General features: G+C 49.2%; 122 protein-coding genes, 1 riboswitch and 1 other annotated feature (2 of these 124 cut by a window edge). Of the genes, 53 read left to right on the top strand and 69 right to left on the bottom strand.

What is annotated here, in order from left to right; all coding sequences use genetic code 11:
* The 24 genes from rpsK to rplC all read right to left on the bottom strand — a co-directional run.
* A protein-coding gene (gene rpsK / locus H6F88_RS05370) for a 30S ribosomal protein S11 (RefSeq protein WP_190641711.1) crosses the window boundary here: on the bottom strand, window positions 1-118 show its start. 278 nt of this gene lie to the left of the window's left edge; only the first 118 of its 396 coding nucleotides appear in the window; it begins with the start codon at window positions 116-118; its stop codon lies beyond the left edge, outside the window.
* Between the two features lie 254 nt (window positions 119-372).
* Window positions 373-756: a 30S ribosomal protein S13 gene (gene rpsM / locus H6F88_RS05375; RefSeq protein ID WP_190641867.1), complete on the bottom strand. Its 384-nt coding sequence runs from the start codon at window positions 754-756 to the stop codon at window positions 373-375.
* Between the two features lie 99 nt (window positions 757-855).
* Window positions 856-969 carry a 50S ribosomal protein L36 gene (gene rpmJ / locus H6F88_RS05380; protein ID WP_071782548.1) on the bottom strand — a complete coding sequence of 38 codons (114 nt, stop codon included), beginning with the start codon at window positions 967-969 and terminating at the stop codon, window positions 856-858.
* 124 nt (window positions 970-1,093) lie between these two features.
* On the bottom strand, window positions 1,094-1,318 hold the full coding sequence (infA, locus tag H6F88_RS05385; protein ID WP_036002386.1) for a translation initiation factor IF-1: 225 nt from the start codon (window positions 1,316-1,318) through the stop codon (window positions 1,094-1,096).
* 224 nt (window positions 1,319-1,542) lie between these two features.
* Window positions 1,543-2,097: an adenylate kinase gene (locus tag H6F88_RS05390; protein WP_190641712.1), complete on the bottom strand. Its 555-nt coding sequence runs from the start codon at window positions 2,095-2,097 to the stop codon at window positions 1,543-1,545.
* On the bottom strand, window positions 2,097-3,404 hold the full coding sequence (gene secY / locus H6F88_RS05395) for a preprotein translocase subunit SecY (RefSeq protein WP_190641713.1): 1,308 nt from the start codon (window positions 3,402-3,404) through the stop codon (window positions 2,097-2,099). Before secY ends, H6F88_RS05390 begins: the two co-directional genes overlap by 1 nt.
* Window positions 3,405-3,553: 149 nt before the next feature.
* Window positions 3,554-4,000 (bottom strand): 50S ribosomal protein L15, encoded by a 447-nt coding sequence (gene rplO, locus H6F88_RS05400; RefSeq protein WP_190641714.1) that lies wholly within the window; start codon window positions 3,998-4,000, stop codon window positions 3,554-3,556.
* Window positions 4,001-4,087: 87 nt separating this feature from the next.
* Window positions 4,088-4,609, bottom strand: a complete 522-nt coding sequence (gene rpsE, locus H6F88_RS05405) for a 30S ribosomal protein S5 (RefSeq protein WP_190641715.1) — start codon at window positions 4,607-4,609, stop codon at window positions 4,088-4,090.
* Between the two features lie 87 nt (window positions 4,610-4,696).
* On the bottom strand, window positions 4,697-5,059 hold the full coding sequence (rplR, locus tag H6F88_RS05410) for a 50S ribosomal protein L18 (protein ID WP_190641716.1): 363 nt from the start codon (window positions 5,057-5,059) through the stop codon (window positions 4,697-4,699).
* 2 nt (window positions 5,060-5,061) lie between these two features.
* Window positions 5,062-5,601, bottom strand: a complete 540-nt coding sequence (gene rplF, locus H6F88_RS05415) for a 50S ribosomal protein L6 (protein WP_190641717.1) — start codon at window positions 5,599-5,601, stop codon at window positions 5,062-5,064.
* Between the two features lie 115 nt (window positions 5,602-5,716).
* Window positions 5,717-6,118, bottom strand: a complete 402-nt coding sequence (gene rpsH / locus H6F88_RS05420; RefSeq protein ID WP_190641718.1) for a 30S ribosomal protein S8 — start codon at window positions 6,116-6,118, stop codon at window positions 5,717-5,719.
* A gap of 23 nt (window positions 6,119-6,141) precedes the next feature.
* Complete coding sequence (gene rplE, locus H6F88_RS05425; protein ID WP_190641719.1) at window positions 6,142-6,687, bottom strand: 50S ribosomal protein L5; 546 nt, start codon at window positions 6,685-6,687, stop codon at window positions 6,142-6,144.
* Window positions 6,688-6,743: 56 nt separating this feature from the next.
* Window positions 6,744-7,091 (bottom strand): 50S ribosomal protein L24, encoded by a 348-nt coding sequence (gene rplX, locus H6F88_RS05430; protein WP_242042198.1) that lies wholly within the window; start codon window positions 7,089-7,091, stop codon window positions 6,744-6,746.
* A complete protein-coding gene (rplN, locus tag H6F88_RS05435) occupies window positions 7,091-7,456 on the bottom strand; it encodes a 50S ribosomal protein L14 (protein WP_190641720.1) in 366 nt (121 codons plus the stop codon). The genes rplX and rplN overlap by 1 nt, the downstream gene beginning before the upstream one ends.
* A gap of 15 nt (window positions 7,457-7,471) precedes the next feature.
* The gene (gene rpsQ, locus H6F88_RS05440) at window positions 7,472-7,723 is read right to left on the bottom strand and encodes a 30S ribosomal protein S17 (RefSeq protein ID WP_190641721.1); all 252 of its coding nucleotides are present in this window, start codon (window positions 7,721-7,723) and stop codon (window positions 7,472-7,474) included.
* 6 nt (window positions 7,724-7,729) lie between these two features.
* Entirely contained in the window at window positions 7,730-7,999 is a 270-nt protein-coding gene (gene rpmC / locus H6F88_RS05445) for a 50S ribosomal protein L29 (protein WP_190641722.1), read from the bottom strand.
* Between the two features lie 3 nt (window positions 8,000-8,002).
* Window positions 8,003-8,422 (bottom strand): 50S ribosomal protein L16, encoded by a 420-nt coding sequence (rplP, locus tag H6F88_RS05450; protein WP_190641723.1) that lies wholly within the window; start codon window positions 8,420-8,422, stop codon window positions 8,003-8,005.
* Window positions 8,423-8,430: 8 nt separating this feature from the next.
* Window positions 8,431-9,177, bottom strand: coding sequence for a 30S ribosomal protein S3 (gene rpsC / locus H6F88_RS05455; RefSeq protein ID WP_190641724.1), 747 nt, complete (start codon window positions 9,175-9,177; stop codon window positions 8,431-8,433).
* Window positions 9,178-9,256: 79 nt separating this feature from the next.
* A complete protein-coding gene (gene rplV, locus H6F88_RS05460; RefSeq protein WP_190641725.1) occupies window positions 9,257-9,619 on the bottom strand; it encodes a 50S ribosomal protein L22 in 363 nt (120 codons plus the stop codon).
* Between the two features lie 65 nt (window positions 9,620-9,684).
* The gene (gene rpsS / locus H6F88_RS05465) at window positions 9,685-9,963 is read right to left on the bottom strand and encodes a 30S ribosomal protein S19 (protein ID WP_190641726.1); all 279 of its coding nucleotides are present in this window, start codon (window positions 9,961-9,963) and stop codon (window positions 9,685-9,687) included.
* Between the two features lie 81 nt (window positions 9,964-10,044).
* Window positions 10,045-10,908, bottom strand: a complete 864-nt coding sequence (gene rplB, locus H6F88_RS05470) for a 50S ribosomal protein L2 (RefSeq protein ID WP_190641727.1) — start codon at window positions 10,906-10,908, stop codon at window positions 10,045-10,047.
* 58 nt (window positions 10,909-10,966) lie between these two features.
* Window positions 10,967-11,269: a 50S ribosomal protein L23 gene (locus H6F88_RS05475; RefSeq protein WP_190641728.1), complete on the bottom strand. Its 303-nt coding sequence runs from the start codon at window positions 11,267-11,269 to the stop codon at window positions 10,967-10,969.
* Entirely contained in the window at window positions 11,262-11,894 is a 633-nt protein-coding gene (gene rplD, locus H6F88_RS05480; RefSeq protein ID WP_190641729.1) for a 50S ribosomal protein L4, read from the bottom strand. Before rplD ends, H6F88_RS05475 begins: the two co-directional genes overlap by 8 nt.
* 97 nt (window positions 11,895-11,991) lie before the next feature.
* Window positions 11,992-12,630, bottom strand: a complete 639-nt coding sequence (gene rplC / locus H6F88_RS05485; RefSeq protein WP_190641730.1) for a 50S ribosomal protein L3 — start codon at window positions 12,628-12,630, stop codon at window positions 11,992-11,994.
* Between the two features lie 720 nt (window positions 12,631-13,350).
* On the opposite strand from rplC, the gene H6F88_RS05490 reads away from it, so the two are divergent.
* From H6F88_RS05490 to H6F88_RS05505, 4 genes are all read left to right on the top strand, one after another.
* Window positions 13,351-13,827: an NAD(P)H-quinone oxidoreductase subunit N gene (locus tag H6F88_RS05490; protein WP_190641731.1), complete on the top strand. Its 477-nt coding sequence runs from the start codon at window positions 13,351-13,353 to the stop codon at window positions 13,825-13,827.
* Window positions 13,828-13,913: 86 nt separating this feature from the next.
* Window positions 13,914-14,057 (top strand): hypothetical protein, encoded by a 144-nt coding sequence (locus H6F88_RS05495; RefSeq protein ID WP_190641732.1) that lies wholly within the window; start codon window positions 13,914-13,916, stop codon window positions 14,055-14,057.
* 277 nt (window positions 14,058-14,334) lie between these two features.
* Window positions 14,335-15,648, top strand: coding sequence for an LdpA C-terminal domain-containing domain (locus H6F88_RS05500; protein WP_190641733.1), 1,314 nt, complete (start codon window positions 14,335-14,337; stop codon window positions 15,646-15,648).
* Between the two features lie 177 nt (window positions 15,649-15,825).
* Window positions 15,826-17,676 (top strand): R3H domain-containing nucleic acid-binding protein, encoded by a 1,851-nt coding sequence (locus H6F88_RS05505; protein WP_190641869.1) that lies wholly within the window; start codon window positions 15,826-15,828, stop codon window positions 17,674-17,676.
* A gap of 155 nt (window positions 17,677-17,831) precedes the next feature.
* On the opposite strand, the gene H6F88_RS05510 is transcribed toward H6F88_RS05505, so the two are convergent.
* A complete protein-coding gene (locus H6F88_RS05510) occupies window positions 17,832-18,398 on the bottom strand; it encodes a GNAT family protein (protein ID WP_190641734.1) in 567 nt (188 codons plus the stop codon).
* Between the two features lie 93 nt (window positions 18,399-18,491).
* On the opposite strand from H6F88_RS05510, the gene H6F88_RS05515 reads away from it, so the two are divergent.
* Window positions 18,492-18,833: a hypothetical protein gene (locus tag H6F88_RS05515; protein WP_190641735.1), complete on the top strand. Its 342-nt coding sequence runs from the start codon at window positions 18,492-18,494 to the stop codon at window positions 18,831-18,833.
* A gap of 18 nt (window positions 18,834-18,851) precedes the next feature.
* On the opposite strand, the gene H6F88_RS05520 is transcribed toward H6F88_RS05515, so the two are convergent.
* From H6F88_RS05520 to H6F88_RS05535, 4 genes are all read right to left on the bottom strand, one after another.
* Entirely contained in the window at window positions 18,852-19,547 is a 696-nt protein-coding gene (locus tag H6F88_RS05520; protein WP_190641736.1) for an HAD family phosphatase, read from the bottom strand.
* A 33-nt stretch (window positions 19,548-19,580) separates the two neighbouring features.
* Entirely contained in the window at window positions 19,581-19,934 is a 354-nt protein-coding gene (locus H6F88_RS05525; protein WP_190641737.1) for a phenylpyruvate tautomerase MIF-related protein, read from the bottom strand.
* Between the two features lie 9 nt (window positions 19,935-19,943).
* The gene (locus H6F88_RS05530; protein ID WP_190641738.1) at window positions 19,944-20,426 is read right to left on the bottom strand and encodes a flavin reductase family protein; all 483 of its coding nucleotides are present in this window, start codon (window positions 20,424-20,426) and stop codon (window positions 19,944-19,946) included.
* 102 nt (window positions 20,427-20,528) lie between these two features.
* Window positions 20,529-20,951: a GNAT family N-acetyltransferase gene (locus tag H6F88_RS05535; RefSeq protein WP_190641739.1), complete on the bottom strand. Its 423-nt coding sequence runs from the start codon at window positions 20,949-20,951 to the stop codon at window positions 20,529-20,531.
* A gap of 110 nt (window positions 20,952-21,061) precedes the next feature.
* On the opposite strand from H6F88_RS05535, the gene H6F88_RS05540 reads away from it, so the two are divergent.
* The 3 genes from H6F88_RS05540 to H6F88_RS05550 are packed head-to-tail and all read left to right on the top strand — an operon-like array spanning window position 21,062 to window position 23,440.
* Window positions 21,062-21,385: a hypothetical protein gene (locus H6F88_RS05540; protein ID WP_190641740.1), complete on the top strand. Its 324-nt coding sequence runs from the start codon at window positions 21,062-21,064 to the stop codon at window positions 21,383-21,385.
* Entirely contained in the window at window positions 21,382-21,921 is a 540-nt protein-coding gene (locus H6F88_RS05545) for a GIY-YIG nuclease family protein (RefSeq protein ID WP_190641741.1), read from the top strand. The genes H6F88_RS05540 and H6F88_RS05545 overlap by 4 nt, the downstream gene beginning before the upstream one ends.
* 28 nt (window positions 21,922-21,949) lie before the next feature.
* The gene (locus tag H6F88_RS05550) at window positions 21,950-23,440 is read left to right on the top strand and encodes a serine/threonine-protein kinase (protein ID WP_190641742.1); all 1,491 of its coding nucleotides are present in this window, start codon (window positions 21,950-21,952) and stop codon (window positions 23,438-23,440) included.
* A 191-nt stretch (window positions 23,441-23,631) separates the two neighbouring features.
* On the opposite strand, the gene rplL is transcribed toward H6F88_RS05550, so the two are convergent.
* From rplL to gloB, 9 genes are all read right to left on the bottom strand, one after another.
* Window positions 23,632-24,021 carry a 50S ribosomal protein L7/L12 gene (gene rplL / locus H6F88_RS05555; RefSeq protein ID WP_190641743.1) on the bottom strand — a complete coding sequence of 130 codons (390 nt, stop codon included), beginning with the start codon at window positions 24,019-24,021 and terminating at the stop codon, window positions 23,632-23,634.
* A 97-nt stretch (window positions 24,022-24,118) separates the two neighbouring features.
* The gene (gene rplJ, locus H6F88_RS05560) at window positions 24,119-24,664 is read right to left on the bottom strand and encodes a 50S ribosomal protein L10 (RefSeq protein ID WP_190641744.1); all 546 of its coding nucleotides are present in this window, start codon (window positions 24,662-24,664) and stop codon (window positions 24,119-24,121) included.
* 70 nt (window positions 24,665-24,734) lie between these two features.
* Window positions 24,735-24,901 (bottom strand) — a sequence feature (ribosomal protein L10 leader region).
* Window positions 24,902-24,983: 82 nt separating this feature from the next.
* Window positions 24,984-25,700, bottom strand: a complete 717-nt coding sequence (rplA, locus tag H6F88_RS05565; protein ID WP_190641745.1) for a 50S ribosomal protein L1 — start codon at window positions 25,698-25,700, stop codon at window positions 24,984-24,986.
* 80 nt (window positions 25,701-25,780) lie between these two features.
* Window positions 25,781-26,206 carry a 50S ribosomal protein L11 gene (gene rplK / locus H6F88_RS05570; RefSeq protein ID WP_190641746.1) on the bottom strand — a complete coding sequence of 142 codons (426 nt, stop codon included), beginning with the start codon at window positions 26,204-26,206 and terminating at the stop codon, window positions 25,781-25,783.
* 7 nt (window positions 26,207-26,213) lie between these two features.
* Entirely contained in the window at window positions 26,214-26,849 is a 636-nt protein-coding gene (nusG, locus tag H6F88_RS05575; RefSeq protein ID WP_190641747.1) for a transcription termination/antitermination protein NusG, read from the bottom strand.
* Window positions 26,849-27,070, bottom strand: coding sequence for a preprotein translocase subunit SecE (gene secE, locus H6F88_RS05580; protein WP_190641748.1), 222 nt, complete (start codon window positions 27,068-27,070; stop codon window positions 26,849-26,851). The genes nusG and secE overlap by 1 nt, the downstream gene beginning before the upstream one ends.
* Window positions 27,071-27,206: 136 nt before the next feature.
* Window positions 27,207-28,562, bottom strand: coding sequence for a replicative DNA helicase (gene dnaB / locus H6F88_RS05585; protein WP_190641749.1), 1,356 nt, complete (start codon window positions 28,560-28,562; stop codon window positions 27,207-27,209).
* A gap of 37 nt (window positions 28,563-28,599) precedes the next feature.
* The gene (gene rplI / locus H6F88_RS05590; RefSeq protein WP_190641750.1) at window positions 28,600-29,058 is read right to left on the bottom strand and encodes a 50S ribosomal protein L9; all 459 of its coding nucleotides are present in this window, start codon (window positions 29,056-29,058) and stop codon (window positions 28,600-28,602) included.
* Between the two features lie 359 nt (window positions 29,059-29,417).
* Window positions 29,418-30,191: a hydroxyacylglutathione hydrolase gene (gloB, locus tag H6F88_RS05595; RefSeq protein ID WP_190641751.1), complete on the bottom strand. Its 774-nt coding sequence runs from the start codon at window positions 30,189-30,191 to the stop codon at window positions 29,418-29,420.
* Between the two features lie 303 nt (window positions 30,192-30,494).
* On the opposite strand from gloB, the gene H6F88_RS05600 reads away from it, so the two are divergent.
* The 5 genes from H6F88_RS05600 to sipA all read left to right on the top strand — a co-directional run bounded on the left by H6F88_RS05600 (window position 30,495) and on the right by sipA (window position 36,095).
* Entirely contained in the window at window positions 30,495-30,701 is a 207-nt protein-coding gene (locus H6F88_RS05600; RefSeq protein WP_190641752.1) for a hypothetical protein, read from the top strand.
* A gap of 448 nt (window positions 30,702-31,149) precedes the next feature.
* Window positions 31,150-32,331: a glycosyltransferase gene (locus H6F88_RS05605; protein WP_190641753.1), complete on the top strand. Its 1,182-nt coding sequence runs from the start codon at window positions 31,150-31,152 to the stop codon at window positions 32,329-32,331.
* Between the two features lie 143 nt (window positions 32,332-32,474).
* Entirely contained in the window at window positions 32,475-34,520 is a 2,046-nt protein-coding gene (locus H6F88_RS05610) for an ABC transporter ATP-binding protein (RefSeq protein WP_190641754.1), read from the top strand.
* 39 nt (window positions 34,521-34,559) lie between these two features.
* A riboswitch (adenosylcobalamin (AdoCbl) riboswitch) is annotated at window positions 34,560-34,722 on the top strand.
* Between the two features lie 3 nt (window positions 34,723-34,725).
* Complete coding sequence (locus H6F88_RS05615; RefSeq protein ID WP_190641755.1) at window positions 34,726-35,799, top strand: sirohydrochlorin chelatase; 1,074 nt, start codon at window positions 34,726-34,728, stop codon at window positions 35,797-35,799.
* Window positions 35,800-35,816: 17 nt separating this feature from the next.
* On the top strand, window positions 35,817-36,095 hold the full coding sequence (gene sipA, locus H6F88_RS05620) for a regulatory protein SipA (protein WP_190641756.1): 279 nt from the start codon (window positions 35,817-35,819) through the stop codon (window positions 36,093-36,095).
* A 68-nt stretch (window positions 36,096-36,163) separates the two neighbouring features.
* Here the strand turns inward: sipA and H6F88_RS33875 are convergent, their stop codons facing one another.
* From H6F88_RS33875 to H6F88_RS05635, 4 genes are all read right to left on the bottom strand, one after another.
* Complete coding sequence (locus tag H6F88_RS33875) at window positions 36,164-36,289, bottom strand: hypothetical protein (protein ID WP_277882143.1); 126 nt, start codon at window positions 36,287-36,289, stop codon at window positions 36,164-36,166.
* A 317-nt stretch (window positions 36,290-36,606) separates the two neighbouring features.
* Window positions 36,607-36,942 carry a hypothetical protein gene (locus H6F88_RS32590; RefSeq protein WP_199333460.1) on the bottom strand — a complete coding sequence of 112 codons (336 nt, stop codon included), beginning with the start codon at window positions 36,940-36,942 and terminating at the stop codon, window positions 36,607-36,609.
* A 488-nt stretch (window positions 36,943-37,430) separates the two neighbouring features.
* On the bottom strand, window positions 37,431-38,747 hold the full coding sequence (locus H6F88_RS05630; RefSeq protein WP_190641757.1) for a pitrilysin family protein: 1,317 nt from the start codon (window positions 38,745-38,747) through the stop codon (window positions 37,431-37,433).
* Between the two features lie 120 nt (window positions 38,748-38,867).
* Entirely contained in the window at window positions 38,868-40,133 is a 1,266-nt protein-coding gene (locus tag H6F88_RS05635) for a pitrilysin family protein (protein ID WP_190641758.1), read from the bottom strand.
* A 187-nt stretch (window positions 40,134-40,320) separates the two neighbouring features.
* On the opposite strand from H6F88_RS05635, the gene H6F88_RS05640 reads away from it, so the two are divergent.
* The 6 genes from H6F88_RS05640 (at window position 40,321) to H6F88_RS05665 (ending at window position 47,085) form a co-directional block, all read left to right on the top strand.
* A complete protein-coding gene (locus tag H6F88_RS05640) occupies window positions 40,321-41,658 on the top strand; it encodes a class I SAM-dependent methyltransferase (protein WP_190641759.1) in 1,338 nt (445 codons plus the stop codon).
* A gap of 137 nt (window positions 41,659-41,795) precedes the next feature.
* Window positions 41,796-42,362, top strand: a complete 567-nt coding sequence (locus H6F88_RS05645) for a type IV pilin-like G/H family protein (protein ID WP_190641760.1) — start codon at window positions 41,796-41,798, stop codon at window positions 42,360-42,362.
* 327 nt (window positions 42,363-42,689) lie between these two features.
* The gene (locus H6F88_RS05650; protein WP_190641761.1) at window positions 42,690-43,256 is read left to right on the top strand and encodes a type IV pilin-like G/H family protein; all 567 of its coding nucleotides are present in this window, start codon (window positions 42,690-42,692) and stop codon (window positions 43,254-43,256) included.
* 158 nt (window positions 43,257-43,414) lie between these two features.
* Window positions 43,415-45,646 carry an O-linked N-acetylglucosamine transferase, SPINDLY family protein gene (locus H6F88_RS05655; RefSeq protein WP_190641762.1) on the top strand — a complete coding sequence of 744 codons (2,232 nt, stop codon included), beginning with the start codon at window positions 43,415-43,417 and terminating at the stop codon, window positions 45,644-45,646.
* A gap of 46 nt (window positions 45,647-45,692) precedes the next feature.
* A complete protein-coding gene (locus H6F88_RS05660) occupies window positions 45,693-46,220 on the top strand; it encodes a methyltransferase domain-containing protein (protein ID WP_190641763.1) in 528 nt (175 codons plus the stop codon).
* Between the two features lie 61 nt (window positions 46,221-46,281).
* Window positions 46,282-47,085, top strand: coding sequence for a hypothetical protein (locus H6F88_RS05665; protein ID WP_190641764.1), 804 nt, complete (start codon window positions 46,282-46,284; stop codon window positions 47,083-47,085).
* Here the strand turns inward: H6F88_RS05665 and H6F88_RS05670 are convergent.
* The 3 genes from H6F88_RS05670 to H6F88_RS05680 all read right to left on the bottom strand — a co-directional run bounded on the left by H6F88_RS05670 (window position 47,082) and on the right by H6F88_RS05680 (window position 48,800).
* Window positions 47,082-47,738 carry a helix-turn-helix transcriptional regulator gene (locus tag H6F88_RS05670; RefSeq protein WP_190641765.1) on the bottom strand — a complete coding sequence of 219 codons (657 nt, stop codon included), beginning with the start codon at window positions 47,736-47,738 and terminating at the stop codon, window positions 47,082-47,084. The two genes, H6F88_RS05665 and H6F88_RS05670, sit on opposite strands and share 4 nt — an antisense overlap.
* 199 nt (window positions 47,739-47,937) lie before the next feature.
* On the bottom strand, window positions 47,938-48,426 hold the full coding sequence (locus H6F88_RS05675) for a Dps family protein (protein ID WP_190641766.1): 489 nt from the start codon (window positions 48,424-48,426) through the stop codon (window positions 47,938-47,940).
* Window positions 48,427-48,536: 110 nt separating this feature from the next.
* Window positions 48,537-48,800, bottom strand: coding sequence for a sulfiredoxin (locus tag H6F88_RS05680; protein ID WP_190641767.1), 264 nt, complete (start codon window positions 48,798-48,800; stop codon window positions 48,537-48,539).
* A gap of 479 nt (window positions 48,801-49,279) precedes the next feature.
* Between H6F88_RS05680 and H6F88_RS05685 the strand changes: the two genes are divergently transcribed.
* The 3 genes from H6F88_RS05685 to H6F88_RS05695 all read left to right on the top strand — a co-directional run bounded on the left by H6F88_RS05685 (window position 49,280) and on the right by H6F88_RS05695 (window position 52,956).
* On the top strand, window positions 49,280-49,876 hold the full coding sequence (locus tag H6F88_RS05685; RefSeq protein WP_190641768.1) for a hypothetical protein: 597 nt from the start codon (window positions 49,280-49,282) through the stop codon (window positions 49,874-49,876).
* Window positions 49,877-49,934: 58 nt separating this feature from the next.
* Window positions 49,935-52,094: a magnesium chelatase ATPase subunit D gene (gene bchD / locus H6F88_RS05690; RefSeq protein WP_190641769.1), complete on the top strand. Its 2,160-nt coding sequence runs from the start codon at window positions 49,935-49,937 to the stop codon at window positions 52,092-52,094.
* Window positions 52,095-52,167: 73 nt separating this feature from the next.
* Entirely contained in the window at window positions 52,168-52,956 is a 789-nt protein-coding gene (locus H6F88_RS05695; protein WP_190641770.1) for an SDR family oxidoreductase, read from the top strand.
* A gap of 13 nt (window positions 52,957-52,969) precedes the next feature.
* On the opposite strand, the gene H6F88_RS05700 is transcribed toward H6F88_RS05695, so the two are convergent.
* Window positions 52,970-53,728, bottom strand: a complete 759-nt coding sequence (locus tag H6F88_RS05700; RefSeq protein WP_190641771.1) for a hypothetical protein — start codon at window positions 53,726-53,728, stop codon at window positions 52,970-52,972.
* A 311-nt stretch (window positions 53,729-54,039) separates the two neighbouring features.
* A complete protein-coding gene (locus H6F88_RS05705; protein ID WP_190641772.1) occupies window positions 54,040-54,435 on the bottom strand; it encodes a CsbD family protein in 396 nt (131 codons plus the stop codon).
* Window positions 54,436-54,771: 336 nt separating this feature from the next.
* Here H6F88_RS05705 and acsF point away from each other — a divergent pair, with 336 nt between their 5' ends.
* From acsF to trpD, 3 genes are all read left to right on the top strand, one after another.
* Entirely contained in the window at window positions 54,772-55,848 is a 1,077-nt protein-coding gene (gene acsF / locus H6F88_RS05710; RefSeq protein WP_190641773.1) for a magnesium-protoporphyrin IX monomethyl ester (oxidative) cyclase, read from the top strand.
* Window positions 55,849-56,246: 398 nt separating this feature from the next.
* Window positions 56,247-57,881 (top strand): alpha-amylase family protein, encoded by a 1,635-nt coding sequence (locus H6F88_RS05715; protein WP_190641774.1) that lies wholly within the window; start codon window positions 56,247-56,249, stop codon window positions 57,879-57,881.
* A 148-nt stretch (window positions 57,882-58,029) separates the two neighbouring features.
* Window positions 58,030-59,139, top strand: coding sequence for an anthranilate phosphoribosyltransferase (gene trpD / locus H6F88_RS05720; protein WP_190641775.1), 1,110 nt, complete (start codon window positions 58,030-58,032; stop codon window positions 59,137-59,139).
* Here the strand turns inward: trpD and H6F88_RS05725 are convergent.
* Window positions 59,136-60,053 carry a retropepsin-like aspartic protease gene (locus H6F88_RS05725; protein WP_190641776.1) on the bottom strand — a complete coding sequence of 306 codons (918 nt, stop codon included), beginning with the start codon at window positions 60,051-60,053 and terminating at the stop codon, window positions 59,136-59,138. The two genes, trpD and H6F88_RS05725, sit on opposite strands and share 4 nt — an antisense overlap.
* Window positions 60,054-60,299: 246 nt before the next feature.
* Here H6F88_RS05725 and carA point away from each other — a divergent pair, with 246 nt between their 5' ends.
* The 5 genes from carA (at window position 60,300) to H6F88_RS05750 (ending at window position 64,988) form a co-directional block, all read left to right on the top strand.
* Complete coding sequence (gene carA, locus H6F88_RS05730) at window positions 60,300-61,460, top strand: glutamine-hydrolyzing carbamoyl-phosphate synthase small subunit (protein ID WP_190641777.1); 1,161 nt, start codon at window positions 60,300-60,302, stop codon at window positions 61,458-61,460.
* A 17-nt stretch (window positions 61,461-61,477) separates the two neighbouring features.
* On the top strand, window positions 61,478-62,287 hold the full coding sequence (locus tag H6F88_RS05735) for an inositol monophosphatase family protein (RefSeq protein WP_190641778.1): 810 nt from the start codon (window positions 61,478-61,480) through the stop codon (window positions 62,285-62,287).
* A gap of 174 nt (window positions 62,288-62,461) precedes the next feature.
* On the top strand, window positions 62,462-62,641 hold the full coding sequence (locus tag H6F88_RS05740) for a hypothetical protein (RefSeq protein ID WP_190641779.1): 180 nt from the start codon (window positions 62,462-62,464) through the stop codon (window positions 62,639-62,641).
* Between the two features lie 499 nt (window positions 62,642-63,140).
* The gene (locus tag H6F88_RS05745) at window positions 63,141-63,365 is read left to right on the top strand and encodes a hypothetical protein (protein WP_190641780.1); all 225 of its coding nucleotides are present in this window, start codon (window positions 63,141-63,143) and stop codon (window positions 63,363-63,365) included.
* A gap of 180 nt (window positions 63,366-63,545) precedes the next feature.
* Window positions 63,546-64,988: an FAD-binding domain-containing protein gene (locus H6F88_RS05750; RefSeq protein ID WP_190641781.1), complete on the top strand. Its 1,443-nt coding sequence runs from the start codon at window positions 63,546-63,548 to the stop codon at window positions 64,986-64,988.
* Between the two features lie 62 nt (window positions 64,989-65,050).
* Here the strand turns inward: H6F88_RS05750 and groL are convergent, their stop codons facing one another.
* The 4 genes from groL to H6F88_RS05775 all read right to left on the bottom strand — a co-directional run bounded on the left by groL (window position 65,051) and on the right by H6F88_RS05775 (window position 68,962).
* Window positions 65,051-66,685, bottom strand: coding sequence for a chaperonin GroEL (groL, locus tag H6F88_RS05755; RefSeq protein WP_190641782.1), 1,635 nt, complete (start codon window positions 66,683-66,685; stop codon window positions 65,051-65,053).
* 131 nt (window positions 66,686-66,816) lie between these two features.
* Complete coding sequence (groES, locus tag H6F88_RS05760; protein ID WP_190641783.1) at window positions 66,817-67,128, bottom strand: co-chaperone GroES; 312 nt, start codon at window positions 67,126-67,128, stop codon at window positions 66,817-66,819.
* On the bottom strand, window positions 67,110-67,298 hold the full coding sequence (locus H6F88_RS05765; RefSeq protein ID WP_190641784.1) for a hypothetical protein: 189 nt from the start codon (window positions 67,296-67,298) through the stop codon (window positions 67,110-67,112). Before H6F88_RS05765 ends, groES begins: the two co-directional genes overlap by 19 nt.
* A gap of 767 nt (window positions 67,299-68,065) precedes the next feature.
* Window positions 68,066-68,962: an alpha/beta hydrolase gene (locus tag H6F88_RS05775; RefSeq protein WP_190641785.1), complete on the bottom strand. Its 897-nt coding sequence runs from the start codon at window positions 68,960-68,962 to the stop codon at window positions 68,066-68,068.
* A 73-nt stretch (window positions 68,963-69,035) separates the two neighbouring features.
* On the opposite strand from H6F88_RS05775, the gene H6F88_RS05780 reads away from it, so the two are divergent.
* The gene (locus H6F88_RS05780; RefSeq protein ID WP_190641786.1) at window positions 69,036-69,239 is read left to right on the top strand and encodes an RNA-binding S4 domain-containing protein; all 204 of its coding nucleotides are present in this window, start codon (window positions 69,036-69,038) and stop codon (window positions 69,237-69,239) included.
* Here H6F88_RS05780 and H6F88_RS05785 read toward each other — a convergent pair.
* Entirely contained in the window at window positions 69,220-69,531 is a 312-nt protein-coding gene (locus H6F88_RS05785; protein ID WP_190641787.1) for a hypothetical protein, read from the bottom strand. The genes H6F88_RS05780 and H6F88_RS05785 overlap by 20 nt on opposite strands.
* Window positions 69,532-69,889: 358 nt before the next feature.
* Here H6F88_RS05785 and H6F88_RS05790 point away from each other — a divergent pair, with 358 nt between their 5' ends.
* The 3 genes from H6F88_RS05790 to crtB all read left to right on the top strand — a co-directional run bounded on the left by H6F88_RS05790 (window position 69,890) and on the right by crtB (window position 72,745).
* Window positions 69,890-70,126 carry a hypothetical protein gene (locus H6F88_RS05790; protein WP_190641788.1) on the top strand — a complete coding sequence of 79 codons (237 nt, stop codon included), beginning with the start codon at window positions 69,890-69,892 and terminating at the stop codon, window positions 70,124-70,126.
* A gap of 146 nt (window positions 70,127-70,272) precedes the next feature.
* Window positions 70,273-71,703, top strand: a complete 1,431-nt coding sequence (gene pds / locus H6F88_RS05795; RefSeq protein ID WP_190641789.1) for a 15-cis-phytoene desaturase — start codon at window positions 70,273-70,275, stop codon at window positions 71,701-71,703.
* A gap of 112 nt (window positions 71,704-71,815) precedes the next feature.
* Window positions 71,816-72,745, top strand: a complete 930-nt coding sequence (gene crtB, locus H6F88_RS05800; protein ID WP_190641870.1) for a 15-cis-phytoene synthase CrtB — start codon at window positions 71,816-71,818, stop codon at window positions 72,743-72,745.
* 221 nt (window positions 72,746-72,966) lie between these two features.
* Here the strand turns inward: crtB and H6F88_RS05805 are convergent, their stop codons facing one another.
* From H6F88_RS05805 to H6F88_RS05815, 3 genes are all read right to left on the bottom strand, one after another.
* Complete coding sequence (locus H6F88_RS05805; protein ID WP_190641790.1) at window positions 72,967-73,443, bottom strand: TerB family tellurite resistance protein; 477 nt, start codon at window positions 73,441-73,443, stop codon at window positions 72,967-72,969.
* 113 nt (window positions 73,444-73,556) lie between these two features.
* Window positions 73,557-74,450, bottom strand: a complete 894-nt coding sequence (locus tag H6F88_RS05810; RefSeq protein WP_190641791.1) for a metal ABC transporter permease — start codon at window positions 74,448-74,450, stop codon at window positions 73,557-73,559.
* The gene (locus tag H6F88_RS05815; RefSeq protein WP_190641871.1) at window positions 74,450-75,193 is read right to left on the bottom strand and encodes a metal ABC transporter ATP-binding protein; all 744 of its coding nucleotides are present in this window, start codon (window positions 75,191-75,193) and stop codon (window positions 74,450-74,452) included. The genes H6F88_RS05810 and H6F88_RS05815 overlap by 1 nt, the downstream gene beginning before the upstream one ends.
* 320 nt (window positions 75,194-75,513) lie before the next feature.
* On the opposite strand from H6F88_RS05815, the gene H6F88_RS05820 reads away from it, so the two are divergent.
* From H6F88_RS05820 to H6F88_RS05850, 7 genes are all read left to right on the top strand, one after another.
* Window positions 75,514-76,497: a zinc ABC transporter substrate-binding protein gene (locus H6F88_RS05820; RefSeq protein WP_199333474.1), complete on the top strand. Its 984-nt coding sequence runs from the start codon at window positions 75,514-75,516 to the stop codon at window positions 76,495-76,497.
* Window positions 76,498-76,616: 119 nt separating this feature from the next.
* Window positions 76,617-76,949, top strand: coding sequence for a hypothetical protein (locus H6F88_RS05825; RefSeq protein ID WP_190641793.1), 333 nt, complete (start codon window positions 76,617-76,619; stop codon window positions 76,947-76,949).
* A gap of 41 nt (window positions 76,950-76,990) precedes the next feature.
* Window positions 76,991-77,689 carry a deoxyribose-phosphate aldolase gene (deoC, locus tag H6F88_RS05830; protein ID WP_190641794.1) on the top strand — a complete coding sequence of 233 codons (699 nt, stop codon included), beginning with the start codon at window positions 76,991-76,993 and terminating at the stop codon, window positions 77,687-77,689.
* Between the two features lie 73 nt (window positions 77,690-77,762).
* Window positions 77,763-78,767, top strand: coding sequence for a DNA repair protein RecO (gene recO, locus H6F88_RS05835; RefSeq protein WP_190641795.1), 1,005 nt, complete (start codon window positions 77,763-77,765; stop codon window positions 78,765-78,767).
* 3 nt (window positions 78,768-78,770) lie between these two features.
* Window positions 78,771-80,384 carry an MFS transporter gene (locus H6F88_RS05840; protein ID WP_190641796.1) on the top strand — a complete coding sequence of 538 codons (1,614 nt, stop codon included), beginning with the start codon at window positions 78,771-78,773 and terminating at the stop codon, window positions 80,382-80,384.
* Between the two features lie 61 nt (window positions 80,385-80,445).
* The gene (locus H6F88_RS05845) at window positions 80,446-81,591 is read left to right on the top strand and encodes a glycosyltransferase family 4 protein (protein ID WP_190641797.1); all 1,146 of its coding nucleotides are present in this window, start codon (window positions 80,446-80,448) and stop codon (window positions 81,589-81,591) included.
* A gap of 492 nt (window positions 81,592-82,083) precedes the next feature.
* Entirely contained in the window at window positions 82,084-84,006 is a 1,923-nt protein-coding gene (locus tag H6F88_RS05850) for a serine/threonine-protein kinase (RefSeq protein WP_190641798.1), read from the top strand.
* Here H6F88_RS05850 and H6F88_RS05855 read toward each other — a convergent pair.
* Complete coding sequence (locus H6F88_RS05855; protein ID WP_199333461.1) at window positions 84,003-86,501, bottom strand: putative PEP-binding protein; 2,499 nt, start codon at window positions 86,499-86,501, stop codon at window positions 84,003-84,005. The two genes, H6F88_RS05850 and H6F88_RS05855, sit on opposite strands and share 4 nt — an antisense overlap.
* Before the next feature lie 182 nt (window positions 86,502-86,683).
* Here H6F88_RS05855 and ilvN point away from each other — a divergent pair, with 182 nt between their 5' ends.
* The 4 genes from ilvN (at window position 86,684) to H6F88_RS05875 (ending at window position 92,121) form a co-directional block, all read left to right on the top strand.
* On the top strand, window positions 86,684-87,202 hold the full coding sequence (gene ilvN, locus H6F88_RS05860) for an acetolactate synthase small subunit (protein ID WP_190641799.1): 519 nt from the start codon (window positions 86,684-86,686) through the stop codon (window positions 87,200-87,202).
* A gap of 290 nt (window positions 87,203-87,492) precedes the next feature.
* Window positions 87,493-88,533 (top strand): trypsin-like peptidase domain-containing protein, encoded by a 1,041-nt coding sequence (locus H6F88_RS05865; protein WP_190641800.1) that lies wholly within the window; start codon window positions 87,493-87,495, stop codon window positions 88,531-88,533.
* Window positions 88,534-88,802: 269 nt separating this feature from the next.
* Window positions 88,803-89,804 carry a zinc-binding dehydrogenase gene (locus tag H6F88_RS05870; protein WP_190641801.1) on the top strand — a complete coding sequence of 334 codons (1,002 nt, stop codon included), beginning with the start codon at window positions 88,803-88,805 and terminating at the stop codon, window positions 89,802-89,804.
* A gap of 136 nt (window positions 89,805-89,940) precedes the next feature.
* The gene (locus H6F88_RS05875) at window positions 89,941-92,121 is read left to right on the top strand and encodes a pentapeptide repeat-containing protein (protein WP_190641802.1); all 2,181 of its coding nucleotides are present in this window, start codon (window positions 89,941-89,943) and stop codon (window positions 92,119-92,121) included.
* A gap of 17 nt (window positions 92,122-92,138) precedes the next feature.
* On the opposite strand, the gene H6F88_RS05880 is transcribed toward H6F88_RS05875, so the two are convergent.
* Window positions 92,139-92,750, bottom strand: a complete 612-nt coding sequence (locus H6F88_RS05880) for a hypothetical protein (protein ID WP_190641803.1) — start codon at window positions 92,748-92,750, stop codon at window positions 92,139-92,141.
* 299 nt (window positions 92,751-93,049) lie between these two features.
* Between H6F88_RS05880 and H6F88_RS05885 the strand changes: the two genes are divergently transcribed.
* From H6F88_RS05885 to H6F88_RS05895, 3 genes are all read left to right on the top strand, one after another.
* On the top strand, window positions 93,050-93,235 hold the full coding sequence (locus tag H6F88_RS05885; RefSeq protein WP_190641804.1) for a hypothetical protein: 186 nt from the start codon (window positions 93,050-93,052) through the stop codon (window positions 93,233-93,235).
* 246 nt (window positions 93,236-93,481) lie between these two features.
* Window positions 93,482-93,994, top strand: a complete 513-nt coding sequence (locus H6F88_RS05890) for an inorganic diphosphatase (protein WP_190641805.1) — start codon at window positions 93,482-93,484, stop codon at window positions 93,992-93,994.
* Window positions 93,995-94,434: 440 nt separating this feature from the next.
* The gene (locus tag H6F88_RS05895; protein ID WP_190641806.1) at window positions 94,435-95,346 is read left to right on the top strand and encodes an MBL fold metallo-hydrolase; all 912 of its coding nucleotides are present in this window, start codon (window positions 94,435-94,437) and stop codon (window positions 95,344-95,346) included.
* 13 nt (window positions 95,347-95,359) lie between these two features.
* On the opposite strand, the gene H6F88_RS05900 is transcribed toward H6F88_RS05895, so the two are convergent.
* Entirely contained in the window at window positions 95,360-95,725 is a 366-nt protein-coding gene (locus H6F88_RS05900; RefSeq protein WP_190641807.1) for a hypothetical protein, read from the bottom strand.
* A 173-nt stretch (window positions 95,726-95,898) separates the two neighbouring features.
* A complete protein-coding gene (gene glnT / locus H6F88_RS05905; protein WP_190641808.1) occupies window positions 95,899-97,224 on the bottom strand; it encodes a type III glutamate--ammonia ligase in 1,326 nt (441 codons plus the stop codon).
* A gap of 56 nt (window positions 97,225-97,280) precedes the next feature.
* On the opposite strand from glnT, the gene H6F88_RS05910 reads away from it, so the two are divergent.
* Entirely contained in the window at window positions 97,281-98,579 is a 1,299-nt protein-coding gene (locus H6F88_RS05910) for an FAD-dependent oxidoreductase (protein ID WP_190641809.1), read from the top strand.
* 394 nt (window positions 98,580-98,973) lie between these two features.
* Here H6F88_RS05910 and H6F88_RS05915 read toward each other — a convergent pair whose 3' ends face one another.
* The 3 genes from H6F88_RS05915 to cysH all read right to left on the bottom strand — a co-directional run bounded on the left by H6F88_RS05915 (window position 98,974) and on the right by cysH (window position 102,616).
* Window positions 98,974-100,425: a 1-acyl-sn-glycerol-3-phosphate acyltransferase gene (locus H6F88_RS05915; protein ID WP_190641810.1), complete on the bottom strand. Its 1,452-nt coding sequence runs from the start codon at window positions 100,423-100,425 to the stop codon at window positions 98,974-98,976.
* 48 nt (window positions 100,426-100,473) lie between these two features.
* Window positions 100,474-101,790, bottom strand: a complete 1,317-nt coding sequence (sbcD, locus tag H6F88_RS05920) for an exonuclease subunit SbcD (protein ID WP_190641811.1) — start codon at window positions 101,788-101,790, stop codon at window positions 100,474-100,476.
* Window positions 101,791-101,881: 91 nt separating this feature from the next.
* On the bottom strand, window positions 101,882-102,616 hold the full coding sequence (gene cysH / locus H6F88_RS05925; protein WP_190641812.1) for a phosphoadenosine phosphosulfate reductase: 735 nt from the start codon (window positions 102,614-102,616) through the stop codon (window positions 101,882-101,884).
* A gap of 103 nt (window positions 102,617-102,719) precedes the next feature.
* On the opposite strand from cysH, the gene H6F88_RS05930 reads away from it, so the two are divergent.
* The 3 genes from H6F88_RS05930 (at window position 102,720) to H6F88_RS05940 (ending at window position 106,570) form a co-directional block, all read left to right on the top strand.
* A complete protein-coding gene (locus H6F88_RS05930) occupies window positions 102,720-103,001 on the top strand; it encodes a glutaredoxin family protein (RefSeq protein WP_190641813.1) in 282 nt (93 codons plus the stop codon).
* A gap of 27 nt (window positions 103,002-103,028) precedes the next feature.
* The gene (locus H6F88_RS05935; RefSeq protein WP_190641814.1) at window positions 103,029-104,531 is read left to right on the top strand and encodes a UDP-N-acetylmuramoyl-L-alanyl-D-glutamate--2,6-diaminopimelate ligase; all 1,503 of its coding nucleotides are present in this window, start codon (window positions 103,029-103,031) and stop codon (window positions 104,529-104,531) included.
* A 380-nt stretch (window positions 104,532-104,911) separates the two neighbouring features.
* On the top strand, window positions 104,912-106,570 hold the full coding sequence (locus H6F88_RS05940) for an ATP-binding protein (RefSeq protein ID WP_190641815.1): 1,659 nt from the start codon (window positions 104,912-104,914) through the stop codon (window positions 106,568-106,570).
* 72 nt (window positions 106,571-106,642) lie between these two features.
* Here H6F88_RS05940 and H6F88_RS05945 read toward each other — a convergent pair whose 3' ends face one another.
* From H6F88_RS05945 to H6F88_RS05970, 6 genes are all read right to left on the bottom strand, one after another.
* A complete protein-coding gene (locus H6F88_RS05945; RefSeq protein ID WP_190641816.1) occupies window positions 106,643-107,764 on the bottom strand; it encodes a hypothetical protein in 1,122 nt (373 codons plus the stop codon).
* A gap of 165 nt (window positions 107,765-107,929) precedes the next feature.
* Window positions 107,930-109,042 (bottom strand): LptF/LptG family permease, encoded by a 1,113-nt coding sequence (locus tag H6F88_RS05950; RefSeq protein ID WP_190641873.1) that lies wholly within the window; start codon window positions 109,040-109,042, stop codon window positions 107,930-107,932.
* A 128-nt stretch (window positions 109,043-109,170) separates the two neighbouring features.
* Window positions 109,171-109,899: an LPS export ABC transporter ATP-binding protein gene (gene lptB, locus H6F88_RS05955; protein ID WP_190641817.1), complete on the bottom strand. Its 729-nt coding sequence runs from the start codon at window positions 109,897-109,899 to the stop codon at window positions 109,171-109,173.
* A gap of 104 nt (window positions 109,900-110,003) precedes the next feature.
* Window positions 110,004-110,543: an LptA/OstA family protein gene (locus tag H6F88_RS05960; RefSeq protein ID WP_190641818.1), complete on the bottom strand. Its 540-nt coding sequence runs from the start codon at window positions 110,541-110,543 to the stop codon at window positions 110,004-110,006.
* A gap of 249 nt (window positions 110,544-110,792) precedes the next feature.
* Window positions 110,793-111,233, bottom strand: coding sequence for a DUF309 domain-containing protein (locus H6F88_RS05965; protein WP_242050407.1), 441 nt, complete (start codon window positions 111,231-111,233; stop codon window positions 110,793-110,795).
* A gap of 4 nt (window positions 111,234-111,237) precedes the next feature.
* Window positions 111,238-112,416 carry a DUF58 domain-containing protein gene (locus tag H6F88_RS05970; RefSeq protein ID WP_190641819.1) on the bottom strand — a complete coding sequence of 393 codons (1,179 nt, stop codon included), beginning with the start codon at window positions 112,414-112,416 and terminating at the stop codon, window positions 111,238-111,240.
* A gap of 129 nt (window positions 112,417-112,545) precedes the next feature.
* Here H6F88_RS05970 and H6F88_RS05975 point away from each other — a divergent pair, with 129 nt between their 5' ends.
* Window positions 112,546-112,736, top strand: partial view of a DUF6825 family protein gene (locus H6F88_RS05975; RefSeq protein ID WP_190641820.1) — the 5' portion only. 136 nt of this gene lie beyond the right edge of the window; 191 of the gene's 327 nt are visible here — the first part of the coding sequence; the start codon lies at window positions 112,546-112,548; its stop codon lies off the right edge, out of view.

Below are 112,736 nucleotides of genomic sequence, written 5' to 3' on the forward strand. Positions count from 1 at the left end.
TAATATCTGTAATCGTAATGATGGTGTTGTTGAAAGTTGACTGAATATGTGCAACACCACTCGGCACATTCTTTTTCTGCTTCTTTGCCCCGGACTTACGAGTTGGTTGTCTCGCCATACTTTACTCTCTGGATAAAAACTTAAACTTTGTATCTAGGGAAGCCAAAATCTCATTTTCCTAGCCTTATGGAGCTGATCAGGTAGGACAGAAGAAGCTCAAACCTATACTTAGCTCCATACTCGAACATGCACTTAGACCAAAAATAGATTGAGGCAATCCAGCAAATTTTTGATCATGCAAGAGCCAATGTTCGCAATTTGCTCCTATGCAAGAACCTAGGGATATTGTGGCGCGTGTCTGGAGCCCTAAAACTATTTCTTGCTTGGAGCCTTCTTCTTACCAGCAACTGTTCGACGACCACCCCGGTTTGTGCGGGCATTAGTTCGAGTTCGCTGACCACGAACGGGTAATCCCATACGGTGACGACGTCCTCGATAGGTTCCGATGTCCATTAGACGCTTAATGTTCATCTGGTTCCAGCGCCTAAGATCACCTTCTACCTGGTAATCGGCTTCAACGACCTCCCGAAGCGCACCAACGTCCGCATCACTAAGGTCCTTAACCCGCGTATCTGGGTTCACACCTGTTTTAACTAGGATTGCTTTAGAACTCGACAACCCAATTCCAAATATATAAGTCAGACCAATTTCGATACGCTTGTCACGTGGAAGGTCTACTCCGGCAATACGTGCCACTCTGCCATCTCCCCCTAACGTTAAATTCTGGAATACTGCTCTATCTACCAATAAAAGCGATTTTCTCGCTTAAACCCAAACCGTCTACTAGTAACACAGCTAACCTTGACGCTGCTTATGTTTTGGGTTGGAGCAAATTACCATAACCCTGCCACGTCGACGAATGACGCGGCATTTTTCACAAATCTTACGAACGGATGCGCGAACCTTCATCTCTTAGGCTATTCCAATCTTGTACAAAGTTGTCATTATAGCAATTATTCTTGCTCTGGTCAAACTGCGAACCGACTTCTGAGGAGGCTGTTTGTTATTTCTTCTACTCAGAAGATAGCTACCTCTACTTTTTGCGAAGCCGATAAGTGATTCGACCTTTTGTCAAATCGTAAGGAGTTAATTCAACCTTCACTCGGTCGCCCGGAAGAATCTTGATGTAGTTTCGCCTAATTTTGCCCGAGATATGAGCCAAAACATTAAAGCCGTTATCTAGGTCAACCCGAAACATTGCGTTAGGTAACGAGTCTGTTACCGTACCTTCCATTTCAATTAGATCTTGTTTAGACAATGCGCTTTTCCTCAAACTAAAGTACAAAACGATCTCGGAAACTTAGAAATTCACAATTTGACCTGAGTCTACGAATTTTCTATGGTTTCTGCTCATTAACGCTTATTTCAAGATTAACAAATCTCTATACTAAACAGCTTTAAGGAGAATTAGCGAAAACAGCTTCACTTGACCCAATTGCTTTTCGACGGTTGACACACTCAAGACTTAGAGAATTTAATACCTCAGTCTTGAATAATCTGCTGAAGATCTACATTAACGTGCTCAACGGAGCGATTTCCATCTACAGAAATTAGCTGCTGGCGATCGCTGTAAAAATCAATCAGAGGAGCGGTTTGCTCTCGATAAACCTGAAGTCGGTTGCGGATTACCTCTTCGCTATCATCTTTGCGCCCTCGACTTAAAAGACGAGCTACTAGAACATCATCGGGAACTTCTAGATTGACAACACAGTCGCACGTTTGCTCAATCTCTTGCAGAAGCTCATCTAGAAACACAGCCTGATTCACATTTCTAGGAAAGCCGTCAAGAATCCAACCTTTTTCTATATCGGGTTGACCAAGGCGATCGCGCACCAGATCCAAAATCAGCTGATCTGGCACTAGCTCACCTTGGTCCATATAGGACTGAGCCTTTATGCCAAGATCAGTTTGTTGGGCAACTGCACCACGTAAGATGTCCCCAGTAGAAATGTGAGGAATATTACATAGATGGGCAAGGGTATCTGCCTGAGTCCCTTTTCCTGCACCTGGAGGCCCCAGAAAGATCAATCTTGCCACTACTGCTTCACCATCCCTTCATAGCGCTGAGAAATCACATAAGTCTGAATTTGCTTCGCTGTATCGATTGCTACACCGACTAGGATTAACAGTGAAGTCGCTCCTAATCCCTGAAAAGTCCTAATTTGGGTTGCACCTTCGACCGCAGTTGGAATGATTGCAACTAGCCCCAAGAATACAGCGCCTAAAAAAGTTAAACGATTCAAAACGCGTTCAATGTATTCACTCGTTGCTTTACCGGGGCGAATTCCTGGAATACTAGCTCCCATCTTCTTGAGGTTCTGGGACATGTCCACAGGATTAACAATCAAGGAAGCGTAGAAATAACTGAAGAACAGAATGAGCACCAAGTAAACCACTATATAAACCCATGTACCAGGGCTCAGGTAGCTGACAACCTGTCCTAGAAACTGGTTGGGAATGAACTGCGATAAGGATGCTGGCACAACCATGACTGCAGAAGCAAAAATGATTGGCATCACCCCACCTTGGTTCAAGCGAAGTGGCAAATAACTGCTTCTTTCTAAGTAGAGTCTGCGCCCCACCTGCCGTCGAGCAGAAATGATAGGAATTCGACGAGTTCCCTCTTGGACAAAAACGATGCCAACAATCATAACCAGGAAGACCAGCATCAGAATGATGATGCCGCCAACAAGGCTGCGATCGCCACCCTGAGCAAGTTCAACAGTATTACCTAATGAACGAGGCAGGGTTGAGACAATACTTACAAAAATCAGTAGAGAAGCTCCATTGCCAATTCCTCGCTCTGTAATTAGCTCACCAACCCACATCACAAACATGGAACCTGCTGTGAGCGCCAAAGCAGTTTCTACAACAAAAAGGATGCTTGGGTTTTCGGCAAATTGACGAACGAACAAAGCGATGCCAACACTTTGAATTAATCCCCAGCCCAAGGCAACATAACGAGTAATCTGGGAAATTTTGCGCCTTCCTGCTTCGCCTTCGTTCTTCTGCAAGTCTTCTAGAGCTGGAATCGCTGCCGTTAGAAGCTGTAAAATAATGGATGCGTTGATGTAGGGCAAAATTCCTAAAGCAAATATCCCTACCGCAGAAATTCCGCCGCCTGCCAGGATGTCTAAAAAGCTAAGTAGACCTCCCAAGCCACTGTCACTGAGTGCTGCTTGCAAGGCATCGCGGTTAATTCCAGGTACGGGAATTACAATACCTAGACGAACCAGAAGTAACATCCCAACGGTAACAAGCAGCCGACCTCTCAGTCCTGCTGCTTGCGCCATTTGCATGAACGTTTCTTGAGCCGTTGGGGCTTTATCTTTACTAACGACCATTTAAGGAGTTCCTCTACCGATATATGCGATCGCAGCTTTCCTCAGAACAGCTTCTTTGAGTTGTGCCTAATCCAAGCATGACAGCATCGCTGAAATACTCTGCCCTTTGATCAAAGTAGAACTCTCAAGCATAAGGTACAAGCTATTTATTAATCTAGCAGCTTGCAGGTACCGCCTGCCGCCTCAACCTTGGTGCGAGCCGATGCCGTAAAAGCAGCAGCCGTCACTTCAAGCTGAGTAGTTAGGTCACCATTTCCCAAAACTTTCAAAGGTCCATCATCTGAGGTAACAATTCCTGCTTCCATCAAAGACTCAAGCGTCACTTCAGATTTAGCAGGCAGTGACTCTAGGTCGCCAACATTGATGACGGTGTAATGCAGACGATTGATTACTGTAAAGTGCTTAAGTTTGGGAATACGCCGATACAAAGGCATTTGTCCCCCCTCGAAGCCAGGACGAGTACTGCGACCAGAGCGCGATTTTTGACCCCGCATTCCAAACCCACCGCTAGCACCCTGACCAGCAGAGATACCTCTACCGATGCGTCGCCGCCGTCTTCGAGAACCTTTTTGAGGTGAAGCGTCTTCTAATCTCATAAGCTTGTTCTTCTCCAAAAAAGAATTTAGTTAGTCGTTTGCTTATGCTTTGTCGTGAATAGCAATCGGTGTGCACTAACCATTAATTCAGGCATAGAGAGATTCGATAGGAACCCCTCGCTCTTCTGCAACTTCAGAAAAAGTTCTTAAAGATGCCAGCGCATTGGCAGCAGCTCTGGCATTGTTTAAAGGGTTGTCTGACCCTAGCTGCTTTGCCAAGATATTACGCACTCCAGCTAGCTCCAGTACAGTTCGCACCGCTCCACCAGCAATTACCCCAGTTCCCGGGGCTGCAGGACGCATCATCACTTTGGCACCGCCACCCACTCCATTAACGGGATGGGGAATGGAGTTAGCTTTGGTTAGGGGCACATCAACTAAATGCTTCTTTCCATCTGCTACGCCTTTGCGAACTGCACCAATTACGTCACTAGCTTTACCAACACCAACACCGACTTGCCCTCGTTCATTGCCAACTACAACAATGGCTCGAAAGCTCAGCTTTTTACCACCTTTAACAACTTTAGTGACCCGGCGAATCTGAACAACCCGCTCCTGCCAATCTGTTTCTTTCTCTTTCGCTTTATTGTTTTTGCGACGATTTGCCATGTCTTTAATCCTTAAACTTAGCTTGGTCTGCTTAGAGGGCTTGCCTTTGACACATTTTTAAAGGACAACAGTTCAATAAAAATCTACTTAGAAGTCCAAACCACCCTCTCGAGCAGCATCTGCAAGAGCTTTGACTCGTCCGTGATAGAGTTTGCCGCCTCGATCGAAGACAACCTGGCGGATACCTTGCTCAATCGATCGCTGTGCAATTAGCTTGCCTACTTGCACGGATGCAGCACAGTTGCCGCTAGAATTCAATTCTGACTTCAACGATGGCTCCAAAGTAGAGGCAGAAACTAGAGTGTGATGGCGAGTATCGTCTATGATCTGAGCGTAAATATGCTGGTTTGAACGGAAAACAGCCAAACGAGGACGCTCTGCGGTTCCAATGACTTTGCGCCGGATACGACCATGACGACGCTGTGTTGATTCTCTTCGAGTAAGTTTCATTTTTACTTCTTCCCTGCCTTTCCAGCTTTGCGTCTGACCATCTCGCCTGCATAGCGAATTCCCTTACCCTTATAAGGTTCGGGCGGACGAACCGCTCTGATTTGAGCTGCGATGTTACCAACAATCTCTTTATCGATGCCGCTGATCAAAACGTTGGTATTGTTTTCTACTGCTAGTTGAATGCCTTCCGGAGGAGCGATCTGTACAGGATTGCTATAACCGACGTTTAGCGTCAAGTTACGGCCCTGAACTTGAGCACGATAACCAACCCCCTGAATTTCTAGACGACGCTGAAACCCTTGAGAGACTCCTTCAACCATATTGGCAACCAGAGTTCGGCTAAGTCCGTGACGTTGCCGAGCCACACGGGAATCGTTGCGGCGCTTAACCAGCAGAGTTTCTCCTTCCTGGCTCACCTCTACTTCGGCGGGGAGGATACGAGACAATTCACCTTTTGGACCTTTTACTGCCACCTGCTGACCTGCAATGGTGACAGTCACCTTGGCAGGGAGAGGGATAGGACGTTTTCCGATACGAGACATAACTGAAAATTGCTCCTGAACAACAGTGATTAATTGCTAGTAGTTGATGGTCGTCAGCTCTCACCGCCTATCTGACCGCAAAGAACTAACAGCTAACAACTGCTCTGAGTAATGCCTACCAGATGTAGCAGAGCACTTCTCCTCCTAAACCCTGGCGGCGTGCATCTCGATCAGTCATGATTCCGCTGGATGTAGAAATAATTGCAATACCGATCCCACCCAAGACTCTCGGCAGCTCTTTGCGGTTGGAGTAAACTCGTAAACCTGGCTTGCTGACGCGCTTTAAAGTATTGATAATAGGCCGACGATTTTTGCCTCTGTACTTAAGGGAGAGTACTAAATTGCGCTTAACTCCCTCCCCAGATTCTGAGAAATCAGCAATAAAACCTTCTTCTCGTAGAACCCTAGCAATATCGCGAGTCATCCGAGTTGACGGAACCTCTGTTGTCTGGTGCCGTGCCAAAGTCGCATTTCGGATGCGCGTCAGCATGTCTGCAATCGTATCGTTAACCGCCATAGTTTCCTCTTTATGAAACTGCCTCAATTGTCTCGAAAGGGCATACCGATTTCTTTCAGCAAAGCGCGGCCCTCTTCGTCGGTGTTTGCAGTGGTGATGATTGAAATATCCATCCCGCGAATCTGGTCAATTCTGTCGTACTCCACTTCAGGAAAAATGAGCTGTTCTCGCAGACCCAAAGTGTAGTTGCCACGACCATCAAAGCTTTTAGGACTAATCCCACGAAAATCTCGGATCCGGGGTAGGGACAAATTGATCAACCGTTCCAGGAATGCGTACATCCGGTCTGAACGCAAGGTGACCATAATACCTACAGGCATTCCTTTACGAATTTTGAAGCCTGCGATCGCCTTTTTCGCACGAGTAACAACAGGCTTTTGCCCTGTGATCATCGCAATCTCATTCAAGGATGCTTCTAATGCTTTCGCATTTTGAGCAGCTTCCCCTAACCCTCGGTTAACAGTGACCTTAACAAGCTTAGGAACTTGATGAACGTTTTCGTACTGAAACTGTTCCATCAGCTTTGGAACAATTTTTTCTCGATAAGTAACTTTGAGCTTTTCTGCCATATTTTTTATCCTTGATGCTTCCTGGGCTTTGTCAGGATTGCTGCTTGATGAACTACTTAGTCAAGAATTTCGCCGGTCTTCTTTAACATCCGAACCTTGCGTCCATCAGAGTTGTAGGTGTAACAGATACGACTCGCTACTTTCTGTTTGGTCGAATAAAGCATCACGTTTGAGCTGTGAATCGGACCCTCAGTCGTCGTAATCTGACCTGACTCTCCCTCTTGCTGAGGCTTAACGTGCTTGGTCTTGATGTTGACCCCTTTGACGATGACCTTGCTCAGTTTTGGAAAAGTCTGCAAGACTTCACCAACTGTGCCCTTCTCCTTTCCGGAGATTACCTGAACGGTGTCTCCCTTCTTGACGTGCATTTTGTATCCAACTTTGGGTTGCTTAGCTTTTGGCATCACAGCACCTCCGGAGCTAGAGAAACAATCTTAGTGAAGTTTTTGTCGCGCAGCTCGCGGGCTACAGGCCCAAATACACGAGTTCCTCTAGGGTTGCCCTCGGCATTAATGATGACAGCTGCATTATCGTCAAAGCGAATGCTCATGCCGCTGTCGCGACGTAGCCCTTTGCGAGTACGAACCACAACGGCTCGCACTACGTCCGACTTTTTGATCGCCATGTTTGGGATCGCATCTTTGACAACAGCGATGATGACATCGCCTACGCCAGCATAGCGACGGTTGCCACCTAGAACTCGAATGCACATCAGCTTGCGAGCACCGCTGTTATCTGCCACGTTAAGGTAAGACTCTTGTTGAATCATGGTGAATCTCCGCGGTTAAACTTTGGGGGCGGTGCTAATGATGTCAGTTACAACCCAGCGCTTAGTCCGACTAAGGGGGCGGGTTTCCTGAATACGAACGCGATCGCCCTCTTGACATTTATTTTCTTCGTCATGCGCTTTGTACCGCTTGGTGCGAACCATAATTTTGCGGTACTTGGGATGAGGGGCGCGGTTTTCCACAGCCACCACCACCGTTTTGTCCATTTTGTTGCTGACAACTAAGCCAACTCTCTCTTTGACTGCCATTGAAACCTACTCCTCTTCTGCATCCGATTTTGAATCTGAAGATGCAGCCCCAGAACCGGATGTCTGTTTAATAGAAGCTGCTAACTGACGCCCTCTCTCCAACGTCATCAGTTGAGCGAGACGATGGCGCATATGCTTAAACTGATGAGGCTTCTCTAACTGTCGAGTAGCTTTTTGAAACCGCAACTCAAACAGCTGCTTTTTGGTTTCTACGATTTGATCGCTGAGTTCTTGATCACTCAGATCCCTAATTTCCTCAATCTTGGGCAGAGGCATGGCTTATACTTCCTCCGCTTCGCGCGTAATGAACTTCGTTTTGATAGGCAGTTTAAAGGCAGCAAGGCGCATCGCCTCACGCGCAGTCGCCTCCGGAACGCCAGCGATTTCAAACAGAATCCGACCTGGCTTAACCACTGCAACCCAAAACTCTGGGTTTCCCTTACCTGATCCCATTCGGGTTTCAGCTGGGCGCATGGTTACCGGCTTGTCTGGAAAGACACGAATCCAAATTTTTCCACCCCGGCGGATATATCGCGTCATTGCTCGTCGGCTAGCTTCGATCTGACGAGCAGTGATCCAGGAGGGTTCGAGTGCTTGAAGGGCAAAATCACCAAAGTTCAAGTCATTGCCCCGGTTGGACAACCCTCGCATCCGGCCCCGATGCTGCTTCCGAAATTTAGTTCTTCTAGGACTTAACATGACTCGCCTTACCCCTCATTTGAACGATCTTCAAACTGTTGACGGCGACGCTGCTGCTGCTGCTGGCGGCGACGGGGCTGAACATTTCCGGGAGTAGCAGGTTCTTCTTCTCCTGGAATAATTTCTCCTTTGAATACCCAAACCTTGATGCCCAATACACCATAAATGGTTTGAGCTGTTCGGTAGGAGTAGTCAATGTCTGCCCGGAGTGTATGTAGCGGCACCTTACCCTCGCGGGTGTATTCTGTCCGCGCAATTTCTGCGCCGTTCAAGCGACCACTGACCTGAACTTTTATCCCTTGAACTCCGGCCCGCTGTGCCCGTTGAATGGCTTGTCTAACCACTCGGCGGAAAGAGACTCGGCGCTCTAGCTGCTGAGCAATATATTCAGCAATAAGTCCTGCGTCTGCGTCGACACGGGCTACTTCTACAACATTGATGCGAATTTGGCGATCGCTACTTCCCAATTCTTTCTGAAGTCCGGCACGCAAGTTTTCAATGCCTGCACCACCTCGACCCACTACAACGCCTGGTCTAGCTGTTCTAACCTCTAAATCGATTTGGTCAGCTTTCCGCTCAACACGTACTTCGGAAATCCCAGCGTTGCTGAGATTTTTATCTGTAGCGATGTAGTTACGGATTTTGTAGTCTTCCTGTAACAGGTCTGGATATCGCCCAGAGTCGGCAAACCATCGAGAACGATGTTCTTGAGTGATGCCGAGGCGGAAGCCAACTGGATGTATCTTTTGTCCCACGACTCGTCCTCTGAAATGTAAGCAGTAAAAGGGTTAGTTAGATAAGAGCAATATTTACAGAACAGATATAAATACCTGGCTATTCCTCTTCTGCTCCGGGAGCAACCGCAATAGTGATGTGGCAAGTCGGCTTCCGAATCTGATAGGCCCGCCCTTGTGCCCGAGGGCGAAAGCGCTTGAGCACAGGGCCTTGATCTGCGTAGGCTTGGCTAACAATCAGGTCAGCAGGGGTGTGTCCCACATTATGTTCTGCGTTCGCCACAGCCGAGCGAAGAACCTTGAGAACAGGCTCACAGGCTCTATAGGGCATAAACTCCAGGATAATCAGAGCTTCCCGGTAGGAACGTCCACGAATTTGGTCTAAGACCCGACGCACCTTGTGAGGTGACATCCGAATATATCGAGCAACAGCTTTAACTTCTTCAGCAGCGGTGATAGCCATGATTTTCTCCTACAGTCCTTAACTCCAGCGGTGGCTGACTGCCATTTGCTGGCAGCTAACGACTTTTAGCGACGGGCCTTCTTGTCACTTTTGGCGTGACCTCGGAAGGTGCGAGTTGGGGCAAATTCTCCCAATTTGTGTCCTACCATTTGCTCCGTTACGTAGACCGGAACATGTTGACGCCCATTGTGAACGGCGATCGTGTGCCCAATCATCTGGGGCAAAACAGTTGATGCGCGTGACCAGGTTTTGATCACTTGCTTGTCGCCCTTTGCGTTGAGGGCTTCAATTTTTGAGAGCAGATGGTCTGCTACGAACGGGCCTTTTTTCAGAGAGCGAGACATAGCTGGGTCAACCTAATGAAGTAACTATCGCTTAACAGAATTTGAGCGCTCAGGTTTAGGGTTGGCAGATTACCAGCCAGCTTATGCATCCCGACCGCCACGACCCCTCTTAGAAGAACGACGGCGACGACGCACAATCAAAGCATCACTAATTTTCTTCTTCTTGCGAGTCTTATAACCCAAAGCTGGCTTACCCCAAGGAGTAACCGGTCCACTACGACCAATCGGAGCACGACCTTCACCACCACCATGAGGGTGATCCACAGGGTTCATCACGCTACCGCGGACCTCTGGACGGCGACCTTTCCAGCGCTTACGACCCGCCTTACCAAGGCTGACGTTGCGAGAATCGGTATTACCCACCTGTCCAATGGTTGCGTAACATTCGCGTCGAACCAGGCGAACTTCAGTAGAAGGCAGTCTGAGGGTTACAAAATTACCTTCTTTAGCGACAACTTGAGCTGAAGTACCCGCTGCTCGGACAATCTGCCCACCTTTACCAGGAACTAGTTCCACATTATGAACAGCAGTTCCTAGAGGAATGTTGCCCAGAGGAAGCGCATTACCCACTTCAAAAGGGGCATCTGGTCCAGAAATGATAGTGGCGCCAACAGCCAATCCAAGGGGATGGATAATATATCGCTTCTCACCATCCTGGTAATAGACCAAAGCAATTCGAGCGTTGCGATTGGGATCGTATTCAATCGCTGCTACTTTCGCTGGGATATTGTGCTTGTTGCGGTAGAAATCAATGATTCGGTAAAGGCGCTTGTGCCCACCGCCTCGATGACGGGTCGTGATTACACCACGATTGTTCCGACCTTTGGGACGGTGTACCGAACGGGTTAGAGATTTTTCTGGCTCAGTTTTGGTAATTTCGGAAAATTCCGAAACTGTGCGTTCGCGGGTGCCAGGTGTATATGGTCGATAGTAACGAATACCCATAACTCAAATTTGGTTGCACTGCTAGACGGCATTCAGTTGGCGGAGGTTAGTATAGGCACTAAACTTCGGGGAACAACGTGATCGAATCTCCGGGGGCGAGGGTCACGACTGCCCGCTTGTAGCTGGAACGGAATCCTACAAATCGACCCATGCGCCGCTTCTTGCGAGGCGGATTTTGAGTATTGATTTGTACGACTTCGACCTCGAAAAGTTGTTCGATCGCAGACTTGATTTCTGTCTTAGTTGCGCGGGGATCAACCTCGAATGTGTACTGGTTGTTCTCCAATAGCAAGGTTGCTTTCTCAGTCACAATCGGGCGACGCACCAGGTCCGCTAGCGCACGGGAGTCAAACTTAGTCACCGTAAACCTCCTGAATTTTTGCAAGAGCAGACGCAGTTGCCAAAATTTTGTCTGCGTCTAGCAGGTCATAGACATTAAGACTGCTAGCAGAAATCAGCTTAAGGTTGACAATATTTCGAGCTGAAAGGTAAACCGTCTCATCTCTCTCTGAGAGAATCAGCAGAATTTTAGCGGTAGGATCAATTCCCCAACGGGCGATCGCCTGCGTCAACTCTTTCGTCTTAGGACGAGGCAACTGATCAGCAAAGTCTTGAACGATAACCAGGTCTCCAACACGGCTCTGGAAAGCTGTCCGCAAAGCTAGTCTGCGCTCTTTGCGGTTCATTTTGGTGCTGTAGTCTCTGGGCTTGGGTCCAAAGATTACGCCACCCCCCCGCCATAGCGGAGAGCGGTTAGAACCTGCACGAGCACGTCCTGTACCTTTTTGTCGCCAAGGCTTGCGACCTCCACCGCTCACTTCTGCGCGAGTCTTTGTTGAGGCAGTGCCTTGTCGAGCATTGGCCAATTGCCGTACAACAGCTCGATGCACAATGTGAGAAGCACTTGCTTCACTCGCAACTTTCAACTCTAAGGAGGCTTGTCCAACCTCTTCGCCTTGCCAATCTCGAACTATACAATCAACCATATTTTTCCCTCCGACTGATGAGCCTTGGAATTAATCAGCTTTGAGCGACAGGTTTTCAAATTGAGAAACGCCAGAACTCACAGCTAAAAACTCGGATTTATGAATTTCCTACTTGCTTGGCAGGAACAATATTTAACAAGGCTCCGGGCTTGCCTGGAACAGCGCCTTTGATGAGCAATAGATTGCGCTCGGCATCGACGCGCACCACAGTAAGCTTACGAACTGTGACTCGGCTACCACCTAAACGACCCGCCATCCTCTTACCCGGATAGACGCGCCCAGGCGTAGTACCTGCGCCGGTTGAACCTGGTAGGCGATGGTTCTTAGAACCGTGCGCCATGGGTCCACGCTTGAAGTTGTGCCGCTTCTGATAACCAGCGAAACCACGACCAATGCTAGTGCCAATCACGTCCACGATTTGCCCTGACGCAAATGTATCAGCAGTAATTTGCTGTCCCAGTTGGAACTCGGCGACGTTGTCCAACCGATACTCATGGAGGTGACGCAGAGGAGGGGCTTCAGACTTGGTTAAATGACCCAATTCTGGTCTGTTAAGCGCTTTAGCTGCTACTTCTCCATAACCAACCTGAATGGCTGCATAGCCATCTGTCTGAGCAGTTTTAATCTGGGTGATGGTGCATGGGCCAGCCTGCACAACAGTCACAGGGATCGCTTTCCCTACTTCATCAAATACTTGGGTCATGCCAAGCTTAGTGCCGAGGATACCAACAGACACAGTAACGAGTCTCCCTTGTTTTGAACACTGCAAAAATCTTGGAACTGCGATCGCCTCGCTAGCCCATCAAACTTCAACAGATTTTTCGCAAAAACCACCCTAGAGCTCTGCTGTTGCAATTCCAGCAATCACTCCAAGTTCTACGAAAGTAGTGGCTTAGGCAGTCTAGAGATCGCAGAGAGCAATTGCTTTCAGCGAACTGCTCAACACTGCACTTTCTCACTTCGCCAGGACTTAAACAGACATCTGTTCAGTATCCTACGGGTTTCGCCTGCAACTCTTGATCTGAACCGCGCTGTCTCTACTATTACGAGCAGGCTTTTCGGAAGCAGGAGAATCTGAAAAGTTTCTCCCAATCAAGAGGCTTAGCAGTCAAGGGACGATTAGTAGTGAACTCTAGCTCATTACCTTTGTCCCGTGAAATCCATAAACCCTGATTTCGGCGACAATTAAATATCATAGACAATTAAAACGAACTTGTCTAGCAAATTCTTACTCTAATTTTTAATTGCCTGTGAATTCCTGAATGACCCTATTGTGGCGTAATTTATGGCTGTGATGCCACTAGGAATTAGGAATTGCTATCGGTGGATAAGGTGAATTGAATCAATCCTGCGCCAAGGGGGCGATCGCTGCTTACATATCCACATTTATAATGAGATCGCTAACGGAGATACTTAGACCCTCTTGAAACTTCTGGGCAGTGAGGACGCAAAGCTTATGGCGTTGATTACAACAGGCAAGCAGTTTATCCGTGATTTAGAAAAAGCGGGTGCTTTGGGGCTGTACATTCCCCTGGAGGGAGGGTATGAAGGGCGATATCAGCGTCGTCTCAGAGCAGCAGGATATGGATTGCTAACCATCAATGCGCGTGGGCTAGGCGATCTCTCTGCATATTTGTTAGATGTTCATGGAGTTCGTCCACCCCATTTAGGCAAGAAAGATACAGGACGCGGAGCAGCGGTTGGTGCGAGATACTATGTTCCTCCGGTTGCAGGGTATCAGTTGGAACAGCTACCACCAGGTTCTAAAGGTTTGGCATTGTGGTTTTTGGACGGAGGGATTCTTTCGCAGCAAGAGTTAGAATTTTTGGCTGCGCTGCCCAGCTATGAGCCCCGGATCAAGGTAGCGATTGAATTGGGAGGCGATCGCAGCTTTACCTGGAAGCCATTAAAGGAAACTCTGGTTGCAGCTTAGGGTAAATAGGACGTTGTATTAAGCTGACTCCAGAAAATCTCAGAATGCCAACTAGGATCGAGATATCTCAATTCAGGCATCTACTCATGAGTAACAAAAAGTACGTTCCTCCTCGTTCGGGCTTTCCCAATCGTCTTGATGCGGGGGGCACTAGGCAAAAGGCAGAAGGCGCTCAAAATCTCCCTGATCCAACCAATCCTGATAATCCCAATCCACCTACAGTAGGTTAAAGGCTTTTTATTGAGAGGGCTCATACCTTACGGTTCGAGATTATAGGTTCAGGAGAAGGGTGAGAAATAGTCAGGAAACATATTCAATCCTGCGGAGATGCAGCACTGCTGCGTCTCCGCACTTGGTTTAAACCGAGCAGATCGCCCTTTATGGAAAAGTATTTCAGCAATTTGTAATACGTGCAGCTTGTAATACGTCTCAGTATTCAATCTTTGTAGTAGACTGACCGCAGATTGATCCCTCGTCATTTTTCGAGTAACCCATTAGCATGTAAGGGTGACTGATTTGTACCGTCCCTTACGATCTTTAAGGGAGGGCAACTGGTTCAAACTCATTTGTGGAGCCAGCTTTCAACACCTCCCTGCTGTACGCAATCTCACCCTGGCCTATACGCTTGCTGGTGCTGATTGTGTTGATGTTGCCGCGGATCCGGCTGTCATCACTGCTGCACGAGAGGCAATGTGGGCAGCGAGTCGTTTAGCCACTGCTGGTTCTGAGGCGTTTAAGTTTAACGGCTTGCCCTGGCTGATGGTGAGTTTGAATGATGGCGAAGATCCGCATTTTCGCAAGGCTGAGTTTGATGCTGCAAAATGTCCAGCGGACTGCACTCGACCCTGTGAATCGATCTGTCCTGCTGAGGCGATCGCCTTCAACCATAGCCACAATAATTTTTCAGGCGTAATTGACGATCTTTGCTACGGCTGCGGTCGCTGCTTAACCGTGTGTCCGATTCAGCAGATTTCGACTCGCTCCTATGTGTTCACACCAGCCGCGATCGCGCCTCTAGTGCTAGCCGGAGTGGATGCAGTTGAGATCCATACGCAGGTAGGGCGTTTGGCAGACTTTAAGCGGCTTTGGCAGGCGATCGCTCCTTCGCTTGACCAGCTCAAACTAATTGCAATTAGCTGTCCCGACGGAGAGGGGCTGATTGACTACCTCTGGGCACTGTATGAGCTGATCTCACCCTTGCCCTGCCCACTGGTTTGGCAAACAGACGGTAGACCGATGAGCGGTGATATTGGTGATGGTGCCACTCGTGCCACCATCAGGCTAGGACAAAAGGTTCTAGCAGCCAAGTTACCGGGATATGTGCAATTAGCGGGAGGAACAAATAGTTATACGGTCTCTAAGCTAGTAAAACAAGGCTTATTAGGGGAACGTGCAGCGTTGGCAAACCAGCGCAATGTAGTGATCAATCAGGACATTAATTACTCAGACACCTGTGTAGAGAACGCTTCCGTCTTGACAGCAGGTGTCTCACAGCCCGTTGATACTACAGCGCAACCGCCCTACAGGGTTGCTGGAATTGCCTATGGTAGCTATGCCCGCACCCTTTTAGCTCCTGTTTTGGATCAGCTAGCGCAACACAGCACGGAAGATTCATCAGTTACTATAAATTTTTCTAGGAATTTTCCCAATGGATTTCATAGAGCTGACACTATGACTTCATGGATTCCTAGAGCAAATTCCACTCATCTAGAGGTTCATCCGGATTTGCTACACAAAGCCGTTGGACTTGCTGATTCTCTTGTTTCTCAAATCAAATCACCTATGAGGCTAAGGCAAACCATTCCTAAGCAAACCGGATAAGCTGACCTGATGCAGTGCCCTATTACGGCTCGGCATTTCGTCAAATTTCTTTCCTTGAACTTCCTGCTGGTCATTTAACACCTTTAAAGCCATTTACTCATGACGCTCAACGGTAACAACTCCTCTGAACAGCCGATTGATTCTGAGATTGCCGCAGATCAGAGTGTTCCTACAGCGATGCAGATTACAGACGACCTTGACCGACTGCTAGAAATTTTACCTGGCGAGATTCGCCTGCATTTAGAGCAGCATCCCCAGCGAGAAAAGCTGATCGAAGTTGTCTTAGATTTAGGTCGCCGTCCAGAAGCTCGATTTTTGGGTCAGGCAGAATATCTTTCTGATGTTCCAGTCTCAGCTGTAGACCTAAGCTATTGTGTGGACCGTGTCGGGATGTTTAGCGGCGACAACCGAGCCGGAATTGAACGGACGCTTCACCGGATCAGTGCGATGCGAAATCGGGCAGGTGAAGTCATTGGACTAACCTGCCGGGTGGGACGAGCGGTCTATGGCACAATCGGGATGATTCGTGACCTGGTAGAAACGGGGCGATCGATTCTCATGTTGGGTCGTCCTGGCGTTGGAAAAACGACGGCTCTGCGCGAAATTGCGCGAGTTCTGGCTGATGAACTGAACAAGCGAGTCGTAATCATCGACACCTCAAACGAAATTGCTGGAGACGGTGATATTCCCCACCCAGCAATTGGTCGAGCGAGACGAATGCAGGTAGCTCGACCGGAGCTTCAGCATCAGGTGATGATTGAGGCAGTCGAAAACCACATGCCAGAAGTCATTGTAATTGACGAGATTGGCACTGAATTAGAAGCTTTGGCAGCTCGTACTATTGCTGAGCGAGGCGTTCAGTTAGTTGGCACGGCTCACGGTAATCAGATTGAGAACCTGATCAAGAACCCAACCCTGTCCGACTTAGTAGGAGGAATTCAGTCGGTAACGCTGGGTGATGATGAGGCAAGGCGTAGAGGCAGCCAGAAGAGCGTTTTGGAACGTAAAGCTCCTCCAACTTTCGATATTGCTGTTGAGATGCTGGAGCGACAAAAGTGGGTTGTTCATGAAGAAGTTTCTGAGACGGTAGATAGTCTGCTGCGAGGACGGCAACCCAATCCGCAAGTCAGGACGGTGAGCGAAACGGGCAAAGTCGTGATTACGCACGAACTATCTAGCGATTCGGTAGGCTCAATGTCGAGGCGATCGCGCAGCGCCATGGGCGAACCCCGCAGCGGTAGCTTTGGTCAGGCGCGTGGGCTTTCTCTAACTGAGTCACGCGGCGGTAGCAGAGAATCTTCTCAGCGAACGGGATGGCGAAGCTCTGGGCAAATGACACCTTTGCCATCCTATAGTCGCAATGAATTAAAGAGTCGTTCATCAGCGGAGCCTTTGCAGCAGGCATACCTGGAGCAGCAGGACTTTGACCAACTGCTGAATGAATCTCTGGATCGCTCATTTAGAGACCCAAGAGATGCTAACGCCTTTGAGGATTTGCCTCCTGCAGGTCCAAACGGCGAAGATTTGCCCCTGCACATCTACCCCTATGCAGTGAGCCGTCAACTCCTTGATCAGGCGATTCAAACGCTAAACTTGCCGGTTGTGTTGACGAAGGATTTAGATAGTGCAGATGCAGTATTGGCAATGCGATCGCACGTCAAAAATCACTCCAAGCTGCGTCATGCGGCAAAAGCTCACCAGATAGCGGTTCATACGGTCAAGTCCAATAGTATGCCGCAGATTGTTCGGGCACTCCAGCGAATGCTAAATCTGGATGATCCGGGTAGTAACGAACCGGTGAACCTCAATCTGTTTTATCGCAGTGGTGATGAAGATGAAATTGAGGCACTGGAAGAAGCTCGGCTTGCTGTGGAGCAGATTGTCATTCCCAGAGGGCAACCCGTAGAACTGTTGCCTCGCTCTGCCAAAGTCCGCAAGATGCAGCATGAGCTAGTCGAACACTATCGTCTCAAATCTTCCAGCTTTGGTGAAGAGCCAAACCGTCGTCTGCGGATTTATCCGGCATAGGTTCAGTTGACTGGTCAGGTAAAACTTGGGGTGAGGCAGGCTAAGTTTGTCTCACCCCAAGTTTTTATCTACTTTCATTAGACCTTCTGCATGAATCACTTTTTGAAGCGTGAATGGTAGCGCGGCTTCGCCGCGCTACCATTCACGTAGGAAGTCTATTCTTGCTGTCTCGACGACCAACTCTTCTTTAAGATTGAAAACAGCTTCAGGTCATGGAAGCTTCCTTTCCAGTAACCATGTTCTCGCAGTATTCCTTCTTCCTCAAAACCTAGCTTCTCCAATAGCCTGATTGAGGCTATGTTTTCTAGCATTACCCTTGCTTCAATGCGGTTAAGCCCCATCTCTTGAAAGCCAAAATTGATCATGGCTCTCAAAGCTTCTGTCATAATGCCTTTTTGCCAGTGGATTTTGGCAAGTTCGTAGCCAATCTCTGCACGAAAGGAGTTTTTGACCCAAGAACTGTAGCCACATGACCCCATAATCACGTCATTTGTCCTACAGGCGATGCCCCAACGAATTCTCTGTCCGCTCTTAAAGAGTTCTGCTCGACGATTAATCAAAAACTGTGCCTGATCAAGCCTCGTCGCAGTATCTAGATCGTGATACTTTGTCACGCTGGCATCTGAAAAGATTTTAAAGACGGCTTCTGCGTCGGACAGTTGAATTTGCCGCAAAATTAAGTTTTCGGTTTCTAACTGCGGGAATTTGTCAAACAGTTCCATTGCCTTTCCCCTCAACTCTTCGCAAGTTTTCAGGACAAGTCACATAATAGGCTTAGAAAACTGCTTTACTGTGACGTCGGAGGTTGAGTTCCGTTGCACTCTACCCAGCATCCTCTCCAACCGGGACAAACTTTTCAAAGTTTTGGCTCCCATTTTACTTATCGGGTCGTCGGTCCCTGCTGTCGTTTGTTTGATCGGGAGGAACTTCCGTGGCCCTGCTGTCGCCTCCAGTGGCAGGGGAAGGAACCTAGTTGGCGACGCATCGGTAAACGCTTTGTAGTTGACCTTGCAACCCAAAATTCGCCGTCCTACTCGGTCGAGATTTTAGGGCAGGAATATTTTGGAGAGCCGATTGTGCTAACTCTATACGCGGTGAAGCTACCACAGCCCGTGAAGGAGTGGTGGCATTCAAAAAAGGCGAAGGATGAGGCTTAGGAGCGTAGGGTGTAGAGATTAGTTGGAGGAGGGGCGGGGCGGTTCCTTCGGAATTGCGCTTTGCCCTGATCGCAGCAAATCTTGCAACCGTGAATCTACAAAATCTGGAATTACGAGCATTGCGCCCAACTCATAAAGCTTCTGGGGAGATTGAGTTGAGGCAAGCCCAATAGTTGGAATTCCGGCGCTGACAGCAGAACACATCCCTGAAGGAGAATCCTCAAATGCCAGCGTAGTTTCTGGCGACGTTTCCAGAAAATTCATTGCTACCTGGTAAGGCATGGGGTCAGGTTTCCCTTTGGGCAAGTCGTCCCCCAGCACAACTACCGCAAAGGAATCTCGAATTCCCAAAACTTGCAACATGAACTCAGCGTTTTCTTTAGGAGCGTTCGTCACCACTCCTTGTTTAAGCCCTTGAACCTTTGCCCAAGCGACCAGTTCAAACAACCCAGGCAAAGGAGTCAGTAAGGTTTCAGCACGTTTGCGAAATTCGGCTTCCTTGCGATCGCCCAATTCTTGCCCCTCTTCAGGGGAAAGCTGAGGGAGTAAATCCTGGATGATTTGAACATTGAGCTTGCCGCTAAAGCGGGTTCTGTAGAACTCACTATCGATTTCGATCCCATACTCCCTTAGAACTTCCTGCCAAGTCTGAAAGTGGATGGGGTCGGAGTCAACCATGGTCCCATCCAGGTCAAACAAAAGTGCCTTGAGCATGGTTTCCCCTGCAGTAGTTGTAGAAGGATTCGGTTAGCCAAATGTGGACTCGTTCCAGCCCCACATGTAGCCTTTGGCATCTGCGAATTCGATGTAGGTGCGATCGCTTGCAATTCCCAATGCCTGATTAATCTGCTGGCAAAAATCTCGGCTCATCGCTTGAGTTAACGTTGGGCTCATCGACCCAACACTTTTCACCTCGATGTAGCAGACGGGATCGGTCGTGCCTGCAAAAGTCATCGACACATTGGGTTCAAATGCGGTCATCACATAAGATTCTGGTTTACCCAAATGTTTTGACAGGCTCTTTGACAGGTTTTTCAGCAACGTCTCAACTTCAGACTTCTCGGGAGCCGAAATAGAGGTTTGAACTTTAATCAATGGCATAAAACTTGATCACCCACCGTAATTCCAACCTGTGCTTTCTAAAAGCAGCGGATCGCCTTCGCGATGAACGCCAGCAGCAATGACTTCACCCACAAAAACAGTGTGATCGCCATGCTCAACTGCGCTGACTACCCGACACTCTACATAGCCGAGCGAGTCAGAAATAATTGGACAGCCTGTTGCTTCACCAAGGTAAAACTCAATGTCTTCAAACTTATTGCCAACCCGACGCTGAGGTTTAAAGAATTTTTGAGCAACCTCTTTTTGCCCTGCGTCCAGAACGCTGAGTGCAAAGACCTGGCTGGATTTGATCATGGCGTGAGATTTAGAATCTTGCTTCACGCAGTTCACAACCAGCGGCGGCTGAAAAGAAGCCTGCATCACCCAGCTAGCCGTGTAGCCGTTCACCTCTTCGCCCTCTTTCACGCCGCACACATAAAGTCCATGAGGAATCTTACGCAATATTGTTTTTTTAGCCTGTTCGTCTAACAAGGGTTCTACGTCTCATACGCGCTACGCCATTCAGTTTAATATCAAACCCCGGCGTAGTATCTTCTTTCTCTTCAAAGCTCAAACCTAGTGATAGCTCGATCGCTAGTCGTTTAACTTGAGGCTGAAATGGAAAGAGGTGATCGCCATTCCCTGGCGAAAGTAAAAGCGATGTGCTCTGACGCGGTGTGTGCCGCTGTCAAGCTGGAGGGAGATGCAGTTTTGAGATCTAGCATAGTCAGTCAGCCAATTCAGCAAGGACTTGCCGTGCCCTTTAGAGCGTTCTGAATCATCTGAGACTAAATCATCGACATACAAAAACCGCCCATTAGCTAGCATTTCTAGGATTCTGAATCCAGCGATCGCCTTCACCCCATTCTCTTCCAAGTACACCAGATGGTAGCCATTCTCCTGCTGACGCTTGACTTGCTCCACAAAGGCAGTCTCGGTCAGATGGGGTCGAAGCTGAACAACGACTGGAAAACACTTTGCAATATCAGCGTCAGCGGTAGCGAATTCAATCGACACAACAGCAATCTCCCCACGTACAATTCTTAACTCGCAGAGTCATCTTTGCATAATGACAGACGCTTCAGAATCTCATAGGCTGAATTCATATCAATGATGCTGGCTAGATTATGGCTCGACTCAAAATTGTGAATCAGTTTGACAGCAGCTTTACGCTTGATCCAGAGGCGAAGGCAGCTTTGTTTGAACTGTTGACTCAGGAGAATTTTTTGGCACAGGTAGGTCAGGCTGTGACGTGCGATCGCCTCGAATTTACCCAACTGCTATTTCAACCTATCCCTTACACCGAAGCTGCGCCCAAAGGGATGCCCGTTGAATACGAAAAATATCACGAGTCTCCAGACTACGCCATCATCAACGTGCCGCCCAACTTCATGTTTAAGGCAAAAATTTTTCAGCCCAGTCGCCTCTGTGCAATTTATCGAAAAAGATGACTTCCACTCCCAACATTCCATCACTGGACAGCCTGGATTACATTCCTTATATCGACCAGAACGGGCAACTGACCGACCAGTTTGAAGGCAAGGTCGGCGTATATGCCATCTTTGACCAAGAGAAAACTCTGCAATTTATCGGCTATTCCCGTGATGTCTACCTCAGCCTTAAACAGCATTTAGTCCGGCAACCGCAACATTGCTATTGGCTAAAAGTCCAAACGATAGAGCGTCCTAGCCGTACTGTCTTGGAAGAAATCCGAGACGCCTGGATTGCTGAAAACGGTACGTTGCCTTCAGGAAACAGTGCAGATGAGGCTTTATGGAATCAGCCGATTGATGCTAAGCCTGCAATGACAGCCGCTGAGCAAGCAAGCTATGCGGCAGGTGATGGATTAACTCAAATCAAGCTGCTCAAGCAAGCAGCACGACGGGTAGAAGAGCAACTTTTAGCCGCGCTTGAAGCTCGTGGGGTGCAAATGCAAATCCGGTTTAATCCCAAACTTAAGGAAAGTGGATTACTCGATTTGAAGTGATCGTTGGGTAATTTATACTTCTAGATCCATGACACCAGCGCTCCTGAATAACCGCTATCAAGTCATCCAGACACTAGGGGCTGGTGGCTTCGGCACAACTTTTCTGGCTGAAGACATTCAGATGCCCTCTCGGCGAAAGTGTGTGATCAAACAGCTCAAGCCGATCGCCAATAATCCAGAAATTTACCAGCTTGTGCAGGAGCGGTTTCAGCGAGAAGCAGCAATTTTGGAGGAGTTGGGTGATGGAAATAGCCAAATTCCTCGCCTCTATGCCTATTTTTCAGAAGAAGGTCTTTTCTATCTGATTCAAGAATGGGTTGAAGGCGTAACCCTGAGAGACAAAGTTCAGGCAGAAGGTGTCGTGACGGAAGCGATCGCCCAACAAATTCTGCGCGATATTCTGCCTGTCCTAACTTACGTCCACGATCAGCGCATTGTCCACCGAGACATCAAACCCGACAACATTATTCTTCGCAAACGAGACGGAAAGCCCGTTCTTATTGACTTTGGAGCAGTTCGAGAAACCATGGGAACGGTTGTCAATTCTCAGGGCAACTCGGCTAGCTCGATTGTGATCGGTACACCGGGTTTTATGCCTTCTGAGCAGGCAGCAGGGCGACCGATGTATTCTAGCGACCTGTACAGTCTAGGGTTGACGATGATCTACATGCTGACTGCACGGTTTCCGCAGGAGCTAGATCTCGACCCTCGCACAGGAGACATTACCTGGCGGAAATATGCGGCTCAGGTGAGTTCTACATTTGCTGACCTGCTGGACAAGGCGATTCAGTATCATCCACGCGATCGCTTTGCGATGGCTGATGAAATGCTAACTGCGTTGAAGAGCAGTGTGAGTACTCACTCAGGCTCACCTGTGCCACCAACCCTACCGCCCCAAACTTTCCATCAGAACCATCAAGATTTACCTTTGTCTATTGATTCCCCCAGCCCTGTTCCGGCTACCATAATTAGTGCTCAAACGCCTCAAACCATCCATCAGCCTGAGCAGTCAAACGGGAACCCCCTTGCTGCTCGGCTAACTGATTGGTCTGCAAAAGAAGTTCCCCATGAAATTCTGGGTTGGAACTGGGGTGCGTTTATGATGCCTGGGCTTTGGTGCCTTAGTAATCAGGTTTGGATCGGGTTGATAGCCTGGACAGGCACTTTTACTGGTGGCATCGGTTGGCTGGTAGCAGCAGGCTTGTTGGGCACAAAAGGCAATGAGTGGGCTTGGAAAAGTCGCAGATGGACCAGTGTAGAAGCATTCAAGGCGCACCAAAAAACCTGGGCGATCGCAGGCTCCATAGTCTGGGGCAGCATTTTTTCTTTACTGGGAGTGCTGGTCGTCGCTGCAATCATCAATCCCGAAGCATTTGAAACACCAGAAGAGCAAAACGTTCCCAGACCGCTTGGTTCAGGACAACTTTTCTCACCTGTGAGTGCTGAACTTGATACCAGTCGACCTACTGACGGAAATCTTATCGAGATTTTTGGTGGGAGCGATCGCCGATCCAACTAAGAGATCAACAGTCAAATTCGTCGCCTAATAGCGGTAGGAGCATAGCATTCGAGCAAAAATCTTTGGACTATTCCAGGGTCTACCTGCCGAATGCCACGCCCTTACAGATACTCGCTAAAGAAATTAAAGGCGTTATTCTCTCATCAAGAATAACGCCCTTAATTAGTGGACAGCAGATTGTTCTATCAAGCTTACTTGATAGAAACTTTGCCGCCTGCTTCTTCGATCTGCTTCTTAGCGTCTTCCGCTGCTTCTTTAGCGATTGCTTCCTTCACAGGCTTGGGTGCAGCCTCGACTAAATCCTTGGCTTCTTTCAAGCCTAGACCTGTCAAAGTCCGTACCACCTTAAGAATTGCAATCTTCTTATCCGCAGGGACTTCTTCCAAAATTACATCGAATTCGGTCTTTTCTTCGACCTCTTCAGCCGGAGCTGCAGCAGCCGGAGCTGCCATTGCAAAACCACCCATAGGGGCAGCAGCCGTGACACCAAAGGCTTCTTCAATTTGCTTCACTAGATCAGCCGCTTCTAGTAAGGTTAGCGACTTAAGCTTCTCAAGAATCTCATCAGTCGTAGCAGACATAGAATTACTCCAATGTTTAGTTTCTATCTTGGTCTAAAGGTTTAGCTTGAGCTCTTACAGCCTGAATTTTGAAGAATATTCAGAACCTAAAGGATGACTAAGCCGCTTCTTGGTCTTGGTCTTTGTCCTTGTCTGCAACCGCTTGCAAAACGCGAGCCAAAGACGCAGGAACTTCGTTGATACCTGTAGCAAGCTTGGTTGCAACCGCGTTGATCGCACCAGCCACTTGACCCATCAGTTGTTCCTTCGATGGCAGATCTCCGATCGCCTTCACATCGGCTTCGCTGAGGGCACGTCCCTCCATCACTCCACCACGGATGGTGGTCTTCTTAGAGGCTTTTTGGAAATCCTGGTAAGCTTTAATCGCTCCACCAATATCATCCTTAACCAGCAGGAACGCAGAGGATTCTTTACAGAACTCCGTAATCGGCTCCCAGCTCGCATCGCCATCTACAGCGAATCGCATCAACGTATTTTTGGTGACCGTACAGGATGTCCCTGTAGGACGCAGTCGGTTCCGCAAATCCGTGATTTCAGCAACAGACAACCCTTTGTAGTCAATGACGAGCGCCAGTTGAGACTGGCTCAACTCATCCTTGAGTTCGGCTACAATTGCCTGCTTATTCTCCAGTGTTCTACCCATACATCTCTCACCTCCTGAATCGGGTACAAACGACCAAACCTGCTGCCCTTTCCAATTTCCTAGAGAAAGCCTTACAAACCAAAAACCCCGGACATTTAGCCGGGGCTCTCGCAGCTTTTCGATTTCTGCAACCCCCTCTCTACAAAAAGGTTTCAGAAACCGAAAAACTGGGAAAAACCTCGGCAGGACAATTAAGCTTGTAGCACCTGCTGTCTCTGGCTTTAACTATTCAATTGAAGAATTGGGCAATAAACCTTTGCTTTTCTAAAATAATCAATTCTAGAAGATACAGCCTAGCTTCCAGAATAGCGTGAATTGCCTAAGCCACATCCCCTAATTTTAGATCGCGCAAAGCGTTCACATCAATCTGAATGGATGGTCCCATTGTGGCAGACACATACACAGATCTCCAGTAGCGACCTTTAGCACCAGATGGACGGTTGCGGTCGATCGTCTCTTGCAGCGCTTTTAGGTTGGTTAGCAGGTCTTCTGGTGTAAAGGTGGCTTTGCCAAACATGACATGGACAATTCCAGTGCGGTCGGCGCGGAACTCTAGTTTTCCGGCTTTGAATTCGGCGATCGCTTGCGTCACATCAAACGTTACCGTACCACCCTTTGGAGAAGGCATTAAACCGCGAGGACCTAACAATCTACCCAACTTGGCGACTTGAGGCATCATGTCTGGCGTTGCCACCAGTACGTCAAAATCCATCATGCCCTTCTGGATCTCATCAATCAGTTCCTCAGAGCCAGACAAATCAGCACCAGAATTTGTCGCCTCTGTCACCTTTTCACCTCTAGCAATCACCGCCACCCGAATCGTTTGTCCGGTTCCTTTAGGCAGCGCTACAGTAGTCCGCAATTGCTGGTCGGTGTACTTTGGGTCAATCCCCAAGCGAATGTGGGCCTCAGCCGACTCAGGAAACTTAGCAGTCGCCGTCTCCTTGAGCAATGTCAAAGCTTCTAGAGGCTCATAAGGACGATCCTCAACCTTCTTCTGCAGTTCCTGTAATCGACGCGATAACTTCTTTGTCATTCTTTCCATCCCTGGGGTGCTAACGAGTTTAACTCTCCCCCACTAAGGTTTACATTCGACAAGTTCACCTTGGTGAACTTTTATTCCTTAATCGTCACGCCCATATTTCGAGCAGTGCCTTCGACAATCTTCATTGCCGCCTCAATGTCATTTGCATTCAGGTCAGGCATCTTGGCTTGAGCAATTTCTTGCAATTGTGCTCGGGTTAGAGAACCTACTTTCTTCTTGTTGGGCTCACCTGAACCTCGCTCGATTCCCGCTGCCTTACGAATCAGTACAGACGCAGGAGGAGTCTTTAGAATGAACGTAAAACTGCGATCTTCGAAGACAGAGATCTCTACGGGAACAACCAAACCCACCTGATCAGCAGTTCGGGCGTTGTATTCCTTGCAAAACATCATGATATTGACCCCGTGCTGACCCAGCGCGGGACCAATCGGAGGAGCAGGGTTTGCCTTTCCTGCCGTAATCGCTAACTTAATGACCGCAACAACCTTTTTTGCCATTGACCTGCTAACTCTGTTTTTGAACCTGATTGAATTCCAACTCTACGGGCGTATCTCGACCAAAGATTGAGAGCAAGGCTTTGAGCTTACTACGCTCTGGGCTAACTTCAATCACTTCCCCTTCAAAATCTTTGAAAGGGCCAGACAGCACCAAGATTTTGTCTCCCGCTGCCATGTCAATTTTGACAATTGGTTTTTGCTCTTGAGCCTGCTTAAAGATTCGCTCTACTTCTGAAGCCCCCAAAGGCATCGGTTTGACATGCCCTCTTCCTCTTCCATAGCGGCGCTTCTGTTCAGCCCCAACAAAGTTAATCACATTGGGTGTGTTCTTAACGACCTGCCAGGTATCATCATCCATCACCATACGGATCAAGACATAGCCTGGAAACACTTTTTCCGCCGTTTCCTTTGGCTTGCCGCCTTTCTGCGGTTTCAGAATCGGCGTTTGAGGAATTTCGATCTGGACGATGCGGTTTGCCACATCCAGGGTTTCGATCCGTTGTTCCAGGTTCATCTTTACTCGCTTTTCACAGCCAGAAGCAACCTGAACGGCATACCAACGAGCCGATCGCTCAAGCTCAATGGCACCTTCCTCTTCTTCGGGTGAAAACACGTTGTCTGATTCGTCTGATGCAAAAGTCATTAAAATACCTTTCCAGCAGCCCAACTGAAGAAATTGTCAACAAAGTAAATGAGGCTGGCAGAGAGCGTCACCATAAGGATGACTGCCAAAGATTCGCTGATTAGCTGCTGGCGACTAGGCCAAACAACTTTATCTAGCTCCTCCTTAGTCCCTTGTAAAAAACTATTGACACTAAAGCCAGCAGATGTCTCCTGCGCTTCTGTCTCGTCTTTCTTTGCCACAGTCCTGATTCCCTCTTGGTGCGAGTCGGAATAGCTAAGTCAAAACTGCGAAGCAACCCAAACTGGATGCCGCAGTTCGCTACAAACCACCCAAACAATTAGTCTACTCGAAAACTACAACTTTTGCAGGCTTTGTCTAAGAACGGTTCGGCGCTGCCAAATTCCGAAATCGCGTGAATTGAGGTTCAAATAACAGTTTGACAGTGCCAACCGGCCCATTTCGATGTTTGGTAATAATAATTTCAGCAACTCCCCGATCAGGCGTATCAGGATTGTAGTACTCGTCGCGGTAAAGCATGATGATCAGGTCAGCATCCTGCTCGATCGAGCCACTTTCCCGCAGGTCCGACATCATTGGGCGCTTATTGGTACGGGATTCAACCCCACGACTAAGCTGAGACAGCGCGATGACTGGAACACTTAGCTCACGGGCCAACCCTTTCAAGGCGCGTGTGACCCTAGACAACTCCTGCACCCGGTTCTCGCTGCCGCTGCCTTCCATAAGCTGCAAGTAGTCAATCAGAATCAAGCCCAATGCTCCACCTTGCTCCGCCTGAAGCCGTCGAGCCTTTGAGCGCATTTCCGTGACCGAAATGTTAGGCGTATCGTCAATGAACACGGGAAGCTGGGACAAGGCGCTGATGGCGTGTCCCAAAGGTTCCCATTCGTTTTGACTAATTCGACCTGCCCGCAGTCTGCCGCTTTCGATTTCTACCTCACTCGAAAGCAGACGATAGACTAGCTGCTCTTTTGACATCTCCAAACTGAAGACGGCTACAGGCATTTTGTGAAAAGCAGCAATATTCCGCGCAATATTGAGAACAAAAGAGGTTTTTCCCATTGAGGGACGACCAGCCGCAATGATTAAATCAGAACGCTGGAACCCCTGAGTCATAGCATCTAGATCGTAAAAGCCGCATGGAATTCCCGGTAGCACCATGCCAAGGGAGCGGCTTTCAATATCTGAGAAGGTTGAGGTCAGGATGTCGGCAGTTGCAACGAGGCTTTGTTGCGGACGCGCCTGGGTAATACCAAAGATCTTTTGCTCTGACTGGTCTAGAACTTTCTCTAGTGGCGTATCAGTTTCGTAGCCTAATTGAGCAACTTCGCCACCGACCTGAATCAATTTGCGTCTCAGGTACTTATCAGTAACCAGTTGAGCATATTGGTCGATATTAACTGCACTAATCGTCCGGTCTACAAGCTGTGCCAGCCTGCTTTGTCCACCAATTTTATCTAGTACGCCGTGATCGTACAGCCAACTCGTAACACTCATCAGATCAGTAGGTCTGCCCTGCCCATGAAGAGCTAGAGCAGACCGATAAATTTCCTGATGGGCGCTGATGTAGAAGGCTTCGGGGCGGAGAAGCTCTGCGACTCGGCCGATCGCCTCTGGATCTAGCAGCACCCCTCCCAGGATTGCCTCCTCTGCATCAATATTTTGAGGCGGTAGGCGATCGCTATAAGCCTGAAAATTAAGCTCTTGAACCATAACGATAACGAACCTGGGAAGGGGAGCAAGTTACAAGTTACTGAGGCGAAACCTGAATTTCAACAACTGCTGTAACTTCAGGATGCAGCTTGATATCTACTTTATAAGAACCAGTTTTGTGAATGTCTGGAACAGTAATTCCACGCCGATCGATTTCTTGACCCGTCGTTTCCTGGATGACTTCCGCTACTTCCCGATCAGTCACGGTGCCAAAAATAGCATCCTTTTCACCGACCTGCTTGAGAATCGTGAAGCGCCCGACCTTTTCCAACGCTGTCTTTTGAGTTTCGGCTTCACTCTTCAATTCTAAAAGCCTTTGCCGCTCTGCCTCGCGTCGCCGCTCTACCTGCTTAAGGATGCCCGGAGTTGTGCGAACTGCAGATCCAGTGGGGATCAAGTAATTCCGAGCATATCCAGGTGCCACCTCTACGAGGTCGCCAGCCCTACCGAGTTTACTGACATCCTGATTTAGGACTAGTTGAATGCGTTTCGCCATGATCTTTTTTATTTTTAACTTGTGCGTGCCAGGCTGAGAGTTTCAGTTGATTAGCGACCAAAAGCAAGAATGCCACTATTACAGACTGTCTAAGAAATTGCTCTGTGCAAATCACTTAGACGCATTCGACAGCAGCCTATCACCTATCGCCCAGAATTTCCTTCAAGCTCATTCCTGAAGAAGTACATTCTGAAAGGAAGCAGCCTTGCGAATTATATCGATTCTAGCCAGACACATTATCCTAACGAAACGAGTGGAGCGATCGCAAGCTACTAGCTCCACTAAAATTCCGCGAAAATTTGCGACAAATCCCTCAAGCCACGCTTCAGCAAGGATAATTAGCCCTCAAGGTTGAGTCTTTAGAACTGATCTTTCATGCCTCTCAATCGAGCAAAGATTTTTACAGCATCTTGACTCTTCACGGCGGACCGTAAAGCAGGCTGATCCCAGCGCAGGAAGGGATTGGTTAGCTTTTCTACCCCTAACGTAGAGGGAACTGTTGCCTCTGAACGACTACGCATCTTTTCAACCTGCTCAATTCGCTGTCGCAGATCTAGATTTTGTCCATCTACAGTCAAAGCAAACTGTAGATTCTTCAGAGTGTACTCGTGAGCACACCAAATACGAGTGTTGTCAGGGAGCGATCGCAACTTCTCAAGGGAATTCAGCATTTGACTCGGTGTTCCCTCAAACAGCCTGCCACAGCCGCCGGCAAACAGCGTGTCTCCACAAAATAGCTCCCCAGGGGCTTCTGGTGTCTCTGGTGGGAAATAGTAGGCGATATGCGCTCTCGTGTGTCCAGGAACGAAGAAAATCTCAGCCTGTTGCTCTGCAAAGGAAATGCGATCGCCCTCCTGCAAAAACACCTGCTGTCCAGGAATTCTGCCTCGATCATGCGCTCCTCCATAAACGACAGCATCAGGGAATTGGTTGAGAAGCTGCACATTTCCACCAACGTGATCCTTGTGATGGTGGGTGTTTAGAATAGCCACCAACTCTGACTTCAAATTGTTTAAACAATCCAGTACTGGCTGAGCTTCTGCTGGATCTACCACAGCAGCTATCCGACTATTAGGGTCATGTAGCAAAAACGTGTAGTTGTCCTGCAACATAGCCAGTTGATGAATGTGCATATCTACTCTCCTAGAATCAAAAGCTTTTAAGCCCTACCTCTGAGCTTAGAGATTTTGTGCAAAATCAAGACTCTGAACGGCAGAAAACGCAAAACTCAACTGAACGCTTCTAGTAGCTACTACTTTTACTAGTTGATTGAAAAAGTGGCTGCGAAGCTGGCTTGGCTTTCATCAACTCTTCATTAATTTCTCATCGGAGCTTTGCCCAACTGCTAACTGTTTGAAAAGAGAATGATTCTAGACCCACTTAAAAGTCTAGTCAGGGAAAAACTGACTCATCTACTAAATTAGGGCACAAACTCCATGATGTGGACCGTTCAGATCAGATCAAACTTAACCATTAGGCAACTTGTTGACAGCATTACTACATCGGGCAAGATGAGTCGCCAAGATCATCTTCGTCTTACCTCCGCCATCTTGTCAGACAATGAAATCACAGAAGAGGAACGCCGTCAGATTAACCGGACGTTTGATTACATTCAGACGGGGCGTCTGAAATTGGTTGACTAACAATACTTACAGGATTATGATCCGGTGGGTGCCTAAAATAGGCTTCTGAGTTGAATAAATTCTGAGAAGGAGTGTGATAGCTTCAATCGAGTTTGTCGCCACTCAATCTACAGTCCATCACTTCTATAAGGTCAGTTTTTTTTAGATTTTTTTAGAGTCCAAGATTAGCCCTCTAAAAACGGCAAGTGAATGGTCGAACCTCAGAAGCAAGCTTGAATTTTACTTTACTCGCAATCTGCTAGTAGTCAACAGTTCTAAGAGAGGAAGGGTTCTTGCGCTAGCGACAATAGACTTACGCAAGCATCAGCTTTACGTATTGAACTTGGACTTGGAGAAACTAGCTATTTTACGACCGATTCTTCAGCTTCAAGGAATTTATACAGGCTGTTCTTTACTTAAATAGCTATCTCATTCAATCCGAATCTAAGAGTAGTGAATTCTCAACGTAATGAAGCAGTCGAAAGTTTCACTGGTTGTTAGTGACTTATCTCAAAGTGGAGCCGGTAGATGGGGTGGAGCTGTTCGCACTTTTCTACTGGCTCAAGCCCTCCAAAAACTTGGATATGAGGTCGAGATTGTAGGCTTCGTTTTTGGAGATGTCTCCGACACTGTTGTTTCCACTGAGTTTTCAATTACTACGGTCTGTGGCAAAAACTATCCTGGATTTGTCACTTCAATGGAACAAGTTTTATCAAAAATCAGTGGAGATATTGTTTACGCTATCAAACCAAAGCCAACTAGTTTTGGTACAGCCTTGCTAAAAAAGTTACGCTCTCGCTGCCCAGTTATTCTTGATATCGATGACTGGGAGTTGAGCTGGTACGGGGGTGAACAGTGGAGATATCGACCACAACCAAAACAATTTTTTAGGGACATCCTCAAATCTGATGGGGCACTCAGACAACCCGATCATCCCCTCTACTTGAAGTGGATAGAAAACTTTGTCAACTATGCAGATGCTGTGACAATCCACACTCAGTTCCTTCAAAAGCGCTTTGGCGGTACATACGTTCCTAACGGGAAAGATACTTCACTATTTGACCCTCAACAGCACAACCCCGAAAACAGCCGAATTCGCTTAAATCTTGCAGACTATCGTGTCTTGATGTTTCCTGGGGCACCTCGTCCATACAAAGGACTTGAAGATGTCTTAATGGCACTTGATTACTTGAATGAGCCAGACTTAAGGCTAGTTATTGTAGGCGGTAGTCCCTATGATGACTACGATGATAAGCTGATCCAAAAATGGGGACGTTGGATTATTAAGTTACCTAAGATTCCTCACCAAGCAATGCCTGAAGTAATTGCTGCAGCTCATGTTGTGGTTGTTCCACAACGTGACACACCTGCGGCTCAGGCTCAATTTCCACTGAAGTTAACGGATGGAATGGCAATGGCAAAACCCGTACTAGCTACTCGAGTTGGGGACATTGCTGAAATTCTAGGAGGCACGGGCTATCTAGTTGAACCTGACTCTCCCAAGCAGATTGCTGAGCAGATTCAGTACATTTTCCAAAATATGGAGGAGGCAAACAATCGAGGACACCAAGCAAGAGCAAGATGCGTAGAACATTACAGTATTGATTCAATGTCCACCATACTCTCAGATGTCATTAAATCTATAGCTTAATAAAGGTATTGGCCCATATTTTACTCTGGCAAATTAATACTTAGTTAGCATGAAAAGTTTAGAAGCTGATGAATTAGAAAGTGTTAATTTTAGGAATTGTAGTAATCAGGTTACGAAGTGTTTGTTCGACAGGAAGTGTGTAAATGTCCTCCCATAAATTACTCCTGAAATTTGCAAAGCGGCACCCTGGCTGGATCATCATAAGTATAGCGTTAGGTTTCTCCGGCGCGCTTTTTAATGGAATTAGTACCATTTTAATCGTGCCGATTCTGCTGAATTTCTTGGGCTTAAACCTCCCTGAAGAGGAATTAACTGGAGGAGGCTCTCCTGGGCTTGTTGAGGGGCTTCTAGCGCCATTTAATAACCTTCCAGAAGAATCTCGTATATACGCTATGACCGGGGCTATTCTGCTAACTCTTCTCTTAAAAAACTTAGCAAGCTATTTGAGTACGTTATCAAACGGTCACCTATCAAGACTATTAACGAATAGCTTAAGAAGAGAAGGATTACGAATACTTTTAGAGGTCAACTTAGATTTTTATGCTCAGATGAGAATTGGGGATTTGATTAATCGTATAGGACAAGAGATTAATCGAACGGCTCAATCCATTAAGATTTCAATTAATATTTTAACTATCGTATTAACAATTCTAGTTTTTATCGGATTGCTAATACGGATATCCTGGCAACTTACTTTAGCCTCGACTGGTCTATTGCTTCTAGTCGGTCTGGCAAATCAATTTTCTATTGTTCGCGCTAAGTTTTTTGGAAAAGCACTGGCACAGAATTCAAGAGATTACTCCAACGCACTGCTAGATGTCTTAACTGGCATCAGGTTAATTAAAGCCACTTCCAATGAAGAGCAAGAATATCAAAGAGTAGAGCATCTAATTCTTGAAAGAGAGAGAGCTGAGTTTAAATCTCAAGCAAACAATGCTGCTGTTCCACCCATCAATGAAATGAGCGGAATTGTAGCTGTACTCTCCATCGTCTTATTAAGTCGTGTTTTTTTTGCGGAGCAAGTTGGCTCCTTCTCGGTTTACACGATGTCAACTTATCTTTTTGTTTTATTTCGGTTAATGCCGATTATTGGACAATTAAATGGTGCTCGCAATTCTTACGCAAACGCAATTGCCAGTGTTGATCTAGTTGATGATTTTCTAAGGCGTGACAATAAAAACTTTATTATTAATGGAGTCATCCCTTATTCGCATTTAGTGAAGGGAATAAGTTTTGAGAATGTTTCGTTCAAATATCCTGAACATGAAAATTTAGTTCTTAATGGTATTAACCTTTGGATTCCTAAGGGAACAACTCTCGCCTTAGTTGGTGCGTCAGGTGCCGGTAAATCAACTGTCGCAGATTTACTGCCGAGGTTTTACGATACAGTTGAAGGCTCTATTAAAATAGATGGTACAGATATCAGAGATTATGATGTCCGCACACTAAGAAGGGCGATGGGCATTGTCAGCCAAGATACTTTTCTCTTTAATGATTCTGTTCGTAACAATATCGCTTACGCGCGATCAAACGTGACAGAAGATGAAATTATTGAGGCTGCCAAGCGGGCAAATGCTTATGAATTTATTTTGCGCCTACCTCAAGGCTTAGATACTCAGCTTGGCGATCGCGGTGTACTGCTCTCAGGTGGGCAACGCCAGCGACTTGCGATCGCTAGGGCTCTACTTCAAAACCCAGAGATCTTGATTTTAGATGAAGCAACAAGCGCGTTGGATTCAGTTTCAGAGCGTTTAGTTCAAGAAGCAATCGATGATTTAAGTCGCGATCGCACAACCCTAGTCATCGCTCACCGCCTCTCTACAGTTCGTAAGGCAGATCAAATTGCGGTGATGGAGAAGGGGCAAGTCGTGGAATTGGGCAATCACGAAGAATTGATGCAGACAAGCGGTTATTATGCAAGGCTCTGTGCCATGCAGTTTGCTGAGAAATCCCAAATGTCAGGGCTCTCTGATCGAAAAGCGATCGCCAAAACATCCTACGAAATTCGGACCCGCCTGAACACAATGATTGGTTCTCTAAGGCTACTGGTTGACGGCATGTTAGATACCCCGGAAGAAGAAACCGAATTGACCGAAGAAGCGTATTACTCAGCTCTCAACCTTCTGAAGAGCTTAGAATCCTTCGAGACAGGGATTCAAAGCCCAGAAGAGCTTGAAGTCGCCCGATAAATATAAACAAATGTCGGCACTTGGGATAAGATGACGAGGCACACGTGAAACAGCAACCTGATTGGGAAAGTCCGGTGCGAGTCCGGCGCTGTGCCGCAACTGTAAACTAAAGGATGAAAAGCACTTTTATTCTTTAGAAGCCAGAACGCCAATCCGCTGCTTATTCACTCTATTTCCTGCGCTGCACAGGAAAGGGAGTTTAACGATGACTATTTCGACAGACAACACTCTGTCTCCAACAAGCGCTGCGAATTCTAAAATAGGCACACCCTTCGATGCCGATGTGAACCTCGATCAGTCAATCGTGCTGCCTCCGTTACCCCTCAACCGCCCACTATTACTAGTTGGACATGGCAGTCGCGATGCAGATGGAAGGAAAAGCCTATTGGATTTTGCCACTGCTTATCAAGCGCTTGATGTTTCTCGACCAGTCTTTCCTTGTTTCCTGGAACTCACTGAACCCTCGATTCAACAAAGCTTAGACCAATGCGTGGAGCAGGGCTACACCGATCTTTCGGTGCTGCCTGTGCTGCTGTTTGCAGCTCGACACAACAAATTTGACGTTACCAACGAACTGGATCGCGCTCGACAGCGACATCCTCAACTTAACTTCCATTACGGTCGCCATTTTGGGATTACCCCTGGAATTTTAGAGCTATGGCGATCGCGTCTAGAGCAGCTTGATCAACCCGACCAAAACCCCCAAGAAGTCTCTCGCGCTGATACAGTGTTGCTGTTTGTAGGACGTGGCTCCAGCGATCCTGATGCAAATGGCGATGTTGCGAAACTAGCGCGAATAGTGTGGGAGGGGAGCGGATATCAAACGGTTGAGACCTGTTTTATTGGAATTACTCACCCCCGCTTAGAAGAAGGTTTTCGCCGTGCGCTACTGTATCAATCTAAGCGAATTATTGTGCTGCCTTACTTTCTGTTTACTGGTTTATTAGTCAAAAAGATCTTTGACACCACCATACAGCAACAAGAGCAGCATCCTGAAGTTTCGATGGTTTGTCTACCAGAAATGGGGTTGCATCCTCAGTTATTTTCGGTATTGAGAGAACGAGAAATCGAAACTCAGTTAGGGCAAGTACAGATGAACTGCGAGATGTGCAAGTTTCGGCTAGCCGCGACCGCCCAAATGGGAGAACATGAGCTACCTCATCAGCATGGGCATGATCACCATCACCATCACGGTCATGAGCATGGACATGGTCACCCAGATGTAGATCCTTACGCCGACCCAGAGCAGTATCATCAAAGGATTTGGCAAGCCCCTTAGAATTGCGTCTGAATATTATGTCTGAATCCCAAGAATTTACAGTGGGCGATCGCGTTCGAGTGGTTGCCCTTCCGCCTTACGTTAAAACTGCTGAACCCATGCCGATGCTGCGTCCTCCCAACGTCATTAGCCTAGGCGAAGAAGGAATTGTTATTAATCGGCGTCCTGGAGGGTTTTGGAGCGTTCGCTTTTCCCAAGGAATGTTTTTAATGGATACCCAGTATCTTGAATTAGCGTCTGCTTCGTCTAATTCCTCCACTCCAGACGAACACATTCTTGAGAGTCCTTCAGATTAAAGCCAGTATTTAAGAATCAGGTCATAATGTCCACCCTGCTCCGGTGGATACCAACCTGACTCAATTTTCTAGATGATATCAGGTAGGGCTTTGATAAATTTGGGCTTACGGTCGATAGGATGAAGTGTCCACGCTTTAGGAGAGCCGAGTACAGCACGAACGTATTCTGTCTCTTCTAAACGGCGTGACACCATGACCTCCCAAGAACCTAGTGCTCCCTTTGTTAAAGATATAATTTACAAACGTTTGAATATCTGTTGGCAAGCTATTCATAAATTTGCACTTGTAAGTCTTCCATAGAACTTTTAGCGGAAGAAGCTGGTCAAAGCGATTGCGGCTAATTAAGTAGGCTCGACTACTAAAGAATTTGACTTGATAAAAGCCATTAGGATCTGAGCTGAAGGGCACTCTTTAGTAAAGGGAGCCATCTTTTGCAGGCGGACCAGTCAAAGGTCTAACTCTACAACTTGCGGATTTTTTGCAGCAGTTTAATACCTTCTTCAATCCAGTTTTAATAAGGTTCTTGATGAAACAGCATATCATTGTCTATACGAAGCAAATAATCACTTTCAACTACTTCAATAGCAAAAAGAGAACCTAAGATTGGATAGCCTTTGTAGTTATGAGTCTGCCTAGTTTGCCGACCAAAATGCTTTTGATAAACTTTTCTATGAAGGTTTTCTGAATAATCAATGTCAACAACTTTATCAACAACATCTGAATCTAACAGTTGATTACAATAGTTGCATAATTGCTCCATTGTGCCAAGTTCTGAACGATTTACTTTGTCACCCGATAAGGGCGCAGTATCAACCGCTAGCAACCGTTGGTAAACGGGAAATTGCATACTCTTAATTGATGTGGAATAGTATGCATCATAAACGGAACATCAGTCCGAGCGACCATGATTGATAGTGAACAGTTGGAAGATATCATTACACTTTTCTCAACTTTCAAAGTATTAGGTTTAGATTTTGCAAACCAATAAGCTGTAGAAGTCCCTAAGGTAATGTTCCGAACTTTAGGTTTTTCAATTGCTGTAGCTTTTGACTGTCATACGGATGGCTTTAGTTAGCACTCACACCAGTTCAGAATGTGAGTTGTAAAGGGAGATTCAAACTAAGTTGCGAATTTAAAGGAATCCCTTAAAGTTAGCTGTTTGGTATTTTGCATCAGATACCCGAAAAAGCCTGGATATCCAACTTATCCCCATGTTTGGGTTGTTAAAAAACACGCCTACAAGTATAAAACCCGCTTTCGCGGGTTTCTAAACCTTGATAAATTGCAGAGTTCATTAGGCAGACCTGGCTATTAAGCGCGATGTCAAATCTAGGCTCAAGAAGCAGCGGGAGTTGCAACTTGATCAATGGCGATCGCCGGACCCACCAGCGAGACATAAGGTTCAGCAAAATGTTGACGGGCTACCGCTTGCAACGTTTCAGCCGCAACGTTAGCTGCTTCAATCTGAAACTGCTGATCAAACTCAATGCCCAAGCCCAGGATCTCGTACCAGCCAAATATTTGAGCAATTTGGGCATTGGTCTGTTTACCTAAGGCATATTGACCGAGCAGTTTGTTCTTAGCTGACTGCAACTCTTCTGGAGTCAGCTGGGTAGTGCAAAGTCGCTCAACTTCCTGGCGCAAACCATCTAAGGCGATCGCCGCATTGTCAGGAGCTGTACCCATATATACAACAAACTGAGATGCATCCAGTCGAGTAGGGTAGAAGGCAGATACCTCGTAGGCTAGACCTCGCTTTTCACGCAATTCCACAAATAGTCGGCTGGACAACCCATTACCTAAGTAAGTGTTCAGCAACTTTAAAGCGACATATTCAGGACTATGCACTGCAGCAGCAAGATAGCCCAGCATGACAATCGCTTGCTGCGTATCTTGAGTAGAGATAACTTGTTTAGGATGGGAAGTAATGGCAGGTAACATTAGAGCCGGAAGCAGAATTTTTCCTTCGGGCGTTGTAGGTACCTGCCAATCGCCAAATATTTGATCTACTAGAGCGATCGCATCTTCGGGTGCAATTCGCCCAGCAATGCTGACTACAAAATTATCAGGACGGAAATAGGTTTGGTGATACCGCTGCAAATCTTCTCGGCTGAGCTGGGCAACAGTTTCTTCAGTTCCCAGGCTAGGCAGCGCATAAGGATGCTGCTGATACATCGCCTGCCGCAGTTGCTTTTGGGCGATTGAGAAAGGCTGCTCTTGCATCGAACGAATGCCCTGTAGGGTGAGGCGGCGCTCAAGTTCGACTTCAGCTTCAGGCAGGCTGGGCAATCGCAGCAGTTGAGCCGCCAGTTCTAGCATTTCAGCAAAGTCAGCTGAGACAGTTTTGAGGCTAAGCAGGCAATAATCTGCAGTAGCATCTGCCCCCAACCCTGCACCAACTGACTCAACCCGTTCAGCGATTTCTAGTGAGGAAAGGTTGCCTGTCCCTTTCGTTAAAACTGATGTTAGCAGATGGGATAGTCCTGCTTGCTCCAGTGGTTCATATCGACCGCCAGCTCGGACAAAAATGCGGGCAGAGACAATATCGGCAGCCGAGTTTTCTACTGCTAGCACAACCAGCCCATTGTCCAGGACAGCACGGTGAACCTGGCGATTTTCTAGCAGTTGGGCAGCACTCAAATTTACAGACATGAATATCCTCAAATAAGGTTAAATAAATCCAACGTTGGTGCAAGTGACAGAGAAATGGGCAAATAAACCTGACTGCCGTACGAGCAACAACTTACTCTACGTCGGGATTTACTGAGATAGCTACAGCGGCTTGAGTATCGTTGCGGCGTAGTGATAAGGCGAAAGGTATTGACTAGCAAGCTGCTGCAACTCTTCAGCCTGAAGGGTTTGAATCTGATTGGGGTAGTTCACTGCAATTTCCGCCTGGGCAATGGTGTTGTAGTAACCATACAGCCCTGCTAACTGAATTGCTGTCTCAGTCGAGAAGGCATAATCGTTACACAGTAGCCGTTTGTACCGAATCAATTCAGCCTCAGAAATGGGAGTGGTGGTTAGCTCAGAGAGGCGATCGCCAATCAGCGCTTCTACTCGATCGACATCTTCCGGCGTTAACCAGGCGCTAATCGTAAATAAGCTGGAATCCCGCTGGAGCGAAAATTCACTACCGATCGCTTGCACCAACTGCCGCTCTTCACGCAATTCTCTAACTAACCGAGAAGACCTGCTGCCAGCCAGCAACACTGAGAGCAAATCTAGCCCATATGCATCTCGCAACTGATCCACGCCGGGACCAATCCATGCCATCATCAGCCTCGCTTGCTCTAGCCGGGGCAGATACAGCTCTTGTCGGCGAATTTCAGTAATCGGCGGCTCTGCGTCGGCGATCGCCATAGGACACTCTGGACGAGACGGAAACTGGCTAAATGCCTGATGCACCAAATCTAATGTTTGCGACTGAGTGACATTACCCACTACCACCACCGTCATATTTTCAGGCTGATAGTGAGCACGATGAAAACAGCGCATCTCCTGGGGCGATCGCTGCATCAAACCCGCCTCATCTCCCAGCACTGGACGACCGTAAGGATGAGACTGATAAACACTCTCGATCAGAGCTTGAAACGCTAGCCAGTCAGGATCATCGTTTGCCTGACGAATTTCTTCTAAAACAACGTCACGCTCCCGCACAAACTCGTCTTCAGGAATTGCCGCATTCAGCAGCAGGTCTGCCAAGCAGGGCAGCGTTTCCTCCAGGTGAGGCGCGGTTGTGTTAATGAAATAGTGAGCGTAATCGTGACTGGTAGCTGCATTTGTCATCCCGCCACGATCTTCAATCACTTGATCAAACTGTCCTGGCAGCAGGCGATCGGTGCCCTTAAACACCATGTGTTCGAGGAAATGCGCCATCCCAGTCCAGGGTTCTGGCTCAGCGATCGCCCCCGCCCTCACCCACACATCAACCGCAACCACCGATGTTGTCGGAATATTTTGATGAATCACCGTCAAGCCATTGTCCAACCTGGAGAGATGCGCTGGAAAATGTGGCGGAACGCTGTTAGTTGCCAATAGTGCAGACCAGTCCTCTCAACTCAAATCCTGACTAAAGTTTTAGTATTTGACCTATCCTAGCGTTTTCTCTCATCCCTTTTAGAGTAAAAGGTGTTAAGCATTGCTCCTGGACGTGGGCATGTTAAGCACAGACTCTTTGAGAAATCCCTTGCCCTTACAATCCATTAATTAGGAAATCTTCGTTATGGCCAATTCAGGATCAGAATCCCTCGAAAAAATTCGTCAACAGTTTGAGAGTTCTCCCTATCCCAGAATCCCGCTTGAAAAATCTCCTAAAGATGATCACAACCTTAACCAGCTTTACATACACAACTTAGTAACACCTTACTACTTACGCAACCAAGAAGTTGTTGAACCAGCAGGCAAAGTCATTCTAGATGCAGGCTGTGGTAGTGGCTACAAAAGCCTTATCCTGGCAGAAGCTAACCCAGGCGCAAAGATTGTTGGAATCGATTTATCTGAGCAATCGGTCAAACTTTCCCGCGAACGTTTGAAATACCATGGCTTTGAGGACAATTCAGAGTTTCATACACTCCTTATCGAAGACCTGCCAGAACTGGGACTAAAGTTTGACTATATTAACTGCGATGAAGTTCTTTATCTTTTACCTGATCCTGTAGCAGGACTACAGAGCTTCAAATCTGTTCTCAAACCTGGAGGATTGATTAGAACCAACTTGCATAACTATATACAGCGGCAGATCTACCTCCGAGCACAAGAGACTTTCAGGGTGATGGGGCTCACAGAAGACAACCCTACTGAGCTGGAGGTTGGATTAGTCATAGAAACCATGAAAGCACTCAAGGATGGAGTCGAGCTTAAGTCTACTACCTGGCAAGCTGTCTATGAAACTGAAGGCAAGGAAGAAACCATTCTGATGAACTTCCTGCTTCAAGGCGATAAAGCTTATGGCATTCCTGATATGTTCAGAGCATTAGAGCTAGCTGAGCTAGAGTTTGTCAGCATGGTGAATTGGCGACACTGGGAATTAACTGATCTGTTTAAAGCCCCTGATGATCTCCCGATGTTTCTAGCTTTGGGTTTGCCAGGAGCTTCTATTCAAGAGCGCTTGCATCTGTTCAATCTGCTACATCCCATTCACCGTCTACTCGATTTTTGGTGTGGACATCCTGGGCAAGCCACATCCTTGAAATCCTTGAGTGAGTGGAATCAAGAGGACTGGCATAGTGCCCAAGTGCGGCTTCATCCTCAACTGATGCATTCCCAAGTTAAAGAAAGCTTGAATGATTGCTTAGCTAACCACAGACCTTTTGAGATAAGCAAATATATTCCAATTGCAGCAAGCAACCCGGTCATTGTAGAAAGCGATATGGCTGCCTCTTTGCTACCACTTTGGAGTGGAGCGCAACCCATGATGGATCTGGTTAATCGCTGGCTCAAGACACATCCCTACGACCCAGTTAGTTTGGAGCCAGTCAGTATAGAAACTGCATTCAGGCAGGTCAAAGATTTTCTAACCAAGTTAGAAGTGTTCCTCTACGTTCTAATAGAGCAAATCTAATCCTACCAAGGAGAAGGATTTGCCTTTTGAGAAGACAAAAAATTTCTACTAGGGTGATATGAAACAGTCAGCAGGTGGGCAAGTTATACACAGGAGTTAGAAATCCAGTATCCCGCGACTTTAAGGAGAAACGTTTCATGAAGACTGAACTACAAGCTAAGTTTCTGCAACACCTCGTCCAGAAGAAGAAAGAGAACGAAGGCTTTACTCTGATTGAACTGCTTGTTGTTATTATCATCATCGGCATTCTGGCTGCGATCGCCCTGCCTTCCTTCCTCAACCAGGCAAACAAAGCTCGTGAATCTGAAGCTAAGACCTACGTTGGTTCCATGAACCGGGGTCAGCAAGCTTACTACCTGGAAAACGGTACCTTTGCAGACAATGCTAACTTCGGCGCTCTAGGTCTAGGGATCAATACTCAAACCCGCAACTACAAATACGTCATCGCAGGTGGCGGTGGTACAAACAGCACCAACGTGACCAACCAAGGACAACCCATCGTTAACACAGTTAAAGCGTTTGTCGGCGGCGTTTCTCTGGGTACGATTACAAAAACCAGTGAAGCAACAACCCTGGCTGTACTTTGTCAAGCTAAACTGGCTCCTGCTGTAAAAGGACCTGATGGCGCACAAGTAATAAATGACGCACAAGGCGAACCTACCACCGTTTGCCAAGGTATTGGTAACTACGACTCTATCAAGTAGGAAGCAAAACCTAATATTTATCCTGTGTAGCACAGCTACTAGGAGAGTACTTTGGGGGTGAGTGGTCAAGCTGCTCACCCCCCTTTAGTTGAAATGCCACTTGCACACTGTGTCGGATAACCTGAATCAATATAAGCCTTTTGACGAACAAGCAACTATGACCGTTAATACCTCTTCTACCAATCAAAATTGGCAACAACTAGCTAGCAAGTACTGGATTGAGACAAAAAATTTGTACCAAGGATGATATGAAACAGTCAGCAGGTGGGCAAGTTATACGCAGGAGTTAGAAATCCAGTATCCCGCAACTCTAAGGAAAACCATTTCATGAAGACCGAACTACAAGCCAAGTTTCTGCAACACCTCGTCCAGAAGAAGAAAGAGAACGAAGGCTTTACTCTGATTGAACTGCTTGTTGTTATCATCATCATCGGCATTCTGGCTGCGATCGCCCTTCCTTCCTTCCTCAACCAAGCAAACAAAGCTCGTGAATCTGAAGCTAAGACCTATGTTGGTTCCATGAACCGGGGTCAGCAGGCTTACTATCTGGAAAACGGTACCTTTGCAGACAATGATAACTTCGGCGCTCTAGGTCTAGGAATCAATACTCAAACCCGCAACTACAAATACGTCATCGCAGGTGGCGGCGGTACAAACAGCACCAACGTGACTAACCAGGGACAACCTATCGTTAACACAGTTAAAGCGTTTGTCGGCGGCGTTTCTCTGGGTACGATTACAAAAACCAGTGAAGCAACAACCCTGGCTGTACTTTGTCAAGCTAAACTGGCTCCTGCTGTAAAAGGACCTGCTGGCACAGAAGTAGTCGCTGACGCACAAGGCGAACCCACCACTGTTTGCCAAGGTATTGGTAACTACGACTCTATCAAGTAGGAAGCAAAACCTAATATTTATCCTGGGTAGCACAGCTACCGGGAGAGTACTTTGGGGGGTGAGCGGTCAAGCTGCTCACCCCTCTTTAGTTGAAATGCCACTTGCACACTGTGTCGGATAACCTGAATCAATATAAGCCTTTTGACGAACAAGCAACTATGACCGTTAATACCTCTTCTACCAATCAAAATTGGCAACAACTAGCTAGCAAGTACTGGATTCAGGGTGATTTCAGCAAAGCAGCAAAACTATACGAGCAGGCAATTCAACAAGAACCGGAAGTTAAGGCGCACTACTGGAACTTAGGCTTGTTATTAGTTCTTCAGGGAGAAGAAGCTGAAGCACAAACCACCTGGTTGGTTGGGATGGCTGAGGGTGAGCCAGAGCAAATGGAGGAATGGACTCTAGAGTTACTTGAAGTTTTGCAAGCAGAAGCAGAACGTCAAGAGAGTCTGAACACTAACTCAGTTGCTTGGGCTATTCGCCAACATATGAGAGAAATTGCCCCTCAAGATCCCAACAACTTATTCAAAATAATTCAACTTGCTATTAAACTTGAAACCCTTTCTGAACAAGAATTGCTTGAGTTAGAAATTACTCAGCTATTGAAATCTGACTCAGAGATTCAAGTTGACACAGATATATTATTAAAAACAATAGAGGCTCTTCTAAATTATCCACTTTTTGAACCTTCCTTATTGGATTTTATAGAAGCTTGTTCACACCATACTCAAAAGCAGAAAGAATTTATTGATACTTTGATGTTGGCATCGGTTAGGATTGCCTACACAGAAAATCAGCCCTTCTTTGCTATTAGATTAGGCGAAATCTGTTTGAGCCTAGACAGCAAAAATGCTGAGGTTTTGAGGGCGATTTCGCCTTTTTATCAAAACTCCAATCAATACGATAAGGGAATAGAAGTAGCACGTCAGGCTTACTCTTTAGCTGAAGATCTACCGAGCCAAATTTACTCTAACTTTCTCGTCCTGCGAGGTTTAATGACTGCAGGTGGCTATTGGGACGAGTCACTCTCAGCTTTCCAGAAGCAAGAGGAATTACTGCTATCGCTAATTCAAGAAAACCCCCATTCTCTTGACATAGTTGCTACTCTACGTCTGATAACACCGCTGTTTTTTCAGCCCTATTTCAGAGATAACCCAAGAGCAAATCGCCTAATTCAAAATCAAGTTGTTCGGATTTGCCAAGACAATATTCAGCGACATTATTTGGAGGCTGTTGAAAAATATCAGCAGCGATCAAAGGATAATGCAGCAGAAAATTCTGGTTCAAAGGTTTTGAGAATTGGTTATATCTCTCATTGCCTTAGTAGACATTCCGTAGGTTGGTTAGCACGCTGGCTGTTCAAGCACCACAACCACAGCGAATTTCGAGTTTATACGTATCTGATTGGAACTTCTGAAGTTAGCTTTGATCCGCTGCAAGACTGGTTTATCCAGCATTCAGATTTTGTGCGCAAATCAGCCGTAGATAGTGCTGAACTTGCAGAGCAGATTTACCAGGATCAGATTGATATTTTGGTTGATTTAGATAGCATCACTCTAGATACTACGTGTGCGGTCATGGCGCGGAAACCCGCTCCTATTCAAGCCACTTGGTTAGGTTGGGATGCTTCGGGTTTACCCGCGATTGACTACTTTATTGCTGATCCTTATGTGCTTCCAGAGTCCGCAGAGGAGTATTACAGTGAGAAGATTTGGCGATTGCCTCGAACCTATATTGCCGTAGATGGGTTTGAGGCAAATGTTCCTTCCTTGCGACGGGATGAGCTAGAGATTCCTGGAGATGCGGTTGTTTTCTTTAGTGGTCAGAAGGGGCACAAACGGCATCGAGATACTGCTAAATTGCAGATGAGAATTATTAAAGAAGTGCCTAACAGCTATTTCTTAATTAAAGGGTTTGCTGACCAGGATGCGATCAAAAATTTCTTTTTCCAAATTGCTGAGGAGGAAGGAGTTGAGCGCGATCGCCTGCGTTTTCTACCTGACGCAGTTTCAGAACAAACTCATCGAGCTAACTTGACCATTGCTGATGTTGTATTAGATACCTTTCCCTACAACGGAGCTACGACAACTTTAGAAACGCTATGGATGGGAATTCCCTTGATTACTCGTGTGGGCGAGCAATTCGCCGCTCGAAACAGCTACACCATGCTGATGAATGTAGGGGTGACAGAAGGAATTGCTTGGACAGACGAAGAGTATATAGAGTGGGGCGTTCGTTTTGGGCAGGACGAAGCTTTGCGGCAGCAGGTGTCTTGGAAGTTGTTGCGATCGCGTCATACCGCACCCTTGTGGAATGCCAAGCAATTTGCCCGTGACATGGAAGACGCATATAGGCAAATGTGGGTTAATTACACTGAAAGCAAGTAAGGTTTTCTTCTAAAATTCTTTTTCTCTATTGTTTGAGGACTGAAACATGGCGTTTATTAAATTGCACATTGGTGGAAAAGAGCCTCATCCAGACTGGAAAATTCTAGACATTGAAGCACGTCCAGAAGTTGATTTTATTGGAAATGCCGCTTCTCTTGAACAGTTTGAGAATGATTCAGTTGAAGCAATTTATGCTAGCCACGTACTAGAGCACTTCTACTACGGACTCAACAATGAATTAATCAGCACCCTAGTTGAGTGGCATCGGGTTTTGCAACCTGGAGGAAAACTTTACATCAGTGTTCCTGACTTAAAAACTCTCTGCTGGCTCTATCTCAACCCAAACTTAGTGCCCGTCGAGAGGCATCATATTATGCGAATGATGTTTGGCGGACAAACCAACGAATACGATGTACATAAAGTAGGCCTTGACGCTGATATTTTAGGTCTGTATCTGGCAGAAGCAGGTTTTCAAGGATACGAAACAGTATCCGAGTTTGGTTGGTTCAACGATTGCAGCAGCCTGCGATTATTAGACACATTAATTAGCCTCAATGCTGTTGCAACCAAGTAAGAATTAATTGGATTTATGCTTTAAAGCAACACATCTAATCAACTGACAAATTATTAACTTGATGGATTTCTCTACTCGTCGCAACAACCTGCTGGAATCCTTGGGAGTTCTGGTTACTATTGCACTCTTAATTCTGGGAATTAGTTCATTTCAGAGTTTTGAACTTAGAAGATTAACCAGACAGACGGCAGAGGCTTCAGCAGAGGAGCTTGAAAGACAGTCAGAAGCTGAGCAGGTCTATCTCAATTTGCTTAAAGAATCTCCAGCCTTTGGTTTTAATAACTTGGTTGCAGATTGGGTTTTTCTAGACTTCATTCAATACTTCGGAGATAGTCCAGCTCGTGATCAAATTGGTTATGAGCTCAGCCCTGAATATTTTGAAGTGATTCTGAAGCGCGATCCGTACTTCCGAGATGCTTATCTCTTCTTATCAGGAAGCTCTACGCTCTACGCGGGTAGGCCCGATCGCACCGTTGAAATTATGAATCAGCACATCGGGGAGCTATCGCCCAGAGTACCAGAGAAGGCATATTTTGTTTGGCGATACAAGGGTACAGATGAACTGCTGTTTTTGGGAGACAGCCAGGCGGCTCAACAGTCTTTTAAAACGGCGGCAGAATGGGCAAGTATCTATTCTGATCCTGAAAGCCGGGCTGCAGCACAGGTCTCGCAGCAAATGGCTGAATATCTGGCTGAAAATCCTGAAAGTAAGTCAGCTCAGATTGCAGCCTGGGTTATGGTTCTAGGCAATGCATTTGACGAAGAGACTCAGCGTTATGCCATTAGCCAAATTGAAGCATTAGGTGGCAATGTTTCTGTGGATGAGCAGGGAAGGCTACAGATTCAGCAGCCAGAAGGGGATTAGGGATTGGAGACAGGGCTGACTTTGGCGCGGTGGAGGAGCTTTTTGCCTTGGATATAGCCTGTGTAGCGGATTTTGACGCGATCGCCCACCTCCGCCCGACCTTCCATCAACTGATGCAACTGAGGATCATAGGCAACTTCGCTTCCAACAGGGGCGATCGCTTCCACTCCCCAACTTTTGAGTAGCTGTTCGATCGGACGCAGCAAAGGCAATAGACGAGCAGCTGGAATTTGAGGATTATTTTCGGCAGCGTAAGCGGCTGTGGGCAGTTGCAGCAAGAGGGATTCTAGCGTTTGCAGACTGGAGCGCTGAAATTCTTGCTGGAGGGTTTGCTGCTGTTCGGCAAGCTGTGCCTCCAGGCGGCGATATTCCTGCTGGAGATGATATAAGCTCTGAGTTGAGTTAGGTTCGGGCGACGAAAGCGGCAAGTCAGAAAATTTTGCCAGTAATTCGTTGAGCGAAATTTGAAGGGCTTGGCTCAGTTTAAAGAGTGGCTCTGCTTGCATTTGAGCGGCGCGCCCCTGGCGCAGTTGCTTGACCTGCCATTCAGAAACGCCTGCAGTGCGGCTAAGGGACTTAAAGCTAGAAATATTGAGCAGTTGCATGAGCGATCGCAGCAAGTCGCTGTAATTTGAACTGGAAGTCTGATTCATAGCCTTGTTCTCAAGAACATGATCATTAAAACTCAAATAGAACGGGGATCGTAACGGTGTTACGATCCCCGTTCTATTGTCATTCTCTAGTTCCCTCATCAGAGATGGGAATTTTCTCTAAAGGGAAGCTAGAGCTTCTAATCTGACATTTCCAAGCTGAAGCTGGGTAACGAGCCAATAGACAAAAGACCAATGACTTTTACTGCAACAAGCTTCTGAGCATCCAGGCGGTTTTCTCGTGCAGACGCATCCGCTCGGTTAGTAGGTCAGCAGTAGATTCATCGCCTGCCCGTTCTGCTGCGGGAAAGGTGCTACGAGCGGTTTTAACAACGGCTTCATTGCCTTCTACCAACAGCGCGATCATATCGGTTGCCTGAGGAACACCCGTCGTTTCAGGAATGGAGGTGAGTTGAGCAAATTCGCTGTATGTCGCAGGAGCAGGAAATCCGAGGGAGCGGATGCGCTCAGCAATATCGTCTACGGCGACTGCTAGCTCGGTGTACTGCGTCTCAAACATGATATGCAAGGTCTGAAACATAGGACCTGTAACATTCCAGTGGAAGTTGTGGGTTTTCAGGTACAGCGTGTAGGTGTCTGCCAGTAAGCGAGACAGCCCGTCGGCGATCGCATGTCTGTCTGTTTCGTTAATGCCGATATCAACGGGAACGGTACGTTCTTGAGCTTGCATAGGTTTCTCCTGATTCAGCAAAAAATGGGGTTAATGACTGTTTTACCTGCAAAATGCAATTCGCACAGCCTCTAGAAGAGTGATTCTGGGATTAGATAATTCAAACTGACTTAAGCCAGATGCATCCGCAAAACAGATTTAGGAGCACGGCGGACATTACACAAAATCGTTTCGTGCCCTAAACGGCTGCAAGCCTCATAGCGATGGCAACCAGAGAAGCCGTAGTATTGACCTTCGACCTCCAACACATCAATCGGCTCTTGCAGACCAATTGCTTGAATGGACTCCATCAGAGCGGCAACTTTAGCCTGGTCGTTTTGCCGAAATAGAGGTCGGCGGATTTGGTTGACGGGAATTTCTTGAACTTTTGCCATCTTGCTTTAACTTTTGCTCTCTTCTTTCTAAATCATACTCATTATGAGTACGAGTTGCAAGTTAAAGATGAAAGGCAAGGGGAAACCTTCTTGCCCTAGCTCCCAGCCCCTCAGCAGATGAAAGCGGTTTGAAGTCCTTGTTACCCAAAGGGTTACCGTTTGATCCGGTAGTGATTCTAGGTTTTGAGCAAGGAGCGATCGCTCCTTGCTCAAAGTCTTCCGGGAGATCACGCCCTGCGGCTCTCTTCCTCGCACATTCTAAAAATCCTCAGCAACTTCAGACAATCAGTGCCCTACCTGACTGGTCACTGCTATCAGGAGCTTAGGAACTGTAGACGGTTCCGCTTCATGTTGCGTTCTCGGTATTGGTCCCGAATGTGTTTCATTGAGGTGGGTTAGTCTGGTTAGGGCTGCCCATTTTGGCGCATACGCTAGTCAGCTTTGTGTCAATCGGTACGCCTTTGATCAGAAGAGGCTTTATGAAGCATTTGAGGCAACTTGCGGTAGCTGCTAGTGGAATGGCGATCGCTATTCTATTGACCTTTGCGGCAATTGTTCCGGCAGTTCAGGCAGAGAGGGGAAGGGGCGATCGAATTTCCCAAACAATCCCCCTGCCCGAACTCGATCGCCATCTTCAGCCTGACATTGTCACTGAAGTTATTCCAGACGAAGAATTACCGCCGCCATTAGACGACGGAGTACTGTTTCGCATGATTGAGCGTCGTCCTCCTCTACAACGGCATCTTCCGGAACAGCAAGTAGAAGTGCATCTGATGGAAGACGGACGTATGTTTGTGTTTCAACCCAATCGCGGCAGGCAACCGATGGGACAGGTTGAACCTGCCGTGCTTGAGCAGTTCAAACGACTACTGAGAAATCCAGAATTTCTCAACTACAACGCCACAAGCTGGTCTAACCTAAACCAGGAGGAAACGGGCTACACGGTTATGCTTAGCAGTGCGTCAGTCACTATTGAGCTTAAAGGGCAGTTTTCCCTCTCAGAAGCGCTGTTGCCAGATTCAGTCGTTGCCGTGATGAATACGTTTGGCTATATGCTGGCTTATCTTGCCGCTTGAACTAAGGCACAAGCTTTCTTGGTAAGCTGAAAAGCTGGACCCTCTCTAATTTCGCATCATGCCTGCGCTCAGTACTTCTGCCTCACCTAGCCTGACTGCCTTTCCACTGACTGCCGTTGTGGGTCAAGAAGCAATCAAACTGGCACTGTTGCTTTCTGCCATCGACCCAGGTTTAGGTGGAGTCGTGATTGCAGGTCGTCGAGGCACTGCTAAATCGGTAATGGCACGGGCACTCCATGCCCTGCTGCCGCCAATTGAGGTCGTCAAAGGTTCCTGCTGCAACTGCGATCCTACCCGTCCTGATGAATGGGACGACGAGACGGTGAAGCGGGAGCTAGAGATCGGCGATTGGGGATTGGGGGCTGAAGAATCGGAAAGTGACAATCAGCAATCGGAAATGCAGGAGTTGCCTCCGACTGAGGTAGTTCCAGCTCCGTTCGTGCAGATTCCGCTAGGTGTGACGGAAGATCGGCTGCTAGGTTCAGTGGATGTAGCGCAGTCGATTAAGCAAGGGGAAACGGTGTTTCAGCCTGGACTGCTAGCAGAATCGCACCGGGGCATTCTATACATAGACGAGATCAACCTGCTGGATGATCAAATTGCCAATCTGCTCTTGTCGGCGCTGACAGAAGGGCGCAACCAGATTGAGCGAGAAGGAATTAGCTTCCAGCATCCCTGTAAGCCGCTACTGATAGCGACCTACAACCCAGAAGAAGGGGAACTGCGAGAGCATTTGCTTGACCGAATTGCGATCGCCCTCTCTGCCGATGCCGTTCTGGGTCTAGACGATCGCGTCGCAGCAGTTGAGCAAGCCACCCGCTATTCAGAGTCACCCCAGGAATTTTTGCGTCAGTACGCCGAAGACATTGACGGGCTGAAAACCCAGATTATTTTGGCGCGAGAATGGCTCAAAGATGTACAAATTCAGCCTGAACAAATTGCTTACTTAGTGAATGAAGCCCTGCGTGGTGGTGTTCAGGGACATCGGGCAGAACTGTTTGCCCTGCGAGTCGCTAAAGCCCACGCTGCCCTCGACGGACGCACCGAGGTCAACGCTGAAGATTTGCGAAAGGCAGTTGAGCTGGTGATTGTGCCTCGCTCCACCGTCGTGCAAACACCCCCTGAAGAACCACCGCCACCTCCCCCACCGCCACCGCCTCAGAACCAGGACGACCCCCAAGACGAATCTGAACAGGAGCAAGACGAACAAGATGAGCGGGATGAACCCGAACAAGAACAGGAACCACCCAGTGTCCCAGAAGAATTTGTCTTTGACCCGGAAGGCGTAATTCTCGACCCATCCGTCCTCTACTTTGCTCAAATGGCAAACCGCCAGGGCAAATCAGGCTCCCGCAGCATTGTTTTCTCAGAAGACCGAGGACGCTACGTTAAGCCAATCCTGCCCAGAGGACAAGCCCGCCGCATTGCCGTCGATGCCACCCTCAGAGCCGCGGCCCCTTACCAAAAAGCCCGCCGCCAGCGCAGCGAACAGGCATCCAGCCAACGCGCATCCCTCACTCGTCAACCCCTAAACTCTGATCCCCAACCCCCAGCCCCTACCAAACGAGTCTTTGTCGAACAATCTGACATTCGTGCTAAACGTCTAGCCCGCAAAGCTGGCGCGCTAGTTATTTTTGTGGTGGATGCCTCTGGCTCAATGGCGCTAAATCGGATGCAGTTTGCCAAGGGAGCCGTTTTACGGCTGCTCACTGAGGCTTATCAAAATCGAGATCAGGTGGCGCTGATTCCGTTTCGAGGCGAGCAGGCAGAAGTGCTGCTACCGCCAACTCGCTCCATTGCAGCGGCGCGCAGGCGACTAGAGCGAATGCCCTGTGGTGGTGGTTCGCCCTTGGCGCATGGGTTAACCCAGGCAGTTCGGGTGGGGCTAAATGCCCAGCAGTCGGGCGATATCGGTCAAGTGGTCGTCGTAGCGATCACAGACGGACGGGGGAACGTACCGCTGGCGCGATCGCTAGGGGACACCATTCCTGAAGGTGAAAAGCCCGACATCAAAGCTGAATTGCTGGAAATCGCCGCTAAAGTTCGTGCCACCGGAATTCAGCTTCTAGTGATCGACACAGAAAACAAGTTTGTCTCAACTGGATTTGCCAAGGAATTGGCGAAACAGGCAGGCGGAAAGTATTATCACTTGCCCAAAGCAACCGATCAGGCGATCGCCGCAATGACAAGGGGAGCGATCGCAGATATGAAGGGATGAAGGATAGGAATCACCCAACCCGAGAAAATTAGCAGACAGAGTAAGGTTAAAGATAAGAATTTGAGGCGCAAGCGTGGACGAGTTGCAAAAACCGCTAAGCGATCGCTGGTTACTCAGCGGCAAAAAAGCCCTAATTACGGGTGGCACAAAAGGAATTGGGTTAGCCGTTGCTGAAGAATTTTTATCGCTTGGAGCAAAGGTGACGATTGTTGCCCGTAGCGCCAAGGCAATCGAGCAGCAGTTGACAACTTGGCAGCAGCGCGGTTGGCTCGCTTATGGGCTGGCGGCAGATGTGGCGATCGCAGACCACAGGCAAACTATTTTTGCTCAGATTGCAGAGTCAATGGGCGGACTCGATATCTTGATCAATAATGTGGGCACCAACATTCGCAAGAAAGTCCTGGAATACAGTTCCGAGGAATATGAACGAATTCTCGAAACAAACCTAACTTCAACTTTTGAAGTCTGCCGTCTAGCTCACCCGCTGCTCAAAGTGGGAGAAAACAGCAGCATCGTTAACATTAGCTCAGTAGCAGGGCTAACCGCCGTCAGAACTGGTGCTCCCTACGGGATGTCGAAAGCGGCTTTGGTGCAGTTGACGCGTAATCTAGCGGTGGAGTGGGCAAGCGATCGCATTCGAGTCAACACCGTCGCCCCGTGGTTTATTCGCACCCCGCTCACGGAACCTGTTCTGAACAACGAGGAATTTTTCGCCTCTGTTCTCTCTCGTACCCCTATGGGGCGAGTTGGAGAACCTGCCGAGGTTGCTGGACTGGTCGCCTTTCTTTGTATGTCTCCTGCCTCCTTCATTACGGGGCAGTGCATTGCTGTAGATGGAGGCTTTTTAGCCTTTGGGTTTTAACCAGAAGTTGACTTCACATCATCGGTACATAAGCTCCGCCAGAGTAAGCCCAAGCAATTCCTTCTGGATCTAGGCTCTGAGTCCAGGCGCTAAAGTCATCCCGAGTTTTGCGACGGCGAACTGTGCTGGCACTCACTCCCAAGCGCTGAGCTAGCTGATAGCTGGAGAGATAGCCTTCTGGAGCAACCTCTTCGATCAGTGCCAAATAGAGCTGCCAAAGCAAGACAACGCCGACAAAAATGACCAGAACGACTGCTTCAGGTCGTCTAAGCAGATTTTGAGTTTCCTGAATCGCGGTGGCTGTAGATACGGGGGCAATTTCACCGCTGGTAGATTCCTGAATGACAGGAGGAGCGGGGGCAGTCGCCTCTACCGTATCTGGGGAGGGAGAAGTTGAAAAAGGCTGAGTCGATTGAGTCACCGTGCTGGCTTCTGAGTAGGTGGAACTGGAATTTTTCTCTAACTGGATTTCTTGATTCCATGCTACAGAGTTATCGCCCATCTGGCGGCCAAAAACCTTAATTGTCTTGATAGGTTCAACCTTTAGTTTTTCAATGCCATCCCGGACAAAATCCACCATTGCTTGCTGATCGGGCACCCAGTCTGCCTCCAGCAACACATACAGACAGTCCTCTTTTCTTGCCACCTGTGTCTTGATATTGCGCTGCTTAGTAGAATGATTCATGATTGCAGCAATCACTTTGGGATGACCCTGTTTAGCCAGTGCCAAGATGTCTTGAGGCGACACTTGCGAAGACTCTTGTAAAGACATGAGCGCAGCCTTGAACTTGGAAACGAATATCTGAAATATGACACAGGGAGCCTACTGTGCTTCAGTTTATATTCTCCACTAGTCCATACCCAACTAGGTTAGACCTTTTGCATGAATGGTAGCGCAGTGAGCTGAACTGTCATCTACGTCTCAACCAGCAATTCAGGCAGAAGATCTATTCTCAAAGACGAAGGAAGCGAAAGCGTGGCTTTTCCACTACTTCCGCTTCCTCAGAGGGGTTCAGATTGATCTTCAATCTTGATTAGATGGAGCAATCTGAAAGGGAAAATTTTGGTCAAGGAAGGAAAGGTTTAGTCAAAGAAATCCTTGACTCGATCCACTAAATTTCCTGTTTCATTTCGTGCACCACGAACTGCATCTTTGACCTGATCGCCCAAGTCTTCTGCCTGATTTTGAGCTCTACCCGAAAGCTGTTTGGCGCGACCCTCAACCCGGTTATCAGGGCTATCCGTTACTTGTCCAAAGCCCCGCTGAACTCTTCCTTCGAGTTCTCTACCCGTTGCTTTGACTCGGTGCTCGATGCCGGTACTGGTAGCAGCGTCATTGTCGGCAAGGATTTGGAATGGGCTCGTTGCTATCAAAGGAGATGCGATCGCTTGAGGAATCACCCAAACAGTGGCGAGCGCTAAGACTAAGGCCAGCATAAGACTGGCAAAAACTTTACGGCTGCGCTGGAGTAAATTCATAGTTGCCTCAACTTAAGTTAACGATGAAAGTCGATAGCGAGAGCGAACAGCAAGCTGAAATTGTACAGGCATCCCTACTTAACAACTTTGCTGCTCCTTCGCAGCTATAGACATCTGCTGAAAGGCTTATGGATTCTATACCTTGAGGGCGATCGCCAGCTTGAGGCGCAACTCAGTATGTCTTTACCTGGCGTAGCAACTCTTAACATCGACAGCCTTGTTGCTCTCAAAGAGCTTGGTAGACTAAGGACACAAGAAAATTGCTGCACCTGGCTTTGCGGCTGTACTAAAACCGTGCGTTAACTCGTGCAGAATCATAGGTGAATAGAAATACCAATGGTTGATTCTCTAAAAAAACCTAGTGTTGAAGAAATCCGACCTGGAGTGAAAGCTCCAGCAAAAGAAACCATCCTGACTCCTCGCTTTTACACGACAGACTTTGACGAGATGGCAAAAATGGACATCTCTGTCAACGAAGCGGAACTTCAGGCGATTTTAGAAGAGTTTCGCGTTGACTACAATCGTCACCATTTCGTGCGAGATGCCGAATTCGAGCAATCTTGGGAGCACTTAGATGGCGAAACTCGACAGCTATTCATCGAGTTTTTAGAGCGCTCCTGCACTGCCGAGTTTTCTGGCTTCTTGCTTTATAAAGAACTGGCTCGCAAGCTCAAAGACAAAAATCCGGTATTGGCAGAAGGCTTCCTGCTAATGTCGCGCGATGAGGCTCGTCACGCTGGTTTCCTCAACAAGGCGCTGTCAGACTTTAACCTGTCGCTCGATTTAGGCTTCCTGACTAAGAGCCGTAGCTACACCTTCTTCAAGCCAAAATTTATCTTCTACGCCACCTACCTGTCTGAGAAGATTGGCTACTGGCGCTACATCACGATTTATCGCCATTTGGAAGCTCACCCCGAAGATCGGATCTATCCGATCTTCCGATTCTTTGAAAACTGGTGCCAGGACGAAAACCGTCACGGCGACTTCTTTGACGCGCTGATGAAGTCACAACCTCAGTTTCTCAACGATTGGAGAGCAAGACTGTGGTGTCGCTTCTTCTTGCTGTCGGTATTTGCGACCATGTACCTGAATGACATTCAGCGCTCTGGATTCTATCGGTCACTCGGTTTAGACGCTCGTGAGTATGACATCCATGTAATTCAGAAGACCAACGAAACCTCAGCGCGAGTTTTCCCAGTGGTTCTGAATGTTAATCATCCAGATTTCTTTGGGCTACTGGACATTTGTGCGGAGAATAATGTGAAGTTGAGCGCGATCGCCACTTCCAACACTCCCAAATTCCTCCAATTTTTTCAAAAGCTGCCTCTCTACGCCTCAACTGCGGTGCAGTTGGTTCGGCTTTACTTCATGAAGCCCATCAACGCAGCCAAGCTAGAAGGATCTGTCCGCTAACAGCTTTTACCCCTCACACAAGGCGGCTCTGTCAAAATCAGAGCCGCTTTTTTGTAGTCTTTTTGACTCATCAATGCCCTTCGACAACAACAAACAGGGAACCATCAACAGAAATTTATCTTCCTCAAGCGGGATAAAGATCTATCAAGATTCAATCTTTTCTGTCGGAAGTGGGAAGAAATAAGGCTTTAAAGACGAGAGTATAAGCTGGGTTTGTAAGACTGCCAGGGTTGGTCAGGGTGATTATTGATGCCCTCGCTTCGCGTCTAGATTAAGCGTGAAATCAATTGCAAATAGTTGCGCTTTAGGGTGAGCGATCGCCAGTTTTGCGATCGCACAAAGCTTCGCATAGCTGCAAATATCGCTGATTTAACCATTGCCGAGTCATAGGTGTCCTTATGTTAGACCTCTGGTACAAGAGCGCTATTATTTACTGCCTTGATGTCGAAACTTATATGGACGGAAATGGCGATGGCATTGGTGACTTTGAAGGGCTAACTGAGCGACTAAATTACCTTGCAGGTTTAGGAATTACCTGCATCTGGCTGATGCCATTCTATCCAACCCCAAATCGCGATAACGGGTATGACATAAAAGACTTTTATAATGTCGATCCGCGATTAGGAACTTTGGGTGATTTTGTTGAATTTGCCCGCCAAGCAAACGAACGCGGAATGCGGGTCATCATTGATCTGGTAGTCAACCACACCTCAATTGAGCATCCTTGGTTTCAGGAAGCCTGCAAAAACAAGAATTCAAAATATCGTGACTTCTATATCTGGGCGGACGAAAAACCTGAAGATGCTGACAAGGGCGTGATTTTTCCAGGCGTGCAAGACAGCACCTGGACTTACAGTAAAGAAGCCGGAGCCTATTATTTTCACCAGTTTTATGAGCATCAAGCAGACTTAAACGTCGAGAACCCCAAAGTATGGCAGGAAATTCAGAAGATTATGGGGTTCTGGCTGCAATTAGGGGTATCCGGCTTTCGCCTAGATGCAGCCCCTTTCCTGGTTGAGTTGAAGCGTGTTCACGGTAGTTCTAAAGACGAATACGCCTATCTAGAAGAGATGCGGCAATTCCTCTCTTGGCGGCGAGGTGATGCGATCATCCTGGCAGAGGCAAATGTGCCGATGGAGGATGTGCCGCACTACTTTGGCGACGGCGACAAGATGCAAATGCTATTTCACTTCATGGCAAATCAGTATTTGATTTTGGCGCTTGCCCGAGAAGAAGCTGCACCCCTGATTGAGGGTTTGAAAGCGCCGCCTGAAATTCCTCAAGTAGGTCAGTGGGCATACTTCGTCCGCAACCACGATGAATTGTCACTAGACAAACTTTCGGACGAGCAGCAAGAAGAAATTTTGACTAAGTTCAAGCTTGATAAGGAGGAAGTTTGGATTTACGACCGGGGAGTTCGTCGCCGCTTTCCGCCTATGGTGGAGGGCGATCCACGGCGGTTGCGACTGGCTTACAGCTTGATTTTTACGATGCCAGGAACGCCTGTGCTGTTTTATGGGGAAGAAATCGGCTTGGGTGATGACCTGTCACAACAGGAACGAAATTCGATTCGTCCTCCGATGCAGTGGTCAGGTGAAGCCAATGCGGGCTTCTCAACAGCACCACCAGAACAACTGTTTCGTCCTGTGATTTCGGACGATCAGTTTGGTTACCAGCATTTGAACGTGATTGCTCAGCGGCGGGATGCGGATTCACTCCTCAACTGGATGGAGCGGGCAATTCGAATGCGGAAGGAATGCCCAGAATTTGGTTGGGGCGACTGGCAAATTATTGGAACGGATCATCCTTCTGTTTTTGCCCATCGCTGTGATTGGCAGGATGGAGCGGTGGTGGCAGTTCACAATCTAGCTGGAGAAGCCTGCAGCGTGACGCTGAATTTAAAGGAGAACGAAGATCGGCTGATTGACTTGCTAGGCGATCGCCCTTACCAACAATCTGAGGGCAATTCCCATGAAGTCGAGCTAGATGGCTATGGCTATCGCTGGTTTCGAGTTGGAAGATATCACCTTTGACAGGGCTATTTGACAGAGCTAAAAGATGAAGGATGAGGAATAAAGGAAGGACAGCCAATTAGCAACAGGAGGCGGTACTATAGATAACGCTTCTGTCTGATGGAGTAAATTCCCATCTTTAGCCAGTACGACTTACTTTAGGCTGCTTATGAGTACCCCCCTTCAGTCCTCGGCATCAAATGTTGCTACAGCAGATATTGCTCAAGATTGGTCTGCTTTGCTGCAACAAATTTTGGATGGTCAGTCGCTTTCTACAGTTCAGGCAGCAGCATTGATGCAGGGTTGGCTGATGGAGGCGATCGCCCCAGTCTTATCGGGAGCAATTCTAGCGGCAATTCAGGCAAAGGGCGTTTCTGCATCAGAGTTGAGCGGCATGGCGCAGGTGTTGCAGGCGCAGTCCCTAGGCGGTGGCACGGCTCCCTCCTTCTCTGCACCCTTGATTGATACTTGCGGCACCGGAGGCGATGGGGCTTCTACCTTTAACATTTCCACAGCAGTTGCCTTTGTTGCTGCAGCTGCCGGTATTCCTGTTGCTAAGCACGGCAATCGGTCTGCTTCTAGTAAAGTCGGCTCAGCCGATGTACTGGAAGCACTGGGGATCAACTTGAATATTGATCCTGAGACAGCGCGAGCGGCTTTGCAAGAGGTGGGGATCACGTTTTTGTTTGCCCCAGGTTGGCATCCAGCCATGAAATATGTCGCACCCCTGCGAAAGACTTTGAAGGTGCGAACAATCTTTAATCTGTTGGGTCCATTAGTCAATCCACTGGGGCCTAGCAGACAGGTCATTGGCGTGTTTAGTCCGGCTTTGGTCGAGGTAATGGCGGAAGCATTACAGCAGCTTGGCAAGGAACAGGCGATCGTGCTGCATGGACGAGAAAAACTAGATGAAGCAGGATTAGCAGATGTGAGTCATTTAGCGGTTCTAGAAGATGGCAAAATTCGCTCTATCACACTTGATCCACAGCAGTTAGGACTGATCCCCGCGCCGACTAGCGCCCTTAGAGGAGGAGAAGTTGAAGAAAATGCTGAAATTCTGCGCTCTGTACTTCAGGGCAAAGGAACTCCAGCCCAGCAAGACGTAGTAGCGCTGAATGCAGCTCTAGCGCTAAAAGTTGGAGGGGCAATTCCAGGTGACTCCGGAATTTCTTCCGCACCTGTCGAGATTTATGCACAAGGAGTTGTGCAGGCTAGAGAAATTCTGCAAAGCGGTGCCGCCTGGGCAAAATTAGAGCAGCTTGTTGAATTTTTGCGTTAGCGCTCTCGAAACTCCACCACATCTTGGCGGACTACGACATCGTAGTGGCTAAAAAAGTCCTGTCCAAGCAGCCCTACCCCCAAGTTGGGTCCTGCGACTGCAACCAGCACGTCCTGGGCGATCGCCCCACCCACTTCAATAGAGTTAACGTAGCCTAGGGGAAACGTCACATTTCTGTCGCTGGCCGTATCAACACTCGCTTCTCCCACCGGGACTACATTCAGCGCTGTCGCCATCTGAGATGTAATCACCGTGCCACTAGCTCCGGTGTCTAAAATCATTTCAAACTGCCGACTGCCATTGAACGTCACGTTGATGACAGGCGTACCCCCCGCTCGTCGCACAATTGGAACTTGATAAACGCCAGCACCGCCTGAAGAAGCTGGCGCTGGTGCCGCTGCGAAAGGACGGGGAGCAACAGGTTGACTGGCAGGCTGTTGACTGACAGGCTGGTTGCGAGGGGCAAGCACCACTACGCCATCAGGATTCGCAAGGGCAGTAGAACGACTGGCTTGCTGTTGAGCGTAGTCCAAATTGCGGCGATATTCGGACAGTTTAGTCTGCGCCAGCGAACGGTTGGGGCTGGCAGCAGGTACCGATGCTAATAGGTCAATTGCTTGCTGCCAACGACTTGCGACCAGTCGCCAATCATCTTGCGATCGCGCCGATTGGCTGATGGTGAATGCACTAGAAGCCCGACTAATCGCCTGTTGGTAAGGGTCAGGCGGCTGCGGAGTGGATACGGCAGGGCTAGCGATTGGAGCGACTGGAGCAGGTGACGCAATAGGACTGGTTGCAGGTTGCACTGATACGGAGGTAGAGCGATCGCCAGAGATAGAGCTACACGCCACGCTGACAATGCCACAACCTGACAGCAAAAGCAGAGTTGCAGTGGGTCGAAGAAACTGACGCATATCGGTTTGGAGTAGAATTTGGCACGAAGGCAGTCACAATAAAGCTAAAAATGCCCCAACAGAAGAGCCTTATTTCTAATTTCACCTGCTTAAGTTTGCATTTCTGATTTTGCATTCTTAATTGACTAAGCAACTTCTGCCACTAACGTATAGTCTAGATGAGGTCTCGTTGCTCCATACGCGGCAACTTGGACATTCGGTTATTTGGTTTATTTGGTCGATGTATCAAGATTATTGAGAGGGTCTATGTCACTTTCTGCCAATCAACCAGCCCTGCTAGTTTTGGCTGATGGAACAGTTTACCGGGGATATTCATTTGGTGCTTCAGGCACGACAATCGGTGAAGTTGTATTTAACACGGGGATGACGGGCTACCAGGAAGTCCTCACCGACCCTAGCTATTGTGGTCAAATCGTAACATTTACCTATCCAGAATTGGGAAATACCGGAGTCAATCCTGAAGACGATGAATCTCAGGGCCCTCAGGTCAAAGGGGCGATCGCTCGCAATATTTGTCATCAGCCTAGCAACTGGCGCTCCACCCAATCGCTCAGCGACTACCTGAACCAGCATAAAATTCCTGGCATTTACGGCATCGACACCCGCGCCCTAACCCGTAAAATTCGCTCCTCTGGGGCAATGAACGGAGCCATTTCTACCGAAATTTTGGAACCGACTGAACTGCTATTGCGCGTTCAAGAAGCTCCCAGCATGGCGGGACTAAACTTGGTGAGCCAAGTCACCACCCAGACCGTTTATGAATGGTCTGACCCCACCAGCCCCATTTGGGAATTTCGACCCACCCAGGAGACTGAGACGTCCCCACAGCTTACGGTTGTGGCGATCGATTTTGGTATCAAACGCAACATCTTGCGTCGTCTAGCCAGCTACGGCTGTCGTGTTGTCATCGTTCCTGCAGACACACCACCCGAAGACATTCTCAAATACAACCCAGACGGCATTTTCCTCTCGAACGGACCTGGCGACCCGGCGGCTGTTGCTGAAGGCATTGCAACAACGAAGGCTCTGTTAGCCAGTCAAAAGCCTGTCTTTGGCATCTGTATGGGACATCAGATTTTGGGCTTATCCTTGGGTGCAGAAACCTTCAAGCTAAAGTTTGGGCATCGTGGCTTAAACCAGCCCGCAGGTTTGCGCCAGCGCATTGAAATCACCAGCCAAAATCACGGCTTTGCGATCGACCCTGATTCTATTCCTGAGGCAGATATTGAAATCACCCATCTAAATTTGAATGATCGTACCGTTGCTGGATTGCGTCATAAAACCCTGCCGCTATTCTCGGTACAGTATCACCCAGAAGCCAGCCCTGGTCCGCACGACGCAGACTATCTGTTTGAGCAGTTTGTTCAGTCAATGCGAGGGCAAAAAGCGGAGGTAGGGAAAGGATAAAAGATGAGGGATGAAGGATGGATTTTTGGGCAGACGTTCTTGGTTTTGCAGAAGACCTGACGGACAGAGTGGGTCAACAGCTTCTGAGCAGCTTTGGGCAGTCTCAGGCGACAGAAAAAGCAGATGGCAGCTTGGTGACTCGGGCTGACCAGTGGGCAGATGCCGAACTGAGGGAAGCGATCGCCACCCGCTTTCCCGAGCATGGCGTTCTCAGTGAAGAAGTCGAACACATCTTCCCGAATAACGACTGGTGTTGGATCATCGACCCCATCGACGGCACCACCAACTACGCACGTGGCATTCCACTGTGGGGCATTTCCCTGGGACTGCTTTACCAGGGGACTCCCGTATTTGGCTATGTCCACCTGCCCCCACTTGCATCCTCTTTCCACGGCTTCTGGTACGGCTCGTCTGGATTAACTGGCCCAACCGGCGCATTCCTAAACCACAAACCGATTCAGGCGAGTTCCGAAGATCCTTCTCCCACCTACCTGTTTAACCTTTGTGCCCGCAGCACCGACGTATTCAAACAACCCCTGCCCTGCAAAGCCCGGATGTTAGGAGTTGCCACCTACAACCTGCTCACCATCTCAGCCGGAGCCGCACTAGGCGGAGTCGAAGCCACCCCAAAGATTTGGGACATTTCCGCAGTCTGGGCGATCGCCCAAGCTGCAGGGGCAACCTGGGTAGCCTTGGACGACCAACAAATCTTTCCGCTCAAACCAGGCGAAGACTATAGCGATCGCTCCTACCCCACTCTGGTCGTCAGTCGCGCCGACCTGGTTCCCATCTTCAAACCCCTCGTGCAGTTTTTAGGGCATCCATAACCCTCCAACCTTGAACCCCAAACAAATTTTGCGCCTGGAAACGGAATTTCCAGGCGCAAAATTTATTAGGACTTATTTGACTGCCGTCGCTACTCTGGCTGCTAGTGTACTGGGAATCAAGCAGCAGGAGAACTACAGTCTTCCGTAGATGAACCCAGCGAAGATAATTCCAATTTGCCCAAATTTCTTCAAGCCTTGGAAGCAGCGCTAGACAGCTTAGGAAACGAGGCAGAAATGCGATCGCTGCTGGGTGAAAAGTTTTGTTACCTTTTCACAACAAAGCAATTTGAATTAGCGCGGTTCCATGATCCCATTACGGAGTGGGAAAAGCAGGAATATTTGGACGTTTACTAGTTCTACCTCAAAACGCATTCCTCACCTGATTGAGGGAGGCGTCCTCTAAAATCATCCTTTAGGTTGACTGAATAAGTTTTTGACTGGGCTACGGTAGCGTTGACACAAGACCGCTTGACTCAAGCTTAATAATTTTGGTCAAAGTTCTCTAGATCTTTAAGGATTTTCTGGAATTGTGATCTCTCTCATTGAGATCACTGTTGAAAAAAGATATTACTCAGGAAACAAGAAGCTGAGCGGCTAGACTCGACGCTAGGTTTAGGTAGATTTGCAGTTGAATACGTACTTTGAAGAGATTGCTCTTCCCCTTCACTTCTAGACCTATGAACTTTAGTACGCGGTAGTTTCACGAGAAATAAAGGCTTAAGGAAAATTTTAGAAACAGTGTAGTTCCACGGATTCCTTTTAGTTGATGTGATTCAGTGGATCTGCTGTTGATTTTTGTTTTCTTGTAGCCGGTTAAACTTACAGTGCAATAGGCTGTTCTGTTATGGGGTGTATGAAAACTTTGCTCAAATTAGTAGGGGCGATCGCTTTAGTCGCTGGAGCGCAGGCTGTAATTCTGCCCAACGCTGTAGCAGACACCTCTCTTCGGGCTACCACCGTGTTGGCTAGTCAAACTTTTGCAACAGATCTGCTGCCCGAACCAGTTTTCAGCTCAGAAACTTACCAGCCACCCGACAATGGTGGTCCAACCACTAGCCAGGGTTCTGGTACTCGGTAAAAAGCATAGGTGTGAGTTCATTAGGACAGAAGCATTAGGACAGAAGAAGGGAGGGTTTAGCCCTCCCTTCTGTTTAATTGAAGCAACTAGCGCTGAGGTGCTGCGCCAATAAGGTGGCAACAAGATCCGTGTTTTCAATTGCTATATTCTGGCAAAGAGAGTTAATTATTTGCGTGCTTAATGTCTGACCTAATTTTGTTCTGGCACCGTCGAGATCTGCGGATTTCTGACAATGTCGGTTTAGCTGCGGCGCGTCAGCAAAGTCAAAAAGTGGTAGGTGTGTTTTGCCTAGATCCACTGATTTTGGAGCGAGACGATGTTGCCCCAGCCAGAGTAACTTACATGATGGGTAGCCTACGGGAGCTGGGCGATCGCTACACCCAAGCAGGCAGCCAACTGATTGTTTTGCGCGATCAGCCTGTGCGGGCAATTCCTGCCTTAGCGAAAGCGCTGAGTGCCAAAGCAGTTTTTTGCAATCGGGGCGTGGAGCCCTATGGACGAGAACGCGATCGCACCGTCAGTGAGGCACTCAAGCAAGTCAGCATTCCGCTCCAAACCTTTTGGGATCAGCTTTTGCATTCTCCCAAGGAGATTGTCACGGGCGCGGGGCAACCTTATACGGTCTACACCCCCTTTTGGCGCAACTGGAGAGCCAAAGCAAAAATGGACCCTGTGGAAACGCTGCAAGCAGCCGAAGGACTTTCACCCAGCGAACAAAAAGCTGCTCAGCAAGCTGGCAGCATTAACTTACCCACTGCTAAAGATCTGGGATTTGAGTGGGAGAATGAGCTTTTGCTCGCCCCTGGAGAGCAGGCAGCCCAAGAGCGGCTAGAAGACTTTTGCGAACGAGAACAGGCGATCGATGACTACAAAGAACAGCGCAACTTTCCTGCTGTCTCCGGTACATCTCACCTCAGTGCTGCATTGAAATTTGGCACGATTGGTGTGCGTACCGTTTGGGCTGCAGCCGATGCCGCCTTAAAGCGCAGTCGCAGTGACGAAACCGCCAGTAACATTCAAACCTGGCAGCAAGAATTGGCGTGGCGAGAATTCTATCAGCACGCCATGTATGCCTTTCCGTCATTGGCAGAAGGAGCCTTTCGGGAACCGTTCAAAACCTTTCCTTGGGGTGATAACGAGGCACACTTTCAAGCTTGGTGTGAAGGCATGACAGGCTATCCGATTGTCGATGCAGCGATGCGCCAGATGAATCAGTTGGGCTGGATGCATAATCGTTGCCGCATGATTGTCGCCAGTTTTCTGACCAAAGATTTGCTGGTTGATTTGCGTCGTGGCGAGAAATACTTCATGCAAAGGCTTTACGATGCCGACCTGTCTGCCAACAACGGCGGCTGGCAGTGGAGTGCCTCCAGCGGCATGGACCCCAAACCACTGCGGATTTTTAACCCCGCCAGTCAAGCTAAGAAGTTTGACCCAGAAGCCGAGTACATTCGCGAATGGCTACCGGAATTAAGAAGCGTTGACACTGAGTTTTTGGTGACGGGTGAAATTCCAGCCGAGGAGCGCGATCGCTGCAACTACCCGCACCCAATTGTGGATCACAAGAAACAGCAGAGCCTGTTCAAGCAAATCTATCAACAGCAAAAGCAGCAATCATCCTAAAAGATCCAAAAAAAGGAGGAAGGGCTTAGCCCTTCCTCCTTTTTAAGCTAACTTAGTGAAACTTAGTAGTCGAAGTCTCCACCCATGCCGCCGCCACCTGCGGGAGCAGCATCCTTGGGCTCGGGCTTGTCAACTACAATGCACTCGGTGGTTAGAACCATGCCTGCGATCGAAGCCGCGTTTTGCAGCGCAGAACGGGTCACTTTCGCGGGGTCAACGATGCCAGCTTCAAACAGGTCAACGAACTCATTGGTAGCAGCGTTGTAGCCAACGTTGAAGTCTTTCTCTTTAACGCGCTCAGCAATCACCGCACCGTTCTGACCTGCATTTTCAGCGATCCGCTTCAGCGGAGCAGCCAGCGCACGCGCCACAATGTTTGCGCCGATTAGCTCTTCATCTTTGAGGCTGCTGTTGGCCCAGGTTTCGAGTTCAGGAGAGAGGTGAGCCAGCGTGGTGCCACCGCCAGGAACGATGCCTTCCTCAACCGCAGCTTTGGTCGCGTTGATTGCGTCTTCCAGGCGCAGCTTGCGATCCTTCATTTCGGTTTCGGTTGCAGCACCGACTTTGACGACTGCTACACCACCAGACAGCTTAGCCAAACGCTCTTGCAGCTTTTCTTTGTCATAGGAAGACTCGGTTTCTTCCATTTGACGACGGATTTGCTCAACGCGAGCTTTGACTGGTGCTTCGTTGCCTTCCGCCACAATGGTAGTAGTGTCTTTGGTGATGGTGATGCGACGGGCTTTACCCAGCATCTCTAGCTTGGTGTTATCAAGCTTCAGACCCGCATCTTCGGTGATCAGTTGACCGCCGGTGAGAACGGCGATGTCTTCTAGCATCGCTTTACGGCGATCGCCAAATCCAGGAGCTTTCACCGCAGCCACATTCAGCACACCACGCAGACGGTTTACAACCAGGGTAGCCAGCGCTTCCTTTTCAATGTCCTCAGCCAGAATCAGCAGAGGACGACCCGAACGAGCAACCTGCTCTAGCACAGGCACCAAGTCTTGTACCAGGGTAATTTTCTTGTCAGTGATCAGGATGAAAGGCTCATCCAGAACTGCTTCCATCCGCTCGGTGTCAGTTGCGAAGTAGGGAGAGATGTAGCCCTTATCAAAGCGCATCCCTTCTGTGACCTCCAGTTCGGTGGTCATGGACTTGCCTTCTTCCAGGGAAATTACGCCCTCTTTTCCGACTTTGTCCATTGCGTCAGCGATCATCTGACCCACTTCATCGTCGTTACCAGCAGAGATAGAACCAACTTGAGCGATCGCCTTGGAATCTTCAACCGGACGAGCATGTTCTGCAATCTTCTCAACCAAGAAAGCAGTCGCTTTATCGATACCGCGCTTCAAAGAAATTGCGTTAGCGCCAGCCGCCACGTTCCGCAGACCTTCTTTAACGATTGCATGAGCCAACACGGTTGCAGTAGTGGTACCGTCTCCAGCTGCGTCATTGGTCTTGGAAGCTGCCTGACGAATCAGGGAAACGCCCGTGTTCTCAACGTGGTCTTCTAGCTCGATTTCCTTGGCGATGGTGACACCATCATTGACGATTTGAGGAGCGCCAAACTTCTTCTCTAGGACAACGTTGCGTCCCTTTGGACCGAGGGTAACAGCAACTGCTTCAGCCAGAATATCGATTCCTTTTTCTAGGGCACGACGAGCGTTTTCGTTGTAAATGATGCGCTTAGCCATAGTTTCTTCAGCTTTGAACTCTTAGTTGTGGAGGTGGATTTGGAAAGTTTTGAGTTTTGAGTTTTGAGCTACTCTCAGTCGAAATAAATCTGAAATGGTTCAAAACTCATAGCTCATCATTCAAGAACTCATTAATCAACAATCGCCAAGATGTCTTTCTCAGCTAGCAGTACGAATTCTTCGGTGCCTAGCTTGATGTCAGTTCCGGCATACTTGGAATAGAGAACTTTGTCTCCAACTTTGACTTCTAGTTCCTGACGAGAACCGTCGTCGTTCCGCTTGCCGGGGCCAACTGCAACGATTTCTCCAACCTGGGGCTTTTCCTTCGCGGTATCAGGCAGAAGGATACCGCCAGCGGTTTTCTCCTCAGACGCACTTACTTTGACGAAAACGCGCTCACCTAGTGGTTTAACGGTAGAAACGCTCAGGGATACTGCTGCCATACAAAGCTCTCCAGACAATAAATAACTTCATGAAGGGGATTAAGGTTCAGCGGCCAGCGCTCCGACTCAACTGTCCAGGACAGCTCAACAGCCCTATAAACAAGGCTTTGAACAGATTTTGCCTGAAGACTGAGTGATGGCTGACAGCCAACTGCAACCAGAGTTAGCACTCTCAACTCCTGAGTGCTAATGTACCGAACGACAGAGGCGATCGCAACTCAATTTAACGATTTCTTCGGTACGGGTTCCCGAACTGAGCATAGATCGCGTGTTTTAGAAGGGGCGAAGTAAAGATTTGCCTACGTAGCTTTAAAGACATCTTTAACTTCATAATTTTCGCTACTTCTGCTGGAAACCCTTCGGTAGCTCATCTTGAGTTACTTGTAAACATTGAAAGCTAAATTTTCTACCTGGATAAATGTGTTTTTTCAATCAACATCAACAAATTTACTGGACTTAGCTCAAGCTGCCTTTGACACCCTAAGTGTGGAAATACGGAACAGCGATTGCAAACAGACAATCATTTTTCAGTAAATACCCTTATACCGAAATTTACGTAGGCGATCGCATAGCCAGTATTTCTACTGAAAATATCCACTTCTTATCCTTCAATCTATGAAAGTCACTTCCATGAACAACAGCATTTGGTTGCAGCCAAGGTTCTTTTTGTGGGATTGACAGTACAGACGACTCTAGAACAAATGCTTGGGAGTTACACTTTCTCAACGTTGCTCAAGCTAACGAGGTTGAACCAGCCGCCTCCGTACCGGAGCCCGCTTCGCTGCTAGGTTCGCTGGCAATAAGTGTTTTGGGTGCAGGCTCTACGTTAAGACGCAAGGAGGAAGTGTAGAGAGCTACTGCTCCTTTAAGGGCGTAGCATTCAGCAGATGTCCCCGAAACGACCCAGAGTCATGACTGAATGTTGCGCCTCTAAACTCTACAAAAAAGCTAAGATTTCCCTGACTGTAGCCTTTGGCTGCTCCAGGTGGGGAACGTGACCGCTGTTTTGAATCCAAACTAGATTGCTGTGGGCGATCGCCCTTCTAAACCTCTCCCCATCCCCCGTACCCAGCACATCATCTGACTCTCCCCAAAGAATTAGCGTCGGGTGATGAATTTGAGCAATTTTAGGTGTGAGATCGCTGTAACCGCCGCTTTGAGTGAAACTAGCGATCGCCTCATTCCAACCTGGCATTTGCTGATGTAGCAGCGAACAGCGAATCGTGTCGATCAGCACTGGATCTGCATTAGGCAAGGCTGAAACTGCATTTAGAGCAGCAAGCTTGCGATAGCGTAGCCATTCCACAGCGAACCAATCTAGCGGCGCAACCAGCAACCGACCTAGCGGGAAACTGCCCGAAAATCCAATGCTGTCGATTAGCACGAGTTTGCTAACACATTGGGGATGGGTGAGCGTAAAATCAATTGCCACTGCACCTCCCATTGATGCACCGATTAAAATGATGGGCTGGGCGATCGCAGTTTGCCAAAAGCTATACAAGTGACGTTTGATTGAAGACGGATTGATTGGCACACCTTTGACTCGTTCGGTGAAGCCAAATCCTAGTAGGTCGATCGCCCAAACTTGATGGTGTTCGGCTAAAAGGGGCAAAATTCGGCGAAATTCCAGCAGAGAACTGTCAAATCCATGCAGCAAAACGATTGGCGTTCCGGTTCCTCGACAAACACAAGCCGTTGCAATCTGCCAGGACAGTGTTGTTTTTGGCGGATGTTGGATCACACCAATGGTCCGACGTTCAATTTGCTGCGCTAGAGCAACAGATGCAGGATCAGTCAGTAAACCAACTTCAGTCGGTAAAAAATTGGCAACCATGAAGTTTTACCGTTTTGAATTTTGGGTTGCGAAGCTTTTGTAAGTGTAATTTGATGAAATTCTTAGTAGCGATATGACGACAGAATCAACTGTAATCAAACTGGATCAATTTTTGAAACTCGTTGGTGTTGCACAAACAGGAGGCGAAGCAAAGCTGTTGATTCAAGGCGGTGAAGTGCGCGTTAATGGAGCGGTTGAAACGCGGCGAGGACGCAAATTGGTAGAAGGCGATCGCATCTCCACCTTAGGGGAAACCTTTACAGTTCAACTGGACTAACAAAATTTTTAGGTTCTGCCTTCTCTTCTTCTAATTCAGAAGTTTCTGTTTCGGAAGCTTCTACCTGAAATTCTGCTGCATTCCGCTGTACTTTTGCCAAAAGCTCCAGGTACGCAAAAGGGACGACGACTGGCCAGGATGCACTTGCTAAAGTCAATACCGCGATGGAAATGTACGTCCAGTTTAAAGACAAGTCCGTGTCTCGCTTAAAGAAAACCCACCAGACCTTAAAGAAACGGATTGCCATTAACAAATAGAAAGCTGTAAATAGGGCAACTAAAACAAGTTTCACAGCAGTTGAATCCTAAGTTCAAAAGAAGTTTCAGTGGAATATCTCCATTCCAACGCTTCTTGGACGGTTGAGCTTGACCTAAATACACCTCTGGTTTAAGTAATACCCGAACATTCCCCAAAACTTAACAAAATAACCAACGTTGCCATAGACCTGGCTCTATTGTTCACAGTTTCTTTAGGTTGAGTTGGGTTTTGCTCTGTGCTTCGAGCTACCTTAATCTTTTGAGGCGTGTAATCTCCCAAAACTACAGCCTAGAATGCTCCAGCATCCGGCTACCTCAGGAGCAGACAAAAAATCGCAGCAGACAACAACTCCATTATTCTTAAAAATGGTATTGCAGTGAAATTACAAGGTTATGGCAAAGCACACTCAGGCGCACCTGTCTCGCACCGTAGAAAAGAATCAGTCTGAGGGTAGCAAAGAGATGACCCGAAAGCAGATGGAATATTACATGGGTGCAAAGCTGATTGAAATTGGCGTAGATCCCAAATCAGCCGTCTACCGCTGGTCAACAGAGACGAAGGGCAGCCGAGAAGTCATCACTTATAGCGCCTACTGGGCTGATTCCAAGGAAAAATTAGAAGGCAATTAGAAATAATCTGCCGCAGGCTAGGTGCTACCCGTACAAATTTACGCGATCTGAGGGAGTTGAATTGCTCTAAAGATCGAAAATGTAACGGTTTGCAACATATAATGAGAGCTATTGTACATAAGCACACCCAAGGGTAAGAGCATTACATGCGAGTTGCGATCGCCGGAGCAGGCTTAGCAGGACTTTCTTGTGCAAAATATCTCACCGATGCCGGACACACGCCTATCGTGCTGGAGAGCCGGGACGTATTAGGCGGTAAAGTCGCTGCCTGGAAAGATGAAGATGGTGACTGGTATGAAACCGGGCTGCACATCTTCTTTGGGGCGTACCCTAACATGCTTCAGTTGTTCAAGGAACTGAACATTGAAGATCGGTTGCAGTGGAAAGAGCACACCATGATCTTCAACCAACCTGAAGTTCCGGGTACCTACTCCCGCTTTGACTTTCCCAGCATTCCCGCTCCAGCAAACGGCATCATCGCGATTTTGCGAAACAATGACATGCTGACCTGGGGGGAAAAAATTCGCTTTGGGTTGGGACTAATTCCTGCCATCCTCAACGGGCAGAAATATGTTGAGGAGATGGATCAGTATTCCTTCTCTGAGTGGCTGAAGAAGCAGAATGTGCCACCTCGGGTTGAGAAAGAAGTCTTCATTGCCATGTCGAAGGCGCTGAATTTTATCGACCCTGATGAAATTTCTGCGACGGTAGTTTTAACTGCCCTCAACCGATTTTTGCAGGAAACGCATGGCTCAAAGATGGCGTTTCTCGATGGCGCACCTCCAGAGCGGCTCTGTCAGCCAATGGTTGACCACGTCACTGAGCGAGGCGGCGAAGTGCGGCTAAACGCGCCTCTCAAAGAAATTTTGCTGAATGACGACAGCACCGTGCGCGGCTTTGTGATTCGCGGGTTGAATGGTGCCGCCGATGAGATTCTCACGGCTGACCTATACGTGTCTGCAATGCCTGTCGATCCATTGAAGGTGATGTTGCCTGCTGCCTGGAAGCAGATGGACTATTTCAAGCAGCTAGACGGGTTGGAAGGGGTACCGGTAATTAATCTGCACCTATGGTTTGACCGGAAGCTGACAGATGTAGATCATTTGTTGTTTTCGCGATCGCCCCTCCTGAGCGTCTATGCCGATATGAGTAACACTTGCCGCGAATACGCCAACCCTGAGCGCTCAATGCTCGAGCTCGTCCTGGCTCCTGCCAAAGATTGGATTACTCGCTCAGACGAAGACATTATCGCCGCCACGATGGTAGAGCTAGAAAAGCTATTTCCCCATCACTTTGGTAGTGATAGCCCCGCTCAGCTGCTGAAATACAAGGTTGTTAAGACTCCCCGCTCGGTCTACAAGGCGACTCCAGGACGGCAACAGCATCGTCCTAGCCAGACCACCCCGATTGCCAATTTTTATCTGACGGGCGATTATACGATGCAACGTTACCTGGCAAGCATGGAAGGGGCTGTACTTTCTGGTAAGCTTACAGCGCAGGCAATTAGCAGTCAGCGAACCGCGGTCAGCAGTCAGCCTGTTCCCAAGGCTGAAGATTTGCAGGTGTCAGCCTCCTAAATTGCCAGTCTTGGCAGTTCCCCGGATAGCGAGTATTAGCTCGTGTAAAGCTTCCGTAGGATAATTTCTGATGACTGAAAGCCTCGAAATCAATCTCCCAGCTTGCGATGTAATGCTGCAATTGCCTGAAACCCCACGCATGACCAAACTGGCACCTTTGGAGGACGCATACGAACTCTGCCGTCAAATTACAGCCCAGTATTCCAAAACTTTCTATTTGGGTACGCTGCTGATGCCAGAGGCAAAGCGTCGAGCAATCTGGGCAATTTATGTCTGGTGTCGCCGCACTGATGAGCTAGTGGATGGGCCAAACTCAGCCCTGACCACAGATGCAACGCTGGATGGCTGGGAGCAGAACCTGGAGTCAATTTTTGCTGGGAATCCACTGGAAGATGCTGACGTGGCGCTGGTGGATACGCTGTCTCGCTTCCCTATTGGCATTCAGCCATTTCGGGATATGATCGCCGGTCAGCGGATGGATTTGTATCGCAGCCGCTATGAGACGTTTGAGGAGTTAAACCTCTACTGCTACCGTGTGGCAGGCACCGTAGGCTTGATGTCTACCGCGGTCATGGGAATTGATGAGTCACAAGCTAGTGCCCCCTGGTATCGCCCCCTAACGGGAGATAGCCCAACGGAGGAGGCGATCGCCCTCGGCATTGCCAACCAGTTGACAAACATTCTGCGCGATGTCGGTGAAGATGCTAGGCGTGGACGCATCTATATTCCTCTAGAAGATTTGGCGCTGTTTAACTACACTGAGCAAGATTTGTTCGATGGCGTAGTAGACGATCGCTGGCGGGAATTGATGCGCTTTCAAATTCAGCGGGCCCGCAAAGTCTACGCTCAAGCCGAACAGGGAATTAGCCTGCTTAGCCCTGATGCTCGTTTCCCAGTCTGGGCAGCCTTGATGCTGTACCGCCAGATTTTAGATGTGATCGAGCAAAATCAATATGACGTGTTTCGCAAGCGAGCCTATGTGCCAGGTTTGCGAAAGTTCCTGTGTTTGCCGATCGCCCGCTTGAGAGCAGAAGTGCTCTAGGTTACGGTGGCGATCGTCCCATAAATGTGGGAAAACTAAGGTATTCCTGCTCCAATAGAGGTACTTACCGCCGCGACCTGGTCGAGAAGACGTAGCTCAAAGCATAGAACAGGAATACCCAAATTCGGGGATGAAGGATTCGGGCAATGAGAGTCGAGATCGATGCAAGTCTTCACTCTAAAGCCCCACTCCTTCCCCTCAAACCCTCCAATAGAGGTGTTTTATCCCTGCATAAATTCTTCTAGCTTGCGAGTTAAAGAATCCACAACGCCCTCGTTGCTAGTTTGAGTTGAAGCTTCCGCCTCAATCTGCTGAACGGCTTCAGCAGGCAAGCCTAGCAGTTGAACTAGTTTGTTGTAAGCAGCGGCTTCCTCTTCATTAATCTTTTCTTCGTTTGGTGTGCGAGCGCTAGAGCGAATCACTTCATAGCCCAGCCGCAGCACAAGCTCCCGTTCTTCCACGCTTTGCAGCTTCGGAGTCAGTTCCTCTAAGGGAATATTTTGGATCATGTATTCCTGAAGTTCTTGGCGGAGGTGCTGCTGTTGAGGTGCATCGGCAGCAAACATACCGCTAAAGCGATCGAGCATCAAGTCAATTTCTTCAGAAGCCAGGTGCCCATCTGACCAGGCCATTGAAGTGACAACCCGCAACAAATTCATTTGGCGGGGGGTGATGGAGGGAGGTGGGGGTGCTTGCATACTATCATTGCCTCCTAAAACAATTTGAAGTAAAGGTACTTAGATAATACGCCTCTCCTACCCGACTCTCCTGGAATGTTGGAATTACTTAAATGTCGTTAGATTAATTCAGATCAATGCCGTCGAATTAGCCCTTTTAGCTCCCGCCAAACCATCGATTCGTTCGATTTTGTTTGAGGCTGAGTAAAAACACCGTGAGTGGGGCTAAACAGCAGCGCCAGGACAAATATTCCAGAGACAACCAGAACGATCGCCGGTCCCGAGGGCAGGTTAAAGAAATAGCTGAGGTACATGCCGCTGATGCTGGAAACAATACCTATGCCTGCACCGAGAATCATCACCTGATGCAGACGGTTGACCAGCAGGTAGGCAGTTGCACCAGGAGTAATCAGCAGCGATAGCACCAGGATAACGCCAACCGATTTCATGCTGGCAACAATGGTCAGGGCGATCAGCAGCATCAACCCAAAGTTAAGCAAATTGGTGGGCAAGCCTGCTGCCTGTGCGCCCAGTGGGTCAAAGGTGTAAAACAGCAGTTCTTTGTAGAGCAAGACGACGACAACTAGCACCAGGGCAGAAATCAATGCAGTCTGCCAAACTTCGGGACGGCTGACTGCGAGAATGTTGCCAAACAAGAAGTGGTTGAGGTCGATTTTGTTATCGCGTTGAATTAGGGTAATTAGGGTAATTCCCAGGGCAAAGCAGGCAGAGAAGACAATTCCCATTGCTGCGTCTTCTTTGATCGGCGATCGCGATCGAATCCAGGCGATCGCCATCGTACTCAGCACCCCAGCTATGAATGCCCCAATAAAAATATTTGCGCCAATCATGTAGGCGACTGCCAGTCCTGGCAGGACCGAGTGGCTAATTGCATCGCCCAACAGCGCCAACCGCTGCACCATCAGGTAGCTACCCACCACCGCGCAGATTAGCCCAACCAGAACAGCAACGATCAGCGATCGCTGCATAAACTCATAGCTCAATGGCTCTAGCAACGCTTCCCACATTACGCCGCTTCACCTGCTGCAAACATAACTCTGCCGCCATAAGCGCGATAGAGATTTTCCTTGGTTAATACCTGCCTACGAGGGCCATAAGCGACAAGGGATTGGTTGAGCAAAATCAAGTCATCAAAGTGAGCGATCGTTTCGCCCAAGTCATGGTTGACCACGAGGACAAGTTTGCCAGCAGCAACAAGTTCATGAAAAATCTCGAAAATGACTTCCTGAGTTTTTTGGTCGATGCCAGCCAGCGGTTCGTCAAAGCAAAAAATTTCCGGCTCCTGCGCCAGTGCCCGTGCTAAAAACACTCGCTGTTGCTGTCCGCCAGAGAGCTGACCAATCGGGCGATCGCGATATTTTTCCATGCCGACTCGCTCTAGGGCAGCAGCAGCAACCCGCCGGCTGGTGGTAGAAAAGCGGCGAAACCAGTCTGTTTTTTGGACCCGACCCATCATCACCACATCCCACACCGTTGCCGGATAGCTCCAGTCAATCTGCGATCGCTGGGGCACATAGGCAACCTTATCAAGCTGCTGCATCAGCGGCTTATTGTGGTAAAGCACCGAGCCACTGGTATTAGGAATCAGTCCCAGCATTGCTTTAAGCAGCGTACTCTTACCCGCACCGTTTGGTCCGAAAATTCCAACTAGCCGCCCCGGACGGATCACCAAACTAATATCACGCAAAGCCTCAACCGCTCGATAACTGACACTCAAACGGTTAACCGCGATAGGCGCATTGGAAGACATACAGGTTTGCTCAACTTGACCTGACGAGTTTGGCTGCTGCACCAAGTGGTTTTGGAAGGGTAGGGCAATTGGGTTCACGGTCTCTTTCCTATCAACGTGCTTGGGTTTGCTGTCAACACTTCTAAGGTAAAATTCCTGTTGCCTGTGCGCCCCCTGTCACAAGGCTTAAGCGATGTTGCTAGAGGTTGACGCAAAGGCAGAGATTTAATCAATAGAAGTGAGTCTTTGTGAAGACGGCTAAGCCAGATTCCACAATTTTTTGTAAAAATGAAAGGATTATGAAATTAGTATAGTGCAAGAAAAATGAAAGGATTATGAAAATGCGTAAAGCCCGCACGAGAGCGCTCGCTCACCCTCTACTTCGACCATCTTCACTACGGGTGTGGGCGATCGCAGCTCTCTTCCTGGGGCTAACGACAAGCGGCTGTAATCTGACCAATTCAAATTCAGACAGTTCTAGTGCGGCTGATGCACCTGAAGTCGTGGCGACCAGCACCATTTTGGCTGACCTGACTGAGCAAATTGGCGAATCAGAAATTCAACTCACGAGCATTTTGGAACCAGGAGCCGATCCTCACGTTTATGAGCCCGTTCCGGCAGACACAGTAGCGCTGGAACGGGCAGACTTAATTCTCTATAACGGCTACAACCTGGAGCCAGGGCTAATTCGGCTGACGAATTCGGCTGGGGTAGAAGCTAAAAAAGTTGCCGTGGGTGAAGTAGCACCATCTCTTGAGGTCGAAGGTCAATCTACCCCTGACCCTCACGTTTGGGGAGATGTGCAGAACGTAATCTTGATGGTGAATGCGATTCGGGATGCGCTGATTGAGGTGTCAGAAAGCGATCGCCCCACCTTTGAGCAAAATGCCGCTGAATTGGTTGCCGAGCTAGAGCGTCTAGACGCCTGGATTGCTCAGCAAATTGCTACCATTCCTCCTGATAATCGCAGGCTCGTTACGACCCACGATGCCTTTCAGTATTACGCTCGTGCCTATTCTCTAAATGTGATTGGGACACTAATTGGCATCAGCACTGAAGAGCAGCCTAGCGCCCAGACCGTACAGCGCTTAGTGGAATCAGTGAGAGCGACTGGAGTGCCAACCATTTTTGCTGAAACAACCATCAACCCAGCCCTGATTCAAACCGTTGCAGAAGAAGCGGAAGTAGACCTGTCCCCACAGCAGCTTTATTCTGACTCGATCGGCGCACCGGGTGGAGACGGGGACTCTTACGTCAAGATGATGGTGTCGAATACAAGGGCGATCGTTGAGGCGTTAGGTGGAACCTACACTCCATTTGAGTAATACGTTGTTTGAGGATGTTTGCGCCAGAATGGGGATGGTAAGTATGTTGCCGAGTTCGTACGTTGTCGATGTTGAAATTGTTTTCAAGGTCGCTGAAGAGTCTGCTAAAACCAGCAGGGATGGTAGCGATCGCCCTTACCCTACTGCTGACCTTCCTTAGCGCCCCCCTCTTCGCTCAAACCTCTTCTCAGATTGGCTCTCGCGTCTCTAGATTAGAGTCAGAAAATACAACCTTGCGGTCCAGGGTGAGTCGGCTTGAGAATACCATCTCCAGATTGAGTCAAAGTGGAGGTGGTAGTCAGATTCAGCTTGATCCGGCTCCTGAGGTCACTCCTTCCACCTTGCAATCTGGCGACCCGATGTTCGATCGCCTCGCGACGCTGGTGATCGAAACCAAACAGCAAGTCCTTGCTTTAGAAGAACGAGTAGCGGCTTTAGAAGCCCAGAACTAATTCGCCCAGCAATTATAAAGGAGAACCACTCAGAGAAATTTATGGCAGAAAACTATGCTGACTATGCCAAACGGATTAACCTAGCCGAATTTATTGATCATGCGCTGCTCAACCCGGCAGCTACCCCAACGCAGGTCATTCAGTGTTGCGAAGAGGCAGATTTGTTTGGCTTTGCAACGGTTTGTGTCTATCCGGCACATGTGCGTCAAGCAGTCGAATTGCTGCATAACAAGCGTACTCAAGTCTGTACGGTGATCGGTTTTCCCTCTGGGGCGACGACCTCGGCCGTGAAGTTCTTTGAGGCTCAAGAAGCGGTTGAGAATGGAGCAACTGAGCTAGATGTTGTAATCAATCTGGGCTGGCTAAAATCAGGCAGGACTAACGAAGTACATCAAGAACTAGCTGAAATTTGCGAGGCAACAGGTCAAACCGTCAAAGCGATTCTAGAAATGGCATTGCTGACCGAAAGTGAAAAGAAACTAGCCGCAGAAATCTGTCTAGATGCAGGCGTGCAGTTCCTAAAGACCAGTACAGGCTGGTACGGTGGAGCCACGGTTGAAGATGTCAGATTACTCAAAGCTGTCTCCAACGATCGCATTGGTATCAAGGCATCAGGCGGGATTCGCACCCTTGAGCAAGCGATCGCCCTCATCCTGGCAGGTGCAACCCGTATAGGAACTTCCCGTGGTCCGGATCTACTCCGCCAACACGATACCCTGGAAGAAGAAGCAAAACTTTAAGTACGTAGATGTGGTGGAGATGCGATGCACTGCATCCCTACCAACCCCAAACCCTTAGCCCACAATCCTCAACATGGGTGGAACCTACAAAGCCACTGGTATCAACCTTAAAAGTATGCCGCTAGGCGAGAGCGATCGCCTGCTGACTGTCTTGACGCAAGAGTTTGGCTTGATCCGAGTGGTAGCACCCAGCGCACGGAAGCACAAGTCCTCTTTAGGGGGACGTAGTGGACTGTTTGTAGTTAACCAATTACTGATTGCAGAGGGGCGGAGCCTCGATAAGATTATTCAAGCGGAAAGCATACAGTCTTATGCTGGTTTGAGTCAAGACTTGAAGAAGTTAACAGCGAGCCAATACTTGGCAGAACTGGCACTTTTTCAAGCGTTGAGTGACCAGCCACAAGAAGAACTGTTTTGTTTGTTGGTTGAGCATCTAAACCGTCTAGAAAAGCTACCGGGTGCGGTGACGCTAGCTAGTCTGGCTCATGCCACCTTTCATCTGCTGGCTCTAGCGGGAGTTGCACCCCAAGTGCAGCTTTGTTGCGTAACTCAGCAACTTTTAGCGCCTGATTTTGCTGACCCTGACTGGCGCGTTGGCTTTAGCGCTGTAGCAGGCGGAATTGTGAGCCTGGCAGAGCTAGAGCAGTTAGCCCCCAGGCTGTCTACCGCAAAATTCAGGACAGGTGGCTCAACCATTCGCCCTAGTCAGGCTGATCGAGCTCAGCCTGGGATGGGACAGGTAGTTGGCCGCCCACAATCTGTCCGTGAATCTGCACCCAGCTACCCGCCTGCTCGCCCTTCTAAGAATAAGAAGAGTGCTGAACTCCATCTTCAAATTAATGCGACGGAGCTTGCCTTGCTCCAGCAGCTATCTCAACCCGATTTCATCCAACCCGATGGGACTCTTGCCCAGCCCCAAGAACACCCAATCGAGCAACCCTTACCTGAACAAATCTGGCTTTCGATCGAGCGGATCTTAAGGCATTATGCTCAATATCACCTGGATCAGCCGATCCGATCCGCCACTTTGATTGATACTTGCTTCTACCCCCTGCCGCAGCCCATTCCATCTCCTTAAATCATGATGCGATTGTTTGACTCAGACCTGGACGTGCAGATGCCCATGCTCAGCCAGCTTGACCCCAACCTTGAGGGAGGTCGGTATGGCACTGATACGCAGGTCGATAAAAAGCCGACTGATTGGAAGCCGAACGACACCACCAGTAACGGTCATAAAAACGGAAATGGCAGCACCCACGGCAACGGCAAGACGAATAGTCACAGTGGCGGTGACAACGGCAGCAACGGCAATACAGTTGCTCTAGATCCGAAGAAGCCAGATGGTTCGGACTCCTCAAACTCTAGAAAACAGTCTGAGCGTGAGATAGAGGAGCCAGTTCATGGTTTTTTGCCCGTTCTCAAGAACCGTAACTTCTTAGCGCTCTGGAGCGGTCAGGTTTTCTCGCAACTGGCAGACAAAGTTTATCTAGTGCTGATGATTGCGCTGATTGAGAGTCGGTTTCAGTCGGAGGGGCAAACCATTAGCGGCTGGGTGTCCTCGATCATGATTGCGTTTACCATTCCAGCCGTCCTGTTTGGGTCAGTGGCGGGTGTATATGTCGATCGGTGGTCAAAAAAGACTGTCCTCGTCGCAACCAACCTGCTGCGAGGGGGACTCGTTTTGGTTTTGCCGCCGCTGCTATGGATTTCGCAGGGTTGGTCGCCGTTTGCTGGGCTGCCAATCGGATTTTACATGCTGCTGGGAATCACGTTTTTGGTGTCTACTCTAACCCAGTTTTTTGCTCCCGCAGAGCAAGCTGTTATCCCGCTGGTTGTAGAGCGTAAGCATTTGCTATCGGCTAACTCGCTCTACACAACGACGATGATGGCTTCGGTAATTGTTGGCTTTGCAGTGGGAGAGCCGCTGTTACACTTTGCCGATCGCCTGGTCGTATGGATCAGTGGCAACCTGGACGTGGGCAAGTCGGTCGTGGTTGGAGTCAGTTATGCGATCGCCGGTCTCCTCCTCCTATTGCTGAAAACGGGCGAGAAAGGCGATCACCTTGAGCAACAAGAGCCACCTCACGTTTGGCAAGATATCAAAGACGGATTGCGATACTTAAAGCAGCAGAGACGGGTACGGGCAGCACTGATTCAACTGGTGGTTTTATTCTCAATTTTTGCAGCATTAGCAGTCCTGGCAGTGCGACTGGCAGAGATTATGCCTGCAATCAAGTCTTCTCAGTTTGGCTTTTTGCTGGCGGCAGGCGGCATCGGCATGGGCATCGGGGCAACGGTGCTGGGCTATTTTGGGCAGCGGTTTTCTCGTGCTCAGCTTGCGCTGTATGGCTCAATCGGCATGAGTGCATCACTCGCAGCTATTCCGCTATTTTCCTGGGAACTCGTACCGACCTTGCTGATGCTGGTGTCGCTGGGAGGCTTTGCAGCAATCGTGGGCATTCCGATGCAAACCGCAATTCAGGAAGAAACCCCCGAAGAGATGCGAGGCAAGGTGTTTGGCTTACAAAATAACGCCGTGAATATTGCTCTCAGTCTGCCGCTGGCCCTGGCTGGAGTCGCTGAAACGCTGTTTGGGCTTCAAGTTGTGTTTATTGGGCTGGCAGTAGTGGCGATCGCCGGTGGCAGTCTGACCTGGTACATTTCCCGTGAAGGATCACCCAAAGCACCCCAATAAGTGATTAAATCCTGATATTAGAGAAAATTTTCTTGATTAAAAATTAAAGCGATTCACTTGAATGCATATTGCATGGCTTGGGAAAAAATCACCGTTCTGTGGCAACGTCACCTACGGTCGAGAAGTCACAAACGCGCTGCTAGATCGAGGACATCAGGTTAGTTTCTTGCACTTTGCCCAAGAAGAAATTAACGATAGTCAGTCTGAACGGCAGGAAGTTTCTATCCCATTTCTTTACAAGTCGCAGATTTATACCATTCCATCCTTCAAATCGAGCAAGGTGCTGATCCAGTCACTGCGTCGGCTCAAGCCCGATCTGGTTCATGCCTCGCTGACCCTGTCGCCGCTAGATTTTGTCTTACCCGAAATCTGTGAAGAGTTGAACCTGCCGCTGGTCGCGACCTTTCACCCACCCTTTGACCGCAAGCGACGCAATCTGACATCAGGCACTCAGCACTTGATGTATCAGCTTTATGCCCCCTTCCTGGCAAACTATCATCGCGTCATTGTCTTTTCTCATATCCAGCGTGATCTGTTGGTGAGACTAGGCGTACCAGAAGCTCAAGTTGCTGTCATTCCTAACGGAGTCGATGCCGGAAAATATTCTCCTGGCTTGTCTCGCATCAAAACAGAACTGGACGCTCAACGGCTATTTGTCTATCAGGGCAGAATTGCCGCTGAGAAAAACGTTGAATCTCTGCTCCGTGCCTGGAAACATTCTGAGATGGGAGCGAACAGCAAACTGGCGATCGTCGGCAACGGTCCGCTTGCTCCCTCACTGCAAGCCTTTTATGGACAGGAGCATGGAGTGATCTGGCTAGGTTTTGTCGCCGACGAACAGCGGCGGATCGAAATCTTACGTGGGTCAGATATGTTTATCCTGCCCTCATTGGTGGAGGGACTTTCCCTGTCGTTACTAGAAGCAATGGCTTGTGGGGTAGCCTGCATGGCAACCGATGCTGGGGCTGATGGAGAAGTGCTAGAAGACGGTGCAGGCATCATCCTCAATACGCATCGCGTCTCGGCACAACTGCAAACTCTGTTTCCCATTTTTCGTGACCACGTTGAGCTAACGACACTATTGGGACGTAAAGCTCGTCAGCGGGTGTTAGACCGTTATACACTTAGCCAAAACATTACTTTGCTCGAAGAACTCTACAGCCAGGTCTTCCAGCAACAGCGAATTTATATGAATCGCTCAGTTTAAGTTATCAAACCATAAAAATTTACACGTCTTGAGCAACGGTAATTCTCTCGCGGAGATCTATCTTGGAGAATATCCCTTGCTTTTTGATCTCTTGTTTTGGTTAAGAAAGGTTCCGGGAGTTCTACAGGCTGCCAAAGGGGTTTGAAAAGTACAGTTTGTCGTCCATCAGAGATAGGAGCATAGGATTCGGGCAAGAACTCTTGTGCTATTTCGAGTTTTTTTGCTAAATGCTACGCCCTTATAGGGCATTTACTACTTTTCAAACATCTTTTAGGCTTAGAGGTTTCACAATTAGATCATTCCTTTTGATCTAAATAGGGTGCATCGTCCAGAGATCTGTAAAGCAATTTAGGGAAAACATACCTCTCATGAAGAGAGGAACGTTTTTTCGCTTCAATTTCCTCTGAATTGCTCAGTTCGTTCCAGGAAGCAAAACTTGCTTCTTGGGAAAAGTCAAAGTCATTCGTCAACTGCCCAAGTGCCCCATCTACCATGATTTGTTGTCTCAATCCCCGTTGTCGAAAGCCCCAGAATTCTGATGAGGCAGAGGTATGCCAGAACTGTGGCACACCCCTACAAGCCCTGCTGAGAGGTCGTTATCGGGCAGTGCAGCTCATTGGCCAGGGTGGATTTGGCAGAACTTATCTAGCTGTAGATGAAGACAGGTTGAACACCCGCTGTGTGATTAAACAGTTTTCACCTCAGGTGCAGGGAACCAAATCTCTAGATAAAGCAATTCGGCTATTTAACCAGGAAGCGGTGCGGCTACACGAACTGGGAGAGCATCCTCAAATCCCTACGTTGCTGGCTTATTTTGAGCAGAACAAATATCTTTATCTGGTGCAGCAGTTTATTGAGGGGCAAAATTTATCGCAGCAGCTTCGTAGGCAAGGGGCTTTTACAGAAGCACAGATTCGAGATGTATTAAATGATTTGCTGCCCGTACTGAAGTTTGTGCATGAGCATCAGGTAATTCATCGCGACATCACGCCAGTTAATATTTTGCGTCGTCAGGTGGATAGTCGCCTGGTACTGATTGATTTTGGCGTTGCCAAACAATTGACCGCAGCGGTAGCGGTGGAGCCAGGAACTCGGATTGGTACAGAAGGCTATTCTCCGCTGGAGCAATTTCGAGGGGGTCGAGCTTATCCTGCAAGCGATCTCTACAGTTTGGGGGCGACGTGCGTTAATTTGCTGACTCAAACCAAGCCCGACAGTTTGTATGATCCGCTGAATGGACGCTGGATTTGGCGGGACTACTTGCTGAAGAAGGGAGTGACCGTCAGCAATAATCTGTCGCGAATTTTGGACAAGATGCTGAAAGATCTGGTGAACGAGCGCTACCAATCTGCTGAAGAGATACTGAGAGACCTGAATAGTGTCCCGTTCACCTCCATTCCACCTCTCAGTAACCCTGCAGCATTGCTTACAAATGAGGCAAGCATTAACCCAGTTTCACACCCTCCTTCTAGTTCGCCGTTGACCTCTAGTCCTTTGCCTTCAAGACCCCGCTCAGGGGGACAACCGGGAGGAAGCTGTTTGCGAGTGTTGACGGGGCATTCCTCGTGGGTAACGAGTGTGGCGTTAGGCCCAATGGCTCAAACAGTGGCAAGCGGCAGTTTGGACGATACGGTGAAGGTGTGGAATCTGCACACCGGCGAATTGCTGTTTACCCTGACAGGACATACCAAGGAAGTGAATGCGATCGCCATTAGTCCGCATGGCAAAACGCTAGTCAGCGGCAGTGATGACTACAGCATCAAGATGTGGAATTTGCAAACCGGGGCCTTGATGCGGACGCTGACGGGGCATTCTAGGGATGTAAACGCGGTGGCGGTCACACCTGATGGTCAGCTTTTAGTTAGTGGGGGCGAAGATCGGACGATTAAGCTCTGGCAAATGGGCACCGGGACACTGCTGCGAACGCTGTTTGGGGTGGCGGGAATGATCAAGGCGATCGCCGTTAGCTCAGATGGTCATTTGCTGGTAAGTGGTGGACTTGACCACAAAATCAAACTCTGGAGTCTGCACACGGGCGAGCAAATGGCCGCGTGGACGGGGCACGTCAACTCAATTAGTGCGATCGCCATCAGCAAGGATGGGCATCTCCTGGCCAGCGGCGGCAAAGATAAGCTGATCAAACTCTGGAATCTGCCCAGCGGGGAACTGATTCGCACGTTTGCTGACCATTCGAGAGATGTGAATGCTGTTGCCTTCAGTCCTAACGGAAAGCTGATGGTCAGCGGCAGCAGCGACACCACGATTAAGCTCTGGGATCTGGACAAGGGTAAGGTGATCGAGACCTGGACTGACCATTCTGATACCGTGAATGCGATCGCCATCAGTAAGGATGGCAAAACCCTGGTCAGCGGTGGTTCTGACAATACGGTTAGAATTTGGAAACTGCCGGTTTAGGCAAGGCGATGACGCGCCGCTTCTAGTAACAAGCTTCTTTCGGCACGGGCGATCGCCTCATGGGTCTTCTCTACTGCATCGGGGCTAACAGAAATTGAGCTAATGCCCCAGCGCACCAGCGCCTCAACCAATTCTGGATATTGAGACGGAGCCTGACCGCAAATTGAGCAAGGGATGCCCACCTGTCGCGCCGTCTGAATGAGTTGTTGCATAGCCCGCAGCACCGCTGGATGGCGCTGGTCAAAAGCTGGGGACATCTGAGGGTGGTCTCGGTCTACTCCTAGTAGCAGTTGAGTCAAATCATTGCTGCCTATGGAAATGCCCTGTACACCAGCCTGCACATAATCTGGCAGCAGGAATAAAACCGAGGGCACTTCAGCCATAATCCACACCTGAAAGTTTGGATTTTGTTTTAACTCCGCGTCGAGGATGCGCTTATAGCAAAAGCGAAATTCTTCTACCGTGCGGACAAAGGGCAAAATTAAATGCACATTAGCAAATCGAGATTGCTGCACCTGTCTTAATGCGGCCAACTCTAAGTCGAATAGCGTCGGATCGACTTCATAACTGAAAGTGCCATGTAGCCCCAAGGTAGGGTTTGGCTCGGGGGTGGTTGGATGACCCATTAATGACTGAAATTCGTGCGATCGCAAATCCAGGGAACGGTAAAACACGGGTCGCGGCAAAAATGCTTGGGCAAATTGGAGGATTTGCTCTGCCAGACGATTCACCAATTCTCGTGGCCGTTCTTGCGCCCACACAATCGGGTGTTGCTGATCTAACACATCTAAAATTAACTGCTCTGACCGCAGTAGCCCAACCCCATCCACTGGCAAATCGTGGGTCTGTGACAGCAGCGCCACCCGGCTGAGGTTGACCATAAGTTGAGTGCCATTGGGTGGGTCGGACGATTTTGAGGCAGTGTAAAAATCAGGTTTTGAGGAAGTATGGGCTAAGGGTTGGGGGCTAACTGGCGGTTGAGAGGAAGGTTGAAGGATGGTTTGAGCCAGCAGGTGAGACGGGGGAAGCGGAGCGGCGTGAGGTGGAATGGCTTCCTTTTCGACTCGGTAAATTTCACCGCGATCGCCATCCAAAAAGACCATCTCCCCGGTTTGAATCAGCTTTGTCACATCCGCTGCACCAACCACCGCAGGAATGCCTAATTCACGTGCCACGATTGCGCCATGACTGGTCATGCCGCCCTGTTCAGTCACGATTCCGGCTGCTTGCTGTAGCTCAAAGATCCAGTCTGGGGTAATTTGAGACGCAATCCAGACCGCGCCAGTAGGCGCTCTAACAGCAGCCTGAATTGAGTCAGGCACAATCCAAGCTTCGCCAAAAATTTGCCCTGAGGCGGCACCTACTCCCCTCACAACTAAAGGAGATAAACCTGAAATTTGCCAGGTCGTAGGGACAGATGGCGATAGCACAAGGGGTGAAGAAGCTGTAGACGGTCGAAAACGAATACCTGGGATGGGTAAGGGTTGCGGGCTGGCTTGAGTCAGGTAAAGGGTCAGCGATGTGTCAGGTTGCGGGACGACCCCTTGCGGGTATCTCTTCGAGATTGCCCATTCTAGCCGCAGCGATGGACCCAGATCAGCAGAGAGCCTTCGGGTTAAATGGGTCAGTTGTTCAAGCTCTAATTCGGTCAGGATAGCCCGCGATGGCTCGACTGGATCCGCTCGAAGGCAGTCCTGAGAAGGTGGTAGTTCTGCTTGTGATGAGGCGAAAGGCACTGCAATGTGATAGGCAAAGGTTCTACTCCCCGGTTGCTGCGTCTGGATTGCGCCCGTTTGCCGATGAACTTGGTAACGGTCTGGAGTGACTTCCCCACGAGTTAAGGCAGCGCCTAAGCCCCAGGTTGCCCGAATTTCAAGATGACCATCGTGAGTGTGCAAATCTCCGGCAGCGATCGCTGACTCCATTGGCTGCACTAAAACAGCCAGGTTGATTTGCTGAAGCTGAATCCCCAAACGCTGCCAGTACAGTAAGCTTTTTGCCCGAAATAGCTCTGCCCAAACGCGCTTGAGGTTTTGGGCGATCGCCTCTGGTTGATTCCAGCAAACTTGACTAGCGAATAGTCCAGTGGTGCGATAGCTAATGCTGGAGTCTAACCTCGACTCCAGGGCAAAGGACGGACGCAGAATTACTGCTGCAGACTGCCAACTGCTCGTAGCCGCAAACAACTGCGCTAACCAATCTGCTGCTAAAGGGGTTGACTGAATAGCCTGACGAATTTGTTGGGCGATCGCCTGCAGCTGACGAGGGTTGTCTACATCCAGATGCAGTGCCGAGTTGGGCAAATCGGCAAACAGCGGTTCTAGCCAGTTGATTGTTCCTAAAAATTCTCGAAATACGGAGTCTGCAACGACGACTCCAGGCATGACAGAATAGCCTTTCTGCCCCAATAGCCCTAGATAGAAAGCTTTGTCCCCTACTTGATTGCGATTTGCAGGTTGAATCTGGTCAAGCCAGTAAAGATTAGCCACAGTCATTTAGGCGACAAGTATCACTTTGATCTTACTGGTACTACGCACTGCCCAGAGACAACAGCGCTATTCCAACTTCATCTCAACTTATAGCGTTATTTCAACTTCAGCGGGGACAGTTTGCGATCGCCCCAAACCAAGTTAAAATCAAGAGCTATTGCCTAAATTGCCTAAGACATTTACCCACCATGAAACACACCCTCTCAGTCTTGGTCGAGGATGAAGCAGGCGTTTTAACCCGGATTGCAGGTTTGTTTGCTCGTCGCGGATTTAATATTGAAAGCTTGGCGGTGGGGCCAGCTGAGCAAGATGGCATTTCTCGGATCACGATGGTGGTGCCAGGGGATGACCACATTATTGAGCAGTTGACGAAGCAGCTTTACAAGCTAATTAATGTGCTGAAGGTGCAGGACATCTCAGAAGTGCCCTGCGTCGAGCGAGAGCTGATGTTGATTAAAGTGAACGCGACTAGCTCTAGCCGCTCTGAAATCGTAGAACTGGCGCAAATTTTTCGGGCGCGAGTGGTGGATGTGGCGGAGGATTCTTTGACGATTGAGGTAGTGGGCGATCCAGGGAAGATGGTGGCGATCATTCAGGTACTCAATCGATTTGGGATTCGGGAGATGGCGCGAACAGGAAAAATTGCACTCACGCGGGAGTCGGGGGTGAATACGGAATACTTGAAGTCTCTAGAGGCGAAGGTTTAGAGAGTCTTTTGGCTCAAGCAAAGACTTTTTGGGGGCAAAGCCCCCAAATCCCCACTGAGGGACGAGCGCGTCCCCCAGACCCCCTCCGCAAGGGTCTAGGGTGGGTAGCAAAGCGCGCTTCGCATCAGTGGGTTGCACGGGAATGGGAGCGCTGTGGTGCCTGGTCTCACGTTTTTGGTAGGGTTTTCCCTCCCTGCTAGGGCAACACGGGTAGGAGAGCGATTGCTAAATTTGGAGACACAATTTTATTAAGTGTCATCCCGCTTTAGATCGGGACAGGAGTTTGCGGTATGACAGCTTTACGACTTGTTTCGGATGGTACGCCACGTCAGGGTAGCCAGGAGCTTCAGCCTGTTTCCACTGTTTTGAATGACGATCGCCTGCTGGATGCTTACTCTGAGACAGTGACTCAGGTGGTTGAAAAGGTAAGTCCAGCAGTAGTCAACATTGATGTGCGGCAGCAGCGAAGCGATCGCCCCTATCGCAGTCGAGAAATGCAGGGAAACGGTTCTGGCTTTGTGTTTACTCCAGACGGCTACATTCTGACCAATAGCCATGTGGTTCACAACGCCAGCCATATTGAGGTAACGCTCTCAGATGGTCGTCGCTACAGTGCAGAAATGGTGGGCGAAGATCCAGACACTGACCTCGCTGTAATTCGGATTCAGGCACCCAATCTGGTAGCAGCAAAGCTGGGCGATTCTGAATTTTTGCGGGCAGGGCAAGTCGCGATCGCCATTGGTAACCCCTATGGCTTTCAGTGCACCGTCACCGCAGGCGTAGTCAGTGCCGTTGGGCGATCGTTCCGCTCTAACTCCGGCAGACTAATCGACAGCGTCATCCAGACTGATGCCGCCCTCAACCCCGGCAACTCCGGTGGTCCACTGGTTTCTTCACGAGGTGAAGTGATTGGCGTAAACACCGCCGTGATCATGTCAGCCCAAGGCATCTGCTTTGCCATCCCCATCAACACCGCAAAATTCGTCGTTGGGCCACTGATCCGAGATGGCAGAGTGCGGCGCAGCTACATCGGCGTTGGAGGTCAAACCGTACCCCTTCCCCGTCGCCTCCAAAACTTCTACAACCTCACCGTCGAAAGCGGCATCCTAGTTATTTCCATCGAAGCAGACAGCCCCGCCCACCGTGCCGGACTACTAGAGCGAGACGTAATCGTAGGCTTTGGCGAACAGGCGATCGCCAGCATCGACGACCTACACAAAGTCCTCACCGAAGAACAAGTCAGCGTGCGATCGCCCCTCACCATCATTCGCAGCTCCGAAAAGCGAACGCTTTGGATTGAGCCAGAGGAATCGAGAGGAGCTAGGAGCTAGGGCTACCTTAAGAGCTGATTTTTTGTGTGCAATGCACACAAAAAATCAGCTCTTAACTAGATTTTGCCTCCCACAGGTGCGAAGCCCGACCTAGCGTAGTAGTCAACCCTTTTGGAGGGGGTCTGGGGGACGCAACCGTCCCTCAGTGGGGGTCGTGGGGGGCAAGTCCCCCACACAGGGTTTCTGCCAGAGTCCATAAACTTTCGCACACTCCACAAGCGATCTATTCTAAAAATCGCACCAACGCTGAACCCTTGAGGAGCCAACCCGTGAAAGCCGTCATCATGACCTCCGCCGGAGATCCAGACGTTCTACAGCTAAAAGAAATCCCCGACCCACAAATTCAGCACAACACCGAAATCCTAGTTCGCCTCAAAGCAGCAGGCATCAACCCGATTGACACCAAACTCCGCAAACGTGGCACCTTCTTCCCCGACCAAATGCCTGCCGTCCTAGGCTGCGATGGGACTGGAATCGTAGAAGCGATCGCCCCCGGTGTTCAATCCTTCCAGGTAGGCGACGAAGTCTACTTCTGCAACGCAGGCTTAGGCAGTCACCCCGGCAACTACGCCGAACTCGCAGTCGTCGATCAGCGCTTCGTTGCTCACAAACCCAAATCCCTCAGCTTTGCCGAAGCCGCCGCCGCACCCCTCGTCCTGATCACTGCCTGGGAAGCACTCTACGATCGTGGTCGCCTAGAAGCAGGACGCAAAGTCCTCATTCATGCTGGGGCAGGCGGCGTAGGGCACGTTGCCATTCAACTGGCAAAACTAACCGGAGTAGAAGTTGCCACCACCATCAGTTCCCAAGAAAAAGCTGACTTTGTTCGTCAAATGGGGGCAGACTTTCCCATCTTCTACAATCAGCGTGACTTTGTGCAGGCAGCTCTCGACTGGACAAACGGAGAAGGCGTTGACCTCAGCTTTGATACCGTTGGTGGAGCTGTATTCTCCCAATCCTTTGCAGCCACACGCATCTATGGTGACGTAGTGACGATTTTAGGAGCAGACCCAGAGACAGATTGGAAAACAGCGCGCGATCGCAACCTCCGTATCAGCTTCGAGCTAATGCTCACCCCGATGCTCAAAGGCTTAGTCAAAGCCCAGCAAGACCAAGCGAAAATTTTGCAGCAGTGCGCCCGACTATTTGACCAGCAGCAATTGCGAATCCACCTAAACCGCACCTTTCCTTTAGCAGAAGCTGCCGCCGCTCATCGACTCTTAGAGGACGGATCGAGCATCGGCAAAATTGCGCTAGTAATGGATGCTTAAAGTTGAAGCGGGTAGAGCGATCGCCACAGTTGCAGTAACGAGTAATAAGCTAGACAGTGAACTGAAATAGCGCAGATCCAGACTCATCATGAATTTCCTGGCTAGCTATAGATTTTGATCCCTTCTACAAGCGCCAATGTATCCGTTTCGGGCTAGCCTAGGCATCTTATTTCTGATTTTTTTAATCCTCGTTTTACAGCCCCAAGCTGCCTGGGGAGCGATCGCCCAGCCAGAGCAAGTTCCTCTAACGGTGGAGCTATTGCAAGAAAGATTGCGATCGCCCCTCCAAAGCGAAGGCGTACGAACCTTGGACCTGCGCCGAGTCGTAATTGATTTGCGTCCTGAAAATGCGGACTTTCGCGATCAGTTCTACCGATTGATTCAGGCACAACTCCAGCGCTCCCGCAATGTCACAACCGGGGAAATGATTGCTCCACTAGGCTTAGACCTGAGCTATTCCACCATCAAGGGCGAGTTGAATATTAGTGAACTGGGACTGCGATCGTCGCTCTATGGTCAGGAGCTATCGCCGCTTTTAAGCGGGACAGAGCAAGCGCAGTTGAGGCGCGATCGCCGTCGGCTGTCGCAATTGAGCCAACTATCGCGATCGCTGCTGATTCAAGGACAGCCCACCTCCCTACAAATCACCGTATTTCGGGGAGCGCTCAAACTCGTTCAGACCCGCTTTGAAGACTTCGTTAACTTCACCAACGCCTTCTTCCTCGGTCGCGTCGAAGCTCCAGGAGCAGAGTTTGTTCAGGACACAGACTGGTCAGAGACGCGGTTTAGCCAGCCAGCCAACTTCACCGGAGCTATCTTTCGGCGTGAAGCTCGATTTCGTAACACCATTTTCTTTGAACGGGTCGGATTCAACCTGGGGCGATTTCAGGCAGTTAATTTTCAGGGTAGTGAATTCCGCTCAACCGCTAACTTCAGTCAGTCAGCCTTTCAACAAACCGCAAATTTCAGCCGTACTCAGTGGCAGGGCAACGCCGACTTTGCTCAAACCAATTGGCAAAACTCCGTCTTCTTCAACAGAAGCAAATTCTCCCGTTCTCTCTTCTTGAGTGAAGCCACCTTTGAGAAACTAATTAGCTTTCGAGAAGCTCAGTTTAGCCAGCCCGTCAATTTGCGGGGGGCAAACATTTTAGATCAGGCAGATTTTGGCGATGCCAGCTTTGCCAAAGCCGCTTACCTGAATGTTACAGGGCTTCAGTTTAACTCCGAGGAAGCAAGAATTTTGGGCGATCCGGGGCAGGTGGGGCGAGTGCTTTCTGTACCAACGCTGCAAGGCAACGAAACGCTGCTTCGCAATCTAGTGCGAAACTTTCGCTTGCTAGAGCAAATTCCCGATGCAAATCAGGTGGAATATACGCGAGAAAAGCTGCGGCTGCGGCAGTTGCGGCAGCAGTTGTGGGGCACCAACCTGAACACAGCAACGTTAGAACGGCTTCAACAAGTTGGTTTCTCACTCGCCCAGGCAGAGGCGATCGCCCAATTTCGGACCGAGCAAGCCTTTCGCAATCTTCCCGACCTGCTGAGGCTAAACGAAATTGATCTAGCGACCTACGTTAAAGTGCGCGATCGCGTCGTCGTCAGCGAACCTCGTTCGGCTGTTGGCTGGACGTTAGATGCAATGCACTGGCTAGGGCTTAGCCTGCTGCTGCTATTAAGTGCCTATGGCACCAATTTTTGGCTCAGTTTTGGAGTCGGCATGATTGCACTAGCCTACTTTGGCGGCTTGTTTTGGTTGATCGATCGCCTGCGTCGCTTTCACCCCAAACCAATCGTGCCAACGCTATCAGAAAGTACCTGGGTTGTCAGCAGTTTTAGCCTATTGTCGCTACTTGGACTCTCAGCCATTTTTCGCACCTCCGAGCAGCCCTGGCTGACACTCACCTGTCTAGCGATTGTGATTATTCCGGTACCGGCAACGCTGCTGTTTTTGATCTATCAGCGAGGTCGCTATCACGACCTGATGGACGTTAGCTACTTTGTCGAAGATGGCAGCCTGCGGCAGTTTCGCCTGCTGATTGGCAGACTGCCGAATATGCCCCGGTTTGTCTTTTTTCGCGATCGCTACATGCCCATCCTTTGGGATCGCCGCTGGAACTGGCTCAACTACTTCGACTTCAGCCTGAATAATTTGCTCAAATTCGGCTTCAACGACATTCGCCTGCGCGACGAACATCTACCCGGGCTGATCACCACCCTCTCCTGGTATCAGTGGCTTTTGGGCATTCTCTACATCGCACTGCTGCTCTGGACGCTCTCGCGCACCATTCCAGGGCTAAACCTGCTGATTTACTTTAAGTAAGGATTAGGTTTAGCGAATTAGCTTTGAGCAGAAGTCGGCTGCTTCATCGCTTCCAGCAGCGTGGACAGAGCCTTATCTTCCGAGGGATTCACCTGACGGTCGAGCAAGGCAATGCTTACTGCTTTGGGAAGGGCGATCGCCGCCACATCCGAATCCAACCCCTCCATCAAATGGTCAAGCGATTGCGGCACCTTCAGCGCCGACCGAATGCCCAACAGCGTCGATTCCTCAAATCCCAATGTTTGAAGCTGAGGATAGAGCTTTTCCCAGTTAGGCTGTTCTACACTGCCCACCTGAATTAAATAAGCCATTAGTCGCTGCAATTTACTTTGCTGTTGCGGAGTCATCTGCACTTGCGTCGAAGGCAAAACCTCTTCTTCAGTCTTACTTTGATTCAGGTTTTGCAAAATCTGCTGCCAATCGTGAGTATCGCAGGCTTCCGGCTTGCCCACTGTCAGCGAAACAGAAATTTGATTGGAAACCGCATCAATTTGGGTGACTTGTGCCCGCACTCCCAAAAAGCCAAGCCACTGGGCAATCGTGTTGACTAGTGTTGAACGAGTCGCCTGACTGTTTGCCAGCAGCCGGATTTGAGTACGAACCATCGGACGAACAATTTGTGAAAGCATAGCAGCAGTGTTAAAAACTATGCGAAATGAATACTACACACCCTAGAATAGCCAACTTGACAAAGTTGCTAATTCTACTACCGGGTGATTCCAGAATTACACGGGAACTATTCAATCTGAGTTAACTCATTCTTAACTCGACCTTTAGATGTAGGGATTTGCAATCTAGATCACAGCAAATTCGGTTCCTTTGTGAAATTGTTAAGATCACCCGTAGAACTATCCCGATTCTCATTAAAGTTGGGATAACTTTACAGACTAAAGCAATACTCAATTCAAGCTGGTTTTTCAAATCCTATATGGAATCTGGTAGTCGAACCGACAACCCTCCTGGGCGAACTTCTCACAGGTTAGCCAACATCATCGGTACGTTTATAGCTCTCATGACTTTGACCATTCCCGTCTTTGCGATCGCCTACTTCTCTTCAGACAGCGTTGAAATTTGGCAACCGTCAACCTACCCGCTTCTGCGATCCCAAGATTGATGTAATCGGTATGTAATCGATCATCGTCATATTCCTCCAAACTCCCTCAAATCAGGGATTTTTAGGAGGAACGGGTTGCCATGAGTTAACCGTCATCCCCTAGAATGCTATTCGAGGGGCAGTTCACACCGTTTCTACATAGAAGCTGAACATTTGACGTGCCCTGCGCGCGTGGGACACGTCAAATGTTCAGTTTTGAAGAGAAGAGGCTGGCTGCCCAAAATGCTATTTGATTGGAGAACTGTTGTGGATTTATCGCGCATTCCCCCCCAGCCCAAACCTGGAATTATCAACGTCCTGATCGAAATTCCGGCAGGCAGCAAGAACAAGTACGAATTTGACAAGGACCTCCAGTCTTTTGCACTCGATCGGGTGCTTTATGCCTCAGTGCAATATCCCTATGACTATGGATTTGTGCCCAACACCCTGGCAGACGATGGCGACCCCCTGGACGGTATGGTGATTATGGATCAGCCCACCTTCCCAGGATGCGTCATTGCTGCACGACCCATCGGGATGTTGGAAATGGTGGATGGAGGCGATCGCGACGAAAAAATTCTCTGCGTGCCCGACAAAGACCCCCGCTATGCCCAGGTCAAGTCTTTGAGTGACATCGCTCCTCACCGTCTGGACGAAATTGCTGAATTCTTTAGAACCTATAAAAATCTAGAGAAGAAAGTAACTGAAATCTTAGGCTGGAAAGACGTTGATCATGTTGCTCCGCTGGTTGAAGCCTGCATCAAAGCAGGACAAAAATAAAACTTAAAGAAGTAGTGCCCTCTGCAAATGTCTTACAGGTTTAGCCTGTTTCGCTCAGGGCACTGCTGTATTAAGATGCAGGTTCAGTTGCATCACCCTGGTCACTGCCCAACAAAGTTCTGTAGATTGAATAGAATGCTCTTTATTCAGTGTTCAAACTTCCGTTGGGGCTGTTGAAAGTTTGCATTTCCGATTTATTTTCCTGATGCGAGTATTTTGTAGGGGTATATACGAGGAAAAAAGTAGAACGGTCGAAATATAGTGTAGAGAGAGCCTGGTAGTCAATCCTCGCTCTAGCTATTTGGTTCCTGGTGTCACCTCAATTTCTCAGCTATCGGTCAATTTATCGGGCAGTTAAAATTCTGGCTCACAAGTAGAATCTGCAGATAAGACTCTACAAACTACAATGATCCGCTAAGCAAGGGTTAATGCAATTGAAGATGTCAGGTTTTGACTCCCCAATAAAGAGTGTGCAACCCACCAGCAGCAATGCACCCCAAACCAGCGTTTCCCAGGCTTTTACGGTGCAGTTCTGGGGAGTTCGGGGCAGCATTCCTACACCTGGCATCGAAAATGTCCGCTACGGGGGAAACACGGTTTGCGTCGAGATGCAGGTCGGAGGCAAACGGCTAATTTTTGACGGCGGCACCGGACTGCGCGTTCTAGGTAGAACGATGGTAAAGCAGATGCCCGTCTCCGCTCACTTATTCTTTACGCACACCCACTGGGATCGGATTCAAGGCTTTCCGTTTTTTATTCCTGCCTTTATTGCGGGCAACTCTTTTGACATCTATGGCTCCATTGGACCCAATGGAGCTTCGATTAAGCAGCGCCTCAGCGATCAAATGCTGCGTCCTAATTTTCCGGTGCCACTTCAGGTCATGCGATCTGAGATGCGGTTTCACGACATCTCTCCCGGCTCCATGCTCTCGCTAGACGACGTCATCGTTGAAACGATCGCCCTCAACCGCCCGAACAGCGCCTTGGGCTATCGCATTAGCTGGAATGGTCATTCTGTCGTCTACGCAACGGACACCGAGCATTCGTCAGAGAAGCTAGACCAGAGTTTGCTCTATTTGGCGCATCAGGCAGATTTGCTGATCTATGATGCTGCCTACGCAGATCACACTTATTACACGCCCAGCACAGACGCAGCCGAGCACAAGCCCGCAACCTGGCAAGCTGGTATTGAGGTGGCAGTTGCCGCCAACGTTAAGCAGATGGTCATGTTTCACCACGACCCTGCCCATGACGACAACTTTTTGGACCAAGTTGAGGCAGAAGTTCAGTCTAGTTTCCCCAATGTGCAGTTAGCTCGGGAAGGCGTGGTGCTGCAAATCTGCCAGGAATAAGCCCGAGACGACTCTAAGTCTTGATCGGGGTACTTAGCATAATCGTGAAGAACTCAATAATTACCATCAGCAACGGGAAAGCAATGCCTGCTAGCCCTAAGCCGCCAATCAATTGACCCAGCCAAATGCGAAGAGTCTTTTCATTTCCGGGATCTCGTTCGTTAGCAATAGCCATATAGCGAGAGCTAGCTCCCACCATAAAAGCTCCTATGATTCCCAACGGTAAACTCATCAGGAACCAGGACTGCAAGCGATCGCCCGGTTGAATCAGCCTGAACGTAGGAAAAATAACGAAACTAACGACTTCCAGGGCAAGCCAAACGCCAATGCAGACAAAGAAGTCTTTCTTGGCGAGATCATCGAGTGAAAAATTGTTCATGATTTAACGGAGGTAGACACCTTGAAACCTTGGAACTACTAATCCGGTAGTAACATCACTTTGCCCTAGAGTACAGCGTTTAACCAGGGTTTATGGTGCTGGTCAGTCAAGCTAGGGCGAATAGGTGAGGGGCAATGCCCCTCACCTATTCGCCTAATAGTAGCAGCACATCATTAGCAATTCACGTATTGTTCCATTTCCCAGGGAGTGACCGCCATGCTGTAGGCGTTCCATTCCTGATATTTGAAGTCAAGGAAAGTTTTAGCCGCCTGTTCTCCCAAAGTAGCCATGATCAGCGGGTCTTGCTCTAGACAGTGCAGCGCTTCTATCAGGCTGGTGGGTAGGGTTTGTAGGTCAGAAAACTCTGAACCCCGGACAAACATATTTTCGTCAAGCCGTTCCTTGGGTTGTAGGTGATTCGCAATGCCGTCTAACCCGGCCGCCAACAAGCCTGCCTGCGCCAGATACAAATTGGCAGCACCATCAACCAGACGACACTCAAACCGTCCGCCTTCGGGAATGCGAATCATGTGGGTGCGGTTGTTGCCACCGTAGGAAATGTAGCGAGGTGCCCAACAGCTTCCCGAAACGCTGGTACTGGCGGCTAACCGCTTGTAAGAGGTAACCGTAGGGGTACACAGAGCAGAAACGCCCCGCGCGTGAGCCAGGATGCCTGCGAGAAATTCGTAGCCGATCGCCGCCAAACCTAGCTCATCCTTAGCATCGGCAAAGGCATTCTCCCCGTCATTCCATAGGCTCATGTGCAGATGTGCGCCGTTTCCGGTGAGGTGGCTAAACGGTTTGGGCATGAAAGTGGCAGTCAATCCTCGTTGCTCTGCCAGAGTTTTCACCATGTATTTGAAGAAAACGTGGCGATCGGCAGTCGTTAGCGCATCGCTGTATGTCCAGTTCAGTTCAAACTGTCCGTTTGCGTCTTCGTGGTCACACTGGTAAGGCTCCCAGCCCAAACTTTCCATATAGCCAACCAGCGTCGAAATCAGGTCAAACTGACGCATCAGGTTGAGCTGGTCATAGCAGGGACGCACAGCCGTATCCATTGAGTCAGCAATTTGATAGCCCTGTTCGCCTTTCTTTAGCAAGAAAAATTCTGCCTCAACGCCCGTTTTGTAGCTGTAGCCGAGGCTTTCACAGCGCTGAAGGACTTGCTTAAAAATATTTCTAGGAGCCGCTGCAAACGGTTCGCCATCCATGTAAATGTCGCTAGCTAACCAACCCACGTTGGTTTGCCAGGGCAGCACGATTAGAGAGTTGGGGTCAGGAATGGCGGCGATGTCATGGGCATCTGGACCTAGCCCTAAATTAGAGGCAAACGGCGCAAAGAAGGCACCATCCGACTCAACCGCAGCAATTTTGGCAGCTGGAACCAGCTTAGAGCGAGTTCCACCCAGCAAGTCAGTGTAAGAAACCAGGAAAAAATCCAGGTTGAGCTCATCTGCCAACTTAACCAGGCTGCGATCGCGAGACAACATGCTGACCATAGCAGACTCTCCAAAACACCTTCAGACGCTTTGCCCTCAAGTAAATCAATCTTGTTATGACAAGTTTGTATAGGGCGATACGCCTGGTTGGGATGGAGTTTGTTAAGTTCGCGTTACGGGTTAGGCGCTGGGTGATGGAGTGTCAGGGTATGAGTGAGACGGCGGATATTGTGGTGGTAGGGGGTGGGTGCATTGGAGCAGCGATCGCCCTTCACCTAGCGGAACAGCAGGCAGGAAAAGTGCTGCTGCTAGAGCAAAAGCAGTTGGCGAATGGCGCTTCGGGTAAAGGCATCGGAATTATTCGCACCCACTACACCCATCCCGTCTTAGCCAAACTGGCCTACGCCTCACTTCAGCTTTTTCACAACTTTGAAGAGCGGTTTGGTGGCTACGACAGCGGCTTCAATCCCTGTGGATACTTCATTCTGGTTGGTGATTCGGATGTTGACACCCTTAAGGATGTCGTTTCAATGCACCAGCCGTTAGGCATTGACGTGCAGATGGTTTCCCCCGCTGAAGCGCAGGCGCAGATGCCATTTCTGCGAATTGATGATGTAGCTGCGGCAGCTTATGAGCCCAATTCTGGCTATGGCAGTCCTCCCAAAACAACAATCGCCCTGGCAAACCGTGCTGCCGAGTTGGGCGTTGAGGTTCGCACAGAAACCCCTGTCACGGGCATCAAGCTAGACCTGGAAGGGCGAATTGAGGCAGTTAGTACCCCAACTGGGGACATTGCTACCCGCACCGTTGTAGATTGTGTCGGTCCCTGGGCTAGAAAATTCACTGAGGCGCTGGGTTTACCTTTTCCGGTTAGCCCTGTTGTCGAGCATGTGGTGGTGATGGAGCGTCCTACTGAATATGCCGCACCGCACCCCGTTGTATCTGATTTAGTGAATCTGTGTTACGTGCGATCGGATGCCGACCAGCCCTACACCCGCATTGGTAACTCAGACCCAAAATATCACCCGCAGTTTTTGCTGCCTGATGCTGACCAGTTTCACGGACAGCAGTTTCCTGACATTTGCGAAACGCTTCAGCAAAAGTTAATTCGCCGCTGCCCTATTTTAGAAACAGCCCCGGTTGTTGAAACGTACTCCGGTATTTGGGGAATTACGCCTGACTACCAGCCAATTATCGATCGCCTCGACCACATTCCCGGACTCTACTGCGCCGTTGGCTTTAGCGGACACGGATATAAACTTAGCCCGATCATTGGCGACCTAATGAGCCGCTTTATCCTGGGCAAGATTGATGATCAGGTCAAGCTACTCGACCTCTTCCGCTTCAGCCGCTTCCAAGAAAACAGTTTGATTCAACCACCCATTCGCTACGCCAGAGCAGGTGGATTAAGGTGATGAATTCATTTGGACATGCCTGATCAAAAAGCCTCTGGGCTGAGAGGGAGCAAGGTTTCAGGTCTCAAGTGCGTAATTTTGAAAACTTGAAAATTGCTTCACGCTTCGATGGCTATATCTGACACTTCAATCGCGACGTCTACAGTGTCCAGCGGCGATACTTCATGCTTCGACAGTGATGCTCAGTGTTCCGGCAGTCATGCTTGGAGGTTCAACCGCGATGGCTGATGCTTTGGCAGTGATAACTCAGAGGTTTAACCGCGATGCTGGGAGGTTCAACCGGCATGTCTCATGCTTCAGCGGTGATGTTCGGAGATCCAACCGGAATGCTCGGAGGTTCAACTAGGATGCTCAGAGGTTCAATTAGGATGCTCAGAGATTCAACCGGAATGTCTCATGCTTTGGCAACCTCTTCCATCACGGTCTGCAACTCTTTAGTCAGGGTAGCAACGGCTTGACGACGGCTTGACTGATAAGCTTCCCAATAATCAGAGACAGAAATGGGTGCACCGACCGTCATCTTGACCTGCTGCTGCCCCAGTTTCGGACGGGGAAAGGGAGATTTGCCTTTGATGCGCGTTACCATGTCCCACAGCAGCAGCGTTGTCTCGGCAAACCGTTCAACGGTGAGCTTTTCGGCGACGTAGTGCCCCGTGACGCTGACAAAGGTTTCTACCAGGCGCATGTGCCACAGCCGCAGGTCGGCTTCCTCGGCGACGCGGTCAGCCAATCCTCGCTCGACGGGAGAAAGGGCTTCGATTTGCTTCAGGTCTTCTCGATAAATTCGATCCCAGCCAGCCTGCTCCAGACGACGACAGCGATCGCTCAAATTTCCTTTGGGCGGCAGGTCAAAGAACTGCTCTGCCACGCTCAGAGCCGCACTTAGCAAAGCCTGGAGACGATGAGCAAGCTGTTCGTTGGAGCTGAGAAGAGAAGGGTCTGGGGAACCTTCAGCAGATGATGTCGAAGCTGCTGCTGGAACAGCCGGGAATGATTGACCGTAAAACTTCTTGTAAAACTGCTCCATCAGCGTCAGCAAATGTTCGCCCAATCGGTAAAGCCTGCGGTAGAGAAGAGTTTGGCGATGCGAAGCAGTTCCCCCTTTGGGGTAATCGCCCTCACTCCCACCCACTGCCGCCGCTTCTGGAACCAACCCGCTCTCCAACTCCAGTCGGCTCAACAACTGTTCTACCAAGTCCCAGGGTGGTTCTACATAGCGATACTGGATGCCAATGGGCACGATTAAGACCTGCTCCGTCCGTCCTGCCTTGTGCAAATCCTCCACACACCAAAAGCCAAACTGAGCAATCCCCGGTTCGATTGGGCTGACAATTTCGTTGTGTCCATTGGTTGCCCCTTCAGGAGCCGCCGCCATAGGAAATTGTCCATTGGCAAACAGTTCTCGGATCGAGCGCAGCCCCATCAGATCGACCTTACCCCGCCGAATTGGAGTTCCCCCTAAGCGCGAGTAGAGCCAGCCAACGAACTTACCTGCCCACAGCGGAATTCCCCGGTCATAAATAAAGTGGGCATGGATCGGAGCTTTGACCGGAATGCCCTGCTGCCGCATCGTCTGAGACACCTGCCGCCACAGCATATCTGCCATGCTGTAAGGGTCGTTGGTACTAGGATGGCGAAAGGCAATCAGCAAGCGGATCTTGCCGTCCTGAAACTGTTTGTATAGTTGTGCCAGGGTTTCAAGATTGCTGACCTCAATGTCTGTAATCCCAACTCGCCAACGTCGCCAAGTGGGCAGCAGCGATCGCACCGCTCCAAACACCAGTGGATCAAACTGAGAGGGAATAAACTCTAGCGGCGGTTGAGCGTGGATGTTGGGATTGGGCATTGGTCACAGCAGGGCGATGGGAATCAGGCGATTTAGAGCCATTTACCATTAAAGCAATCTTAGTTGGGCCTCCACTGCTTCGATGGCGGGGCGATTGCCAAAATCATCCTCCTCCAGCAAATCCACCTCAGCCGCACCCAGCCAAACAGCCTGTTCCTTTGCCATTAAGCTTTGAGCCACCTCCAGCATTTCACCTGCGATGTCCTTCAGGTTGGGCTGATTGTCCAGATACGCTTGCAGTGCCTCAATCGGATCAATGCCACTACCTGCACCCAATTCAGGTAATCGAGGACGAGCAAGCTGGCTCACCAACTCAGCGTGAATCGTGTATGTATGAGCAGCACTGAGCGCATCATGCAACGCAGCACTGTCAATTTGGCTAAGCTGATCCGAGCGAAGCTGATAGACCAGACGGACCACCGCCTCTTCAATTGTTTCTAGCTGAATCGCCTGGAGTAACGCCGCTTGCGGATCTTCTACCTTAGATAAATCGACTCGCAGCGTGCGAAACGCGCGGACGGGTAAAGGACAAAACTCTAGCTGAGTGCGATCGCCCTCTAGCTCAACCAGCACATAGCCCTTCTCCTCTTGCTCTTCGCTAAAGTCAACCCGCTCGATACTGCCCGGATACACCACTGGCGGCTGCTCCGCCAAAATCTGATGTCGATGTACGTGCCCTAACGCCACATAGTCAAAACAGGGACGGTTGAGCAACGCCATCGGCACCGTAAATCCCTTACCAACTGCCAAAAACCGCTCTGCCCCAAATCTTGCCGTATCAGTCATCAAATGAGCCAGCAGCACCGTTGGAATATCTGGATCAAGCCGCCGAATTTCCCCTTCTAAGGCAACCCGTAGGCGATCGATCAGCAGATCATTCACCTCTACCAGAGATAAACCTTCCGTTTCAGGACGGGTGAGCAGGGTAGAACGGGTGAGCCAGGGCAGCGTAATGATTTGTATGGCTCCGCTGCGGGTTTGAATCGTGTGAGTTTCCAGGCGATCGCCCACCACAAATCCCGGAATTCCCAACGTGCGATAAATGCACAGACTCGCACCCCCCTGCCCCTGAGCGTGCTGGTCATGATTTCCTACCAGCAGCACTGTCGGAATCTGAGCATCCACCAAACGGCGAAACTGCGCCGCAAACGCCTGTTGCACAATCGGCGGCGGTGTCGCATCGGGGAACGCATCCCCACCAAATAGGACTAAATCAACCGGTTCAGAAACTGCTCGATCAATACACAGCCCCAGCGTCTTTACAAAATCTTCGAGCCGCGTATTCAACCCCGTCTCCGGATTAATTCGCCCATGCGAAAACCCGCTACCCAAATGAATATCCGAAAGATGAAGAATCTTAACCATCGAGCCATGCGTTGACAGCATTACGCTCAACGGTAGCACGATGGCTAAGGACTGGGAGCTAGCCCCCAGTCCTTAGCTCTTAGCCCCTTCCTCAAATATGAATTCCACACTCCGTCTTACCTGTGCCGCGCCAGCGTCCGGCCCGCTCGTCTTCGCCTTCGGCAACGGGAGTCGTGATCGGTTCATCGCCAATACTGGGATAGCCCTGGTCGTGCAGCGGGTTGTAGATAACGCCATGCTTTACGACATATTCCCAGCTTTGCTTGCGAGTCCAGTTAGCTAGCGGATTGACCTTGAGACGTTGGTTTGCGTCTAGCTCTAGAACGGGCATATCAGCACGAGTGGTTGCCTGATCGCGGCGACGTCCCGTAATCCAGGCTTTGCTGTCCAGTTCTTTTAGGCTGCGCTGCAAAGGCTCAATTTTGGTCAAGTGATGAAATTTCTGAATGTCAGTATCCCAAAGCGCTTCACCGTACTGTGCAGCAAAGGCTTCACGAGTTGCCACGTCGGGAATCTTGTAAGTTTTCAAGTCCAATCTATAGATTGCTTCAGCTTTAGCAACCAGTTCCAGGGTTTGCGGGAAGTGATGCAGCGTATCCAGGAAAATCACAGGAACGGGTTGAGCAGGAATGATTTGACGATAGAGAATGTCCGTGATGATCAGATCATCGACATTAAAAGCACTCGTCTGCACCAGCCCAGTTGGGAAGTTAGCCACACACCAGAAAAGAACTTCTGACGGATGAGCAGTCTCAAATCTTTGGTTTAGCTCATCCAGGTCAAAACTCTGATTCTGGCTTTTGCGCTCTACGGAATAACTAGTCATTTCTTCAGTAAGCTTATTTGTGTTTCTACAGACAATTTTAGCTTGAGAAAAGGCTCGTATTCCGATCGGAAAACAGGTCTTACTAGTTCATGAGAGATTTTCTATGCGGTTAATTCTATACAGCAAGCCCGGATGTCATCTGTGTGAAGGACTTGAGGAAAAACTAGGGCAAATTCAAACGCTACAGTTTGAGCTAGAGGTGAGAGACATTACCACTCGCAAAGATTGGTTTGAAGCCTTTCAATACGAAATTCCAGTCCTCTTCCTGGAAGCAACCTCCACCCCCCAATCCCCAATTCCCCTCCCTCGCCTCTCCCCTCGTGCCACGATCGCCCAAGTGGAGCAGATGCTACAGAAATATGGGGTAGGAAATAGTTCAGAATAGGCGCAGCAGATGTGAGGAGTTGTTGACATGAAATTACGAGAACTCTTGATGGTTTTGCCTGAGTCCGTTCAGATACCAGAGTATCCGGCTTTAGAGGCTGAGGTAAAAGGGTTGGCGACCAATTCTCATGCCTGTCAGCCAGGAGATTTATTTATTGGGATGCCAGGAACACGGGTAGATGGGGGTGAGTTTTGGCCAAGTGCGATCGTCACAGGGGCGATCGCTGCCCTAGTTTCTACCTCAGCCGCTCAGAAACAGCCTCCAACAGATTCAACTGCTTGCGTCATTCCCGTAGCTGACATGGTGCAGGCTTGTGCTCAGATAGCGACGGCGTTTTATGGCTATCCAGCACAGCAGCTTCAACTGGTCGGAGTGACCGGTACTAACGGCAAGACAACCACGACTCACCTGATCGAGTTTCTGCTGAACCAGACACAGCAGCCGACCGCCCTGATGGGAACGCTCTACACTCGCTGGGCGGGTCATCAGCAAACGGCAGTTCACACTACACCCTTTGCGGTGGAATTGCAGCAGCAGTTGGCTGAGGCGGTAGCAGCAGGCTGCAAACTGGGTGTGATGGAAGTCAGTTCTCATGCGCTGGCGCAAGGGCGGGTGATGGGTTGCCCCTTTGAGGTAGCGGTGTTTACCAACTTGACTCAGGATCATCTGGACTATCACCGCGACATGGAAGACTATTTTTCTGCCAAGGCGCTGCTGTTTTCAACGGACTACCTCAAAGGTCGAGCAATTGTGAATCTAGATGATGCTTATGGGCAGCGGCTAGTTCAACAATTACAGCCTGGGCAAGTCTGGACGTACAGCGTTACGGGTCAGACGGCAGATTTGTGGACAAGCGATTTGGTATATGAGCCAGACGGGGTAAAGGGCGTTTTGCACACACCCAAGGGAGAGACAGCGTTTCAATCTCCGCTGGTCGGGCAGTTCAACTTGTCAAATCTGTTAGCAGCAGTAGGGGCAGCGCTGCACTTAGGTGTGGAATTGGAGGCGATCGCCCACTCCTTGCCTCTCTTCACGGGCGTTCCTGGACGGATGGAGCAGGTGCAGATTACTCAAACGCAAGACATCAACGTCATTGTGGACTATGCTCACACGCCCGACAGTTTAGAAAATTTGCTAAAAGCAGCACGTCCTTTCATTCCGGCTCGGATGATCTGTGTATTTGGCTGCGGGGGTGATCGCGATCGCACCAAGCGTCCCCTCATGGGCAAAATTGCCGCAGAATTGGCGGATTGGGCAATTGTCACCTCAGACAATCCCCGTACCGAAGATCCAGAGCGAATTTTGCAGGACATTCTCACCGGCATTCCCGATACGGTAGAGCCGCTAGTCATTGGCGATCGTGCCGAGGCAATTCGCACCGCTATTTTGCAAGCTAAGGCTGGAGATGGCGTACTAATTGCTGGAAAAGGGCATGAAGACTATCAAATTTTAGGTACAGAAAAAGTTCACTTTGATGACCGAGAACAGGCACGGGCAGCCTTGACTGAGCGGCTTGATCAGGCAGATTAATTCGACAGAATGAGGCAGATTTCTGATCGAAATGTCTATCTATTTAGCTGATGCAAATTTAGGAATGGTGGATAAATTTCTAAACCAGGTTTAACCTAATAAGCAGTGAACTTACGGTTGAAATCTGTCTTGAATAACAGCTCAAACGTGAAGCGTATGAGCCTTTAAAGTGACTCGTTTTGAAGCTAAAGCTTTTTCTCAAAGATTTTTAGTTGCCAAAACGAGTTAGCCTTATGTCTTTATAGTTTGTGTTAAACCCTGGTCTAGAAAATCATTCAGATTTTTTGGCGAAATGCTCGACGCGCTAGTACATAGCAGCAGTGGCGATCGCCTTGTTATTGCTGCTATAGCCTCATTCCTCTGTTCATCACCTCACCCTCATGAACTCATCCAGCCTCCAGGACGTTTCCCTTTATGAGCTAGCCCACAGCTCAGAGACCGCTCCTCGTCCTTTGCAGGTTAGCCCGACTATCTTTAAGTCCATGGTCAGTACCTTGATGGACTTGCTGCTTGACCAAAGAATTCCTGCAACTCTATGGCTAAAACTACCCCGTGGCGAAGCTTGGCAATCTGAGATTGAGCGTTTTCAAAAGTCAGTCAGTGTTCCCTCTTCGCTATACATTCTCAGTTCTCATCGGGAGGAGGCTAAAAAGCAAACCGCGATCGCAGACTTTGATCAATTCGACCCGTTAGCGCCATCAGACCCACTAGCTGAACTCGAACCCGAAGCAACAGACGAGCCACAGGAGCCTTCATTCACAGCACCGACCGATGAACTAGAAGATGAATGGTTGGACGTTCGCGATCCCGTGCCCCCTTTGACTGGACACGCGGGTAGCCTAACCTTACCTCTGGCGGCTGAGAGCAACTTGAGGCGAGAATACTTTTTGCTGGTGTTATCAGCTGATTTTTGTGGGTTGGTGCTGGCTCATCGACCTCGTTCCATGCGATCGCCCCGAGATAGTGACAATCAAGACACCCTATTCAGCAGCCCTAAATCCATTCCAATAGGTGACGAAGAGGTCGATCGCAAGCATCCCTTATTGGGACTTTTCACCCTGAATGGTGAAACGATCCAGCAAGTTTTAGAAGGAATCCATCGCGCCGTTTGTTTTGGGCAATCGCAGGCTGAACCAACTGCTGAAATTGAAGAACTGCTAGTTAATTGGGACGGGTTTGTCGAGCAAGTGACAGATTGCCCACTCAACCCAAGCCTGTTGAGCCATTTATTTACTAAACAAGTTCAGCGACAAGAAGAAATCTGGTACAGCACGGCACTCTGGCGCAGACAAGCGGATGCGGCGGCAGCGCTTCAGCTTGAAAATGAGGAACTGCTCCATTCCATTCGGCTCAAGGACGAATTTCTGAAGCATGTTGGGCAAGAGTTGCGGACACCGTTGACCACCATGAAAACGGCTCTTACCCTACTCGCTTCTCCCAGTCTTAAGACGCCTCAACGCCAGCGCTACATGGAGATGTTGACCCACGAGTGCGATCGCCAGAGTTCTCTCATCACCAGTGTGCTCGACCTGGTGCAGATTGAAGATGCAGTTGACACCCCGATGCAGCCGCTACGCCTGATCGAAGCAGTCCCCGGAATTGTCAGCACCTATCAGCCGCTAGCTCAGGAAAAGGGCATCATGCTAGCCTACACTGTGCCTGAAGACCTGCCACCCGTCTCCTGCCTGCCCAACTGGCTGAGGCAGATCGTCATCAACCTTCTGCACAACAGCATCAAATTCACCCCTGAAGGCGGACAGGTGTGGGTCAAGGCAAGACAACAGGGCGACTATATTCAAGTAGAAGTGCGAGACACCGGAATTGGCATTCCACCCACCGAAATCCCCCGAATCTTCGAGCGCTTCTATCGAGTACGTCAGGGTGGTGCAGACGACCAAAACGGCGCGGGTTTAGGGCTGTCCATTGTCCATCAGCTTTTGCTGCGCTGTGGTGGCTCTATCTCAGTGAGAAGTAAACCCGGCGAGGGGTCGGCTTTTATCGTACTGCTACCGCTCTATAGCTCTAGTCATAAAGGTTAAGACAAAGAAGGGAGGCAGGGCTAAACCTCCTGTCTCCCTTCTTTTTAAGAAGTAAGCACTACAAGTTGGCGTTTAAGGATTTGAGAAAGTCTCAATCTCTCGTCCCCCAATCGAGTACCCTGCACTCGTACGAGGTACTGAGAAAGGTTGAGGCGGGGGTTGAACCACCTGGGGCTGTTGCACGTTGGGAACTGGAGAAGTACCGCCTGCTGTTCCACCGCCGTAGGGAGTCTGGACCGGTTGCCCAATTCCAGGTTGAGCAGGAATGGTTTGCGGCAAGACTTGCGGAGCCTGCGGTAAGCCAGGTACAGCCTGAGGGCTAACCGAATTGGGGTTAGTTGGGCTGGTATACGGGCTATTGCGACCGTAAATCAGGGAAGGCGGAATCGTGTAGCCCGTCGTTCCAGGGGCTGGAGAAGTTTGAGGGGCATATTGCCCTACCGGTTGAGGCGGCAGATAAGTAGGAGTTGCCGCTGGCTGTCGCCTCGTGTCGCCTGAGGCTGTCTCAGAAGACTCAGCCTGAGATTGAGTTTGAGCTTGAGTGGTGGGCTGGTTAGCAGAATTAGCGTATTGCTCAACTGCTGAGCGAAGTGGACTAGCAGGAGGAGTAGCTTGGGTGGCTGTGCCCAACCCAAAGCCAGGATTTGGTGCCCCAGCCGAAGCAGAATCAGCAGTAGTCGAACTTCCGGGCAATAAAGTGGGATTGTTGAACAGGTTCAGACTCAAAGGTTGACCACCTTGAGCATAAGCTGACGAAAATGGAGAAGACTGACTAGTAGACTGAGGTGCCCCACTAACCAAAGGTGAATCCGTCGGCCGTAAGGTGGACGCTTCCCCATCTTCCCCATCTGCAGAGCGTGACGGCGGAGCCAGCAGATCAATTTCTGCTTCTTCATCAAAGTCACTAATCTCGTTTCTTAGGACCGAGAGACTGTCGATATCCATCCCGATCGCACTGTCTTCTTCGGGCGGCAAGGCATCAGGGTCAGCCGTGTCAGTTGCGTTTTCAGCTTCAGGAGAGACTCGATCGCTCTCACTAACGGTCAACCAGTCTGGGCGCTGCAAAAGAGTGTAAACGGAGAACAAGGTCAGCAATAGGATTGCCGCAGATCCCCAAACCGCAGGGCGCTTTAGAATCCGCAGCCGCGCTTTGAGATAACGAACGGAAGCCGGAGAGTGATTTAGAGGTGACATGGTTATAGCAGTCCGAACTCTACAACAAATCCATTAGCTGAACTTGATTTTGTTCTATCCTAGCCGCTTCTTAAAATTTATACCTGCTTCTATATGAAGTCTTCTTCAACACTTCACACAGAAATCTGCGTAGATTTGTTAACATCAACGCCTTTAATCACAGCCCTAGCGAGAAGCCCGAACTAACAGGAAACCACCAGCCACCAGCCCAAGCAGGTTGGGTAGCCACGCTCCCATAAAGGGCGATAAAACTTCGTTTTGGGCGAGGGAGCCAGTGACCACCGCAGACAGGTAATAGCCAAAGATAATCACCAGGCTAATGGCAAAACCCGTTGCTCTCCCTGTGCGTCGCGATCGCGTTCCCAGTGCGGCCCCAACTAGCCCAAACGCTACACAGACAAAGGGCAAAGAGTATTTCTGCTGAATTCGCACTCTTAGCTTGCGAATCTTTGCCTCATCCCCGCCCTGTTGTAGCAGCGCCATGTAATCTAGCGATTGTTTGATATTCATTTCGTCATAGTCGCGTCCTCTGGAGGCAAGGTCCAACGGGGTGCGCGGCAACTGAATTTGCTGCTGCTCAAAGGTGACGATATTGCGAAACGAACCATCCGACGACACCACATAAATGGTGCCATCAAAAAAATCCCAGGTGCTTTGAGCTAGATTCCAGATGGCGGATTTGGCGCTAACAATTTGATTTAGCCCTTCTCGCGAAAAGTCTAGAATGGTTAGCCCCTGCATCTCCCGTCCGTTAAACTCTCTGGCATAGAAGAGCCGCGCTAGCCGCTGCTTGCGATCGCCATCATCTTCGACAAACTCCTGAAATTCTTGATAGAAGATGTTTTCTTCCTGAAATTCAGGTCTTTCATCCCCTAATGCCCGCTCCAGCGTCGTTGCTGCACGGTAGTTAGCCGCTGGAACAATTAGCTCGTTAAATACAAACGTCAGCCCCGTCACGATCGTACAAAGCACAACAGCCGGAAGCACCAGACGAAACACACTGATGCCACAGCCGCGCAGCGCCACCAGTTCACTGTCCGTGGAGAGCCGCCCATACGTCATCAGGGTAGCCAACAGCGAGGAGGCAGGAAAGCCATAAACCATGAACTGAGGAAAATTTAACGCTAGTATCTCTACAGCTGTAGAGATTGGCAATCCAGACTCCGTGACACGACGAATCAGGTCAAACAGCGCCCCTACCGAAACACCAAGGGACGAAAAAATTCCCACCCCAAACAAAAAAGGCAGTGTTAACTCCGTGGCAATGTAGCGATCCATCACTGACAGTTGAGGCAGCCAGTTCCACAGGTTAAGTTTTGGATTAGCAAGTTTTGAGAAACCTGAATTCATAAAAGCTGAATCAGCAACAGCATCGGGGAATTGAGGGGAGACTTTATAGAGTAGCCTTACGGTTGGAAACTGTCACCCAGATAGTATTGGCGCACTAGTGGATTACTGTAAAGCTCCTCCGAACTGCCGGATGCTAAAATTTGCCCATCTCGCATGATGTAAGCACGATCGGTGATTGCTAGGGTTTCTCGAACGTTGTGATCGGTAATCAAGATTCCCATCTGGCGATCGCGCAAGTTAGCAATGATCTCTTGAATCTCAGCAACGGCGATCGGATCAACTCCCGCAAACGGCTCATCTAGCAGTAAGAATTTTGGTCCATCTTGCCCAGACGCTAGTGCTCTAGCCAATTCTGTACGCCGTCGCTCTCCTCCGGAAACTTTAACTCCAGAAGTAGCAGCAACTTTCTCCAGGCGAAATTCCTTGAGCAGTTGATGTAATCGATCAACATGTTCGTAGCGCGGTACTCCTGTCTGCTGCAACACGAGCAAAATGTTGTCCTGCACACTGAGATGCCGAAAAATACTAGGTTCTTGAGCTAAATAGCCAATTCCCAATTTAGCCCGCTGGTGCATTGGCAAATCGGTGATGTCCAAGTCATTTAGCCAAACTCTACCTTGATCAGGCTTTTCTAGCCCTGTTGCCATGTAAAAGGTAGTCGTTTTTCCTGCCCCATTTGGACCAAGCAGCCCTACCACTTCTCCTCGCACTACCGAAAGGTTGACGCGGTTAACGACTGCGCGTCTACCGTAGGATTTGTGAACATTCTCCAGGACAATCTTCAAGGTTGACCCTCAACGGTAGTTATTGCAAAAGGGTTAGCCCTAATCCTATCAGAGGCAGTTCATTCGTTATAGGACACTGTGCCAAAAGCGGGCCCAAGCAAAAACTAGGGACTAATGGGTGTCTTAAATTCTGGCTTGGGGTTAAAGTCTGACGATTCTTCTGACGATTCCTCCGTTGTAGAGACAGGAGTCGTCGTCGCAACAGGGGCGTTGGGGTCAGGCACAATGTAGATTGACTCAACCTGCCGCTGATCTTCAGGAAGAGCTACAAATCGTCCTTCATCGACTAGATAAGTAATTGTTTCGGCGCGCATACTATTGCCCTCTTGCAGGACATAGACATCGCCACTGAGGACAATTCGCCGTTCACGGCTGTAGTACTGAGCCTGGGCGGAAGTGGCTTGAATTTGCCGAGCCGGGTAGTTAATCTGCACATTGCCACGAGCCGTTACTACGCCCGTCACGGCATTGGCTTCCTGCACATCTGAGCGCAGGGTCAACGGTTGGTTGGGTCGCTGGGCTGGGGCATTCTGAGCGATCGCCAAAGGTAGAGGCAAAGGAGCGATCGCCCCCATTACCGCAGCAGAGACCAGCGTCAGTTTGAGGAAAGGCAGGTTGAAGCGGGAGCGAGACGCAGATTTCATAAACGAAGTAATAGAACTTTTAGTAGGAATTAGGTAGTAAGGCTTAAAACTGAACGCTAGCCAAGTGCAACAGCTTCTAGTTCTAGCGTAGATGCAGCTAGTTTACATGCCAATATTACCCAACCAGAGCCTGATCACAAGAAACAAGCAAGCTCTATAACATCCTTGACTCTCCTATCTTCACAGAAGTTTCAGCCTCAACAGAACTTTTGTTACAAAGTTTGTACCTTTGATTCACTTCAGCAAAAACTAGCTCAACGATTGCGATCCTTCCTCAGCTTTTGAGATAGTCGGCAGCTTCAAGGAGCCGGTCGAGGCGAGGCGATCGCCCGCTTCCATTTGTACCAGATCCGCCACTCGCTCTGCTCCTACCTGTTGCAACATCGCCAGCAAATCTGCCGCCTGATTTAACAACTGCGTCACATTTACTCCAGAATAAACGGGTTGGTAGTGTCGCAGCCGATTCATCCCCTCTCCCAGCAGAATCACCGCCCCTCGCCAATTGTGATTGCCCAAATGGTGCAACGCCACTGCAATTTGTAGTACCCCTTGGTAAAACCGCTTTTCTGGCTCCACTGAATCCATCCACAGTGCCTCTAGCGTGTCGTGGCAATCATAAAACTGGCGCTGATTGAACTGCTCCACGCCCTGCCAAAATTCCTCTGGGATTTCCTCCATCTCTTCATTCATTCGTTTAGTGTTGCGGTAAAGGTGCCTGAAGTTGAAGCTGTAGGTCTTTTTCGGGTTGAACCACAAAACCGGGATGGCTGGAGCTGAGCGATACGTTTGATAGCGGCTTCTCAGACCGCAACTCATTGGAATTTCTCGATGACCACAGGAGCCAACGACTACCTTGAGGTAAATCACTGAGGCTATCTGGATTTTGGCTGAGCCACACCAGAGACAGCGGAGGGAGGCGATCGCCCGTCTCCTCTTCTCCAGCATACGTTTCTGCCAGCGCTTCTAGCACCGCTTGTCCGCCGCGCAGCAATCCCGTTCGAGCGGTCCAGAGGCTGACCTGAAGCTGACGCTGAACTGCATAAAAATACAGCGAAGCCGCCACGATCACCGCTTGCTCAAAGTCATCTCGCTCCCAGGCGATCGCACTGTCCAAAGCAATGACGACTTCCTGCCCACCCGTAAACATCTCTAGCTCTCGCACCCTTAACTCTCCGTAGCGGGCGCTAGTACGCCAGTGAACCAACCGAATTGGATCTCCCCAACGGTAGGGACGTAGAGTCCGCGTTACCCCCTCTGTTGCGCCTAGAGCACGGTAGCTGCTCTGCACCTGAGCATTCACGTCCCTCCCCATCTCATCAATCAAAGGACACTGACGCAGAGGCAAAACGATGGGGTAGACAATCGCGATCGCCTTTGCCGTTCGACTCCGTCGACTCCAAAATAGTCCCAGCGGTGCAGCCGTTCTTAGATTCACCGTATGCCAGCGATACACGCCCCGTCGCTGAGTCGGCTGCTGATAAACCCAGCGCTGCATTCCCCTTGCTGGAATTAGCTCAAACGCCTGCTGCACTGGCTTGTTTAACACATGAGGCAGCATATCTTGAACCTCAATTAGCGTTTTGGGCTGGGTTGCTGGGTTGTGCAATTCCAGTTCAATCGTGAGCGGTTCACCCGCACTAACAGGTTGAATCGGCTGTCGGATCACCCGAATCTGCCGCAGCGATCGCCGGGGGAGGATGGTGGCGATCGCCAACAGCGCAAAAATTACCCCACTAATCACATACAGCCAACCTGACATCGTATTCGTCGCCGATGCAAAGAAAAACAGCGACAGCCCCGCCAACAGCCAGCCGCTATAGGCAGGCTTCACCCAGCGAGTCTCCAGCCAATCATTAATCTGCTGATATTGCATAGGAATTTTGCGGATGGGGGATTAAGAATTAGGGATTAGGGAATGGGGATCAGAGGCTAACCCCCAATCATCCCCCCCAACCTGAGTAAGCAGGCTATAATTTTTGCGGAAGCGTAACATAATTTGCACATGAGTAATCCCCTGGTTCATGCGTTTTTTGTAGGCAGAGCTTTCGCAGAAGCGCTCGGCGAGCAGCTTGAAAACGCTGTAACTGACACCCTTAGCGAGCTCGGCAAATTTGATGCGGAGCAACGCGAACGTCTACGACAGTTCACAGAGCAAGTCATCGAACGAGCCAATCGTGAAGAAGAATCTGCTAT

It is taken from the genome of Oculatella sp. FACHB-28 (assembly GCF_014696015.1).
Classification (GTDB): Bacteria; Cyanobacteriota; Cyanobacteriia; order Elainellales; family Elainellaceae; genus JAAUTN01.

Coding starts and splice junctions, on each gene's coding strand:
- H6F88_RS05490 (WP_190641731.1), top strand. CDS start 13,351: ATGGCGTTGATTACAACAGGCAAGCAGTTTATCCGTGATTTAGAAAAA.
- rplA (WP_190641745.1), bottom strand. CDS start 25,700: ATGACAAAGAAGTTATCGCGTCGATTACAGGAACTGCAGAAGAAGGTT.
- H6F88_RS33875 (WP_277882143.1), bottom strand. CDS start 36,289: ATGGTGTCACGCCGTTTAGAAGAGACAGAATACGTTCGTGCTGTACTC.
- rpsH (WP_190641718.1), bottom strand. CDS start 6,118: ATGGCGGTTAACGATACGATTGCAGACATGCTGACGCGCATCCGAAAT.
- cysH (WP_190641812.1), bottom strand. CDS start 102,616: ATGACTAGTTATTCCGTAGAGCGCAAAAGCCAGAATCAGAGTTTTGAC.
- H6F88_RS05915 (WP_190641810.1), bottom strand. CDS start 100,425: ATGCCCAATCCCAACATCCACGCTCAACCGCCGCTAGAGTTTATTCCC.
- carA (WP_190641777.1), top strand. CDS start 60,300: ATGTCACTTTCTGCCAATCAACCAGCCCTGCTAGTTTTGGCTGATGGA.
- rplE (WP_190641719.1), bottom strand. CDS start 6,687: ATGGCAGAAAAGCTCAAAGTTACTTATCGAGAAAAAATTGTTCCAAAG.
- H6F88_RS05675 (WP_190641766.1), bottom strand. CDS start 48,426: ATGCAAGCTCAAGAACGTACCGTTCCCGTTGATATCGGCATTAACGAA.
- H6F88_RS05680 (WP_190641767.1), bottom strand. CDS start 48,800: ATGGCAAAAGTTCAAGAAATTCCCGTCAACCAAATCCGCCGACCTCTA.
- H6F88_RS05715 (WP_190641774.1), top strand. CDS start 56,247: ATGTTAGACCTCTGGTACAAGAGCGCTATTATTTACTGCCTTGATGTC.
- rplD (WP_190641729.1), bottom strand. CDS start 11,894: ATGGTTGATTGTATAGTTCGAGATTGGCAAGGCGAAGAGGTTGGACAA.
- dnaB (WP_190641749.1), bottom strand. CDS start 28,562: ATGGTTCAAGAGCTTAATTTTCAGGCTTATAGCGATCGCCTACCGCCT.
- H6F88_RS05820 (WP_199333474.1), top strand. CDS start 75,514: ATGCGTAAAGCCCGCACGAGAGCGCTCGCTCACCCTCTACTTCGACCA.
- H6F88_RS05845 (WP_190641797.1), top strand. CDS start 80,446: ATGCATATTGCATGGCTTGGGAAAAAATCACCGTTCTGTGGCAACGTC.
- H6F88_RS05960 (WP_190641818.1), bottom strand. CDS start 110,543: ATGAAATCTGCGTCTCGCTCCCGCTTCAACCTGCCTTTCCTCAAACTG.
- H6F88_RS05650 (WP_190641761.1), top strand. CDS start 42,690: ATGAAGACCGAACTACAAGCCAAGTTTCTGCAACACCTCGTCCAGAAG.
- H6F88_RS05935 (WP_190641814.1), top strand. CDS start 103,029: ATGAAATTACGAGAACTCTTGATGGTTTTGCCTGAGTCCGTTCAGATA.
- ilvN (WP_190641799.1), top strand. CDS start 86,684: ATGAAACACACCCTCTCAGTCTTGGTCGAGGATGAAGCAGGCGTTTTA.
- H6F88_RS05945 (WP_190641816.1), bottom strand. CDS start 107,764: ATGTCACCTCTAAATCACTCTCCGGCTTCCGTTCGTTATCTCAAAGCG.
- H6F88_RS05725 (WP_190641776.1), bottom strand. CDS start 60,053: ATGCGTCAGTTTCTTCGACCCACTGCAACTCTGCTTTTGCTGTCAGGT.
- rplN (WP_190641720.1), bottom strand. CDS start 7,456: ATGATTCAACAAGAGTCTTACCTTAACGTGGCAGATAACAGCGGTGCT.
- H6F88_RS05965 (WP_242050407.1), bottom strand. CDS start 111,233: ATGAATGAAGAGATGGAGGAAATCCCAGAGGAATTTTGGCAGGGCGTG.
- sbcD (WP_190641811.1), bottom strand. CDS start 101,790: ATGGTTAAGATTCTTCATCTTTCGGATATTCATTTGGGTAGCGGGTTT.
- H6F88_RS05545 (WP_190641741.1), top strand. CDS start 21,382: ATGACTTCCACTCCCAACATTCCATCACTGGACAGCCTGGATTACATT.
- H6F88_RS05895 (WP_190641806.1), top strand. CDS start 94,435: ATGTCAGGTTTTGACTCCCCAATAAAGAGTGTGCAACCCACCAGCAGC.
- rplO (WP_190641714.1), bottom strand. CDS start 4,000: ATGAGATTAGAAGACGCTTCACCTCAAAAAGGTTCTCGAAGACGGCGG.
- deoC (WP_190641794.1), top strand. CDS start 76,991: ATGGCAGAAAACTATGCTGACTATGCCAAACGGATTAACCTAGCCGAA.
- H6F88_RS05940 (WP_190641815.1), top strand. CDS start 104,912: ATGAACTCATCCAGCCTCCAGGACGTTTCCCTTTATGAGCTAGCCCAC.
- H6F88_RS05600 (WP_190641752.1), top strand. CDS start 30,495: ATGATGTGGACCGTTCAGATCAGATCAAACTTAACCATTAGGCAACTT.
- rplV (WP_190641725.1), bottom strand. CDS start 9,619: ATGGCTATCACCGCTGCTGAAGAAGTTAAAGCTGTTGCTCGATATATT.
- H6F88_RS05495 (WP_190641732.1), top strand. CDS start 13,914: ATGAGTAACAAAAAGTACGTTCCTCCTCGTTCGGGCTTTCCCAATCGT.
- H6F88_RS05850 (WP_190641798.1), top strand. CDS start 82,084: ATGATTTGTTGTCTCAATCCCCGTTGTCGAAAGCCCCAGAATTCTGAT.
- H6F88_RS05665 (WP_190641764.1), top strand. CDS start 46,282: ATGGATTTCTCTACTCGTCGCAACAACCTGCTGGAATCCTTGGGAGTT.
- secY (WP_190641713.1), bottom strand. CDS start 3,404: ATGGTCGTTAGTAAAGATAAAGCCCCAACGGCTCAAGAAACGTTCATG.
- H6F88_RS05525 (WP_190641737.1), bottom strand. CDS start 19,934: ATGCCATTGATTAAAGTTCAAACCTCTATTTCGGCTCCCGAGAAGTCT.
- H6F88_RS05875 (WP_190641802.1), top strand. CDS start 89,941: ATGTATCCGTTTCGGGCTAGCCTAGGCATCTTATTTCTGATTTTTTTA.
- rplI (WP_190641750.1), bottom strand. CDS start 29,058: ATGGCGAAACGCATTCAACTAGTCCTAAATCAGGATGTCAGTAAACTC.
- H6F88_RS05605 (WP_190641753.1), top strand. CDS start 31,150: ATGAAGCAGTCGAAAGTTTCACTGGTTGTTAGTGACTTATCTCAAAGT.
- nusG (WP_190641747.1), bottom strand. CDS start 26,849: ATGACTTTTGCATCAGACGAATCAGACAACGTGTTTTCACCCGAAGAA.
- H6F88_RS05855 (WP_199333461.1), bottom strand. CDS start 86,501: ATGACTGTGGCTAATCTTTACTGGCTTGACCAGATTCAACCTGCAAAT.
- glnT (WP_190641808.1), bottom strand. CDS start 97,224: ATGGTCAGCATGTTGTCTCGCGATCGCAGCCTGGTTAAGTTGGCAGAT.
- rplL (WP_190641743.1), bottom strand. CDS start 24,021: ATGTCTGCTACGACTGATGAGATTCTTGAGAAGCTTAAGTCGCTAACC.
- rpsS (WP_190641726.1), bottom strand. CDS start 9,963: ATGTCTCGCTCTCTGAAAAAAGGCCCGTTCGTAGCAGACCATCTGCTC.
- rpsE (WP_190641715.1), bottom strand. CDS start 4,609: ATGGCAAATCGTCGCAAAAACAATAAAGCGAAAGAGAAAGAAACAGAT.
- H6F88_RS05645 (WP_190641760.1), top strand. CDS start 41,796: ATGAAGACTGAACTACAAGCTAAGTTTCTGCAACACCTCGTCCAGAAG.
- rplR (WP_190641716.1), bottom strand. CDS start 5,059: ATGAAACTTACTCGAAGAGAATCAACACAGCGTCGTCATGGTCGTATC.
- H6F88_RS05610 (WP_190641754.1), top strand. CDS start 32,475: ATGTCCTCCCATAAATTACTCCTGAAATTTGCAAAGCGGCACCCTGGC.
- rplJ (WP_190641744.1), bottom strand. CDS start 24,664: ATGGGTAGAACACTGGAGAATAAGCAGGCAATTGTAGCCGAACTCAAG.
- rplF (WP_190641717.1), bottom strand. CDS start 5,601: ATGTCTCGTATCGGAAAACGTCCTATCCCTCTCCCTGCCAAGGTGACT.
- H6F88_RS05950 (WP_190641873.1), bottom strand. CDS start 109,042: ATGGATCGCTACATTGCCACGGAGTTAACACTGCCTTTTTTGTTTGGG.
- H6F88_RS32590 (WP_199333460.1), bottom strand. CDS start 36,942: ATGCAATTTCCCGTTTACCAACGGTTGCTAGCGGTTGATACTGCGCCC.
- H6F88_RS05745 (WP_190641780.1), top strand. CDS start 63,141: ATGAAAACTTTGCTCAAATTAGTAGGGGCGATCGCTTTAGTCGCTGGA.
- H6F88_RS05660 (WP_190641763.1), top strand. CDS start 45,693: ATGGCGTTTATTAAATTGCACATTGGTGGAAAAGAGCCTCATCCAGAC.
- pds (WP_190641789.1), top strand. CDS start 70,273: ATGCGAGTTGCGATCGCCGGAGCAGGCTTAGCAGGACTTTCTTGTGCA.
- recO (WP_190641795.1), top strand. CDS start 77,763: ATGGGTGGAACCTACAAAGCCACTGGTATCAACCTTAAAAGTATGCCG.
- H6F88_RS05815 (WP_190641871.1), bottom strand. CDS start 75,193: ATGTCTTCCAATGCGCCTATCGCGGTTAACCGTTTGAGTGTCAGTTAT.
- H6F88_RS05655 (WP_190641762.1), top strand. CDS start 43,415: ATGACCGTTAATACCTCTTCTACCAATCAAAATTGGCAACAACTAGCT.
- gloB (WP_190641751.1), bottom strand. CDS start 30,191: ATGCACATTCATCAACTGGCTATGTTGCAGGACAACTACACGTTTTTG.
- trpD (WP_190641775.1), top strand. CDS start 58,030: ATGAGTACCCCCCTTCAGTCCTCGGCATCAAATGTTGCTACAGCAGAT.
- rpmJ (WP_071782548.1), bottom strand. CDS start 969: ATGAAGGTTCGCGCATCCGTTCGTAAGATTTGTGAAAAATGCCGCGTC.
- rpsQ (WP_190641721.1), bottom strand. CDS start 7,723: ATGGCAGTCAAAGAGAGAGTTGGCTTAGTTGTCAGCAACAAAATGGAC.
- H6F88_RS05705 (WP_190641772.1), bottom strand. CDS start 54,435: ATGAATTTACTCCAGCGCAGCCGTAAAGTTTTTGCCAGTCTTATGCTG.
- rplX (WP_242042198.1), bottom strand. CDS start 7,091: ATGCCAAAAGCTAAGCAACCCAAAGTTGGATACAAAATGCACGTCAAG.
- H6F88_RS05750 (WP_190641781.1), top strand. CDS start 63,546: ATGTCTGACCTAATTTTGTTCTGGCACCGTCGAGATCTGCGGATTTCT.
- H6F88_RS05735 (WP_190641778.1), top strand. CDS start 61,478: ATGGATTTTTGGGCAGACGTTCTTGGTTTTGCAGAAGACCTGACGGAC.
- H6F88_RS05865 (WP_190641800.1), top strand. CDS start 87,493: ATGACAGCTTTACGACTTGTTTCGGATGGTACGCCACGTCAGGGTAGC.
- H6F88_RS05930 (WP_190641813.1), top strand. CDS start 102,720: ATGCGGTTAATTCTATACAGCAAGCCCGGATGTCATCTGTGTGAAGGA.
- H6F88_RS05685 (WP_190641768.1), top strand. CDS start 49,280: ATGAAGCATTTGAGGCAACTTGCGGTAGCTGCTAGTGGAATGGCGATC.
- H6F88_RS05510 (WP_190641734.1), bottom strand. CDS start 18,398: ATGGAACTGTTTGACAAATTCCCGCAGTTAGAAACCGAAAACTTAATT.
- H6F88_RS05805 (WP_190641790.1), bottom strand. CDS start 73,443: ATGCAAGCACCCCCACCTCCCTCCATCACCCCCCGCCAAATGAATTTG.
- H6F88_RS05630 (WP_190641757.1), bottom strand. CDS start 38,747: ATGTCTGTAAATTTGAGTGCTGCCCAACTGCTAGAAAATCGCCAGGTT.
- H6F88_RS05520 (WP_190641736.1), bottom strand. CDS start 19,547: ATGCTCAAGGCACTTTTGTTTGACCTGGATGGGACCATGGTTGACTCC.
- sipA (WP_190641756.1), top strand. CDS start 35,817: ATGTCTGAATCCCAAGAATTTACAGTGGGCGATCGCGTTCGAGTGGTT.
- acsF (WP_190641773.1), top strand. CDS start 54,772: ATGGTTGATTCTCTAAAAAAACCTAGTGTTGAAGAAATCCGACCTGGA.
- bchD (WP_190641769.1), top strand. CDS start 49,935: ATGCCTGCGCTCAGTACTTCTGCCTCACCTAGCCTGACTGCCTTTCCA.
- H6F88_RS05885 (WP_190641804.1), top strand. CDS start 93,050: ATGGAATCTGGTAGTCGAACCGACAACCCTCCTGGGCGAACTTCTCAC.
- H6F88_RS05700 (WP_190641771.1), bottom strand. CDS start 53,728: ATGTCTTTACAAGAGTCTTCGCAAGTGTCGCCTCAAGACATCTTGGCA.
- rplK (WP_190641746.1), bottom strand. CDS start 26,206: ATGGCAAAAAAGGTTGTTGCGGTCATTAAGTTAGCGATTACGGCAGGA.
- H6F88_RS05790 (WP_190641788.1), top strand. CDS start 69,890: ATGGCAAAGCACACTCAGGCGCACCTGTCTCGCACCGTAGAAAAGAAT.
- H6F88_RS05775 (WP_190641785.1), bottom strand. CDS start 68,962: ATGGTTGCCAATTTTTTACCGACTGAAGTTGGTTTACTGACTGATCCT.
- groES (WP_190641783.1), bottom strand. CDS start 67,128: ATGGCAGCAGTATCCCTGAGCGTTTCTACCGTTAAACCACTAGGTGAG.
- H6F88_RS05910 (WP_190641809.1), top strand. CDS start 97,281: ATGACAAGTTTGTATAGGGCGATACGCCTGGTTGGGATGGAGTTTGTT.
- H6F88_RS05640 (WP_190641759.1), top strand. CDS start 40,321: ATGGCCAATTCAGGATCAGAATCCCTCGAAAAAATTCGTCAACAGTTT.
- H6F88_RS05670 (WP_190641765.1), bottom strand. CDS start 47,738: ATGAATCAGACTTCCAGTTCAAATTACAGCGACTTGCTGCGATCGCTC.
- H6F88_RS05900 (WP_190641807.1), bottom strand. CDS start 95,725: ATGAACAATTTTTCACTCGATGATCTCGCCAAGAAAGACTTCTTTGTC.
- rplB (WP_190641727.1), bottom strand. CDS start 10,908: ATGGGTATTCGTTACTATCGACCATATACACCTGGCACCCGCGAACGC.
- groL (WP_190641782.1), bottom strand. CDS start 66,685: ATGGCTAAGCGCATCATTTACAACGAAAACGCTCGTCGTGCCCTAGAA.
- H6F88_RS05880 (WP_190641803.1), bottom strand. CDS start 92,750: ATGCTTTCACAAATTGTTCGTCCGATGGTTCGTACTCAAATCCGGCTG.
- H6F88_RS05840 (WP_190641796.1), top strand. CDS start 78,771: ATGATGCGATTGTTTGACTCAGACCTGGACGTGCAGATGCCCATGCTC.
- H6F88_RS05970 (WP_190641819.1), bottom strand. CDS start 112,416: ATGCAATATCAGCAGATTAATGATTGGCTGGAGACTCGCTGGGTGAAG.
- H6F88_RS05825 (WP_190641793.1), top strand. CDS start 76,617: ATGGTAGCGATCGCCCTTACCCTACTGCTGACCTTCCTTAGCGCCCCC.
- H6F88_RS05615 (WP_190641755.1), top strand. CDS start 34,726: ATGACTATTTCGACAGACAACACTCTGTCTCCAACAAGCGCTGCGAAT.
- rpmC (WP_190641722.1), bottom strand. CDS start 7,999: ATGCCTCTGCCCAAGATTGAGGAAATTAGGGATCTGAGTGATCAAGAA.
- H6F88_RS05550 (WP_190641742.1), top strand. CDS start 21,950: ATGACACCAGCGCTCCTGAATAACCGCTATCAAGTCATCCAGACACTA.
- H6F88_RS05810 (WP_190641791.1), bottom strand. CDS start 74,450: ATGTGGGAAGCGTTGCTAGAGCCATTGAGCTATGAGTTTATGCAGCGA.
- H6F88_RS05505 (WP_190641869.1), top strand. CDS start 15,826: ATGCAGATTACAGACGACCTTGACCGACTGCTAGAAATTTTACCTGGC.
- rplP (WP_190641723.1), bottom strand. CDS start 8,422: ATGTTAAGTCCTAGAAGAACTAAATTTCGGAAGCAGCATCGGGGCCGG.
- H6F88_RS05540 (WP_190641740.1), top strand. CDS start 21,062: ATGGCTCGACTCAAAATTGTGAATCAGTTTGACAGCAGCTTTACGCTT.
- H6F88_RS05780 (WP_190641786.1), top strand. CDS start 69,036: ATGACGACAGAATCAACTGTAATCAAACTGGATCAATTTTTGAAACTC.
- crtB (WP_190641870.1), top strand. CDS start 71,816: ATGCTGCAATTGCCTGAAACCCCACGCATGACCAAACTGGCACCTTTG.